The 115343-nt window shown below is 73.0% G+C and carries 82 protein-coding genes, 1 tRNA gene and 1 pseudogene (1 of these 84 running past the window's edge); 58 read left to right on the forward strand and 26 right to left on the reverse strand.

Features of this window, described 5'->3' with window-relative positions:
* Positions 1–217: 217 nt before the first annotated feature.
* Both CK485_RS03050 and CK485_RS03055 read left to right on the forward strand, forming a co-directional pair.
* Positions 218–1171 carry a DegT/DnrJ/EryC1/StrS family aminotransferase gene (locus tag CK485_RS03050; protein ID WP_109446645.1) on the forward strand — a complete coding sequence of 318 codons (954 nt, stop codon included), beginning with the start codon at positions 218–220 and terminating at the stop codon, positions 1169–1171.
* 118 nt (positions 1172–1289) lie between these two features.
* Positions 1290–1365 (forward strand) — tRNA-Thr (locus CK485_RS03055).
* Between the two features lie 94 nt (positions 1366–1459).
* Here CK485_RS03055 and CK485_RS03060 read toward each other — a convergent pair.
* Positions 1460–4075 carry a SpoIIE family protein phosphatase gene (locus CK485_RS03060; RefSeq protein ID WP_109447518.1) on the reverse strand — a complete coding sequence of 872 codons (2616 nt, stop codon included), beginning with the start codon at positions 4073–4075 and terminating at the stop codon, positions 1460–1462.
* 544 nt (positions 4076–4619) lie between these two features.
* On the opposite strand from CK485_RS03060, the gene CK485_RS03065 reads away from it, so the two are divergent.
* From CK485_RS03065 to CK485_RS03105, 9 genes are all read left to right on the forward strand, one after another.
* Entirely contained in the window at positions 4620–10058 is a 5439-nt protein-coding gene (locus CK485_RS03065) for a HAMP domain-containing protein (RefSeq protein ID WP_109446647.1), read from the forward strand.
* A 292-nt stretch (positions 10059–10350) separates the two neighbouring features.
* Positions 10351–11037, forward strand: coding sequence for a response regulator (locus tag CK485_RS03070; RefSeq protein ID WP_109446649.1), 687 nt, complete (start codon positions 10351–10353; stop codon positions 11035–11037).
* 258 nt (positions 11038–11295) lie between these two features.
* Positions 11296–14127, forward strand: coding sequence for a DNA translocase FtsK (locus tag CK485_RS03075; RefSeq protein ID WP_109446651.1), 2832 nt, complete (start codon positions 11296–11298; stop codon positions 14125–14127).
* Positions 14128–14468: 341 nt separating this feature from the next.
* Positions 14469–15302 carry a RodZ domain-containing protein gene (locus CK485_RS03080; RefSeq protein ID WP_109446653.1) on the forward strand — a complete coding sequence of 278 codons (834 nt, stop codon included), beginning with the start codon at positions 14469–14471 and terminating at the stop codon, positions 15300–15302.
* Between the two features lie 89 nt (positions 15303–15391).
* Positions 15392–16912, forward strand: a complete 1521-nt coding sequence (rimO, locus tag CK485_RS03085) for a 30S ribosomal protein S12 methylthiotransferase RimO (protein WP_109446655.1) — start codon at positions 15392–15394, stop codon at positions 16910–16912.
* On the forward strand, positions 16909–17613 hold the full coding sequence (gene pgsA / locus CK485_RS03090) for a CDP-diacylglycerol--glycerol-3-phosphate 3-phosphatidyltransferase (protein ID WP_109446657.1): 705 nt from the start codon (positions 16909–16911) through the stop codon (positions 17611–17613). The genes rimO and pgsA overlap by 4 nt, the downstream gene beginning before the upstream one ends.
* Positions 17614–17732: 119 nt before the next feature.
* Positions 17733–18290, forward strand: a complete 558-nt coding sequence (locus tag CK485_RS03095; RefSeq protein ID WP_109447520.1) for a CinA family protein — start codon at positions 17733–17735, stop codon at positions 18288–18290.
* Positions 18291–18399: 109 nt separating this feature from the next.
* Complete coding sequence (locus tag CK485_RS03100) at positions 18400–18768, forward strand: helix-turn-helix domain-containing protein (RefSeq protein WP_109446659.1); 369 nt, start codon at positions 18400–18402, stop codon at positions 18766–18768.
* A 254-nt stretch (positions 18769–19022) separates the two neighbouring features.
* On the forward strand, positions 19023–19499 hold the full coding sequence (locus tag CK485_RS03105; protein WP_109446661.1) for a DNA starvation/stationary phase protection protein: 477 nt from the start codon (positions 19023–19025) through the stop codon (positions 19497–19499).
* A 605-nt stretch (positions 19500–20104) separates the two neighbouring features.
* Here CK485_RS03105 and CK485_RS03110 read toward each other — a convergent pair.
* The 3 genes from CK485_RS03110 to CK485_RS03125 form a co-directional block, all read right to left on the reverse strand.
* Positions 20105–20908: a DNA-formamidopyrimidine glycosylase family protein gene (locus CK485_RS03110; RefSeq protein WP_109446663.1), complete on the reverse strand. Its 804-nt coding sequence runs from the start codon at positions 20906–20908 to the stop codon at positions 20105–20107.
* Between the two features lie 255 nt (positions 20909–21163).
* Positions 21164–25840 carry an ATP-dependent helicase gene (locus tag CK485_RS03115; RefSeq protein ID WP_241968102.1) on the reverse strand — a complete coding sequence of 1559 codons (4677 nt, stop codon included), beginning with the start codon at positions 25838–25840 and terminating at the stop codon, positions 21164–21166.
* A 1298-nt stretch (positions 25841–27138) separates the two neighbouring features.
* Positions 27139–28575 carry an alkyl sulfatase dimerization domain-containing protein gene (locus CK485_RS03125; protein ID WP_109446667.1) on the reverse strand — a complete coding sequence of 479 codons (1437 nt, stop codon included), beginning with the start codon at positions 28573–28575 and terminating at the stop codon, positions 27139–27141.
* 192 nt (positions 28576–28767) lie between these two features.
* Between CK485_RS03125 and CK485_RS03130 the strand changes: the two genes are divergently transcribed.
* The gene (locus CK485_RS03130; RefSeq protein WP_109446669.1) at positions 28768–30015 is read left to right on the forward strand and encodes a helix-turn-helix domain-containing protein; all 1248 of its coding nucleotides are present in this window, start codon (positions 28768–28770) and stop codon (positions 30013–30015) included.
* 99 nt (positions 30016–30114) lie between these two features.
* Here CK485_RS03130 and CK485_RS03135 read toward each other — a convergent pair whose 3' ends face one another.
* Entirely contained in the window at positions 30115–31065 is a 951-nt protein-coding gene (locus tag CK485_RS03135) for a hypothetical protein (RefSeq protein ID WP_109446671.1), read from the reverse strand.
* 324 nt (positions 31066–31389) lie between these two features.
* On the opposite strand from CK485_RS03135, the gene CK485_RS03140 reads away from it, so the two are divergent.
* Positions 31390–32217: a hypothetical protein gene (locus tag CK485_RS03140; protein ID WP_146214479.1), complete on the forward strand. Its 828-nt coding sequence runs from the start codon at positions 31390–31392 to the stop codon at positions 32215–32217.
* Between the two features lie 311 nt (positions 32218–32528).
* Here the strand turns inward: CK485_RS03140 and CK485_RS03145 are convergent, their stop codons facing one another.
* Complete coding sequence (locus tag CK485_RS03145) at positions 32529–32840, reverse strand: helix-turn-helix transcriptional regulator (protein WP_109446675.1); 312 nt, start codon at positions 32838–32840, stop codon at positions 32529–32531.
* A 297-nt stretch (positions 32841–33137) separates the two neighbouring features.
* On the opposite strand from CK485_RS03145, the gene CK485_RS03150 reads away from it, so the two are divergent.
* The 3 genes from CK485_RS03150 (at position 33138) to recX (ending at position 35564) form a co-directional block, all read left to right on the forward strand.
* Entirely contained in the window at positions 33138–33332 is a 195-nt protein-coding gene (locus CK485_RS03150) for a DUF3046 domain-containing protein (protein WP_109446677.1), read from the forward strand.
* A 543-nt stretch (positions 33333–33875) separates the two neighbouring features.
* Entirely contained in the window at positions 33876–34994 is a 1119-nt protein-coding gene (recA, locus tag CK485_RS03155; protein WP_109446679.1) for a recombinase RecA, read from the forward strand.
* A 3-nt stretch (positions 34995–34997) separates the two neighbouring features.
* The gene (gene recX, locus CK485_RS03160) at positions 34998–35564 is read left to right on the forward strand and encodes a recombination regulator RecX (protein ID WP_109446681.1); all 567 of its coding nucleotides are present in this window, start codon (positions 34998–35000) and stop codon (positions 35562–35564) included.
* 50 nt (positions 35565–35614) lie between these two features.
* Here recX and CK485_RS03165 read toward each other — a convergent pair whose 3' ends face one another.
* From CK485_RS03165 to CK485_RS03175, 3 genes are all read right to left on the reverse strand, one after another.
* A complete protein-coding gene (locus tag CK485_RS03165; RefSeq protein ID WP_241968103.1) occupies positions 35615–36043 on the reverse strand; it encodes a rhodanese-like domain-containing protein in 429 nt (142 codons plus the stop codon).
* Complete coding sequence (locus CK485_RS03170) at positions 36040–36564, reverse strand: cysteine dioxygenase (RefSeq protein WP_109446685.1); 525 nt, start codon at positions 36562–36564, stop codon at positions 36040–36042. The genes CK485_RS03165 and CK485_RS03170 overlap by 4 nt, the downstream gene beginning before the upstream one ends.
* 407 nt (positions 36565–36971) lie before the next feature.
* Positions 36972–38780 carry an FAD-dependent monooxygenase gene (locus CK485_RS03175; RefSeq protein WP_109446687.1) on the reverse strand — a complete coding sequence of 603 codons (1809 nt, stop codon included), beginning with the start codon at positions 38778–38780 and terminating at the stop codon, positions 36972–36974.
* A 655-nt stretch (positions 38781–39435) separates the two neighbouring features.
* On the opposite strand from CK485_RS03175, the gene CK485_RS03180 reads away from it, so the two are divergent.
* Both CK485_RS03180 and CK485_RS03185 read left to right on the forward strand, forming a co-directional pair.
* A complete protein-coding gene (locus tag CK485_RS03180; RefSeq protein WP_109446688.1) occupies positions 39436–40149 on the forward strand; it encodes a response regulator transcription factor in 714 nt (237 codons plus the stop codon).
* A gap of 15 nt (positions 40150–40164) precedes the next feature.
* The gene (locus tag CK485_RS03185; RefSeq protein ID WP_109446690.1) at positions 40165–41586 is read left to right on the forward strand and encodes a HAMP domain-containing sensor histidine kinase; all 1422 of its coding nucleotides are present in this window, start codon (positions 40165–40167) and stop codon (positions 41584–41586) included.
* A gap of 41 nt (positions 41587–41627) precedes the next feature.
* On the opposite strand, the gene CK485_RS03190 is transcribed toward CK485_RS03185, so the two are convergent.
* Positions 41628–42614 (reverse strand): TAXI family TRAP transporter solute-binding subunit, encoded by a 987-nt coding sequence (locus CK485_RS03190; protein WP_109446692.1) that lies wholly within the window; start codon positions 42612–42614, stop codon positions 41628–41630.
* Between the two features lie 68 nt (positions 42615–42682).
* On the opposite strand from CK485_RS03190, the gene miaB reads away from it, so the two are divergent.
* Positions 42683–44164, forward strand: coding sequence for a tRNA (N6-isopentenyl adenosine(37)-C2)-methylthiotransferase MiaB (gene miaB / locus CK485_RS03195; RefSeq protein WP_109446694.1), 1482 nt, complete (start codon positions 42683–42685; stop codon positions 44162–44164).
* A 48-nt stretch (positions 44165–44212) separates the two neighbouring features.
* Positions 44213–44929, forward strand: a complete 717-nt coding sequence (locus CK485_RS03200) for a class III extradiol dioxygenase subunit B-like domain-containing protein (protein WP_109446696.1) — start codon at positions 44213–44215, stop codon at positions 44927–44929.
* Between the two features lie 189 nt (positions 44930–45118).
* On the opposite strand, the gene CK485_RS28655 is transcribed toward CK485_RS03200, so the two are convergent.
* Complete coding sequence (locus CK485_RS28655; protein ID WP_109446698.1) at positions 45119–45397, reverse strand: gliding motility protein; 279 nt, start codon at positions 45395–45397, stop codon at positions 45119–45121.
* A 185-nt stretch (positions 45398–45582) separates the two neighbouring features.
* Here CK485_RS28655 and miaA point away from each other — a divergent pair, with 185 nt between their 5' ends.
* The 6 genes from miaA to hflX all read left to right on the forward strand — a co-directional run bounded on the left by miaA (position 45583) and on the right by hflX (position 53883).
* Positions 45583–46521: a tRNA (adenosine(37)-N6)-dimethylallyltransferase MiaA gene (miaA, locus tag CK485_RS03210; RefSeq protein ID WP_109446700.1), complete on the forward strand. Its 939-nt coding sequence runs from the start codon at positions 45583–45585 to the stop codon at positions 46519–46521.
* Between the two features lie 295 nt (positions 46522–46816).
* Positions 46817–47299 carry a hypothetical protein gene (locus CK485_RS03215; protein ID WP_109447522.1) on the forward strand — a complete coding sequence of 161 codons (483 nt, stop codon included), beginning with the start codon at positions 46817–46819 and terminating at the stop codon, positions 47297–47299.
* A gap of 68 nt (positions 47300–47367) precedes the next feature.
* Entirely contained in the window at positions 47368–48255 is an 888-nt protein-coding gene (gene dapF, locus CK485_RS03220; RefSeq protein WP_109446702.1) for a diaminopimelate epimerase, read from the forward strand.
* A 171-nt stretch (positions 48256–48426) separates the two neighbouring features.
* Positions 48427–50634 carry an HD domain-containing protein gene (locus CK485_RS03225; protein ID WP_199239217.1) on the forward strand — a complete coding sequence of 736 codons (2208 nt, stop codon included), beginning with the start codon at positions 48427–48429 and terminating at the stop codon, positions 50632–50634.
* A gap of 126 nt (positions 50635–50760) precedes the next feature.
* On the forward strand, positions 50761–52203 hold the full coding sequence (locus CK485_RS03230) for a M1 family metallopeptidase (RefSeq protein WP_109446704.1): 1443 nt from the start codon (positions 50761–50763) through the stop codon (positions 52201–52203).
* A gap of 171 nt (positions 52204–52374) precedes the next feature.
* Positions 52375–53883, forward strand: a complete 1509-nt coding sequence (gene hflX / locus CK485_RS03235) for a GTPase HflX (RefSeq protein WP_109446706.1) — start codon at positions 52375–52377, stop codon at positions 53881–53883.
* A 92-nt stretch (positions 53884–53975) separates the two neighbouring features.
* Here hflX and CK485_RS03240 read toward each other — a convergent pair whose 3' ends face one another.
* Positions 53976–55157: a hypothetical protein gene (locus CK485_RS03240; RefSeq protein ID WP_109446708.1), complete on the reverse strand. Its 1182-nt coding sequence runs from the start codon at positions 55155–55157 to the stop codon at positions 53976–53978.
* Between the two features lie 585 nt (positions 55158–55742).
* Here CK485_RS03240 and CK485_RS03245 point away from each other — a divergent pair.
* The 4 genes from CK485_RS03245 to CK485_RS03260 all read left to right on the forward strand — a co-directional run bounded on the left by CK485_RS03245 (position 55743) and on the right by CK485_RS03260 (position 62051).
* Positions 55743–57152, forward strand: coding sequence for a diaminobutyrate--2-oxoglutarate transaminase family protein (locus CK485_RS03245; RefSeq protein ID WP_109447526.1), 1410 nt, complete (start codon positions 55743–55745; stop codon positions 57150–57152).
* Positions 57149–59008 carry an IucA/IucC family protein gene (locus CK485_RS03250; RefSeq protein WP_109446710.1) on the forward strand — a complete coding sequence of 620 codons (1860 nt, stop codon included), beginning with the start codon at positions 57149–57151 and terminating at the stop codon, positions 59006–59008. Before CK485_RS03245 ends, CK485_RS03250 begins: the two co-directional genes overlap by 4 nt.
* A 21-nt stretch (positions 59009–59029) precedes the next feature.
* Positions 59030–59848 (forward strand): GNAT family N-acetyltransferase, encoded by an 819-nt coding sequence (locus tag CK485_RS03255; RefSeq protein ID WP_109446712.1) that lies wholly within the window; start codon positions 59030–59032, stop codon positions 59846–59848.
* A gap of 112 nt (positions 59849–59960) precedes the next feature.
* Positions 59961–62051, forward strand: coding sequence for an ATP-dependent DNA helicase (locus CK485_RS03260; protein ID WP_109446714.1), 2091 nt, complete (start codon positions 59961–59963; stop codon positions 62049–62051).
* A gap of 173 nt (positions 62052–62224) precedes the next feature.
* Here the strand turns inward: CK485_RS03260 and lexA are convergent, their stop codons facing one another.
* Positions 62225–63040: a transcriptional repressor LexA gene (gene lexA, locus CK485_RS03265; protein ID WP_109446716.1), complete on the reverse strand. Its 816-nt coding sequence runs from the start codon at positions 63038–63040 to the stop codon at positions 62225–62227.
* A 742-nt stretch (positions 63041–63782) separates the two neighbouring features.
* Here lexA and nrdR point away from each other — a divergent pair.
* From nrdR to CK485_RS03280, 3 genes and pseudogenes are all read left to right on the forward strand, one after another.
* Positions 63783–64217 (forward strand): annotated as a pseudogene (nrdR, locus tag CK485_RS03270) (transcriptional regulator NrdR); the annotation flags it as partial.
* Positions 64218–64681: 464 nt separating this feature from the next.
* Positions 64682–67576: a vitamin B12-dependent ribonucleotide reductase gene (locus tag CK485_RS03275; RefSeq protein WP_109446718.1), complete on the forward strand. Its 2895-nt coding sequence runs from the start codon at positions 64682–64684 to the stop codon at positions 67574–67576.
* A gap of 444 nt (positions 67577–68020) precedes the next feature.
* Entirely contained in the window at positions 68021–68488 is a 468-nt protein-coding gene (locus tag CK485_RS03280) for a calmodulin-binding protein (protein ID WP_109446720.1), read from the forward strand.
* 125 nt (positions 68489–68613) lie between these two features.
* On the opposite strand, the gene CK485_RS03285 is transcribed toward CK485_RS03280, so the two are convergent.
* Both CK485_RS03285 and CK485_RS03290 read right to left on the reverse strand, forming a co-directional pair.
* Positions 68614–70056 (reverse strand): MFS transporter, encoded by a 1443-nt coding sequence (locus tag CK485_RS03285; RefSeq protein ID WP_109446722.1) that lies wholly within the window; start codon positions 70054–70056, stop codon positions 68614–68616.
* Between the two features lie 131 nt (positions 70057–70187).
* Positions 70188–70592, reverse strand: a complete 405-nt coding sequence (locus CK485_RS03290; protein WP_109446724.1) for a VOC family protein — start codon at positions 70590–70592, stop codon at positions 70188–70190.
* Positions 70593–70732: 140 nt separating this feature from the next.
* Between CK485_RS03290 and CK485_RS03295 the strand changes: the two genes are divergently transcribed.
* The 5 genes from CK485_RS03295 to CK485_RS30130 all read left to right on the forward strand — a co-directional run bounded on the left by CK485_RS03295 (position 70733) and on the right by CK485_RS30130 (position 75118).
* A complete protein-coding gene (locus CK485_RS03295; RefSeq protein ID WP_109446726.1) occupies positions 70733–71338 on the forward strand; it encodes a YdbC family protein in 606 nt (201 codons plus the stop codon).
* Positions 71339–71617: 279 nt separating this feature from the next.
* Entirely contained in the window at positions 71618–72430 is an 813-nt protein-coding gene (locus tag CK485_RS03300) for an NAD(P)H-binding protein (RefSeq protein ID WP_109446727.1), read from the forward strand.
* A gap of 332 nt (positions 72431–72762) precedes the next feature.
* Positions 72763–73680 (forward strand): ADP-ribosylglycohydrolase family protein, encoded by a 918-nt coding sequence (locus CK485_RS03305; RefSeq protein ID WP_109446729.1) that lies wholly within the window; start codon positions 72763–72765, stop codon positions 73678–73680.
* 83 nt (positions 73681–73763) lie between these two features.
* Positions 73764–74465, forward strand: coding sequence for a ribonuclease HII (locus CK485_RS03310; protein WP_109446731.1), 702 nt, complete (start codon positions 73764–73766; stop codon positions 74463–74465).
* Between the two features lie 296 nt (positions 74466–74761).
* Positions 74762–75118 (forward strand): hypothetical protein, encoded by a 357-nt coding sequence (locus CK485_RS30130; RefSeq protein ID WP_342673450.1) that lies wholly within the window; start codon positions 74762–74764, stop codon positions 75116–75118.
* A gap of 73 nt (positions 75119–75191) precedes the next feature.
* Here CK485_RS30130 and CK485_RS03320 read toward each other — a convergent pair whose 3' ends face one another.
* From CK485_RS03320 to CK485_RS28660, 3 genes are all read right to left on the reverse strand, one after another.
* On the reverse strand, positions 75192–75785 hold the full coding sequence (locus CK485_RS03320) for a hypothetical protein (RefSeq protein WP_109446735.1): 594 nt from the start codon (positions 75783–75785) through the stop codon (positions 75192–75194).
* 521 nt (positions 75786–76306) lie between these two features.
* Positions 76307–78481 carry a DEAD/DEAH box helicase gene (locus tag CK485_RS03325; protein ID WP_109446737.1) on the reverse strand — a complete coding sequence of 725 codons (2175 nt, stop codon included), beginning with the start codon at positions 78479–78481 and terminating at the stop codon, positions 76307–76309.
* 202 nt (positions 78482–78683) lie between these two features.
* Entirely contained in the window at positions 78684–78842 is a 159-nt protein-coding gene (locus tag CK485_RS28660) for a hypothetical protein (RefSeq protein ID WP_158288150.1), read from the reverse strand.
* Positions 78843–79769: 927 nt separating this feature from the next.
* On the opposite strand from CK485_RS28660, the gene CK485_RS03330 reads away from it, so the two are divergent.
* Positions 79770–80972, forward strand: coding sequence for a DUF4192 domain-containing protein (locus CK485_RS03330; RefSeq protein ID WP_342673451.1), 1203 nt, complete (start codon positions 79770–79772; stop codon positions 80970–80972).
* Positions 80973–81073: 101 nt separating this feature from the next.
* Here CK485_RS03330 and CK485_RS03335 read toward each other — a convergent pair whose 3' ends face one another.
* Positions 81074–82384: an alpha/beta fold hydrolase gene (locus tag CK485_RS03335; protein WP_109446739.1), complete on the reverse strand. Its 1311-nt coding sequence runs from the start codon at positions 82382–82384 to the stop codon at positions 81074–81076.
* A gap of 496 nt (positions 82385–82880) precedes the next feature.
* On the opposite strand from CK485_RS03335, the gene CK485_RS03340 reads away from it, so the two are divergent.
* The 4 genes from CK485_RS03340 (at position 82881) to CK485_RS03355 (ending at position 88015) form a co-directional block, all read left to right on the forward strand.
* On the forward strand, positions 82881–83648 hold the full coding sequence (locus CK485_RS03340) for an NUDIX domain-containing protein (protein WP_109446741.1): 768 nt from the start codon (positions 82881–82883) through the stop codon (positions 83646–83648).
* Positions 83649–83900: 252 nt separating this feature from the next.
* Entirely contained in the window at positions 83901–84788 is an 888-nt protein-coding gene (locus tag CK485_RS03345) for an FCD domain-containing protein (protein WP_109446743.1), read from the forward strand.
* A 599-nt stretch (positions 84789–85387) separates the two neighbouring features.
* The gene (locus CK485_RS03350) at positions 85388–86959 is read left to right on the forward strand and encodes an RNA polymerase sigma factor (protein WP_109446745.1); all 1572 of its coding nucleotides are present in this window, start codon (positions 85388–85390) and stop codon (positions 86957–86959) included.
* 195 nt (positions 86960–87154) lie between these two features.
* The gene (locus tag CK485_RS03355) at positions 87155–88015 is read left to right on the forward strand and encodes a serine protease (RefSeq protein WP_109446747.1); all 861 of its coding nucleotides are present in this window, start codon (positions 87155–87157) and stop codon (positions 88013–88015) included.
* Between the two features lie 410 nt (positions 88016–88425).
* Here the strand turns inward: CK485_RS03355 and CK485_RS03360 are convergent, their stop codons facing one another.
* On the reverse strand, positions 88426–88650 hold the full coding sequence (locus tag CK485_RS03360) for a hypothetical protein (protein WP_109446749.1): 225 nt from the start codon (positions 88648–88650) through the stop codon (positions 88426–88428).
* A gap of 497 nt (positions 88651–89147) precedes the next feature.
* On the opposite strand from CK485_RS03360, the gene CK485_RS03365 reads away from it, so the two are divergent.
* The 6 genes from CK485_RS03365 to CK485_RS03390 all read left to right on the forward strand — a co-directional run bounded on the left by CK485_RS03365 (position 89148) and on the right by CK485_RS03390 (position 96766).
* Positions 89148–91271 carry a DNA topoisomerase IV subunit B gene (locus CK485_RS03365; protein WP_109446751.1) on the forward strand — a complete coding sequence of 708 codons (2124 nt, stop codon included), beginning with the start codon at positions 89148–89150 and terminating at the stop codon, positions 91269–91271.
* 703 nt (positions 91272–91974) lie between these two features.
* A complete protein-coding gene (locus CK485_RS03370; protein ID WP_109446753.1) occupies positions 91975–92463 on the forward strand; it encodes a CcdC protein domain-containing protein in 489 nt (162 codons plus the stop codon).
* A gap of 2 nt (positions 92464–92465) precedes the next feature.
* Entirely contained in the window at positions 92466–93650 is a 1185-nt protein-coding gene (locus tag CK485_RS03375; protein WP_109447537.1) for a histidine kinase, read from the forward strand.
* Positions 93650–94531 (forward strand): response regulator transcription factor, encoded by an 882-nt coding sequence (locus CK485_RS03380; RefSeq protein ID WP_109446755.1) that lies wholly within the window; start codon positions 93650–93652, stop codon positions 94529–94531. Before CK485_RS03375 ends, CK485_RS03380 begins: the two co-directional genes overlap by 1 nt.
* 163 nt (positions 94532–94694) lie before the next feature.
* Positions 94695–95117 (forward strand): DUF485 domain-containing protein, encoded by a 423-nt coding sequence (locus tag CK485_RS03385; protein ID WP_109446757.1) that lies wholly within the window; start codon positions 94695–94697, stop codon positions 95115–95117.
* An 11-nt stretch (positions 95118–95128) separates the two neighbouring features.
* Entirely contained in the window at positions 95129–96766 is a 1638-nt protein-coding gene (locus CK485_RS03390) for a cation acetate symporter (RefSeq protein WP_109447539.1), read from the forward strand.
* Positions 96767–96791: 25 nt separating this feature from the next.
* Here CK485_RS03390 and CK485_RS03395 read toward each other — a convergent pair whose 3' ends face one another.
* The gene (locus CK485_RS03395; protein WP_109446759.1) at positions 96792–97502 is read right to left on the reverse strand and encodes a response regulator; all 711 of its coding nucleotides are present in this window, start codon (positions 97500–97502) and stop codon (positions 96792–96794) included.
* Positions 97499–99259, reverse strand: a complete 1761-nt coding sequence (locus CK485_RS03400; RefSeq protein ID WP_109447541.1) for a sensor histidine kinase — start codon at positions 99257–99259, stop codon at positions 97499–97501. Before CK485_RS03400 ends, CK485_RS03395 begins: the two co-directional genes overlap by 4 nt.
* A 270-nt stretch (positions 99260–99529) precedes the next feature.
* On the opposite strand from CK485_RS03400, the gene CK485_RS03405 reads away from it, so the two are divergent.
* From CK485_RS03405 to CK485_RS03415, 3 genes are all read left to right on the forward strand, one after another.
* Positions 99530–100477, forward strand: a complete 948-nt coding sequence (locus CK485_RS03405) for an ABC transporter ATP-binding protein (RefSeq protein ID WP_109446761.1) — start codon at positions 99530–99532, stop codon at positions 100475–100477.
* Entirely contained in the window at positions 100477–101358 is an 882-nt protein-coding gene (locus CK485_RS03410) for an ABC transporter permease (protein ID WP_109446763.1), read from the forward strand. Before CK485_RS03405 ends, CK485_RS03410 begins: the two co-directional genes overlap by 1 nt.
* Positions 101359–101444: 86 nt before the next feature.
* Positions 101445–102608, forward strand: a complete 1164-nt coding sequence (locus tag CK485_RS03415) for an ABC transporter substrate-binding protein (protein WP_109446765.1) — start codon at positions 101445–101447, stop codon at positions 102606–102608.
* Here CK485_RS03415 and CK485_RS03420 read toward each other — a convergent pair.
* The gene (locus CK485_RS03420) at positions 102605–103525 is read right to left on the reverse strand and encodes a sucrase ferredoxin (RefSeq protein WP_109446766.1); all 921 of its coding nucleotides are present in this window, start codon (positions 103523–103525) and stop codon (positions 102605–102607) included. The two genes, CK485_RS03415 and CK485_RS03420, sit on opposite strands and share 4 nt — an antisense overlap.
* Positions 103526–103688: 163 nt before the next feature.
* Positions 103689–106142, reverse strand: a complete 2454-nt coding sequence (locus tag CK485_RS03425) for a DNA topoisomerase IV subunit A (protein WP_109446768.1) — start codon at positions 106140–106142, stop codon at positions 103689–103691.
* 279 nt (positions 106143–106421) lie between these two features.
* On the opposite strand from CK485_RS03425, the gene CK485_RS03430 reads away from it, so the two are divergent.
* Both CK485_RS03430 and CK485_RS03435 read left to right on the forward strand, forming a co-directional pair.
* Complete coding sequence (locus CK485_RS03430) at positions 106422–107789, forward strand: pitrilysin family protein (protein WP_109446770.1); 1368 nt, start codon at positions 106422–106424, stop codon at positions 107787–107789.
* Positions 107789–109177: a pitrilysin family protein gene (locus tag CK485_RS03435; protein ID WP_109446772.1), complete on the forward strand. Its 1389-nt coding sequence runs from the start codon at positions 107789–107791 to the stop codon at positions 109175–109177. The genes CK485_RS03430 and CK485_RS03435 overlap by 1 nt, the downstream gene beginning before the upstream one ends.
* A 138-nt stretch (positions 109178–109315) precedes the next feature.
* Here CK485_RS03435 and CK485_RS03440 read toward each other — a convergent pair whose 3' ends face one another.
* The gene (locus CK485_RS03440) at positions 109316–109603 is read right to left on the reverse strand and encodes an HPr family phosphocarrier protein (RefSeq protein WP_109446774.1); all 288 of its coding nucleotides are present in this window, start codon (positions 109601–109603) and stop codon (positions 109316–109318) included.
* Between the two features lie 167 nt (positions 109604–109770).
* Here CK485_RS03440 and CK485_RS03445 point away from each other — a divergent pair, with 167 nt between their 5' ends.
* From CK485_RS03445 to CK485_RS03460, 4 genes are all read left to right on the forward strand, one after another.
* Positions 109771–112539, forward strand: a complete 2769-nt coding sequence (locus tag CK485_RS03445) for a bifunctional GNAT family N-acetyltransferase/acetate--CoA ligase family protein (RefSeq protein ID WP_109446776.1) — start codon at positions 109771–109773, stop codon at positions 112537–112539.
* A 44-nt stretch (positions 112540–112583) separates the two neighbouring features.
* On the forward strand, positions 112584–113177 hold the full coding sequence (locus CK485_RS03450) for a DUF5998 family protein (RefSeq protein ID WP_109446778.1): 594 nt from the start codon (positions 112584–112586) through the stop codon (positions 113175–113177).
* Positions 113177–114379 (forward strand): nucleotide pyrophosphatase/phosphodiesterase family protein, encoded by a 1203-nt coding sequence (locus CK485_RS03455; protein WP_109446780.1) that lies wholly within the window; start codon positions 113177–113179, stop codon positions 114377–114379. The genes CK485_RS03450 and CK485_RS03455 overlap by 1 nt, the downstream gene beginning before the upstream one ends.
* Positions 114380–114447: 68 nt before the next feature.
* A complete protein-coding gene (locus CK485_RS03460) occupies positions 114448–115092 on the forward strand; it encodes a thymidine kinase (protein WP_109446782.1) in 645 nt (214 codons plus the stop codon).
* Positions 115093–115129: 37 nt separating this feature from the next.
* On the opposite strand, the gene CK485_RS03465 is transcribed toward CK485_RS03460, so the two are convergent.
* On the reverse strand, positions 115130–115343 hold the 3' portion of the coding sequence (locus tag CK485_RS03465; RefSeq protein ID WP_109446784.1) for a VOC family protein. Its footprint extends 563 nt past the window's final position; 214 of the gene's 777 nt are visible here — the last part of the coding sequence; its start codon lies off the right edge, out of view; the stop codon is at positions 115130–115132.

Below are 115343 nucleotides of genomic sequence, written 5' to 3' on the forward strand. Positions count from 1 at the left end.
GGAAGCTAAGCCTTTCAGCGCCGATGGTACTGCAGGGGGGACCCTGTGGGAGAGTAGGACGCCGCCGAACAATTCTTCAGCCGCTGGCCTGTGATGGTATTCCGTCACAGGCCAGCGGCTTTTTCGCGTTTTCATCATCCCTCGTTCATCCGCTGCTTCTCCCCAGATCGTCATGTGCCGCCAACCTGGCGGTCCCAACTCGACTGGAGGTGCGGGCGTGAAGCCGAGCGGCAGCGTGATCGAGGGATCGTTGGTGGCCGCGTTCGAGCGCGAGGTCGCGGAGCTGGTGGGAGGCAGGATCTGCGTGGCGGTGGACGAGGGGCGGTCCGCCCTGGCGCTCGCGCTCTCCGCTCTCGGCGTGGCCCGCGGTGACGAGGTGGTCGTCCCCTCCTACGCCCCCGTGGGCGCCGCGGACGCGATACGCCTGGTCGGCGCCGTCCCCGTCTTCGCGGACATCGACCCCGTGACGTACTGCCTGGACCCGGAAGCCGTGGCCGCCGTGCTGTCTCCGCGTACCGTCGCCGTAGTGGCGGCCCATCAGTTCGGGCATCCTGCCGCGATGCGGGAGCTGGGGGAGCTGGCCGAGCGGCACGGGGTGGCGCTGTTGGAGTACGCCTCCAGGGCCTACGGAGCCGCGCTGGACGGTCAACTCGTCGGCACCTTCGGCCTGATGGCGGTCTTCGGCTTCGGGGTCGCCACGCAGGACGCGGAATTGGCCCGCAGGCTGCGCGGCCTGCGCACCGGAGACGCGGTGCCGGCGGAGGAATCGGCGGCCGTGGCGCGCGGCGAGCTCGAACGCGTCGCCGGATTTACCGCCCGACGCCGGGCCAACGCCAGGGTCTTCGACTCCGCGCTGACCGGCGTCCTGCCCCCGCACGCCGCCGAGGGCACGCGGCACGTCTACCAGCGCTACGTGGTCCGGGTTCCGGGCAACGGCCGGCCCGACCGGGACGCGTTCGCCAAGGCGCTGGCCGCCCGCGGGGTGGACGCGGCGGTCCCGGTGACCACCCCTGTGCACCGGTTGCCCGCGTACCGCAGCGGCGCGCACCTGCCGCACACCGAGCGCGCCGCCGCCGAGACCCTCTCGCTGCCGGTGCACCCGATGCTGACCGAACGCGAGGTGGAGCGCGTCGTCCAGGCCTGCAACGCGCTCGGCGGACTGCTGGGGTGAGCTGGGCGGATGCGGTCCCGAAGCGCTCCCCGAGCGCTTCCAACGGGCTCGTACACCAGCCCGTTGGACGGATTTCCGACTTGGCCGGGGAATGGGCTACGATCCTCTTCGTCGGCGCGCCCCAATAGCTCAGTCGGCAGAGCGTCTCCATGGTAAGGAGAAGGTCTACGGTTCGATTCCGTATTGGGGCTCCAGCGAACGAAGGCCCTCACCGGTTCAACTGGTGGGGGCCTTCGGCATGTTCGGAAGTTTCAGAGAAGGGGGGAAGCTGAAGCCCTCCCCCCTTCGTCAGTCGGCCTTGTGGCCCGAGACGCGCAGCGTCAGGATGGCCATGTCGTCCGAGGGCGCGTCCGCCGCGAAGCGCTCGACGGCACGCTGCACGCGGGCCGCGACGGCGCCCGCCGTCAGGCCGGTGCACTGGGCCAGGACGTCCGCGAGACCGTCGTCGCCGAGCATGCGGGAACCCTCGCGGCGCTCGGTCACGCCGTCAGTGACGCACAGCAGCACGTCGCCGGTCTCCAGCCGTACCGTCTGCTCGTACAGCTCCAGGTCCTCCAGTACGCCCAGCAGCGGCTGCGGTTCCGCGGCCGGGTCCACCGTGCCGTCCTGGCGCAGGCGCAGCGGCAGCGGGTGGCCCGCGCAGACCACCTTGAGTTCAGCGCTGCCGTCCGGCTGCGGCCACAGCTCGCCGTAGAGCAGGGTCAGGAAGCGGCTGCGGGCGCCCTCGTCGAGGATGGCCGCGTTGAGCCGCTCCAGGACGGCGGGGCCGCTGAAGCCCTCGCGGGCGAGCAGGCGCAGCGCGTGGCGGGCGAGGCCGGTGACGGCGGCGGCCTCCGGGCCGGTGCCGCACACGTCGCCGATGGCGAAGCCCCAGCAGCCCTCGCGGATCGGGAAGAGGTCGTAGAAGTCGCCGCCGACCTCGTTGCCCTCGCCCTGCGCCTGGTAGATGACCTCGACCTCGACACCGGGGATCTGCGGCAACTCCGGGGGCAGCAGGCTGCGTTGGAGCGACTGGCTGATCGCGGTGCGCTCGGAGTACAGGCGCGCGTTGTCCAGGGCGAGCGCGGCGCGGCGGGAGAGGTCCTCGGCGAGTTCCAGGATCTCCTGGCGGAAGCGTTCGTCGGAGGGCTTGCCGAGGGTGAGCATGCCGATGACGCGGTTGCGGGCGACCAGCGGAAGGACGACCGTTTCTCCTCCGACGGCTGACGCCGTGGCGTGCGCGCCGGTGCCGGTGGCCGGGCGGCCCGCCTCGGCCAGGCCCAGGCTGCGCAGGGAGGCGCGCAGGGCCGTTGAGTTGGCGGCCCGGGAGGGCGCGGTCCAGGTGCGGGCGCCCGGGGTCGGGTCGGGGGAGGGCGGGTCGATGCGGGAGAGCAGGGCCTTGAGGCCGTCGATGCGGTCCTCGTCCTCGTGCAGGACGAAGGCGAGTTCGGGCTCCGACTGCTCGGCGATGGTGTAGACGGCGCACCAGCTGGCCAGCGTCGGCACCGTCATCTGGGCCATCAGCGCCAGCGTCTGGTCCCGCTCCAGCGTTCCGGCCAGCAGGTCGGAGGCCTCGACGAGGAACGACAGCGAGCCGCGCCGCAGCCGCTCCAGCTCGGTCAGCCGGGCGCTCTCGACGGCGAGCGCGATCCGGTCGGCGGCGAACTGCAGCCGCAGCGCCTCCTCGTTGCCGTAGCGTCCAGGTGTCTCGGCGGCCACGCCCAGGGAGCCGGTGAGGCGCCCCTCGACCTTCAGCGGAACGGTGACGACCGAGCGCATCCCGGTGCCGGCCAGCAGCGGCACGGCGCCGGGGGCGGCGCTGAGGTCCTCGTGGACGGCGGGCATCCGGGCGCTGCCGTACCGGCCGGTGCCGGCCTCGACGGGGACGCGCGCGAAGCGCTGCCGGGAGGAGGGCAGGCCGGTGGAGGCGCGGACCTCCAGTTCCGTCTCGTCGTCGGTGGCGAGCAGCAGGTAGGCGGAGTCGCCGTCGAGCATGTCGCGGGCCCGCTCGACGGTGCGCTGGAGCAGCCCGTCGAGGTCGTCGGGGGCGGGTGAGCCGATGAAGACCTCGAAGGGGTCGGCGGCCTTGCCGCGGTCGGTGGGCACCGAGTCCTGCGCGGGCACCCTTACCGGGCTGGCCAGCACCGCGCGCTCGTGGTCGCGCACCAGCAGGCAGACGGTGGACGGCTCGCCGTAGGTGTCGCGGACCCGCAGGTGGGAGCCGTAGACCGGCTGGACCTTGCCGTCGGCGTCGCGGACGCCGTACGAACCCTCCCAGCGCGACAGGCGCAGCGCCTCGGCGAGGCCGAAGCCGGTGCCGGGGGTCTGCGGCCAGGCGGTCAGGTCGCCGAACGGCTCGCCGACCACCGTGCCCGCGGTGTGCCCGAACAGCGCCGCGGCGTCGTCGTTCCAGCTGGTGACGGTGGCGTCGTGGGCGACCTGGACGACGGCGACGCGGACCTGGCTGTCGGCGAGCGGCAGGGCGGCGGCGGGCAGCGCCGGGCCCGCGGCGCGGGTGCCCGCCGGGCGCTGCGGCAGGTCGAGCTGGAACCACACCTGCTTGTGGGTGGCCGCGTACTCCACGCCCCAGCGGGCGGCGAGCGCCGAGCACAGGATCAGGCCGCGGCCGCCCTCGCGGTCGGGGGAGGCGGCGGCTTCGGGGGGCTCGTGCAGCGGCACCTCGCGCTCGGGGTAGCGGTCGGCGACCTCGATGCGCACGGCCGTCGGCAGGCGCAGGCACAGCACGTCGGCGGCGGTGCCGGCGTGCACGACGGCGTTGGTGACGAGTTCGCTGGTCAGGACGACCGCGTCGTCGACGATGTCGCCGAAGCCCCAGCCCTGGAGGGTGTCGCGGACGAAGGCGCGAGCGGCGGCGACCGAGCGTCCGATGGGCTCGAAGGTGGCGGCTGCCCGCGCGGTGATCACTTGGCTCCTCTTGTGTCGCTGGTCACTCGTCGGCCGGTTGCCCGCGGCTGCGTCCTCGGCGTCGTCGCTGTGCGCGGTCCCCTCGTCGCCGTGCGCGTCGCCGTCGCGCCGGGGCGACGGTGGGGGCGGGTCGGCCGCCGCGGGGGGCGCAGGGACGGTCGGCGCGCTCTCGCCGGGCGCCGGTGCGCGCGATGGGCGGACGTGCGCCCGCGACGCCTCGGGACCGCCGTCGGCGGTCCCGGCCGGTGCCGGGAGACGTTCCCGTCCGGCGCTCTGCTCGCGCATCTCGCGGCACCCCTCCGCTGCCCAGGTGTACGCCCGGCCGTCGGCGGGCAACCGGATGCCAGGTTACTTACCCACCCAGGCGCCGTGTGCGCCGGTTGCGGGTGTTTTCCGTCGGATCGTTGTGGTCGCTCGTACGCGATTCCGTGGCCGATGCGCTCGAACCGTTATGGCCGGACAGGTGCATGGTGAAACACTGGGAACGCCTTGGGCAGGGGCAAGAGCCAGGGCACGACGAGTACGACCCTCCGGGAGGGACACGGTGGAGTCTGGTGCATCGTCGCGCGGTACGGCCGCGCGTACGAAGGGCGCGCGGTCCCGTGCGAGCGGGACCGTGGAGGTCGACGCTGCCGCTCTGCACAGGATGCTGGGCGCGCTGGTCTCCATGCGGGACGGCAACTTCCGCAAGCGCCTGACCGTCTCCGGCGACGGGGTGATGGCGGAGATCGCCGCCGTCTTCAACGAGGTCGCCGACCGTAACCAGCACCTCACGGGTGAGCTGGCGCGGGTGCGCCGGGTGGTCGGCCGGGAGGGCAAGCTGACCGAGCGCCTGGAGGTCGGGCCGTGCGAGGGCTCGTGGGCGGCGGCCATCGACGCCTCCAACGCCCTCGTCGACGACCTGGTGCGCCCGGTCTCCGAGGTCGGCCGGGTCCTGTCCGCGGTCTCCGAGGGCGACCTGGAGCAGCGCATGGACCTGCGTTCGCAGGGGCCGGACGGCACGGCGCACCCGCTGCGCGGTGAGTTCCTGAAGGTCGGCCGCACCGTCAACGGGCTGGTCGACCAGTTGTCGGCGTTCACCGACGAGGTGAGCCGGGTCGCCGTCGAGGTCGGCACCGAGGGCAAGCTCGGCGGGGAAGCCCGGGTGCGCGGGATGTCCGGGTCGTGGAAGGAGCTGACGGAGTCCGTCAACATGATGGCCTCCCGGCTCACCGCGCAGGTGCGCGACATCGCGCTGGTGACCACGGCGGTCGCCAAGGGGGACCTGTCTCGGAAGGTCACCGTCCACGTGGACGGCGAGATGCTGGAGTTGAAGAACACCGTCAACACGATGGTCGACCAGCTGTCCTCGTTCGCCTCCGAGGTGACCCGGGTGGCCCGGGAGGTCGGTACCGAGGGCGAGCTGGGCGGCCAGGCGAAGGTGCCGGGTGTGGCCGGGGTGTGGAAGGACCTCACCGACTCGGTCAACCTGATGGCCGGGAACCTGACGGCGCAGGTGCGCGACATCGCGCAGGTGACGACGGCGGTGGCCAACGGCGACCTGTCGCAGAAGATCACGATCGCGGCGCGCGGCGAGGTGGCCCAGCTCGCCGAGACCATCAACGGGATGACGGAGACGCTGCGCACCTTCGCGGGCGAGGTGACCCGGGTCGCCGGGGAGGTCGGCGCCAAGGGCCAGCTGGGCGGTCAGGCGCAGGTGCCGGGCGCGGCGGGTACGTGGAAGGATCTGACGGACTCGGTCAACACCGCGTTCCGGAACCTGACCGGACAGGTGCGCGACATCGCGCAGGTGACGACGGCGGTGGCCAACGGCGACCTGTCGCAGAAGGTGACGGTCGAAGTCTCCGGCGAGATGCTGGAGTTGAAGAACACCGTCAACACGATGGTCGACCAGCTGTCCGCGTTCGGCTCCGAAGTCACCCGCGTGGCGCGGGAGATCGGCCTCGAAGGCGAACTCGGCGGTCAGGCGCAGGTGCCGGGCGCGGCGGGGACGTGGAAGGACCTGACGGACTCGGTCAACACCGCGTTCCGCAACCTGACCGCGCAGGTGCGCAACATCGCGCAGGTCACCACGGCCGTGGCCAACGGCGACCTGACGCAGAAGGTCACGGTGGACGTCTCCGGCGAGATGCTCCAGCTGAAGGAGACGGTCAACCGCATGGTCGACCAGCTCTCGTCGTTCGCCGCGCAGGTGACGCGGATGGCGCGGGACGTGGGCACCGAGGGCCGCCTCGGCGGTCAGGCCCGAGTCGAGGGCGTCTCCGGTACCTGGAAGGACCTCACGGACTCCGTCAACTTCATGGCGGGCAACCTCACTTCGCAGGTGCGGCAGATCGCGCAGGTGACCACGGCGGTGGCGCGCGGTGACCTGTCGCAGAAGATCGAGGTCGACGCGCGCGGCGAGATCCTGGAGCTGAAGAACACCATCAACACGATGGTCGACCAGCTGTCCGCCTTCGCCGACCAGGTCACCCGGGTCGCCCGCGACGTGGGCACCGAGGGCCGGCTCGGCGGTCAGGCGCAGGTGCCGGGCGTGGCGGGCGTGTGGCGCGACCTGACGGACTCCGTCAACGGCATGGCGGGGAACCTGACCGCGCAGGTGCGCAACATCGCGCAGGTCGCCACGGCGGTCGCGCGCGGCGACCTGTCGCAGAAGATCGACGTGGACGCCCGGGGCGAGATCCTGGAGCTGAAGAACACCCTGAACACGATGGTCGACCAGCTGTCCGCGTTCGCCGAGCAGGTGACCCGGGTGGCGCGCGAGGTCGGCACCGAGGGCATCCTCGGCGGCCAGGCGGACGTCAAGGGCGTCTCCGGCACGTGGAAGGACCTCACGCAGTCCGTCAACGGCATGGCGGCCAACCTCACCGGCCAGGTCCGCAACATCGCCGAGGTGACGACGGCGGTGGCCAACGGCGACCTGTCGAAGAAGATCACGGTGGACGCCAAGGGCGAGATCCTGGCCCTGGTGACGACGGTCAACACGATGGTCGACCAGCTGTCGGCCTTCGGTGACGAGGTGACGAGGGTCGCCCGTGAGGTGGGCACCGAGGGCCGGCTCGGCGGCCAGGCGAGGGTGCGCGACGTCTCCGGCATCTGGAAGGACCTCACCGACAACGTCAACATCATGGCCAACAACCTGACGTCCCAGGTGCGCGGCATCGCGGACGTCGCCACGGCGGTGGCCAACGGCGACCTGACCAAGAAGATCACCGTCGAGGCGCGCGGCGAGGTCGCGCAGCTCGCGGACACCATCAACACCATGGTCGACACGCTCTCCGCGTTCGGTGACGAGGTGACCCGGGTGGCCCGCGAGGTGGGCACCGAGGGCGAGCTGGGCGGCCAGGCGAGGGTGCCGGGCGTCTCCGGCACCTGGAAGGACCTCACCGAGTCGGTGAACTCGATGGCGTCCAACCTGACCAACCAGGTCCGCAGCATCGCCCAGGTGACGACGGCGGTGGCGCGCGGCGACATGTCGAAGAAGATCGACGTGGACGCGCGCGGCGAGATCCTGGAGCTGAAGACGACCATCAACACGATGGTCGGCCAGCTGTCCGCGTTCGGTGACGAGGTCACGCGGGTGGCGCGCGAGGTGGGCACCGAGGGCCGCCTCGGCGGTCAGGCCCGGGTGCCGGGGGTCTCCGGCATCTGGCGGGACCTGACGGACTCGGTGAACCTGATGGCCAACAACCTCACCAGTCAGGTGCGGCAGATCGCGCAGGTCGCCACCGCGGTGACCCGCGGCGACCTCAACCTGCGCATCGACGTGGACGCGGCCGGCGAGATCCTGGAACTCCAGGACCACATCAACACGATGATCGTCAAGTTGCGCGAGACCACCCTCGCCAACAAGGAGCAGGACTGGCTCAAGGGCAACCTGGCGCGCATCTCCGGCCTGATGCAGGGCCGCCGGGACCTGGTGGACGTCGCGGCGCTGATCATGAGCGAGCTGACCCCGGTGGTCTCCGCGCAGCACGGCGCGTTCTTCCTCGCCCAGGAGGTCGGCGAGGGCGGCGAGCGCGGGGAGATCGGCGGCGCGGACGGGGAGTCGTACGAGCTGCGGCTGATCGGCTCCTACGGCTACTCGCGGCGCACGATGCCGACCTCGTTCCTGCCCGGCGAGTCGCTGATCGGGCAGGCGGCGGTGGAGAAGCGCACGATCCTGGTGGAGAACGTGCCGCCCGGCTACCTGAAGATCGCCTCCGGGCTGGGCGAGGCGCCGCCCGCGCACGTGATCGTGCTGCCGGTGCTCTTCGAGGACCGCATCCTCGGCGTGATCGAGCTGGCCTCCTTCCAGCCGCTCACCCAGATCCAGAAGGACTTCCTCAGCCAGATCGCCGAGATGATCGCCACCAGCGTCAACACCATCTCGGTCAACACCAAGACCGAGGGGCTGCTCAAGCAGTCCCAGGAGCTGACCGCCCAACTGCGCGAGCGCAGCGCGGAGTTGGAGAACCGGCAGAAGGCGCTGCAGGCGTCCAACGCCGAACTGGAGGACAAGGCCGAGCTGCTGGCCCGGCAGAACCGCGACATCGAGGTGAAGAACACCGAGATCGAGGAGGCCCGGCAGGTCCTGGAGGAGCGCGCCGAGCAGCTCGCGGTCTCGATGCGCTACAAGTCGGAGTTCCTCGCCAACATGTCGCACGAGCTGCGCACGCCGCTCAACTCGCTGCTGATCCTGGCCAAGTTGCTCGCCGACAACGCCGACGGCAACCTCTCGCCGAAGCAGGTGGAGTTCGCCGAGACCATCCACGGCGCCGGTTCCGACCTGCTCCAGCTGATCAACGACATCCTGGACCTGTCGAAGGTCGAGGCGGGCAAGATGGACGTCAGCCCGACCCGGATCGCGCTGGTGCAGCTGGTCGACTACGTGGAGGCCACCTTCCGGCCGCTGACGGCGGAGAAGGGCCTGGACTTCTCGGTCCGCGTCTCCCCGGAGCTGCCGGTCACCCTGCACACCGACGAGCAGCGGCTGTTGCAGGTGCTGCGCAACCTGCTGTCGAACGCGGTGAAGTTCACCGACAGCGGCGCCGTCGAACTCGTCATCCGCCCGGCCGGCTCCGACATCCCGGTGGCGATCCGCGAACAGATGCTGGAGAGCGGCTCGTTGCGCGATCCCGACCAGGAGATGATCGCCTTCTCGGTCACCGACACCGGCATCGGGATCGCGGCGAGCAAGATGCGGGTGATCTTCGAGGCGTTCAAGCAGGCGGACGGCACCACGAGCCGCAAGTACGGCGGCACGGGCCTGGGCCTGTCCATCAGCCGGGAGATCGCCCGGCTGCTGGGCGGCGAGATCCACGCCGACAGCGAGCCGGGCCGCGGCTCCACCTTCACGCTCTACCTGCCGCTCAACACCGGCGGGTCGGCGCCCAAGGACCCGTACGCGGAGGGCACCGAAGGAGCCGAGGGCGAGGAACTCGCGGCCCGGGACGGCTCGTCGGGCGCGGGCCGTGCGCGCGGCAGCCTCTCGCGGCTGCGGCGGCGTGCGGCGCTGCCCCCGGCCGAACAGGTCGAGCGGCAGGCGGTGGAGGAGTCCTGGGTCGGCGCGGCGGCCGAGGAGGAGTCCGGCGGCCCGGCGGCGGCCGGCGGCGGCCAGGGCGGCTTCAACGGCGAGAAGGTGCTCATCGTCGACGACGACATCCGCAACGTCTTCGCGCTCACCAGCGTCCTGGAGCAGCACGGCCTGACCGTGCTGTACGCGGAGAACGGCCGCGAGGGCATCGAGGTGCTGGAGCAGCACGACGACGTGGCGGTCGTGCTGATGGACATCATGATGCCGGAGATGGACGGTTACGCGACCACCACCGCGATCCGCCGCATGCCGCAGTTCGCCGGGCTGCCGATCATCGCGCTCACCGCGAAGGCGATGAAGGGCGACCGCGAGAAGAGCATCGAGGCGGGCGCGTCCGACTACGTGACCAAGCCGGTCGACACCGACCACCTGCTGTCGGTGATGCGGCAGTGGATGGCGGCGCGGTGACGCGCCGGGCACGGACCGTGGAGCCTATGACGGTCCGGTGACGAGTGCATGAGAGCGCGGTGAGATTGCGCCGCCGCGTCACTCGGCGTGCCCGCGAGGGTGTGAGAGTGCGTGATGCGGGGAACCTTCTGGTCTCCCGCTACGTTTTTGCTACGTGCACAGTGACATGGCGGTGACAGGGTGTGGCGAACGACAGGGTGCGGCTACCATGACCGGCACAAGGACGGGCGGCGTTCAGGAGTCGTCCCTGGGGGCGGCGCCCGGCGTGATACCGGGTCGAGGAGGGCGGGCCATGGTGCAGAAGGCCAAGATCCTCCTGGTCGATGACCGGCCGGAGAATCTGCTGGCGTTGGAGGCCATCCTCTCCGCGCTCGATCAGACGCTGGTGCGGGCATCGTCCGGGGAGGAGGCGCTCAAGGCGCTGCTCACCGACGACTTCGCGGTGATCCTTCTGGACGTGCAGATGCCCGGCATGGACGGGTTCGAGACCGCCGCGCACATCAAGCGCCGCGAACGCACCCGCGACATCCCGATCATCTTCCTGACCGCCATCAACCACGGTCCCCACCACACCTTCCGCGGCTACGCGGCGGGCGCGGTGGACTACATCTCCAAGCCGTTCGACCCGTGGGTCCTGCGCGCGAAGGTCTCGGTCTTCGTCGAGCTGTACATGAAGAACTGCCAGCTGCGTGAGCAGGCTGCGCTGCTGCGGCTCCAGCTGGAGCAGGGCGGCCAGTCCGGCGCGGCGGGCGGCAAGGAACCGGCCGGGCTGATCGCCGAGCTGTCCGCGCGCCTGGCGGCGGTCGAGGAGCAGGCGGAGGCGCTCACCAAGCAGCTCGACGACTCCGCCGACGCGGCGGCGGTGGCGACCGCGGCGCACCTGGAGCGCAAGCTGACCGGGCTGCGGCGGGCGCTGGACGCGCTGGAGCCGGGCACGGACGGTGGCGGAAGCGGCCCGACGGTGCCGCCGCAGGGCTGAGGCCCCCGGCGGCTTCCCGTGCGCGGGCGGCTTCCCGTAGGAAGTCGGCTTGTCTCGCGCAGGCGTCGTGCGCTGACGAGGTGTCTTCGGGCGCGTCGGCGGGCGCCCGGTCGGCGGGCCCGTACTCCGTACGGGTGGGGTACTCGTTCCCCACACACGCTTGACGGCGTGTCATCTCGACACGCCTGTACGGCGACACGAACGGGCGAAGGGTGCGCCTCGTAGGCCTCCCCGGCAAGCGGCGGTAACCTCGGCACCATGGCTTCACGTACGTCCGGCAAGGGCTCAAGCAGCGCTGCGGCGCCAGCGAAGCGCGCCGGGCGCACCAGCGGCACCGCGAAGAAGGCATCCGCACGCCCGGCCAAGAAGGCGGCGCCCGCCGCGCGGAGGGCGCCCGCGAAGAAGGCGGCCCCCAAGGCGGCGCCCAGGCCCGCCCCGAGTCCGACCAACGGCGTCTACCGCCTGATCCGTGCCGTCTGGCTGGGCTTCGCGCACAGCGTCGGCGCGGTCTTCCGCGGCGTCGGGCGCGGTGCCCGCGGCCTGGACCCGGCGCACCGCAAGGACGGCCTCGCCCTGCTGCTGCTCGGCCTGGCACTGGTCACCGCCGCCGGCACGTGGTCCAACCTGAGCGGCCCGGTCGGCGACCTCGTCCAGATGATCGTGACCGGCGCCTTCGGCCGCCTCGACCTGCTGGTGCCGATACTGCTGGTCGTCGTGGCGATCCGGCTGATGCGGCACCCGGAGCAGCCGGAGGCCAACGGACGCGTCGTCATCGGCCTTTCCGCGCTGCTCGTCGGCGTCCTCGGGCTGGTCCACATCGGTTGCGGCGCGCCCGGCCGGGGCCAGGGCGAGGAGGCGATGCGCGCGGCGGGCGGGCTGATCGGCTGGGCCGCCTCCAAACCCCTGCTGTTCACCGTGGGTTCGGCGCTGGCGGTGCCGCTGCTGTTGCTGGTCGCCGTCTTCGGGCTGCTGGTGGTCACCGCCACGCCGGTCAACGCCATCCCGCGCAGGCTCCGCGAGGCCGGCACCCGCCTGGGGCTGTACGAGCCGCCGCTCGCCGAGGAGACCGCGGGCGCCGGGGGGCCGGTGCCGTACGGCGACGAGGGGGCCGAGGCGGAGCAGGACGCGGACGCGCCGGTGGCGCCCCGCGCCGCCTCCGCCCGCAGGGGCCGCCGCACCGCGCCCCCGTCCGACGACCCCGAGGCCATAGAGGTCGCCGAACTCGGCAAGCGCCGCAAGGGCCGCAAGGGGCAGGACCCCGACGCCGCGACCGGCGGGCCGGCCGTACCGGACTTCACCAAGCGTGACCCGGACGCGGTCGACGTGGCCGCGGCGGCGGCCGCAGCACTGGACGGCGCGGTGCTGCACGGCGTCCACCCCTCGCCGGTCGTGGCGGACCTCACCAGTCGCATCAGGACCAAGGAGGCCGCCTCCGCCGCCACCGGCGAGGCCGAGGGTGCCCTCGACGCCTCGGGTGCGGTGCCCGCGGCCCGCGACGAGCGCCCGGGCGCCACCGACGGGCGCCCCGGCACCGTGCCCGACCTGACCAAGCAGCCGTCGCCGCCCCCGGCCGACGCGCTGCCGCCGCGCGCCGAACAACTCCAGCTGTCCGGCGACATCACCTACGCGCTGCCCTCGCTCGACCTGCTGGAGCGCGGCGGCCCGGGACGTACCCGCAGCGCCGCCAACGACGCCGTGGTCGCGGCGCTCAGCAACGTCTTCACCGAGTTCAAGGTGGACGCCTCGGTCACCGGTTTCAGCCGGGGCCCGACCGTCACCCGCTACGAGGTGGAGCTGGGCCCCGCGGTCAAGGTCGAGCGGATCACCGCGCTGGCCAAGAACATCGCGTACTCCGTCGCCAGTCCGGACGTGCGGATCATAAGCCCGATCCCGGGCAAGTCGGCCGTGGGCATCGAGATCCCCAACTCCGACCGGGAGATGGTCAAGCTCGGAGACGTGCTGCGCTCGGCCGACGCGGCGGGCGAGGACCACCCGATGACGGTCGGCCTCGGCAAGGACGTCGAGGGCGGCTACGTGATGGCCAACCTCGCCAAGATGCCGCACGTGCTCGTCGCCGGCGCCACCGGCTCCGGCAAGTCGTCCTGCATCAACTGCCTGATCACCTCGATCATGGCGCGGGCCACGCCGGACGAGGTGCGCATGGTGCTGGTCGACCCCAAGCGCGTCGAACTGACCGCGTACGAGGGCATCCCGCACCTGATCACCCCGATCATCACCAACCCCAAGAAGGCCGCCGAGGCGCTGCAGTGGGTCGTGCGCGAGATGGACCTGCGCTACGACGACCTGGCCGCCTACGGCTACCGGCACATCGACGACTTCAACGCGGCGGTGCGCTCGGGCAAGGCCAAGCCGCCCGCGGGCAGCGAACGCGAACTGGCCCCGTACCCGTACCTGCTGGTGATCGTGGACGAGCTGGCCGACCTGATGATGGTCGCGCCGCGCGACGTCGAGGACGCGATCGTGCGCATCACACAGCTCGCGCGGGCGGCCGGCATCCACCTGGTGCTCGCCACCCAGCGGCCCAGCGTCGACGTGGTGACCGGCCTGATCAAGGCCAACGTCCCGTCCCGGCTGGCGTTCGCCACCTCCTCGCTCGCCGACAGCCGGGTCATCCTGGACCAGCCCGGCGCCGAGAAGCTCATCGGCAAGGGCGACGGGCTGTTCCTGCCGATGGGCGCGAACAAGCCGATCCGGCTCCAGGGCGCGTTCGTCACCGAGGACGAGGTCGCGGCCGTCGTCGACCACTGCAAGGCGCAGCTGACGCCCTCGTACCGGGACGACGTGACCGCGGGCGGCGGCCCCAAGAAGGAGATCGACGAGGAGATCGGCGACGACCTCGACCTGCTGTTGCAGGCGGCGGAGCTGGTGGTGTCCACGCAGTTCGGCTCGACCTCGATGCTCCAGCGGAAGCTGCGGGTGGGATTCGCCAAGGCGGGCAGGCTCATGGACCTGATGGAGTCACGCGACATCGTGGGACCGAGTGAGGGGTCCAAGGCCCGCGACGTCCTGGTCAAGCCCGACGAGCTGGACGGCGTGCTGGCGGTCATCCGGGGGGACGCCCAGGGCTAGCCAGGCGGCTCGCCGTAGCCCGTTCGTGTCCGGCCCGATGCTCATCCGTAGTACCGGGGTACGGAGAGCGGGGCAACCCTTCCCGGTGTCGGCGCGTCAAATGGAGGCAGGGAAACCGCATATGGATCCCCCACGGAGCCATAGACGCCGACGGGGCGGGGAAGGCCCATGGAGGACCGTCGTCCGGCGTGGCGCGCGGTCCGCGACGGACGGCCCCGACATCGCACCGAGGAGGCGGCCCCTGATGGCGGACAAACCCCCACTGCCCGCTTGCCCCGCTTTCGCCGACCGCCCCTAGACTGAATTTCCAGCAGGTGGCTACACGTTTGAAAGGCGTCCCCGTGTCCATCGGCAACTCACCGCCCGACGCATCTTCGACCCCCGACGCACCCCCTTCCGTACCCTCCGTGGGCCGTGCCCTGGCCCAGGGCAGGCTAGACGCCGGCCTGACCGTCGAGGCGATCAGCGCGGTCACCCGGGTGCGGGCACCCATCGTGCACGCGATCGAGGGCGACGACTTCTCACGCTGCGGCGGCGACGTCTACGCCCGCGGCCACATCCGCTCGCTGGCCAAGGCGGTCGGGCTCGACCCGGCGCCGCTGATCGAGCAGTACGACGCCGAGCACGGCGGACGCCCCGCGCCGACGCCGGTCGCCCCGGTCTACGACAAGCAGAAGATCAGCGCCGAGCCGCGCCGCCCGAACTGGACGGCGGCCATGATCGCGGCGATCGTCGTGGTGGTCGGCTTCGTCGGCTTCACGATGTTCGACGGCGCGCGCGGCGGAGGCGGCCAGACGGTCGGCGCCCAGGCCTCGCAGAGCACCGCCCCGACCCCGGTGGCCTCGCACCCCGCCAAGCCTCCCACCGCGCCCAGCGCCGCCCCCAGCAACAGCCCGATCGCGGCGGCGCCCGGCAACAAGGTCGTCGTCAAGCTCACCGCCGACAAGGGCAAGAGCTGGGTGGCCGCCACCAACGACGACGGCAAGTCGCTGTTCGAGGGCATGCTCGGCTCCGGCCAGTCCAAGACGTTCACCGACGACAAGCGGGTCTACCTGGTGATCGGCAACGCGGGCGCGGTCGACATGTTCGTCAACGGCAAGGACCTGGGGCCGGCCGGCTCGGACGGCCAGCTGGTGCGCACCGACTTCACGCCCGGCAACCCGCAGGCGGGCTGACGACCGGGGAGGCGGGCGGGGGCCGGGGGTGCGCGGTGCGACGGGCCCTGGCGGGAAACGCGCGGGCGCGGACAAAGTAGGCTGAGCCCATGCCCGAACCCCGTACCGTCGCTCTGGTCACACTCGGCTGCGCGCGCAATGAGGTGGACTCGGAGGAGCTTGCCGGTCGTCTGGCGGCGGACGGCTGGCAGCTCGTCGAGGACGCCGCGGACGCCGATGTCGCCGTCGTCAACACCTGCGGCTTCGTGGACGCCGCCAAGAAGGACTCCGTCGACGCCCTGCTGGAGGCGAACGACCTCAAGGGCCAGGCCCGCACCCAGGCGGTCGTCGCCGTCGGCTGCATGGCCGAGCGGTACGGCAAGGAACTGGCCCAGGAGCTGCCCGAGGCGGACGGCGTGCTGGGCTTCGACGACTACGCGGACATCTCCGACCGGCTGCGCACCATCCTGTCCGGCGGCATCCACGCCTCCCACACCCCGCGCGACCGCCGCAAGCTGCTGCCGATCAGCCCGGCGGAGCGGCAGGGCCGGGGTGGCGCGGTGGCGCTCCCGGGACACGCGCAGGACGGCGAGGCCGCCGCCGTGACCGGGGCCGAGGCCGCGGCGCCGGTGGAGGTGCCCGACCTGCCCGAGGGCGTCGCGCCCGCGTCGGGCCCGCGCGCCCCGCTGCGGCGCAGGCTCGGGGGCGGCCCGGTCGCCTCGGTGAAGCTCGCCTCCGGCTGCGACCGGCGGTGCGCCTTCTGCGCGATCCCGTCGTTCCGCGGCTCGTTCATCTCCCGGCGGCCGTCCGACGTGCTGGGCGAGACCCGCTGGCTGGCCGAGCAGGGCGTCACCGAGGTCATGCTCGTCAGCGAGAACAACACCTCGTACGGCAAGGACCTGGGCGACATCCGCCTGCTGGAGACGCTGCTGCCGGAGCTGGCCGCGGTCGACGGCATCGAGCGCATCCGGGTCAGCTACCTCCAGCCCGCCGAGATGCGCCCCGGGCTGATCGACGTGCTGACCTCGACGCCGAAGGTCGCCCCCTACTTCGACCTGTCCTTCCAGCACTCCGCGCCCGGGCTGCTGCGGGCGATGCGCCGCTTCGGCGACACCGAGCGCTTCCTGGAACTGCTGGAGACGATCCGCGGCAAGGCGCCGCAGGCGGGCGTGCGGTCCAACTTCATCGTCGGCTTCCCCGGCGAGACCGAGGACGACGTGGCCGAGCTGGAACGCTTCCTCGGCGCCGCCCGCCTCGACGCCATCGGCGTCTTCGGCTACTCCGACGAGGAGGGCACCGAGGCCGCCGGCTACGACGGCAAGCTGGACGAGGACGAGGTGGCCGCCCGGCTCGCGCGGGTCTCCCGGCTGGCCGAGGAGCTGACCGCGCAGCGCGCCGAGGAACGCCTCGGGGAGACCGTGGACGTCCTGGTCGAGACGGTCGGCGGGGAGGACGGCGAGACCGTGGGCCGGGCCGCCCACCAGGCCCCGGAGACCGACGGCCAGACCCTGCTGACCTCGGGCGAAGGGCTGCGACCCGGCATGGTGGTGGCCGCCAAGGTGGTGGACACCGACGGCGTCGACCTCGTCGCCGAACCGCTGGGCGGCTGTACGGAGGCGGTGCGCGGATGACCGGAGTCCCCGCCTCGGCGGCGGGTGGCCACCGGCCGTCCGCCTCCACCCCCGCGCCGGCCCCCGACCACCTGGGCGACCGGGTGCCCCGGCCGGTGCGGCTGTGGAACGTGGCGAACGTCCTGACCATGGTCCGGCTGCTGCTCGTTCCCGGCTTCGTGCTGCTGCTGGTCCACGACGACGGACGCGACCCGGCCTGGCGCTCCTTCGCCTGGGCGGCCTTCGCCGTCGCGATGATCACCGACCTGTTCGACGGCGAACTCGCCCGGCGCTACGACCTGGTCACCGACTTCGGCAAGATCGCCGACCCGATCGCCGACAAGGCCATCATGGGCGCCGCGCTCATCGGCCTGTCCGCGCTGGGCGACCTGCCCTGGGCGGTCACCGCGGTCATCCTCTTCCGCGAGGTCGGCATCACCCTGATGCGCTTCTGGGTGATCCGCCACGGAGTGATTCCGGCCAGCCGGGGCGGCAAGCTCAAGACCCTGACCCAGGGCGTCGCGGTGGGGATGTACGTCCTCGTGCTCACCGGACCGCTGGCCTCGCTGCGCGCCTGGCTGATGGCGGCCGCGGTGGCGCTCACCGTGCTGACCGGGCTTGACTACGTACGGCAGGCGATCGTCCTGCGCCGCGCGGGTCTGGCCCGTCGGGCGGCGAGCCGCGCGGCCGAGGAGGCGGAGGAAGAGGGCGACGGGTCGTGAACGAGGAACGCGGGGGTCGCGCGCAGCGGGACACGGCACCGGACGACGCGGACCCGGCCGGCGCGCGCGGCGCGGGCCCGACGGCCGCCGCGGCGGACGCCGTGGAGGGCGGCGCGGGCCTGGCCGCCGTCGCGCCGCCGTCCGTCGCGGCGGAGGCGCTCGCGCTGCTGGAGCGGCAGGGCGCGACCCTGGCCGTGGCCGAGTCGCTCACCGGTGGCCTGGTCGCCGCCGTGCTCACCTCGGTCCCCGGAGCGTCCCGCAGCTTCCTCGGCTCGGTGACGGCGTACGCGACCGACGTCAAGCGTGACGTGCTCGGTGTCGGCGGCGGACTGCTGGCGGCGCGCGGCGCGGTCGACCCGGTGGTGGCCCGCGAGATGGCGCAGGGCGTACGGGACCTGCTGGGCGCCCGCTGGGGCCTGGCCACGACGGGGGTCGCGGGACCCGATCCGCAGGACGGCAGGCCGGTCGGCACGGTCTACGTGGCCGTCGCCGGGCCGCACGGCGCGTCGGCCGCCGCGCTGAACCTGGAGGGCGACCGCGCCGCCATCCGCGCGGAGACCGTCTCGGCGGTGCTGGAGATGCTGGTCGTCGCGCTGACGGAGGCCGGGGAAGCACCGCCGGGCGACATCACGGCGAACGTCGCGGGGCAGGATACGGAACAGCACGGGCGGTTGTGATGTTTGCAGCCCTTAGTGAACACGTCATCGCTCCCCGCACGGCCGATGCCCGAGGCGGTACGGTGGGGCGAGAAGCTCTTGGTTCCGCGGTCCGAGGAGGGAGGCACCGATGATTCTGCTCCGTCGCCTGCTGGGTGACGTACTACGTCGGCAGCGCCAACGTCAGGGCCGCACTCTGCGCGAGGTCTCGGCATCCGCCCGGGTCTCGCTCGGCTACCTCTCAGAGGTGGAGCGCGGCCAGAAGGAAGCCTCCTCCGAACTGCTCTCCGCGATCTGCGACGCCCTGGACGTGCGGATGTCCGAGGTCATGCGCGAGGTCAGCGACGAACTGTCGCTCGCCGAGCTGGCGCAGTCGGCGGCCTCGGAGTCGGTTCCCGCGCCAGTGCGGCTGGAAACGATCACGCACGTGCCGGTGCCCGGCAAGCGTGTGACGATCAAGGCGCCACAGGCGAAGGCCGTGGACGTGGTCGCGGCCTGATCGCCGCCTCCGCCGTTCTCGGCGCGTACGCTCCAGCGACTCGAAACGCTTCGGAAGCCGGGGCGTGGCAGGACGAACCCGTCCTGCCACGCCCCGGCTTCCGTGTCTGCCGATCCGTCGTGTCCTGCCGCGTCCCCGGCATCCCTGTCTTGCGTCCGCACGCGTCACGAGGGGCCGCGGGTGATGTTTCAACGGCCGTGAGCGGGAAGACGTACCGTGGACAAATGGGGACTTGACGCTCAGGAGGTTGGGGTATGACTGTCGTGACGAGCACGCTCTCCGACGAGGCCCGGAAGATCACGGGGGACGCACTGCAGGGCGCGCTGGTCGATCTGGTGGACCTGTCCCTCATCGCCAAGCAGGTGCACTGGAACATCGTCGGTCCGCGCTTCCGCTCGGTGCACCTGCAGCTCGACGAGGTCGTCACCACGGCCAGGACCTACGCCGACACCGTGGCCGAGCGCGCTTCCGCGATCGGCGTCTCGCCTGACGGCCGGGCGGAGACGGTGGCGAAGTCCAGCGCACTGCAGACCGTGCGGGACGGCTGGATCAACGACAAGGACGTCGTCGACATCATGATCAAGGCCCTGTCGGCCGTGATCGCCAAGATGCGCGAGCGCATCCAGGCCACCGACGGCCCCGACCTGGTCTCCCAGGACATCCTCATCGGCCTCACCGCCGACCTGGAGAAGCACCACTGGATGTTCCAGGCGGAGAACACGACGGTCTGAGGCCTGTTCGAGAGCCGGAGCCCGGAGCCTGAGAGGTTCGAGGCGCGCGGTCCGAGGTCTGAGCGAGGCGGGTTCGGACCTCGGCCCGGCGTCTGAGCGACGCACGCCCGGGCCGGGGCTCGGGGCCGGGGCGGCCCGGCCGGGAGGCCTGACGGACGACATTCTGCGACCCACCGGCGCCACGTGCGCCGGTGGGTTGCTCCTATCGGGTGAAACCCTTGATGGGCGCGGGCCAAAGGGAGTGTCGATCACTCGTACGGGGAATCCATCCTCCTACGGAAGCCCTCCACGGGTTTCCACCACACCCTCGGGGATGTGGGAGGCGGTCATGAATGCCCGTCGTTCGATCCGTCTTACGTTCGCGGCTCTGCTGGGGCTGGCCTGGGTCTGCTCCGTGCTGAAGGTAGCCGCTCAGCCCTCGCACGCCGGCCCCGTCGAGCAGGGCCTCGCCGTCGGCGGCTGGACCCTCAGCGTCCTGCCGGTGCACGCGGCACCCCGCCCGCGCCGCTCCGCCGGCCCCCGCGCTCAAGCCGCCCGCGTACGGCGCCTGCCCACGCCGCGCGGCCCGCTGGCCCCGGTGGCACGGCCACGACCCCGTCCGGCCATCAACTGCCCGGCGGTGGCGGCCCGTTCTGGCAGGAGGGACACCAGTAGGTGACCCGCCGCTCGCCCACCGGCCCCTGCTGCGCGGTGCGCACCAGCGCACCACACCGCAGGCAGGGCCGGTGGGCGCGGTTGTAGACCCAGTGGGTGCGGCCGCGCCTGAGATCACCGGTGGTGATGTGGCCGTGCCGGGCCTTGTTGGCCTCCAGCAACTCCTGCGCCAGCACCACCATGCGGCCGGGGTCCCGCACCTCGCCCATCGGCGTCCATGGCGTCACGCCGCGCAGGAAGCACAGCTCCGACTTGTACACGTTGCCGATCCCGGCGAGGTTGCGCTGGTCGAGCAAGGCCTCGCCCACGGCCCGGTCCGGCTTCTCCAGCAGGCGGCGCACGGCTTCCGCCGGGTCCCAGTCCGGCCCGAGCAGGTCGGGTCCGAGGTGCCCGACCGCCGTGTCCTCCTGCGCGGTCTTCACCAGCTCCAGCACCGGCAACCGGTATCCCACCGCGACCGAGTCGGCGTTGGCCAGGATCGCCCGGATCTGGTGCTGGGGGCTGCCGTGCCAGCGCTCACCGGTCGGGTAGACCCGCCACTGGCCGTCCATGCGCAGGTGGGAGTGGAGCGACCAGCCGCCCTCGACCCGTATCAGCAGGTGCTTGCCGCGCGGCACGACGTCATCGACCCGGCGGCCGGTCAGATCGGTCGTGGCCAGCCGCGGCACCCGCAGGTCGGTTCGCGTCAGCTCCCGCCCGGCGAGCGCCTGCCGCAACCGGCGGGCGGTCAGCCATACGGTGTCGCCTTCGGGCATACCTCCATTCTCTCGCGGTGTTTGCGCTCTGCAAAAGGCGGGCGGGCGCCCCTGCGCCCCTGTGCGCCAAGCCGGCCGTGGCCGGCTGCTTGGTGCACAGGGCGGCGCGGGGGCGGCGCGGTGGTCGCGCGGGTCGGGTCCGCGGGCGGGGGCCGTCGCTTCGGGGGTCGTCGCCCGGCTCCGGGGGCACAGCGCGCCGGCTGCCGTAGCGGCGGGGGCGTTGTCAGGTGCGCGGCTGGCCCGTCGGTGCGTCGTTCACGCCCGCAGGCGCAGCCCCCTCGGGGTCGCGTGGAAGCCGGCCGCCTCCAGGGCGCGGCCCAGGGAGGACGACAGCGCGGGCTCGCCGTTGACGCGCTCGACCGTGAGCCTGCCCAGGGCGCCTTCGCGCACGGCCGCCGACAACGCCTCCACGGCGGTCACCAGCCGAGGTGAGTCCGGCTCGCCCCAGGCCAGCAAGGTCTTGCCGCCCCGCTCGACGTACAGCGTCAACTCCCCGTCCACCAGGACCACGACGGCCCCCGCCTTCCGGCCCGGCTTGTGTCCCGCGCCGGAGGGCGCCTCCGGCCAGGGCAGCGCCGAACCGTAGGCGTTCGCCGGATCGGCGGCGGCCAGCACCACCGCACGGGGCGCCGCGGGGTGCGCCTCGGCCCGCTCGCGCGCGGTGTTGACCGCCCGCAGCCGGTCCACCGCGCCCTCCATCGCGAACTGCGCCGCGCCCAACCCCTCGACCACGTAGCCACGGCGCGCCTGCCCGGTCTCCTCGAAGGCGGACAGCACCCGGTAGACGGCGGAGAAGCCGCCCGCGACGCCCTCGGCCGCCACCGCGCCCCGGGTCACGACCCCGTGCCGGTCCAGCAGCGTGTGGCCCAGGGCGTGCGCCCGCAAGGTCGCGTCCGGCTCCCGCCCGGGCACCAGCGACCAGCGCCCGGCCATGGTCGGTGGCCCGCTGCGGGAGGCGGTCGGCCGGGGTATGCGGGTGCCGTACCGGGCCCGGGGGACGGCTCTGGGCGCCCGGTGCGCGGTCGAGCCCGCCGTCCGGCCCGATCCCAGCAGCGCCCGCAGCGGCAGCAGGGTGTCGTTGGTCAGCCGCCCCGACCACGTCAAGTCCCATACGGTGTCGGCTAGTTCCGGATCGGTCGCATCAGGGAGGGAGGACCGGACAGCCTCCGCTATCTGCCGGAAGAGCAGCCCGTAGCCGCTCGCCAGCGCGTCGAGCACGGCCCGGTGCAGGGGCGACAGTTCCAGGGGCTGCGGCTCCGGCAGCAGCAGAGGCGCGGTGTCGGCCGGATAGAGCGCGATCCAGCCGTCCTTCCCGGGCAGCGCGCCCGCCCCGGCCCACACCAGCTCTCCGGAGGACGTCAACTCGTCGAGCAACGCGGGGCTGTAGTCGGCCAGGCGGGACGGCAGGACCAGCCGCTCCAGCGCGGAAGCCGGCACCGCGGCACCCTGCAACTGCTCGACGGCCCGCAGCAACCCGTCCACTCCGCGCAATGCCCGCGTGCCGACGTGCTGCCACTGGGGCAGGAAGGCGCCGAGCGCGGGCGGCGGCACGGGTTCCAGCTCGTGCCGCAGCGCGGCCAGCGAACGCCGCCGCAACCGCCGCAGCACGCCCGCGTCGCACCACTCGTGGCCAGCGCCCTCCGGCCTGAACTCGCCCTGCACCACCCGCCCGTCGGCCGCCAGCCGGTGCAGCGCGCCGTCCACCACCGCCGTACCCAAGCCGAACCGGGCGGCGGCGTCGGCCGCGGTGAACGGGCCGTGTGTGCGGGCGAACCGGGACAGCAGATCGCCCAGCGGATCCTTCACCGGCTCCGTGAAGGCCTCGGGCACGCCGACCGGCAGCGCGGTGCCCAGCGCGTCCCGCAACCGCCCGGCATCTTCGACGGCCGCCCAGTGCTCCGCCCCGGCGATCCGCACCCGGATCGCGCGCCGCGCCGTCTCCAGCTCCCGCACCCACCCGGACTGCGCGCCCCGGGCGGCCAGTTCTGCGTCGGTCAGCGGACCGAGCACCCGCAGCACGTCTGCGACGCCCTCCGCGTCCTTGACCCGGCGGTCCTCGGTGAGCCATTGCAGCTCCGACTCCAGCTCGGCCATCACGTCGGCGTCGAGCAGCTCGCGCAGCTCCGCCTGGCCGAGCAGTTCTGACAGCAGCCGGGAGTCCAGCGACAGCGCGGCGGCCCGCCGTTCGGCCAGCGGCGAGTCGCCCTCGTAGAGGAACTGCGCCACATAGCCGAACAGCAGTGAACGGGCGAACGGCGACGGCTCCGGCGTCGTCACCTCCACCAGTCGGACCGCTCGGCTGTCGATGTCGCCCATCAACTCGACCAGCCCCGGCACGTCGAACACGTCCTGGAGGCACTCGCGGACCGCTTCGAGCACGATGGGGAAGGACCCGAACTCCGAAGCCACCTGGAGGAGTTGGGCGGCGCGCTGCCGCTGCTGCCACAGCGGGGTGCGCTTGGCCGGATTGCGGCGCGGCAGCAGCAGCGCGCGGGCGGCGCACTCGCGGAACCGGGACGCGAACAGCGCGGAGCCGCCGACCTGGTCGGTAACCACCTGCTCGACCTCGCCGTGTTCGAAGACGACGTCCGCGGCGCCCACCGGGCTCTGCTGCGCGTCGTACTCCGTGCCCGCGCGGAACGGGTCGGCGTCCAGCAGGTCCAGGCCCAGCAGGTCGGCGTCGGGCAGGCGCAGCACGATCCCGTCGTCGGCGTGCATGACCTGGGCGTCGAAGCCGTACCGCTCGGACAACCGGGCGCCGAGCGCCAGCGCCCAGGGGGCGTGCACCTGCGCGCCGAAGGGGGAGTGGACCACGATCCGCCAGTCGCCCAGCTCGTCCCGGAAGCGCTCGACGACGATCGTGCGGTCGTCCGGCACGTGGCCGCAGGCGCGGCGCTGCTCGTCCAGGTAGGCCAGCACGTTGTCCGCGGCCCACTCGTCGAGCCCGGCCGCCGCCAGCCGCTCGCGGGCCGCCTCGGGTGACAGGCCGCCGATCTCCCGCAGGAACGCGCCCAGCGCGCGGCCGAGTTCGAGGGGGCGGCCCAGCTGGTCGCCCTTCCAGAACGGCAGCCTGCCCGGTACGCCGGGAGCGGGCGAGACCAGCACCCGGTCGCGAGTGATGTCCTCGATGCGCCAGGACGTGGTGCCCAGGGTGAACACGTCCCCCACCCTGGACTCGTACACCATCTCCTCGTCCAGCTCCCCGACCCGGCCGCCGCCCTTCTTCGGATCGGCACCCGCGAGGAAGACGCCGAACAGCCCGCGGTCCGGGATCGTCCCACCGGACGTCACCGCCAGCCGCTGCGCGCCCGGCCGCCCGCTGAGTGTGCCCGCCACGCGGTCCCACACCAGGCGCGGGCGCAACTCGGCGAAGGCGTCGGACGGGTAGCGGCCGGCCAGCATGTCGAGCACCGCCGTGTAGGCCGACTCCGGCAGCGCCGCGAACGGCGCGGCCCTGCGCACCAGTGCCAGCAGCTCGTCCACGTCCCAGGTGTCCACCGCCACCATGGCGACGATCTGCTGAGCCAGCACGTCCAGCGGGTTGGCCGGGACCCGCAGGGCCTCGATGGCACCCTGCCGCATGCGTTCGGTGACGACCGCCGACTGCACCAGGTCGCCGCGGTACTTCGGGAAGACCACACCGGTGGAGACGGCGCCCACCTGGTGGCCGGCGCGACCGACACGTTGCAGCCCGGAGGCTACCGACGGCGGCGACTCGACCTGCACCACCAGGTCCACCGCGCCCATGTCGATGCCGAGTTCGAGGCTGGAGGTGGCGACCACCGCGGGTAGCCGCCCGGCCTTGAGGTCCTCCTCGACCAGGGCCCGCTGCTCCTTGGAGACCGAGCCGTGGTGGGCCCGGGCCAGCAGCGCCGGGGCACCCCTGGCCGCGCCCGCCTCGCCCATCAGCTCGGCGGGGGAGTGGTGTTCCGGCATCGCCTCGCCGGTGGCCCGCTCGTAGGCGATCTCGTTGAGCCGGTTGCACAGCCGCTCCGCGAGGCGGCGGGAGTTGGCGAAGACGATGGTGGAGCGGTGTGCCTGCACCAGGTCGGCGATGCGCTCCTCCACATGGGGCCAGATGGAGGGGCGCTCCCCGGCGTCCGAGCCGGGTGTACCGCTGTCGGAGACCGGAGAGCCGCCCAGCTCGGCCAGGTCCTCCACCGGCACGACGACCGACAGGTCGAAGTCCTTCTGCGACGGCGGCTGCACCACGGTGACCTTGCGCCCCGGCGACAGGAAGCGGGCGACCTCGTCCACGGGGCGCACGGTGGCCGACAGGCCGATGCGGCGGGCCGGGCGGTCCAGCAACTCGTCCAGCCGCTCCAGGGAGAGCGCCAGGTGGGCGCCGCGCTTGGTGCCCGCCACCGCGTGCACCTCGTCCAGGATGACCGTCTCGACCCCGCGCAGCGCCTCCCGCGTGGAGGAGGTGAGCATCAGGAACAGCGATTCGGGGGTGGTGATCAGGATGTCCGGGGGCTTGGTGGCGATCGCGCGGCGCTCCGCCGCCGGGGTGTCGCCGGACCGGATCGCGACCTTGACCTCGGGCTCCGGCAGCCCCAGCCGCACCGCCTCGTGCCGCAGCCCGGTCAGCGGACTGCGCAGGTTGCGCTCCACGTCGACGGCCAGGGCCTTGAGGGGGGAGACGTACAGCACCCGGCAGCGGCGCCTGGCCTCGGCCGGGGGCGGGGTGTGGGCGAGCCGGTCGAGGGCGGCGAGGAAGGCGGCCAGCGTCTTGCCCGAGCCGGTGGGCGCGACGACCAGCACGTCGGACTCCTCGGCGATGGCCCGCCAGGCTCCGGCCTGGGCGGCGGTGGGCGCGTCGAAGGCACCGTTGAACCACGCGCGGGTGGCGGGAGAGAAGGAGTCCAGGGCCGACACCGGAGCCTGCTCCCGCCCCGGACCCGGTGCCTTCGGCCGCTTCCCGTTCGACATGCCACCCATCGTGCCTCGGACCACTGACATCGGCCCGCGCCGCCGCCCGGCCTGTGGACAACCCGCGCGGAAATGATCATGTGACTAGCCGTGGGTTTGCCTTTGGCGTGGGGAGGCGATCGCGGACGTGGCCTGCTCGGTCGCGCAGGTCGGGTGGTGGGCGGTCGGGTAGTCGCGGCTCGGGCGGTCATGCAATGGGTTCATGGGATCAGCGGAGTGAACGCGGCGCCGGCACCCCTCCGAACTGCCCGGGTCGATCTGCTCCGGGCCGGCTGCACAGGGCGAGCGCATGCGTAGGGAAGCGGGACCGCGGCGGGGCAAGCCAGGCGTGGGATCGGCTGCGGCGGGCGGGCGGACAGGGGTGGGGACCGCCCGGCGGGCCTGGTCGTGGAGGCGAGCCGTCCGGCCGCAAGAACGTACAAGACCAGGTGGCCGCCCCGCGCCCAGCGTCGGCCCGGGTGAACGCGCTGCTCTGCCCCTCGATGATCCATCGGCGGCCACCGAGGCCGCCGAGCCCCGCTCCGCCGACGTCCGTGACGCTCTCGGTGCTGGATGGCCGTCGGCCTGCCCGGCTTCGCCCTCGGCGCCACGGTCGCAGGGGGGCGGGATCAGCGTGCCGCAGGACTGTGTGCCCCCGGCTGCCGGTCTTCATCGGCGGGCCGTAGTTCGCGCTGGTCGGTGCGCTCGGCGTGGGCGGTGCGCCGCTCGCCGTAGCCGGGGCGTTCACCCGTCCGCTTGGAGGTTGGGGACGTGGCGGGTCCGGCGGTCTTCCTCGCCCGGCTCGCGCCCATGGTCCGCGTGGGCGGGCCGGGAGCGCGCCACGGCCGCCACGGTCGCCGTGGCGGCGTTGGCGTGCGTGCTGCGGCTGCCCGCTGCGCCGGCCGCGCCCGCCGTGCTGCTCGTACGTCGTGACCGACGCGAGCGGGAGTGCACCCGGTGACCACCTGGATCGCGCTCGGGCTCACGGCTGGATCGCGCTCAGGTTCACGGCGCTCGGTGCGTACGCCGTCAGACTGCTCGCCCCTACCCGTGCCCACCGGCTGCTGGAGCGACCACTGGTGCGAGGACTGGCCGCACCGGTGCCGGTCGCCCTGCTCGCCGCGATGACCGCGGCGCAGACCTGCACCACCGGCCGCCGCCTGGTGGTCGACGCGCGGGGCGCCGGGCTCGTCGCTTGCTGCTGCGCACGCATTCCTGGTGACCGTGGGGGTCGCCCTAGTGGTGACGGTGCGCGTGTGGCAGGTAGCGGGCTGACTCACGGCCCGCCGCGCGACGACGCCCGAGGTCTGCGTCACGCGCTACGGTGCGTCCGCGCCGGCATGGTCGTCGTCGAACGCGCCTACGCTGATGGCGCCCGCGGCGCGCCTGCGGCCGTCCTCGGTGCGGGTGAGCTCGGTGGTCACGTCGGTGCCCTCGGCAACCGCGGCCGACTCGGCCGCCGCCCACGAGAAGACGCCGCGCGCCATGGTGGACGACTCCGCCGCCGCCCGCTTCGCGTACACCGTGGCCCGCACCCTCGCGATGTCCCGGTCCTCGGGCGCGGCCAGGGCGGCGGCCTCCGCCAGGTGGCAGGCCAGCCGCAGCTTCCCCGCCGCCAGCAACGCGGTGGCCCGCCGCGCCAGTAGCGCGGCGCCGCCCGCCGCGTCGGCCAGCTCGGCGGCCAACTCGGCCTCGGGAGCGGGCTTGAGGTGCGCGGGATTCTGGTCGTACCAGCCGCCCCACAACCGCCACAGATTGCGCACCACGAACTCCGGCTCGTCGTAAGCGGGACGCAGGTAGGGCCTGTCCAGCAGCCCTTCCGGCACGCGTACCGTGTGCAGCACCTCGTCCAGGCGGCGGCCCTCGTTCATCAGGTCGCGCGTCTGGCGGCACAGCGACTCCAGGAGCTCGGCGGTGTCCCCGAGCGCCTGCCGTACGCGGTCGGCGCCGAGGATCGGCACGCCGTGCCCGGGCAGCAGGACCTCGGCGTCCAGCTCCCGCATCGTGCGCAACGCCCGCGCCCATTCCACCGGATAGCGCTGCACCTTCTGCGGGTTGCCGGCGTTCGGCGAGTTCCAGATGAACAGATCGCCCGTGCACAGGGTGCGCAGCTCGGGAATCCACACGTAGGTGTGATCGTCGGTCTCGCCGCGTGCGTGCGTCAGCTCGAACGTCAAGTCGCCTTGACGCAACGTGAAGCGGTCGCGGTACGAGGTGTCCGGATAGCGGTAGGTGGTCGGCCACTCCAGGGCCGGGACGCCGAACTGGCGCCGGTTGACCCAGGCGTTGTACCCGGCGGTCTCCGCGTAGCGGTCGAACCGCGCGGCGACCGCTTCGTGCGCGACCACCTCCGGTGCGGCGGCTCCCCGCTCCTTGGCGGCCGCGTCGAGGGCGAACACTCCGAAGGTGTGATCCACGTGCCCGTGCGTGTACACCACGGAACGCACGTCATGAGACGAGAACGCCCTCACCGCCGCAACGAGTTGGGCTCCGGTACGGAAGTCACCGGAGTCGACGAGCACGAGCCCGTCGCCGGTGTCGAAGACGCACACGTTCGCGAAGGCGGGAAAGAAGCCGGTCCGCTCACCCGTCCTGACCAGTTCGCAACCGGTGAAGGCGCCCGACATCTGCGTCGCAAGGGTCTCCTCGCCCTGCCACACGCGCTCGGCGTACGCGAGGTAGGCGCCGGTCAGGTCGTCCGCCGGCCCACCCGCGACAGGGGCGCCGTCGGGGCGGCTTTCGTTGTGCCGCGTCATAAGTCCTCCTCCTGGACGCCGCCGGCCATGGCCCTGGGCGGGCGGTCGGGACGCGTTCCGCCGTAGATCCTCCGCGCGTCGACCGGGCGCCGACAGAAGATCTCGTCACACCTCGCGCGGCGGACTACTGTGACGGCTCACAACCACCGGAGCGAGGCTCCCGTCGCGAACCCGCTCCGTCGAGGAGGCGCGATGACGACGGTCCCCCCGCAGGACGGCGTGGCGTTCACCTACGAGTTGTCCGCCGCCGCCCGCGCCCTAGCGGCCCGCTGCGAACCACGCGTCAACGAGATCGCCCGTCGCATGTCCCGCGTCTCGTTCGAAGCGATACCCGGCTATCCCGAACTGCCCGCAGACATCAAGGACATCGAGGTCGCCGCCACCGCGCGGCACGGTCTGCGCCTTTTCCTGCGCCGGGTGCACGACCAGCACGGCCGCTTCGGCGACTACGGACTGTTCCGCGAACGTGCCGCGCAGCGCGCCGAGGAGGGCGTGCCGCTGCATTTGCTGCTGCGTGCCCACGCACTCGGTGCCTACATGCTGTGGCGGACGCTGCGCGAGGCCGCGCGGCCGGGCGAGGAGACGGCCCTCGTCGAGCTGTCCGGCTTCCTGCTCAGAGCCCAGGAAGGCATCGCGAGCGCGGTCGCCGAGACGTACCTCGACGAACAGGCCGCCCTGCTGGCCGAACGACGGGAGCACCGCCGCCTGCTGGTGCGCGGTCTGCTCGACGGCTCGCCGCTGCCCGACGCCGCGACGCAGCGCGCCCTCGGCCTGGACCGCGGGGCCCTCGTGCTCTGCCTGCGCACTCCGCGCGCCGCGCCCGCCCCCGGTTCCGCCAGTCCCGCTCCGGTGGCCGTACGGCGGCGTGGACGGCGCGTACAGACCGCGCTGGACCGGGCGTTCCGGACGGACGTGCTCGCGCTGCTCGACGATGAGGGCGGATACGCCGTCGTTCCTGCCCCTCCGGGCGCCGACGCTCCGCCAGAAGCGCCCGACGGTCTCGCCGAATCACTGGGTAAGGCATGCGGCGGCGAGGTGCGGATCGCGGCCGTCACGGCGGGCTGCGGCGCGGAGGTGGCGAAGGCCGCCAGGACCGCCGCTGAGGTCATACGGGTGGCGCGCGCGGGCGGCAGGCCCCCGGGGCTGCACCGACTGGACGACGTACTGCTGGAGTTCCACCTCTCACGGCGTGACGAGAGCAGCGGCCTGATCGCGGCGCTGCTCGACCCGATCGCCGACCGCCCCGAACTGACCGAGACGCTCCGCACCTACCTGGAACACCAGCAGGACCGCCGTGCCACTGCCCGGCGGCTCGGCCTCCACCCCAACACGGTCGACAACCGGCTCGCCCGTGTCACCGCTCTCACCTCGCTCGACCTCGCCTCACCACGCGGCACGGCGCTGGCACTCGCCGCGCTGCTGCTGAGGGGGGAGGCCTGAGGGCCAGGCCCCTGTCCCGCTCCGGTCGTCCGAGCCGAATACGCCACCCACGTGCTGAAAACGCCCGTATACGTACTGGAAACGGAACGTCCGCACGCGTCATGCGATGGGACGGCCGTAAGCGCGCAGGGTCAACAAGGCCTCGATCGTGAGGACGGGGCGCCACTCCATCCGTGGGGCGGCGGCCCACGGGCGCCGCCGCAACGGCCAGCCGCCGTCCGGCTGTTGGGAGCCGGTCAGGAAGTCGAGCGACCGATCGATCTCCGCGTCGGAGAACCACCGACGCCCCAGTGACTCCGGCGAACGGGCGAAGTCGTAGGCGAAAAATCCCTCCTCCGTGTCCTCCCGGGGAGTGCCCACGCCCGTGGCGCGGTCGCGACCCGGGTCGAGTACGGCGAGGCCTTGGTCGCGCACCAGCCGCCCCAGCCTGGCCGCCGCGGCCTCGGCACGCGCACGGTCCGGCACCGAGTCGAGGAAGGCGAGCGCCGCCAGCGCCTCGCCCGGGTGCGGCTTCTCCAGCGCGTCGACCGCCGCCCAGCAGCAGTCCGTCGCCCTGAAGAGCCACGCGTGCCACACACCGTTGCCGTGCAGCGCGCCCACGACCGGGCCGGTGGCGAGCAGACCTCCGGACGACCGGTCCGTCGCGGGGAACCACGGCGCGCGCGGGTGACCGGGTGGCGTCGGGCTCACCACCGGCAACGCACCGTCCGGGGTCGATACCGCCGTCAGATAGCGGCACAGGCGTTCCACGCGCTGCCCGCCGCACCGCCCGGCCTCGTCCAGGAGCCGCAACGCGTGGACGGCGTGCAGGGGTTGACTCGACGGGCCGCGCAGGTCGGGGTCCAGAGCGTGCCCGTAACCGTCGTCCTCGTTGCGGTACGCGAGCAGTGCGGTCTCCAACGCGTCGGCGTCGCCGTCCAGGAAGTGCAGCGCGAAGCGCCGCTGTTCGAGCACGCGCGCGGTCAGCCACACGAAGTGCCCGGCGCGCTCGAGCGCGGACCCCACGGGCCGTTCCGCCGTCTCGTTACGTCCTGCCACGTGTCCTGCCATGCGCGCACAGTAGGGCGCGCGCGTCGCGCTGCCTACGGCTGCGACAAGGGTGCACCCGTACGGAGACGGCGCGGCGCGCGACGGTGGACGCGTGTCCGAAGCGCGATGCGCCGATGGCCGGGAGTCGCTGAAACCGATGCTGACGCTTACTGGTGAATGAGAGGATCAGACCGTGCCATGGTGCGGCCCGCACGCGAGAAGTCGTCAGGGCGGGTGACACGCCGTGGCGCTGGCCGGGCGTACGCCGCCGAACGCGAGCGGGGGGCCGCCTCGTCGGTGAACGACGGTCCTGTCGTTGTCCGCGCGGCTAGTGGGACGGTCACCTTGCGTTGGTATCAGGAGCCTTGGATCGCGCAGTTCGCGTTACCCGCCGCCTCCTGCGCGGTCGTCACCTGGATCAGCCTGGTGCGACGGTTCACCGGCAAGGGCCGTCTGCTCGGCAGCCGCCAGTCGGTCGGCCTCGCGCTGTCGGTGACCGCGATGACCTGCGTGATCGCGCTGGGGACGGGCCTGCTGCTGCCACACGTGGCGCGGCTCCCTCCGGTCGCGGTCGGCCTGGTCGCGGGGGCGGGCGTGGCACCGAGGGGCCGCCGGGACGGCGACGTCGCCCAGCCGGTTGTGAAGGTCCTCACCCTCGGCGTCGCCTCGCTGCTCGAACGGCTCGAATACCGGCTGATCACCGACTACATGACGTGGGCCGACTCGTTCATGAGCGGCTTCAAGGAGCCACGGCAGCTGCGGATCTTCGCCCACGGCCTCAAACTGCACCTGCTCTCCCGCCACGAGGGCAACAAGGCGCTGGCCAAGGCCGTCAACGAGCGTCACGCGGAGGCGGACGGCGCGATCGGCGCGGTCTTCGCCCTGCTCGACGCCCGGGCGAGGCGCGCCGGCAGCGGGATGCTGACCGCGCTCGACGGGCCTCAGGAGTGGCCGGGCGGCCAGCACGAGGAGGTCGAATACCTGCGAGCGTTCGGAACCGCGCTCGAACGGTGCAAGCAACTGCTGGCCCTGGCCCATGTGCACGGTCGACGTTCCGATACGGCCGCGCTGGAGGCGCTGCGCGACAACGTGGTCCCGCCGGACGGCTTCGGCTCGTCGTCCGTTCCCGCGCAGGGAGGGCTGTTCGGGCTGGTCAGGCAGGAGCGGGGGTAGGTGCCGCGCCGGCCGCCCGGTGCGGGTGCCCGGCGGCGGACCAGGTTCGGGGGGCGCGTGTGGTGCGGGGTGCGAAGTGTGCGTGCGTCCAGGCGTTGGTTTTCGGCCATCGGCTCACGCGGGTCACCGGCGGCCGCGTGCGCCACGAAGCGGTCGGCAGGTGGAGCGCCCGGTCAAAGGGGCCGGGACCGGGACCGGAACCGTCGGGGGCGGTCGCTCCAGGAGCACATCCCCAGGCGCCGACTCCTGAGGGAACGGGGCCCACAGGAGTCGGCGCCGTCAGAGAACTGTCGACCTGAATGTCGAAGTGGTCAGGAACCCGTCATGGCGTCGGCCATGGCGTCCGGCATGGAGCGGTCGGCGGCTCGCGGCGGGTCGAAGAACTTGATCTCCACCCGCGCGCCGAGCGCTTCCGCCACGGAGGCCAGGGTGCGCACGGTGAGGTTCGCGTCACCGGACAGGATCTGACTGACACGTCCGGGGCTGACCCCCATGGCCTTGGCGAGGTCCGCCCTTGTCATCCCGCGCGCCGTGAGGAGCCCAGCGAGTTCCGCCGTGGCCTGCCGCGCCAGGCCGCCGCCCGGCGACTCGGTGCAGCCTTCGTCCTTCGTGAACCAGTTCATGCCCGACCCCCCAACCTCTTCCAACTCGCCGTTCCACGGCCCAGGTTGCCTTGATGACAGCATGCCACCTTTAGCTCTGACTAAAGGCCCGGTGGACGGAAAATCTCCCGGCGGAACGGCGACGAGGAGGGCGGGAACGTCGCTGACCTGGGCTGACGTGCCGGGCTGGGGTGGTGCGTCTCACAGAGTTCATCCCAATGGGCGGACTGTGCGAGTGGGCTGCGGGCGGGGGCGCGGACGTTGTCCTGCGGCCTCGGGTCCGGCATGGGCCCTGCTCGGAGGCGCGATACTGGGGGCATGAAGTTGACGGTCTTCTGGCAGCGGATGCACGCGCACTTCGGCGAGGCGTACGCGGAGTCCTTCGCCCGAGATCACGTGATGTCCGAATTGGGTGGCCGGACCGTGATGCAGGCGTTCGAGGCGGGCTGGGAGGCGAAGGACGTCTGGCGGGCGGTCTGCGCGGCGGTCGACATCCCGGCCGACCGCCGCTGAGCCCTGCGGGGCGTTACGGGGTCTTGAGGGGGTTTGGCAGGCGCTGCTGACGGAGGCCAGGCTCGGGGGCCAGGTCGGGCCGAGGGTGATTCCTTTGGTTCGGCGGCGGTTGTCCCGGACGTCCGACTCGCTGCTCCGGTGCTTGTGCTCGCCCGACCGGCCAACCGCCCGACCGCCCGACCGCCCGACCCACGCACCCGGCCTCGCGACCGCCCGACCCACGTCCCTGCGAGCGCCCAAGCTTATGGCGATGACCCGTCTCGCGGGCGGGGGCTCGGGGCCCCCCTCCGCCCGCGCGTTCTCGGGCCTTGAGCCTTGGGCCCAGCCGAACAATCGACCCCTCTCATGACCGCTCTGACCTGCAGTTACTGAGTTATCCACAGGACTCGGCGGGTCGCTTGACACGGAATTCGAACATCCATTCTTATGGTCTGTGCCAGGCCGGTCGTGCCGGTCGGGACCTCCGTCGGGGCGCATTGTCAGTGGCAGGCGCTAGCGTCGGTGGACGTGAAGCGATCGACTCAAGCAAACCGGGTGGAAGCCATGGCAGGGACCGACCGCGAGAAGGCGCTCGACGCCGCGCTCGCGCAGATTGAACGACAATTCGGCAAGGGTGCCGTCATGCGCCTCGGCGAGCGGCCCAACGAACCCATCGAGGTCATCCCGACCGGGTCGACCAGTCTCGACGTGGCTCTGGGCGTGGGCGGTCTGCCGCGCGGCCGCGTGGTGGAGGTCTACGGGCCGGAGTCCTCCGGCAAAACCACCCTCACGCTGCACGCCGTGGCCAACGCCCAGCGGGCCGGCGGAGCGGTCGCCTTCGTGGACGCCGAGCACGCGCTCGACCCCGAGTACGCCAAGAAGCTCGGCGTCGACATCGACTCCCTGATCCTGTCCCAGCCGGACAACGGCGAACAGGCGCTGGAGATCGTGGACATGCTGGTCCGCTCGGGCGCGCTCGACCTCATCGTCATCGACTCCGTCGCCGCCCTCGTGCCCAAGGCCGAGATCGAGGGTGAGATGGGCGACTCGCACGTGGGTCTTCAGGCCCGCCTGATGAGCCAGGCGCTGCGCAAGATCACCAGCGCCCTCAACCAGTCGAAGACCACCGCGATCTTCATCAACCAGCTCCGCGAGAAGATCGGCGTGATGTTCGGGTCGCCGGAGACCACGACCGGTGGTCGCGCGCTGAAGTTCTACGCGTCGGTGCGCCTCGACATCCGCCGTATCGAGACCCTCAAGGACGGCACCGAGGCGGTCGGCAACCGTACGCGCGTCAAGGTGGTCAAGAACAAGGTCGCCCCGCCCTTCAAGCAGGCCGAGTTCGACATCCTCTACGGCCAGGGCATCAGCCGTGAGGGAGGCCTGATCGACATGGGTGTCGAGCACGGCTTCGTCCGCAAGTCCGGTGCCTGGTACACCTACGAGGGCGACCAGCTCGGCCAGGGCAAAGAGAACGCCCGCAACTTCCTCAAGGACAACCCCGACCTCGCCGACGAGATCGAGAAGAAGATCAAGGAGAAGCTGGGCATCGGCGCCAGGACCGACGCCCCGGGCACGGAGCCCGGCGCGGACACTGCCACGGCTCCGGCAGCGGCAGCGGCGGCCGTCCCGGCTCCCGCGAAGGCGACCAAGGCGACCAAGGCCGCCGCGGCCAAGGCGTGAGCCATGACCCGGCGGGCTGAGAACGGCGGCGGGCCCTCCTCCTCGGGGGCGGAGCAGGGACCGCCACGCGATCCCGAGGAGCGGGCACGGGCGGTGTGCCTCCGCCTGCTCACCGGGACGCCCCGGACCCGCAAGCAACTCGCCGACGCCCTGCGCCGCCGGGAGATCCCCGAAGAGGTGGCGGAACACGTGCTGTCCCGCTTCGAGGATGTCGGACTGATCGACGACACGGCCTTCGCGGACGCGTGGGTGGAGTCCCGCCATCACAGCCGGGGTCTCGCCCGGCGCGCGCTCGCCCGGGAACTGCGCACCCGGGGGGTCGAGTCCGGCGTGATCGAGCGCGCGGTGGAGCAGCTCGACGCGGACCAGGAGGAGGCGACGGCCCGCGCCCTGGTCGACCGCAAGCTGCGCGCCACCCGAGGCCTCGACCGCGACCGGCGCATACGTCGCCTCGCGGGCATGCTCGCCCGCAAGGGATACGGGGAGGGGCTGGCCCTGAGGGTGGTCCGCCGGGCGCTGGAGGAGGAAGGCGAGGACGCGGAGTTCCTCAAGGGGTACCTGCCGGAGTAGGCGCGCACCGGCCCTCGTCGATCGCTGAGGGACGGGAGGCGACAGTGACGTCAGTGGCCTTCGTGAGTGCCGTCCCGGAACGTGCTCGGCGGGGTGACGGGGAGACCCGCCGCGCGCCAGGACTGGAAGCCGCCTTCGAGGTCGGTGGCCCGGTGCAGGCCGAGCGCCTGGAGGGAGACCGCCGCGAGGCTGGAGGCGTAGCCCTCGTTGCAGATCACGACAGGCGTGATGTCGTGGTCCACCGCTTCCGGGAGGCGGTACGGGCATCGCGGGTCGAGGCGCCATTCCAGCTCGTTGCGTTCGACGACCAGGGCGCCGGGGATCGTGCCGTCGCGGTCCCGCAGAGCCGCGTAGCGGATGTCGACCAGCAAGGCGCCCTCCGCGGCGGCGGCCTGCGCCTGGTGGGCCGTCAGGCGGTCCAGGCCCTCGCGGGCCCGGGCCAGCAGTTCGTCGATGCCCAGGGGGCGAGGGAGGGTCACCACTCCTCCGGGCGTTCGACGAGTTCGAGGCGCAGGACCTGACCACGCCTGCTGTAACGGCGCATCAGGGGGAGCGGCGGATAGTAGGCGTGGACCGAGATCGCGTGGTGGTTGTCGGAGGCGTTGACGACCTGGTGGACGTGGTGCGGGCCGAAGGCGCGGCCCTGGCCGGGCGAAAGGCTGCGGACGCGGTCGACGTCGGTGGCGAGTTCGAGGGAGAGCCAGCCCGCGCCGGGCAGCGGTACGGAGACGGACTGCTCGGCGAGTTCGCCCGTTGCGGTGACGAACGCGCCACGGGAGCCGCCGTGGTCGTGCCAGCCCGTCTCGGCTCCCGGAGGCCAGCCGATGAGCCAGGCCTCGCTGCCGCCGGGACCCTGCAACCGCAGCCAGGTGCGGCCCTCAGGATCGAGCGGCAGGCGGCCGACGACGTCGGGGTCGGCGGCGGTACGGCGGGCGAAGTCAAGGAGTTCGTCGACGGTCGGCGCGGACGACGGCGCGGACGCGGAAAGGGTGTGCGGCAAAGGGGACCGTCCCGGTGATCGCGAAAGTGCGCGGAGAACTCCGCGCGAGAAGGGTTCAGGAGAACTGGCGCGTCAACAGGACGGGCGACACACGCAGCCCGCGTAGCGGACGAGGTCCAGATGGACCCTCCGCACGAGGCGCAGTTGGGTGTCGGTCACGTTTCGGAGTGAACCACGGGCTTCGCCGCAGGGTCAACCAGGGGCGGTATCGGGCGAATCCTTGTCGCAGACACGCATTCCGGCGCAGCACCTCCCCCCAGCCCCTGAGCCCCTAGCCACCGGTCCCCCCGAAGCCGCCCACGGAAGCCTCCCCCCGAAGCCGCCCCAGTCCCGAAGCCCGCCCGCACGAGCCTCGCACCTGCCCCGCCCAGGTCCCCGCACCGCAAGCCCCGCGCGGAGCCCCCGCCTCACCCGCCCCCACGTCGCTCCCCGCCGCTGCCGCTCGCGCCGGCCATGCCCGCGTCGGCGGACGTCGCGCCGTCCCGCGCGCCCCCGCTCGCCTCCCGGTCGCCCTGCGATGCCCGGTGGGGTGGAGGGCCGCCGCGGGCCAGGTCGGCGTAGGCGTACAGCTCCGCCGGCCGGCAGCCGGTCATCGCGCCGACGAGGTGGCCGTCGGGCCGCACCAGCAGCACGGTGTGCGCGGTGGCGCCCGGGTAGGACTCGGTGACCAGCAGTTCGGTGCGGGTCGGCAGGGCGGAGACGGCGGCCGACAGCTGCGGCATCAGCCCGGCGGTGAGCCAGTGGCGGCTCTCCCAGACCCCGGTGCCGGGAGCGACCAGGACGGCCAGCAGGTCGCGCCCGAGCCGGTCGCGAAGGCGCCCGCGCACGCCGTCCAGATCGATGACCGGCACGTCGTCCACCATCTCCCCGGGCACCCCGGCGCCCGGCGCGACCAGCGGCGAAGGCGCCGTCTTGCCGCCGCGCGGCGCGGGCAGGACCAGCGGGGAGCGGTCGTAGGCCGGGGGAGCGCCGAGCAGTCCGCGGCCGAAGGGGGCGTCGGTGAGGAGTTCGGCGTGGCGGTTCATCGGACCGGACAGCAGCGAGTGGCGCAGGGTGTGCCAGGCGCCGTTGGCCCGCAGCGGGGGCAGGGCCTGGTCGGCGGCGCGCAGCCGGGTGCCGACCGCGCCGCGGCGTTCCGCCTGGTAGCTGTCGAGCAGGACGTCGGAGGCGCCGTGGTGCCAGGCGAGGGCGAGCTTCCAGGCGAGGTTGTCGGCGTCGCGCAGTCCCTCCTCCAGCCCCTGGGTGCCCAGCGCGCCCAGCAGGTGCGCGGCGTCACCGGCCAGGAACGCCCGGCCGGTGCGCCACCGCCGGGCCAGCCGCTGGTGGACCGGATACTCGGACCAGCCCAGCAGTTCGTACGCCGGGATCGTGCCCTCGCACCAGGCGGACAGCGTGGCGCGGATGCGGGCCACCAGGCCGTCCGGGGTCAGCGGCGCCATGCCGGTCGGCAGGGACCAGTCGAGCCGCCAGACGCCGCCGGGCAGCGGCCGGGCGGTGGCCTCGGTGCCGCGTGCGCCGGGAGGATCGCGGTGCAGCAGCGCGGTGCCGGGTTCGGGCAGGGCGACGCGCAGGGCGGCGACGGCGTAGCGGTCGACGGCGGTGCGGCCGGGGAAGCGGACGTCGAGCAGTTTGCGCACGGTGGAGCGCGGGCCGTCGCAGCCGACCAGGTACGAGCCGCGCCACCAGGTCTCAGGACCGCCCCCGGTGCCCCGGGTGTGGACGCTGACGCCGTGGTCGTCCTGTTCGACGGCGGTCAGGCGGCAGCCGTGCGCCACCGTGATCAGCTCCTGGCCGGCGAGTGCCTCGTGCAGTCCGTGGCGCAGTCGGTCCTGCGCCAGGTGCAGCGGAGAGGGCCCGGCGTCGACGGTCTCGGCCTCCTCGCCGGAGTCGTCCGCCACGCCCACCGCGCCCGCCGCCCCGCCCGCCACCAGGCCCGCGGTGTCCGGACCTGACGAGAAGACCGCCGTGCCGATCACCTGGCGCCGGCGCAGCGTCCGCCACGCCGTCCAGCGCGCGGCGTCGGTGTGCACGGCGGTGTAGCCGAGGCGGGCGAGCAGGTCGGCGGTGCGCGGGCGCAGGACGGCGGTGCGTTCCGCGCGCGGTTCGGCGCCCGGGCCCTCCTCGTCGAGCAGGACGACGGGAACGTTGTGCCGGGCGAGGCAGAGCGCGAGGGACAGGCCGGTCGGCCCCGCCCCCGCGACGATCACCGGGTCCATGCCGCGCCTTCGGTTCGGCTCTGCGGACGCGTGCGGGCACGCGAGGATGCGGTGGCGGAGGCTGCCCGGCATTCGGTCACATAGCGTATGCAACCCACTGCCGGTGCGCGCGTCAAGCGACGCAGGGCCGTTCACCGTCACGTGCCGCCGTCACCTGACGTAGGAGAGTCGCCCGGGCGAGTCGCCGCCGCACGGCGGCCAGTTCGCCCCGCACGCATCTTTGGTGACACTGCGTCACATGCACGACGATGTCCGGAGCCGGCCTGCGGTGCGGCCCGATGACCCGCCGAAAGCCCTGGCCATGGCTTGAACGCGCCGCTCCGCATCCCGGCGACTCTGCGCTACGCTGCGCGCACCTGGCGTGCCCGCTCCGGGGACCCTCTTGACGCAGCGCCTCGGAATCGGGGTGTATTCGTTGCCGCGGACACGTCGCGCGGACGGCGCGGTGACCGTACCGTACCCGGGTCCGCCCATTGCCGGAGCGCCGGACCGCCGGAGCACCGGAACCGTCGGCGCCCCGGAAGCGTCGCAAGCGCCGGGACCGCCCACGCCAGGCCCGGCCGTGCGACGCGGGCCGGACGACTGGTCGGACGATGACGTGGACCGCGGGACGAGACGTGACCGCAAGACGAACGCCCTCACGGGAGGAGAGCCCATGCGGCTGTTGCTGGTCGAGGACGACGACAGGGTCGCCGCGGCGCTGTCGGCCGTACTCGCCAAGCACGGCATCGACGTCGCCCACGCGCGGGGCGGCGAGGAGGCGCTGCGGGCCCTGCTGCCGGACGACGGGCCGCCCTTCGACGTGGTCCTGCTCGACCTCGGACTGCCGGACCAGGACGGCTTCGAGGTGTGCAGCCGCATCCGGCGCGGCAGCCGGACCCCGGTGATCATGGTGACCGCGCGGGCCGACGTGCGTTCCCGCATCCACGGGCTCAACCTCGGCGCGGACGACTACGTGGTCAAGCCGTACGACACCGGTGAGCTGCTGGCCCGTATCCACGCCGTCAGCCGCCGCAGGGCCGCCGAGGACCGCGACCCGGCGAGGAGCACCGGCGGGACCGGGGCCGCGCGGCGCACCGTGCGCTTCGGCCCGGTCGCCATCGAGACCTCGACGCGCCAGGTCGTGGTGGACGGCACGCAGGTCGCGCTGACCCGCAAGGAGTTCGACCTGCTGGCGCTGCTCGCCCAGCGCCCGGGCGTGGTCTTCCGGCGCGAGCAGATCATCAGCGAGGTGTGGCGCACCAACTGGGAGGGCACCGGCCGCACCCTGGAGGTGCACGTCGCGTCGCTGCGCGCCAAGCTCGGACTGCCCGCGCTGATAGAGACGGTGCGAGGGGTCGGCTACCGGCTCGTCGTGCCCACCGACTGACCGGCCCGCCCCGCCGTGCGCTCGCGTCTGCTGCCGCTGCTGCTGGTCCTGATGGCCGCCGTGCTGCTCGCCCTCGGACTGCCGCTCGCCGCGAGCCTGGCCGCCGCACAGCAGCAGGACCTGATCATCGACCGGATCGACGACACCGCCCGGTTCGGCGCGATCGCGCAGTACGTGACCACGCGCGGCGACGAGGCGGACGGGACGGTCATCACCGACGAGGGCGAGCGCCTCGACACCCTGCGCTCGGAACTCGCCCGCTACGAGGACCTGTACGGCATCAGGGTCGGCGTCTTCTACCGTGACGGCACCGCGATGGCCGCCGCTCCCCGTGGCTGGCGCTCCCCGCGCCAGGTCGTCGCCGAGGAGCAGTTCCAGGAGGCGCTGGCCGGGCGCCGCAGCCACAACCCCCCGCAGGTGTGGCCCTGGCAGGACAGCCGGATCACCGTAGCCTCCCCGATCGTGCAGGACGGCGACGTGGTCGCGGTCGTCCTCACCGACTCGCCGACCGGCGCGATGCGCTCGCGGATCCTGCACGGCTGGCTGCTGATCGCGGGAGGTGAGCTGGCCGCGACCGCCGTCGCCGTGCTGGCCGCGATCCGGCTGACCGCCTGGGTGCTGCGACCGGTGCGGGTGCTGGACCGGGCCACCCACGACATCGCCACCGGCCGCATGGCCTCCCGGGTCGCGGTGGCCGGCGGCCCGCCGGAACTGCGGCGGCTGGCGCGTTCGTTCAACGAGATGGCCGACAACGTCGAGGACGTCCTCGAACAGCAGCGGGCCTTCGTGGCCGACGCCTCCCACCAGCTGCGCAACCCGCTGTCGGCGCTGCTGCTGCGCATCGAGCTGCTGGGGCTCGAACTGCCGCCGGACAACGCCGAGATGGCCTCCGTACGCGAGGAGGGCAAGCGGCTCGCCACCGTGCTGGACGACCTGCTGGGCCTGGCGCTGGCCGAGCACACCGCCGCGGAGCCCGAGGCGACGGACGTCGGCGCGCTGGTCGCGGAACGCGTGACCGCCTGGCGTCCGGCCGCGGAACACGCCGGCGTCCGCCTCGTCCAGGAGGGCGAGCCGGCGGCGACCGCGTGGGCCGACCCGGTCGCGCTGTCCAGCGCCCTGGACGCGGTCGTCGACAACGCGGTGAAGTTCACGCCCTCCGGCGGCGGCGTGCGGGTGACGGTGGCCGTGGACGGCGACACGCTCGCCGTCACCGTCGCCGACGAGGGACCGGGACTCACCGACGACGAACTCTGCCGTATCGGCGACCGCTTCTGGCGCAGCACCCGCCACCAGAACGTCGACGGCTCGGGGCTGGGTCTGTCCATCGCCCGGGTGCTGCTGGCTCAGGGCGGTGGCTCGATCGCGTACGCGCCCAACGTGCCGCACGGGCTGCGGGTGACGGTGAGCCTGCCGCGTACGGCACCTGGCGAGGGGTGAGGCGGCCGGCGTCCGTCACGGCTTCGCGGGCCCCGGTGCCGTCAGGGCTTCACCGACAGGTAGTAGCGCCTGGCGCCCTCGTGCAGCGGCAGCGGGTCGGTGAAGATCGCGGTGCGCAGGTCGACCTGCTGGGCGGAGTGCACGACCGCGCCGATGCGGTCGCGGCTGTCGATGACCGCCTCGGTGACCCGTTCCACCAGCGCGGCGTCGAGGCGGTCCGTGGTGATGAGTAAATTCGCCACCGCGATGGTCGGCACCGCCTCGGTGTTGTGCAGGTGGGCGTAGGCGTCGACGGGCATCACGGCGGCCCGGTAGTAGTCGGCAGCGGCGCCCAGTTTGTGCAGCGACTGCACCAGGTCGCCGAGCTGCACGAGTTTGACCGGGTAGCGCGAGGCCAGTTCCTGGACGGCGCCGGTGGGGATGCCGCCCGACCAGAAGAACGCGTCCAGCTTCCCCTGCTCCAGCAGCCCGGGCGCCGTGTCGATGCCGGCCGGGACCGCGGTGAAGTCCTTGCCCGGCGCCAGCCCGGCGGCCCGCACCAGACGCTCGGCGATCAGGTTCACCCCGGAACCGGCCTGTCCCATGCCGACCCGCAGCCCGCGCAGGTCGCGCGCCGAGGTCACCTTCGAGCCGGCCGGCACGATCAGCTGCATGTAGTCGTCGTACAGCCGCGCCACCGCGCGCAGCCGGGATCGCTGCGGCCCGTGGTAGTCGGCGACCGCGTCGGCCTGCGCGAACGTGAAGTCGGCGCGGCCCGAGGCCACGTAGTCGACGTTCTGCACCGACCCCTGCGAGGGCAGCAGGTGCACCGAGACCCCCGGCAGGTACTTCGCCAGCACCGGGCCGAGCAGTTGCCCGTACTTGTCGTACACGCCGCTTCTGACGCCCGTGGCCACCGTGACCGAGGACTGGTGGAAGGCGGGACGGCCGGTCGGCAGCAGCCACCACAGCAGCAGGCCGACCGCCACCGCGCCGGCGAGCCCGGCCCGCACCGCGCGCCGCCTGGTGAACCTCCCGGAGAACCTCATGGGCCGCGATCCTGCCAGCCGTCACCTGGACGGGGGAAGGCCGACAGCACGTACCCTGGTGCATTGAGATGAGCGCGAAGACATATGAGGTGCGCACCTACGGGTGCCAGATGAACGTCCACGACTCCGAGCGGCTGTCGGGCCTGCTGGAGGACGCCGGGTACGTGCGGGCACCCAAGGACGCGGACGGCGCCGACGTCGTCGTGTTCAACACCTGCGCGGTGCGGGAGAACGCCGACAACCGGCTCTACGGCAACCTCGGGCAGCTCGCGCCGAAGAAGGCCGCCCGGCCCGGGATGCAGATCGCGGTCGGCGGCTGCCTGGCGCAGAAGGACCGCGACACCATCGTCAAGAAGGCGCCCTGGGTGGACGTCGTCTTCGGCACGCACAACATCGGGCAGCTGCCCGTGCTGCTGGAGCGCGCCAGGATCGCCGAGGAGGCGCAGGTCGAGATCGCCGAGTCGCTGGAGGCGTTCCCCTCCACGCTGCCGACCCGGCGCGAGTCCGCCTACGCCGCCTGGGTCGCCATCTCGGTGGGATGCAACAACACCTGCACGTTCTGCATCGTCCCGGCGCTGCGCGGCAAGGAGAAGGACCGCCGCCCCGGCGACATCCTCGCCGAGGTCGAGGCGCTGGTCGCCGACGGCGTCGTGGAGATCACCCTGCTCGGCCAGAACGTCAACGCCTACGGCTCCGACATCGGCGACCGCGAGGCGTTCGGCAAGCTGCTGCGCGCCTGCGGCAACGTGGCGGGGCTGGAGCGCGTGCGGTTCACCTCGCCGCACCCGCGCGACTTCACCGACGACGTGATCGCGGCGATGGCCGAGACGCCCAACGTGATGCACCAGCTCCACATGCCGCTCCAGTCCGGCTCCGACACCGTGCTGAAGGCGATGCGGCGCTCGTACCGGCAGGAGCGCTTCCTCGGCATCATCGAGAAGGTGCGCGCCGCCATGCCGGACGCCGCCATCTCCACCGACATCATCGTGGGCTTCCCCGGCGAGACCGAGGAGGACTTCGAGCAGACGCTGCACGTGGTGCGCGAGGCGCGGTTCGCGCAGGCGTTCACCTTCCAGTACTCCAAGCGGCCCGGCACCCCGGCGGCCACCATGGGCGGCCAGATCCCCAAGGATGTCGTCCAGGAGCGGTACGAGCGGCTGGTCGCCCTCCAGGAGGAGATCTCCTGGGCGGAGAACAAGAAGCAGGTCGGACGCACCCGCGAAGTCCTGGTCGCCGAGGGCGAGGGCCGCAAGGACGACGCGACCCGGCGGCTGTCCGGCCGCGCCCCCGACAACCGCCTGGTCCACTTCGCGCCCCCAAAGCAGCCGGTGCGCCCCGGCGACATGGTGCTGGCCGACATCACCTACGCCGCCCCGCACCACCTGCTGGCCGAGCGGCCCGCGTACGGCGTCCGCCGCACCCCGGCGGGCGACGCGTGGGAGCGCCGCACGGCCGCCCAGGCCGCGCCGCAGGGCGTGATGCTCGGGCTGCCCACGATCGGCGCGCCGCGGCAGGCTCCGGCCCCGGCGGGCGGCTGCGGCTGCGACTAGCGGCCGCGGGCGGCGGCCACGGCCGGGAGCCCCGATAGGCTGGCCCGCATGCTCGTCGCCGCCGCCGTAGTGCCGTGTCCGCCCCTGCTGGTGCCCGAGGTCGCGGCGGGCGCCGCACACGAGCTGGACGGCCTGCGTGCCGCCTGCGGGGACGCCGTGGGCGTGCTGGCCTCCGCCGCGCCCGACCGCCTGGTCGTGCTGGGCCCGGCCGAGCGCTGCGGGCGCGGTCCGCATCCGCAGGGCGCCACCGGGTCGTTCCGCGCCTTCGGGGTCCACCTGGACGTGACGCTCGGCGAGCAGCGTGGCTCCGCCGTGCCCGGCCGCTCCCTGCCGCCCTCGCTGGCGGTCGCCGCCTGGCTGCTCGCGCGGCACCGCTGGCAGGCCGCGCCCGTCGAAGGGCTGGGCGTCGGCGAACCACTGGCCCAGGAACAGTGCGCGCAGGTCGGCCGCGAGCTGGCGGCGTCAGCTGAACGCGTCGCGCTGCTGGTCGCGGGGGACGGCAGCGCCCGGCGCGGCCTGAAGGCCCCCGGCTACTACGACGAACGGGCCGGTGCCTTCGACGCCCGTGCGGCCAAGGCGCTGGGCGAGGCCGACACCGCCGCCCTCGCCGCCCTGGAGGCCGATCTGGCCGGTGAGCTGCTCGCGTCGGGCCGCGCGCCCTGGCAGGTGCTGGCGGGCGCCGCCGAGGGCGCGGCGCTCAGCGGGCGGCTGCTGTACGACGACGCGCCCTACGGGGTGGGGTACTTCGTGGCCGCCTGGTCCTGAGCGGCCGCGGCGCGCGATCCCGGCCGTGCGAGCCGGGCAGCGCGAGGGCGACGATCCGGGCAGCGCGAGGGCGATCGGCGGTAGCGCGCCGGAAGGGTGATCCCGGCAGCGTCGTCGCCGTGGTGCCGGCCGGGCGGGACGGAACCCGTGGCGGGGCGGCACGCCGCCGCCAGGGTGTCCGCCCGGGGACTACTGGCGGGCGCTCTCGCCCGTCTCGCTGTCCGCGGCCTCCCGCGCGGACGGCTGCTTGGGAATCCCGGCCGCCTCGCCGCCCGCCTCCGCCGGCTCCTCCTGCTCCGCCACCGCTTCCCGCTCCGCCCCCGCTTCCTCCGGCTCCGCCGCGGCCTCCGCCGTGCGCGGGGCCGTCGCCTCCTCGGCGCCGTCGTCGGCGGCGGCGCCGGCGACCTCTGCCGGGGCCTCCTCGTCGGCGGCGACGGCCGCCGCGGACTCCTGCGGCTGAGCGGTCACGGCCCGCTCCTCAGCGGCCTGCTGCCGCGCTCCACGACGGAACCATCCGAAAACACCCATGTACCTACTCCAGACCGTGCTCGTGCGGGGGAGAAATCCGTATCTCCTCCCGAGGCAACGACCGAACGTGTGCCCCGTAACGCCGCTCGATCGGAGTGCGACCCGATATTTGGGAGACTGGGCAGGTGAACAAGGTCGTCCCTCCCCCCAGCGCTCCCCGCGTCATCGCCGTCGTGGGCCCGACCGCGGCCGGCAAGTCCGATCTGGGCACCGCGATCGCCCGCGCCCTCGGCGGCGAGGTGATCAACGCGGACTCCATGCAGCTGTACCGCGGCATGGACATCGGCACCGCGAAGCTCACCGTCGAGGAGCGCGCCGGGGTACCGCACCACCTGCTGGACATCTGGGACGTCACCGAGGCCGCCAGCGTCGCCGAGTACCAGCGGCTCGCCCGTGCCCACATCGACCGCCTGCTGGCCGAGGGCCGCACCCCGGTGCTGGTCGGCGGCTCCGGGCTCTACGTGCGCGCCGCGATCGACGTCCTGGAGTTCCCCGGCACCGACCCCGAGGTGCGCGCGCGGCTGGAGGCCGAGCTGGCCGAGCACGGCAGCGGAGCGCTGCACGCCCGGCTCGCCGCCGTCGACCCGCGGGCCGCCGAGACGATCCTGCCCGGCAACGGCCGCCGCATCGTGCGCGCCCTGGAGGTCGTCGAGATCACCGGGCGCCCGTTCACCGCCAACCTCCCCGGTCACGAGTCGGTCTACGACACCGTGCAGATCGGCGTCGACGTGCCGCGCCCGCGGCTCGACGAACGGATCGCGCTGCGGGTGGACCGGATGTGGGAGGCCGGACTCGTGGAGGAGGTCCGCACGCTGGAGAAGGCCGGACTGCGCGAGGGCAGGACCGCCTCGCGGGCGCTGGGCTACCAGCAGGTGCTGTCCGCGTTCGCCGGGGAGCGCACGCTGGACGAGGCGCGGGTCGAGACCGTACGCGCCACCAAGCGCTTCGCGCGGCGGCAGGATTCGTGGTTCCGCCGCGACCCCCGCGTTCACTGGCTGACAGCCGGCGGAGCGGAACTCGCAGAGCAGGCACTGACGTTGCTCGAACGAGCGGTCACAGCCTGATCACGTGATGGCCACGGGACGCCTCGCCAGGGCTTGACGGCCCCGGCGCCGTGCCATCATCGAGCAGCGAGTCACCGTGTCGGACGAGGTGGGAGGGCGTGTGGCGATGGAGGCCGGCCCTCGCAACCGACCGCATCAGGACCAGCGCGACCGCCTCGACGGCGCGCGGCCCGGCCTGTCCCCCTACCCGGAACGCCACGCCGAAGCGGAAGGCGCCCACGGGGCCGGGGAACACGACGACCTGGACGGCCCGGGCGAGCCGGACGACGTACGCGACGCCCTCGACGGCGGTGACCTGGACGCCGAAGCACTCGCCCAGGACCCGCTCGGCGACGGTCCCCTGGCCGAGGACCCCCTCGACGACGGAGCCCTTCACGCCGACCCGCTCGGCGACGGCGGTCTGTCGGACGACGCGCCCGGCGAGGACGGTCCGCCCGCCACGCAGTCCTTCCTCGAACTGCGGCCCCCGCGACGGCTGCGCATCTGGCAGCTCATCCCCATCGTGGCGCTCGGCGCGATCGGCTCGCTGATGTTCGCCTTCCCGCTCGCCTTCGAGTTCGGTGACGGCGGACCGGTCGTCGCCATGCTCGGTCTGCTGCTGAGCTGCTGCTCCGCGGGCTGGGCGATCATGGCCGCCCGGCGCGTCGGCTACACCTGGCCAGGGTTGCCCGCGCGCGGCTCGGGTCAGCGGCCCGACTGGCGCTTCGTCGCCGGGTACACCGCGCTGGTGGCGCTCGTCGCGCTGCTCGCCGTGTGGCGCGTCGCCCGGCTGCGGTAGCCCCGCCACCGGCGTCCTCCGTACCCGCGGTACGACGTCCGCGCGCCCGGGACCGTACGATCGGACGCGTGAACGACGCAGCGCAGGGCTTCGCCTTCCTCAAGGGACACGGCACCGAGAACGACTTCGTGATCGTCCCCGACCCGTACGGACGCATCGAGCTGACAGCGTCCGACGTCGCCCGGCTCTGCGATCGCCGGGCCGGGCTGGGCGCCGACGGGGTGCTGCGCGTGGTGCGCTCCGCCGCGCACCCGGAGGCCGCCCGGTGCGCGGACGAGGCCGAGTGGTTCATGGACTACCGCAACAGCGACGGCAGCGTCGCCGAGATGTGCGGCAACGGGGTGCGGGTCTTCGCCCGCCATCTGGAACGCGCCGGCCTGGTCGAGGCCGGTGACCTGGCGATCGCCACCCGGGCCGGGGTGCGCCGCGCCCACATCGCCAAGCCCACCGCGGACGGCGCGCCCGGCGACATCACCGTCGAGATGGGCACCGCCGCGCTCCCCGGCGGCGAGGTCACCGTTAGCGTCGGCGAGCGTTCCTGGCCCGCGCGCAACGTCAACATGGGCAACCCGCACGCCGTGACCTTCGTCGCCTCCCTGGACGAGGCGGGACACCTGCTGGAGGCGCCCGGCGTGGCCCCGGTGACCGCCTACCCGGAAGGCGTCAACGTGGAGTTCGTGGTCGACCGCGGCCCGCGCCACGTCGCCCTGCGGGTGCACGAGCGCGGGTCGGGCGAGACGCGTTCCTGCGGCACCGGCGCCTGCGCCGTGATGGTCGCCGCCGCCCGGCGCGACGGCCTGGACCCGGCGGTCACCGGCGAGCCCGTCACCTACGTCGTGGACGTGCCCGGCGGCCGCCTGGTGATCACCGAACGGCCGGACGGCCGGGTGGAGATGACCGGCCCCGCGGTGATCGTGGCCGAGGGCACCGTCGACATGGCGTGGCTGCGCGGATGACGTTGGAGCGGACGCGGCGGGTGTTCGGGTCCTGCGTGGACAGGTTCCCTCCAACGGGTGATCCATCTCACGCTGGGCGAGAGGCCGACAGCGGCGCGTGGTGGGCTCGATAGCATCAAGCACCGGCGCGGCATCCAGCCCGCCGCCGGTGAACGCTGCCGGAGGTGCCCGATGAGCGCAGACAACGCGACCGACGCCGTGTCCGCCGCCGCCGTCACCCGGGGGAACGAGCGCAGGCGAGGGCTGTCCCGCATGGACCTGCGCAGGCTCGGCCGGGCCGCCCTGCTCGGGGCGACCGGCACCCGGGACCGCCTGCCCGACGCCATCGAGCACGTCGCCAAGGTGCACCGCGCCCACCACCCGCGCGCCGACCTCGACATCCTGCGCCGCGCCTACGTGCTCGCCGAGTCCTCGCACCGCGGCCAGATGCGCAAGAGCGGCGAGCCGTACATCACCCACCCGCTCGCCGTCACCCTGATCCTGGCCGAACTCGGAGCCGAGACAACGACGTTGACGGCATCTCTGCTGCACGACACGGTCGAGGACACCGAGGTGACGCTCGATCAGGTGGGAGCGGAGTTCGGTGCCGAGGTGCGCTATCTCGTCGACGGCGTCACGAAGTTGGAGAAGGTCGACTACGGCGCGGCGGCCGAGCCGGAGACCTTCCGCAAGATGCTGGTGGCCACCGGCAACGACGTACGCGTGATGTCGATCAAACTCGCCGACCGGCTGCACAACATGCGCACCCTCGGCGTCATGCGCCCGGAGAAACAGGCGCGCATCGCCAAGGTCACCCGCGACGTGCTGATCCCGCTCGCCGAACGCCTGGGCGTGCAGGCCCTCAAGACCGAGCTGGAGGACCTGGTCTTCGCCATCCTCCACCCCGAGGAGTACGCCCGCGCCAAGGAGTTGACGGCCGCCCACGCCGCGCTCCCCGATCCGCTGGAGCGGGTCGCCGACCAGGTGCGCGGCGTGCTGCGGGAAGCGGGCATCGCGGCCGAGGTGCTCATCCGCTCCCGGCATCTGCTGTCGGTGCACCGGGTACGGATCAAGCGCGGGGGCGAGTTGGGCGGCAGCGACTTCGGGCGGCTGCTGGTGCTGGTCGGTGAGGACGCCGACTGCTACGCGGTGCTGGGCGAGTTGCACACCTGCTTCACACCGGTGATCTCGGAATTCAAGGACTTCATCGCCGCGCCGAAGTTCAACCTCTACCAGTCGCTGCACACCGCGGTCGCCGACCGCGACGGCGCGATCACCGAGGTCCTGGTCCGCACCCGGCAGATGCACCGGGTCGCCGAGGCCGGCGTCATCGCGCTGGGCAACCCCTACGCGCAGCAGCCCGCGCAGGGCGGGTCCGACGAGTCCGCGGCCTGCCAACTGTCCGGTGACCGCGTCGCGCCCGAGGGCGAGCGCGACGACCCCACCCGGCCCGGATGGCTCTCAAGGCTGCTGGAGTGGCAGCGCGACGCCTCCGACCCGGACACCTTCTGGACCGCGCTGCGCGACGAACTCGCCCAGGACCGCGAGATCACCGTCTTCTCCGCCGACGGCGGCACCATCGGCCTGCCCGCCGCAGCGACCTGCGTGGACGCCGCCTACGCGCTGCACGGCGAGGCCGCCCACTCCTGCGTCGGCGCCCGCGTCAACGGCCGCCTGGTCTCGCTCGCCACCGCGCTGCGCGACGGCGACACCCTCCACCTGCTGATGGCGGCGGGCTCCACGCCGTCCGCCGACTGGCTCGACCACGTGCGCACCCCCGCCGCCCGCATCGCCATCACCCGCTGGCTTACCGCCCATCCACCGCAGGGGGCGGCAGGGGCGGAGGCGCAGGACGCGGAGGCCGCCGACGCCGAGTGCGCCCAGATCGTGCCCGCGCACGCCGCCGCGGTACGCCCCGGGAACGCCGACGGGGCCGTCGAGCCGGTCGCGGTGACCGACGTACCCGGCGCGGCCGTACGCCTCGCCCGCTGTTGCACGCCGGTGCCGCCCGACGCGGTCACCGGCTTCGTCATTCGCGGCGGGGCGGTGGCGGTGCACCGCGACGAGTGCCCGGCCGTGGCCCGCATGCGCTCGGCGGGGCGCGTGCCGCAGGCGGTCAGCTGGCGCGGGGGAGCACCCGCCGCCGGGTACCGGGTCACGCTGCGTGCCGAGGCGCTGGGCCGCCCGCGGCTGCTCGCCGACCTGACCGAGGCCATCTCCGGCGAGGGCGTGGGCATCGTCTCCGCCGCCGTCGAGCCGCCGCAGGAACAGCGGGTCCGGCACACGTACACCATCGAACTTCCCGAGCCCGCGGCCCTCCCCGACCTGATGCGCGCGATGCGCCGGGTGCCCGGGGTCTACGACGTCTACCGCACCCAGCGCCAGGCCGCGACGGCCTGAGCCCCCGCGATCCCGCGCGGCTCACCGCCACTCGCCGGATCCCGCCTGACCCGATCGGATGCGGGCGGCCGTGCCCCAGGCGCGTCACGCCCCCGCGCCGCGCGCCCCGCTGATAGCCGTGGACGCATGACCGGATCCGCCGCACGCCGGGCCGCCGCCACCGCCGCCGCGCTCCTCGCCGCCGCCGTCCTGACCGCCGCCCAGCTGCCGCAGCCCCCGCAGCCCGGGATCGGCGACCGGCTCTACCCGCGGGTCGGCGACCCCCGCTACGACGTCACCGCCTACGACCTGGCCTTCGACTACCGCGGCGCCGGCCGGCCGCTGGACGCGGTGACCCGGATCCACGCCCGCGCCAGGACCGCGCTCACCGGCTTCCACCTGGACTTCACCCACGGCGCCGTGCGCTCGGTCGCCGTCGACGGCGCCCCCGCCCGCTTCCGGCTGTCCGGCGGGCGGCTGCTGGTCACGCCCGCGCACCGGATCCCGCGCGGCGGCCTGCTGGACGTCACCGTCCGGCACACCAGCGACCCGAGCGGGCCCGCCGACGACGGCGGCTGGGTGCGCACGCCGGACGGGCTGGCCCTGGCCGACCAGGCGGAGGCCGCCCGCCGGGTCTTCCCCTGCGACGACCACCCCTCCGACAAGGCCCGCTTCACCTTCCACGTCACCGCGCCGCGCGGCTACACGGTGGTGGCGAACGGACTGCCCGTCGGACGGCCGCACGCCACCGCGGGCGGCGTCACCTGGACGTACCGCACGCAGCACCCGATGGCCACGGAACTGGCCCAGATCTCCATCGGCCGCTCCGCCGTCCTGCGCGCGAGAGGCCCCGAGGGGCTGCCGGTGCGTGACGTGGTCGGCGCGGCCGACCGCACCCGGCTGGCCGCCCGCGCCGCGCTGGTACCCGGCCAGATCGCCTGGATGGAGCGGCAGGTCGGCCGCTACCCGTTCGAGACGTACGGGATCCTCAGCGTCGACACCCCCACCGGTTTCGAGCTGGAGACCCAGACCCTCTCGCTCTTCGAACGCCGCGTCCTGCTCGCCCCGGCGTCCTACGCGGCCCCGCTGATGGTGCACGAGTTGTCGCACCAGTGGTTCGGCGACAGCGTCACCCCCGCCGACTGGTCCGACCTGTGGCTCAACGAGGGACACGCCACCTGGTACGAGTGGCGCTACCGGGCCGAGGTCGAACACGGCCCCTCCCTGGAGCAGCAGGCCCGTACCGCCTACCGCCGCGACGCCGCCAACCGCGCCGACGACGGGCCGCCCGCCAGGCCCAAGCTCCCCGGCCCCGGCCAGCTGGGCATCTTCCGCGACAACGTCTACGACGGCGGCGGCCTGGCGCTGTACGCGCTGCACCAGGAGATCGGCGACCGCGCGTTCCGCGCCATGGAGCGCGCCTGGGTCGCCCGCTACCGCGACGCCAACGCCACCACGGCCGACCTCATCGCGCTCGCCTCCCGGGTCAGCGGCCGTGACCTGCGCGGATTCCTCACCGCGTGGCTCTACGGCGACCGCACCCCGCCGATGCCCGGGCATCCGGACTGGCGCACCGACCCCGCCCGGTAGCAAACCCGGGTGACGGGCAAGCCGCGCCGTGCGACCATCGTGCGGGCGACGACGCGGGGCGGGCGCGGGAATCCACCGGGCCCGCCGTACGTTGTTTCCCTCGACGGGGCTTGCCGGCACACGCCGCCCGGTCCCGTCCCGTTCCGCAGTTCCCGCTGACCGAAGGATCCAATGACCCACTCCACCCCCTCCTCCTCCTCCTCCGCATCCGCCGAGCGCCGGCGTCTTCAGGCGAACGCCCGGGCGAACGCCCTCATGGAGGAGGACGTCGCGTGGAGCCTTGACATCGACGGCGAACGCGACGGCGACCAGTTCGACCGCTCCGAGCGCGCCTCGCTGCGCCGGGTCGCCGGGCTCTCCACCGAGCTGGAAGACGTCACCGAGGTCGAGTACCGGCAGCTGCGCCTGGAGCGCGTCGTGCTGGTCGGCGTCTGGACGGACGGCACCGTGGAGGACGCCGAGAACTCCCTCGCGGAGCTGGCCGCGCTCGCCGAGACCGCCGGCGCCCTCGTCCTCGACGGCGTCGTCCAGCGCCGCGACAAGCCCGACCCGGCCACCTACATCGGCTCCGGCAAGGCCAACGAGCTGCGCGACATCGTCGTGGAGACCGGCGCCGACACCGTGGTCTGCGACGGTGAGCTGAGTCCCGGCCAGCTGATCCACCTGGAGGACGTCGTCAAGGTCAAGGTGGTCGACCGCACCGCCCTGATCCTCGACATCTTCGCCCAGCACGCCAAGTCCCGGGAGGGCAAGGCGCAGGTCTCGCTGGCCCAGATGCAGTACATGCTGCCCAGGCTGCGCGGCTGGGGCCAGTCGCTGTCCCGGCAGATGGGTGGCGGTGGCTCCGGTTCGTCCGGTGGCGGCATGGCCACCCGTGGTCCCGGTGAGACCAAGATCGAGACCGACCGGCGCCGCATCCGCGAGAAGATGGCGAAGATGCGCCGGGAGATCGCGGAGATGAAGACCAGCCGCGACCTGAAGCGCAAGGAACGCAAGCGCCACCAGGTCCCGTCGGTCGCCATCGCCGGATACACCAACGCGGGCAAGTCCTCCCTGCTCAACCGGCTCACCGGCGCGGGCGTGCTGGTGGAGAACGCGCTGTTCGCCACCCTGGACCCGACCGTGCGCCGGGCGGAGACCCCCAGCGGCCGCCTCTACACCCTGGCCGACACCGTGGGCTTCGTCCGCCACCTGCCGCACCACCTCGTCGAGGCGTTCCGCTCCACGATGGAGGAGGTCGCCGACGCCGACCTGATCCTGCACGTGGTCGACGGCTCGCACCCGGCGCCGGAGGAGCAACTGGCCGCCGTCCGCGAGGTGTTCCGCGACGTGGGCGCGCTGGACGTGCCGGAGATCGTGGTGGTCAACAAGGCCGACGCGGCCGACCCGCTGGTCCTGCAACGGCTGCTGCGCCACGAGAAGCACGCGATCGCGGTCTCCGCGCGCACCGGCGAGGGCGTCGCCGACCTGCTCACCCTCATCGACGACGAACTGCCGCGCCCGGCGGTCGAGATCGAGGCGCTCGTGCCGTACACGCAGGGGGCGCTGGTCTCCCGGGTGCACGCGGCGGGCGAGGTGCTGCGCGAGGAGCACACCGCCGAGGGCACCCTGCTGACCGCGCGGGTCCACGACGACCTGGCGGCCGAGCTGGAGCCGTACGGGCTCGCCGCCCGGCGCTGACCGCCCGGAGGCGACAGACGCCTTGAACGACGACGGGCCCGCACCCTCTCGGGGTGCGGGCCCGTCGCGTCGGTCCAACGGCGGCCGTACGCCTACCGGCCGGCGAACTTCTCGCTGATCGCGTCGAAGACGCCCTGCGCGACCGAGCCGAGGCGCGGGCCCGCCAGCCAGGAGTTGTCCGCCGGGCCGATCGAGGTGTTCGACACCAGCGCCAGTTGCCCGTCGGGCTCCTTGGCGAACCAGCCGCCGCCCGACGAACCCCCGGTCATCGAGCAGCCGATGCGGTACTCGGTGGGCGCCGCCGGATCGAGCGACAGCCGCCCCGGCTTGTCGACGCAGTCGAACATCCGCTGCCCGTCGTAGGGCGGCGCGGCCGGGTAGCCCCAGGCACCGAGTGAGGACATGGCCGTCGCCGAGGGCGCGTCGAACCACACCGGGAGCGCCGCTCCGACCGTCTCCTGGAGCGACTTGCCGCCGCCGTTCTCCGGCTTCACGTGCAGGATCGCGAAGTCGTAAGGGGAGCCGCTGCCGCCGGTCTCCGCGCCGGTGGAGATCCACTGGCTGGAGGTCTGCGCCCAGTCCGCCCACCACACGCCGTACGGGGCCACCTCGGACTCCGGCGCGTTCTGCGTCTGGACGGCGGACAGACCGTCGTCGTTGTAGGACGGCACGAAGGCGATGTTGCGGTACCAGCCGCCCTTCGCGCCGGAGTGCACGCAATGGCCCGCCGTCCACACCAGGTCGGACTTGCCGGGGTGTGCCGGGTCCTCGACGACCGTGCCGGAGCAGACCATCGGGCCGCTGGGACTGTCGAAGAACACCTTGCCGACCGGCGCCGCGTTGGCGTGGTACGGCGTCGGCACCGCCTGCGCCTGCTTCCTGGCCGGGGCCGGGTCCGTGACGCCCTGGTCCTGGCCGACACCGGTGGGTACCTGGTCGGGGCTGTCCTTGGCCTCACTCATGCGCGACGGCTTCCACAGGTCCTTGATGACCGGGTTGGCGAAGTCGGCCGCCTGGCGCGCCCAGTGGTCCCACTTCTTCCAGTCGCCCTGCTTCCACTTGCGCAACTCCTGCAAGCTGGTGGGCAGATCGCTCGGCAGGTGCGGGCCGGTGGTGGCGGACGTGGTGGAAGAGGGGGCCGTCGCGGCCGGACTCGGCTTGGCGTCGGCGCTGCTGCCGTCGGGCCCGCAGGCGGTGGCCGACGCGGCGACGAGCGCCGTGACGGCCACCGCCGCGAGGGCCGACCGGCGAATTCGCGCCCGGATGCGTGGCATTGGGTCTGTCCCCCTGTGTGCGGCGCCGCACGCTGTGAGGAGGCCGCCGCTCGCTACTCGTTTGTCATGGCCCCGGCTGGGGCGCTCCCATGATGCCGGTGCGGTTGAGGACGGAGCGCGGCGGGGCTGTGGTTCCCGTGTGAGGGATCACCGGGAGGCGGACGGGCGCGTGCGGGGGCGCACACCTCGTCGGGCGCACGCGTCGCGCGCGCCGCGCACTCGCGTTCGCGCCCTGAACGAATCGGAATCCCGCCCGTTGCCGATCAATCGCCGTCGCGTTGATACCGAGGGGGAGTCCCGGTCGGCGCAGGCCCGGTCCGCGGGCCCTCCGTCGTCACAGTCGTCAGCGTCGTCGAAGTCGTCAGCGTCGTCAGGGTCGCCGAGTACGCCGACCCACCCGGGAGGTAACGCCTCGTGGCCGGACCGCCGTCCATCGCCCCGTCACCGCCGCACGGCGGACCGTCCGCTCACGGGGACGACACCGGCGGCGCCCCGCCCACGCGTCCGGGCGGGACCGGCGAAGCTCCGTCCGCCTCGTCCGCGTCCTCCGGCCCGGGTGCCGCGTCCGCCCCGGACGTCGAGGCCATGGGCGACGCGCGGGGCCCCGGGGACGAGGCGGCGGGCGAGGGCATCCTGCGCAGGCAGGCGGCCCGCGAGTCCGCCGCCCGCACCTACGCGCGCTCGCTGCCCATCGTCCCGGTCCGCGCCCGGGGGATGACCGTCGAGGGCGCCGACGGCCGCCGCTACCTCGACTGCCTGTCCGGCGCCGGATCGCTGGCCCTCGGCCACAACCACCCGGTCGCGCTGGAGGCGATCCGGTCGGTCCTCGACTCCGGCGCCCCGCTGCACGCGCTCGACCTCGCTACCCCGGTCAAGGACGCCTTCACCACCGCCCTGTTCGAGACCCTGCCGCCCGCGCTGGCCGATCGCGCGAAGGTGCAGTTCTGCGGCCCGGCCGGCACCGACGCGGTCGAGGCCGCGCTGACGCTGACCCGCACCGCGACCGGCCGGCACGGCCTGCTCGCCTTCTGCGGCGCGTACCACGGCATGACCGGCGGCGCGCATGCCGCGAGCGGCGGCACCGCGGCCCGCCCGCCCGCCGCCGCGACCGGCGTGACGCGGCTGCCGTATCCGTACGACTACCGCTGCCCGTTCGGCGTCGGGGGGCGGCAGGCCGCCGAGTTGTCCGCCCGGCTCACCGCCAACCTGCTGGACGACCCCGCCGGCGGCGTCGAACCCCCAGCCGCGATGCTGGTCGAACCGGTGCAGGGGGAGGGCGGGGTGGTGCCCGCGCCGGACGAGTGGCTGCGCCGGATGCGGGAGATCACCGCCGCGCGCGGCATCCCGCTCGTCGCCGACGAGGTGCAGACCGGCGTCGGTCGCACCGGCGCCTTCTGGGGCACCGACCACAGCGGCGTCGTGCCCGACGTGATGGTGATGTCCAAGGCGATCGGCGGTAGCCTGCCGCTCGCCGTCATCGTCTACCGCGACGACCTCGACGTCTGGGAGCCGGGCGCCCACGCGGGCACCTTCCGCGGCAACCAGCTGGCGATGGCGGCGGGCACGGCCACGCTGCGGTTCGTCACCGCCAACCGGCTCGCCGAGCGCGCCGGTTCGGTCGGTGCCCTCATGCTCACCCGGCTGCGCTCGCTCGCCGCACACCACCCCTGCGTCGGCGACGTCCGCGGTCGCGGTCTGATGATCGGCGTGGAACTCGTCGACGCCGAGGCGGAACGCGACGAGTACGGCGCGCTGCCGGCGGACCCGCGACTCGCCGCCACGGTGCGGGCCGAGGCGCTGCGCCGCGGCCTGATCGTCGAACTCGGCGGCAGACACGGTGCGGTCGTACGGCTGCTGCCCCCGCTCACCATCACCGACGAACAGGCCGAAGCGGTCCTGGACCGGCTGGCCGACGCCATCGACGCGGCCGAACGGGCCGTCCGGCGCGAGCGCCGCGCGGCGGACCCCACCCCCTGCGACGGAGCCCAGCGATGACCGCCCACCCCTCGACGCCGTCGCCGAACGGCGCCACCCGCACCCAGCCCACCCCCTCGGTGCCCGCGCCCCGGGCCGCCGGGGACGACCCGCTGGAGCAGCCCGGCGCCCACGCGGCGGCCGACGCGGCCACCACCGAGAACCTGCTGCGCTGCTGGGTGCGCGAGACCGGCCTGCGCCCCGAGGACGGCGACGGCACGGCCACGTCCGCCACCGGCCTCGTCCTGCGCGTCCCGCTGGCGGCGACCGGCATCGTGCTGCGGGTGCCGGTGCGCCACTGGTCGCTCGCCGGCACCCACCGCTTCGGCCCGCCCACCGTCGAGGGCGTCGCCTCCGAGGCCTGCCTGGACGCGGTCACCCTCGGCGCGCTGCTCGCCCGGGAGTCCGGTGCCGCACCGGCCGACGGTGCCGATCTGGCCGCCCGGATCGCCGACTCCGTGCGCCGCACCGCGCTGTTCCTGGAGGAGCGCAGGGCCCGGCCCGCGCCACCGGCGGGCACCACCGCGTTCCTCGACGGCGAACAGGCGCTGCTGCTCGGCCACCCGCTGCACCCGACGCCCAAGAGCCGCGAGGGATTCACCGACGCCGAGGCCCGCGCCTGGTCACCGGAGACGCGCGGGTCGTTCGCGCTGCACTGGATGGCCGTCGACCGCTCCGTGCTGGCCACCGACTCCGCGTGGACGCAGCGTGGCAGGCCGGTGCCCGCCGCCCGGATCACCGCCCAACTCGCGGGCCGCGGGCCCCGGTTGCCGGAGGGAACGGTGGCGTTGCCGGTGCACCCCTGGCAGGCCCGCGAACTGCGCCACCGGCCCCAGGTGCGGGCTCTGGTGGAAGCCGGGCTCCTGCACGACCTCGGGCCGCACGGCGACCCGTGGTTCCCCACCTCTTCGCTGCGCACCGTGCACCGGCCCGGCGCCCCCGCGATGCTCAAGCTGTCGCTCGCCGTACGGGTCACCAACTCCCGCCGGGAGAACCTCCGCAAGGAACTCGTGCGCGGCGTCGAGGTGCACCGGCTGCTGCGCGGCGGCCTCGCCGCCCAGTGGCACGCCGTCCACCCGCGTTTCGACATCGTGCGCGACCCCGCCTGGCTCGCCGTCGACACCCCGGACGGCGAACCGGTGCCGGGCCTGGACGTGGTGCTGCGCCACGCGCCGTTCGGCGACGGGGACGACGTGTACTGCCTGGCCGGGCTCACCGCGCCCCGGCCCCGTCCCGACCGCCCCGCGACCGAACTGCGTTCCCGACTGGCCGAGTTGACCGCCCGGCTCACCGCGCGCACCGGCCGTCCCGGCGCGGCGGTGGCCACCGAGTGGTTCCTGCGCTATCTGGACGCCGTGATCCGGCCGGTGCTGTGGCTGGACGGCGAGGCAGGCGTGGCGCTGGAGGCCCACCAGCAGAACACCCTGGTCGTGCTGGACGGCGAGGGCTGGCCGGTGGGCGGCCGCTACCGCGACAACCAGGGCTACTACTTCCGCGAGTCGCACCGCGCGGCGCTGGCCGCCCGGCTGCCCGGCATCGGCGAGGTCAGCGACACCTTCGTGCCCGACGCCGTCGCGGACGAGCGCTTCGCGTACTACCTGGGCGTCAACAACGTGCTCGGCCTGATCGGTGCCTTCGGCGCGCAGGGACTGGCGGACGAACGCGTGCTGCTGGCCGCGTTCCGCCGCTTCCTGGCCGAACGCGCCCGCTCCGGGGCCTCGTCACTTCCCGAACTCCTGCTGCACAGCCCGGTGCTGGGCTGCAAGGCCAACCTCCTGACGAGGGTCCGCGGTCTCGACGAACTCGTGGGCCCGGTGGCCACCCAGTCCGTCTACGTCACCATTCCCAACCCACTGGCCGCCACCGCGGCGGCGTGAACCACGAGGAGGGCGCCGACGATGCCGCCCACTGACGCAAGGACCGGCGAGGCAAGGGCCGGCGACGTCGCAAGGACCGACGGACGGGGCGCGGAAGGGCGGGGGGCCGACGGGGAAGGGGACGCGGGCGGGACGGGTTCCGGCACGTCCGCGGTGGCAGGCGGGTGCGAGGACACGCTCGACCTCGACCTGCACGCTCCCGTCCCGCTCCCCTCCGTCCCCGTGCCCTCCGCCGCCGCTCCGGCGGAGCCTCCTGATCCCGGCGGCGACGACCCGCTGGACGGCGTCGCCGGCTGGGGGCCGGCGACCACGCCGCTCGGCGCCTTCCACCTCGTCCCCGTCGAGGTGGAACGGGACCTCGCGCTGCTGACCGGCTGGATGAATGATCCGGCCGTCGCGGAGTACTGGCACCTCGCGGGCCCGCCCGGCACGACCGAGGCCCACCTGCGCGCCCAGCTCGACGGCGATGGCCGCAGCGTCCCGTGCCTGGGCGTGCTCGACGGGACGCCGATGAGCTACTGGGAGGTCTACCGCGCCGACCTCGACCCGCTCGCCCGCTACTACCCGGCCCGCCCCCACGACACCGGCCTGCACCTGCTGATCGGCCGCATCGCCGACCGCGGCCGGGGCACCGGCGCGGTGCTGCTGCGGGCGGTCGCCGACCACGTGCTGGACCGCCGCCCGTCCTGCGCCCGCGTGGTCGCCGAGCCCGACCTGCGCAACACCGCGTCGGTGGCCGCGTTCCTCGCCGGCGGCTTCCGCTTCGCCCTGGAGACCGAACTGCCGGACAAGCGCGCGGCTCTCATGATCCGCGAGCGGGCGCTGCGCGAGCTGCTCTGACGGACCCGGTCGTCGGCGTGCGAGGGCGCGGGGGCCGGTCACCGGCGTGCGTGACCGTCATCGTTCGAACGCGGCGACCGCTGTCAGTGGGTCCGCGTAGGGTGGGACACCTATGACCAAGCCCGCCCTCACCGAACTCCTCCACGCCGCCGTGACAGCGGTCGGCGGCGTGGAACGCCCCGGCCAGGTCACGATGGCCGAGGCCGTCGAGACCGCCGTGAACGACGGTTCCCACCTGCTGGTCCAGGCCGGCACCGGCACCGGCAAGTCGCTCGGCTACCTCGTGCCGGCGCTGGCGCACGGCGAACGCGTCGTCGTCGCCACCGCGACCCTCGCCCTCCAGCGCCAGCTCGTGGAGCGCGACCTGCCGCGCACCGTCGAGGCGCTCAGGCCGCTGCTGCGCCGAGAGCCGCAGTACGCGATGCTCAAGGGCCGCTCCAACTACCTCTGCCTGCACCGCCTCCACGAAGGGGTGCCCAGCGACGAGGACGACGGGCTGTTCGACCCGGTGGAGCAGATGGGCGGACCGACCAGCAAACTCGGCAAGGACCTGGTGCGGCTGCGGGACTGGGCCGACGAGACCGAGACCGGCGACCGCGACGCGCTCACCCCTGGTGTCTCCGACCGCGCCTGGGCGCAGGTGTCGGTGACCTCGCGCGAGTGCCTGGGCGCGAGCAAGTGCGCCTACGGGGCCGAGTGCTTCGCCGAGGCCGCCCGCGAGCGGGCCAAGCTCGCGGACGTCGTCGTCACCAACCACGCGCTCCTCGCGATCGACGCCATCGAGGGCGCTCCCGTCCTGCCGCCGCACGAGGTGCTGATCGTCGACGAGGCCCACGAACTGGTCTCCCGGGTGACCGGCGTGGCCACCGGCGAGCTGACCCCCGGCGGTGTCAACCGCGCGGTCAAGCGCTCGGCCCGGCTGGTCAACGAGAAGGCCGCCGACGCGCTCCAGACCGCGTCCGAGGGCTTCGAGCGCCTGATGGAGCTGGCGCTACCCGGCCGCCTGGAGGAGATCCCGGAGGACCTCGCCTACGTACTGGCCTCGCTGCGCGACGCCTGCCGCCTGGTGATCACCGCGCTCGGCGACGTACGGGACAAGTCCGTCCAGGACGAGGACGCGGTGTACAAGCAGGCCCTGGCCGCCATCGAGAACGTGCACGGCGTCGCCGAACGGCTGCTCGCGGGCTCGGAGTACGACGTGGTGTGGTGCGAGCGGCACGACCGCTTCGGCGCCTCGCTGCGGGTCGCGCCGCTCACCGTGGCCGGGCTGCTGCGCGAGAAGCTGTTCACCGAGCGGTCGGTCGTGCTGACCTCGGCCACCCTCAAGCTCGGCGGTGACTTCAACGGGGTCGCGGCCTCGCTGGGGCTGGCGCCGGAGGGGACCGAGGGGGAGGACCTGCCGGTCTGGCGCGGCACGGACGTCGGTTCGCCGTTCGACTATCGCAAGCAGGGCATCCTCTACGTCGCCCGCCATCTGTCGCAGCCCGGACGCGAGGGCGGACGGACCGACATGCTGGACGAGCTGGCCGAGCTGATCCAGGCGGCCGGGGGCCGCACCCTCGGGCTGTTCTCCTCGATGCGGGCCGCGCAGGCGGCGGCCGAGGCGCTGCGCGGGCGGCTGGACTTCCCGATCCTGCTCCAGGGCGAGGAGACGCTCGGCGAGCTGATCAAGACGTTCGCCGGCGACGCGGCCACCTGTCTGTTCGGCACGCTGTCGCTGTGGCAGGGCGTCGATGTGCCGGGCCCCAACTGCCAGTTGGTGGTGATGGACCGCATTCCGTTCCCCCGGCCGGACGACCCGCTGATGAGCGCGCGGCAGAAGGCGGTGGAGGAGAAGGGCGGCAACGGCTTCATGTCGGTCGCGGCCACCCATGCCGCGCTGCTGATGGCGCAGGGCGCCGGGCGGCTGGTGCGGGCGAGCGGCGACCGGGGGGTGGTCGCCGTCCTCGACCCCCGGCTGGCCAACGCGCGGTACGGCGGATTCCTGCGCTCGTCGATGCCGGAGTTCTGGTACACCACGGACCGCGCCCAGGTCCGCCGCTCCCTGGCGGCCATCGCGGCGGCGGCGGACGCGGCGGAGAGGCCGGAGGCGACGATCTCGGCCGTCACGTCCGGCGTCACGGCGGAGGCGGCCGAGACCGCGGGGGCGGCCGAGACCGCGGAGGCGGCCGAGACCGCGGGGGCGGCGGCGGACGCGTCGTAGAGCGCGCGGGAGGCCGCTGGGCACCGAGGGCGCGGGACGCCTCGTAGGGCACCGAGGACCCGCGCACACGACAGGCGCGCAGGACCTGCGCACACGACAGCCCCGCAGGGTCTGCGCGCACACGACAGGACCCCGGAACCGGCGCGAGGTTCCGGGGTCCCGTGCGAGGCCGGTCAGACCCGCCGCAGCACCGCCACGACCTTGCCCAGGATGGTGGCGTCGTCGCCGGGGATGGGCTGGTACGCGGAGTTGTGCGGAAGCAGCCACACATGGCCGTTCTCCCGCTTGAAGCGCTTGACGGTGGCCTCGCCCTCGATCATCGCGGCCACGATGTCGCCGTTCTCCGCGACCGGCTGGCGGCGGACCGTCACCCAGTCGCCGTCGCAGATCGCGGCCTCGATCATCGAGTCGCCGACCACCTTGAGCACGAACAGCTCGCCGTCGCCCACCAGTTGACGCGGCAGCGGGAAGACGTCCTCCACGGACTCCTCGGCCAGGATCGGCCCGCCCGCCGCGATTCGCCCGACCAGCGGGACGTAGGACGCGGACGGCTTGCCCGTGGTGTCCGTGGGCTGGGTGTGCGTGGTGTCCGAGCCGCGGACCTCGTAGGCGCGCGGCCGGTGCGGGTCGCGCCGCAGGAAGCCCTTGCGCTCCAGCGCCATCAGTTGGTGCGCCACCGACGAGGTGCTGGACAGGCCCACCGCCTGGCCGATCTCCCGCATGGAGGGGGGGTAGCCGCGGCGCTGGACGGAATCCCGGATGACCTCGATGACCCTGCGCTGGCGGTCGGTGAGCCCGGAACTGTCGGCACGGATCCCGGGTGGACGACCGGGCAACGCGCGTGCCGGCTTGGAGGTTTCGTCATTCACCGGGCTCATCGGATTCACTGGGCTCACTGAGGTAACGGAAGTCATCTGTGTCATGGCGTCGAGCCGGTCCTGGGAGCGGTCCTGGGCGGTGATGGTGGCACTGTCTGCGGTGGTGGTCACGGCGGCCCCTCTCTGGTGTTCTCCCTAGTGAGACAACGGTAGTTGGTTTCGAAAGGTTGCGCCAAACACACGTTCGAGTGAAAATTCACGAATCCGCTGACACGATCAAGCTACTGGGTGTAGCTCGCCGAATTGCCCTTTGGGGAATTCCGTGATTGCACCGAGATTCGCCGTTGACGCTCCTGTTGTCGTCCCCGGCGCGTCTCCCGCGCCCGTACCGGGTCCATCATCCCCGCCCGCGCGGCGCACGAGTGCGGCACCCCCACCGCCACCGCGCGTGGCGAACGCGCCGAGTGACGAAGTCCGGGATGCGCGAGGCCGCGTCGGGAGGGCCGGGGCCGCCGCCGCACTCGTCGTCCGCGCAGCCGCTTCGCGTCCGTCATACGGCCGAGTCGCCGTCGCGCCGGAGCGTGGACCGCCGGGCTTCCGGGCCCCGACGCGTTCCGCTCCCGCCGCCGCGGGCCCGTCGCCCCCTGCCCGCCCGCACACCGTACGCCCGCCTCGCGTAGGCTCGCAGGCGCCGCGCCGTGGCGACACGCGCAGGTGCTCCTCGCTCGCACATCCCACATCTAGTGGTTTGATGTCCGGCGTCGGCCTACAGGTTGTGGTCCCGGGGGCGTCATCGCCCAGCGGATCGCCTATGCTTGGGGCTGTGTTCGCAGGGGCCCCTGAGGTCTCTGTGACGCTTGGGTCATACCGTGCGGCGGTGACGCGTGCGGCCGGAGGGTGAGGAGGGAATCAGATGCACTGCCCCTTCTGCAGGCACCCCGACAGCCGTGTGGTCGACAGCCGCACCACGGACGACGGCACGTCGATCCGGCGTCGTCGCCAGTGCCCCGACTGCGGCCGGCGCTTCACGACCGTCGAGACGGCGTCACTCATGGTGATCAAGCGCAGCGGGGTCACCGAACCCTTCAGCCGCGACAAGGTCATCGCCGGTGTCCGCAAGGCCTGCCAGGGCCGCCCGGTCACCGAGGACGCGCTCGCCCAGCTCGGCCAGCGCGTCGAGGAGGCCGTACGGGCGACCGGCAGCGCGGAGCTGTCCACGCACGACGTCGGCCTCGCCATACTCGGCCCGCTCCAGGACCTCGATCTCGTCGCCTACCTGCGGTTCGCGTCCGTCTACCGGGCCTTCGACACCCTCGACGACTTCGAGGCGGCCATCGGCGAGCTGCGCGCGCGGAACGCGGTGGACGCCGGACCCGCCGGTGACGCGGGCACCCCGGAAGCGGCGGGCGGCGAGGATCCGGCGGGCGCCGGGGAGCAGCCGAACGGCGCGGGCGCCCGGTGCGACGCGAGCCGCGGCGGGATCGCCGTGAAGGACACGGGCGCGGCCGATCCGGCCCGCACCCCCATGGGCACCCGCGTCGAGGACGGCCGGTGTCCGGAGCAGGCCCGGGAGCGGCCACCCACCGGCAGGCGCGGCGGCGACGGGGGTGCGGCGGTCCCCGCCCCCGGCGGCCCGGCCACCGGCTGACGACCACGCGGCCCGGAGCGCCCCCGCGGCGCCCGCCCCGCGTCAGACAGCAGGACACCGACACAGACGTGCCGAGGCGCCGGGCGTGCCGAGGCTGCAGACAACATCGTGACGCGGGAAGAACCGCGGCACTTCTGGGCGTTTTGCCCGTATAGGGAGGCGGCATGACAGAGACGGCGAGCGGTTCGGCACGCTCTCGCGCCAAGGGCGGCAAGGCGGCGGCCGACAAGGCGGCGAAGGGACTGCGTGTCGAACGCATCCACACCACGCCCGGCACCCACCCGTACGACGAGGTGGTCTGGGAGCGGCGCGACGTCGTCATGACGAACTGGCGCGACGGCTCGGTGAACTTCGAGCAGCGTGGCGTGGAGTTCCCCGACTTCTGGTCGGTGAACGCGGTCAACATCGTCACCAGCAAGTACTTCCGCGGCGCGGTCGGCACCCCGCAGCGCGAGAGCAGCCTGCGGCAGCTGATCGACCGCGTGGTGAAGACCTACCGCGAGGCGGGCGAGAAGTACGGCTACTTCGCCTCCCCGGCCGACGCCGAGATCTTCGAGCACGAGCTGGCGTACGCCCTGCTGCACCAGGTCTTCAGCTTCAACTCGCCGGTCTGGTTCAACGTCGGCACCAAGCAGCCGCAGCAGGTCAGCGCCTGCTTCATCCTGTCCGTCGAGGACTCCATGGAGTCGATCCTCGACTGGTACAAGGAAGAGGGCATGATCTTCAAGGGCGGCTCCGGCGCCGGCCTGAACCTCTCGCGCATCCGTTCCTCCAAGGAACTGCTCTCCTCCGGCGGCAACGCCTCGGGCCCGGTGTCCTTCATGCGCGGCGCGGACGCGTCCGCGGGAACGATCAAGTCGGGCGGCGCCACCCGCCGCGCGGCCAAGATGGTCGTGCTCGACGTGGACCACCCGGACGTCGAGGCGTTCATCGAGACCAAGGTGAAGGAGGAGGAGAAGATCCGCGCGCTGCGTGACGCGGGCTTCGACATGGACCTGGGCGGCGACGACATCACGTCCGTCCAGTACCAGAACGCCAACAACTCCGTGCGCGTCAACGACGCGTTCATGAAGGCGTACGAGAACGGCGAGAAGTTCGGCCTGCGCGGCCGTCTGACCAACGAGGTCATCGAGGAGGTGGACGCCCGCGCGCTGTTCCGCAAGCTGGCCGAGGCCGCCTGGGCGTGCGCCGACCCGGGCATCCAGTACGACGACACGATCAACCACTGGCACACCTCGCCGGAGTCGGGCCGCATCACCGCCTCCAACCCGTGCAGCGAGTACATGCACCTGGACAACTCCTCGTGCAACCTCGCCTCGCTCAACCTGATGAAGTTCCTGCGCGACGACGACCAGGGCAACCAGACCTTCGAGGCCGAGCGCTTCGCCAAGGTCGTGGAGCTGGTCATCACCGCCATGGACATCTCCATCTGCTTCGCGGACTTCCCGACCCAGAAGATCGGCGAGACCACCCGCGCCTTCCGCCAGCTGGGCATCGGCTACGCCAACCTCGGCGCGCTGCTGATGGCCACCGGGCACGCCTACGACTCCGACGGCGGCCGCGCGCTCGCCGGTGCCATCACCTCCCTGATGACCGGTACGTCGTACAAGCGCTCCGCCGAACTGGCCGCCGTGGTCGGCGAGTACGACGGTTACGCCCGCAACGCGGACGCCCACCAGCGCGTCATGAAGCAGCACTCGGACGCCAACGCGGTCGCCCGCCGGATGGACGACCTGGACACCCCGGTCTGGGCGGCGGCCACCGAGGCGTGGCAGGACGTGCTGCGGCTCGGCGAGAAGAACGGTTTCCGCAACGCGCAGGCGAGCGTGCTGGCCCCGACCGGCACCATCGGCCTGATGATGGACTGCGACACCACCGGCGTCGAACCGGACCTGGCCCTGGTCAAGTTCAAGAAGCTGGTCGGCGGCGGCTCGATGCAGATCGTCAACAACACGGTGCCCAAGGCGCTCAAGCGGCTCGGCTACCAGCCCGAGCAGGTCGAGGCGATCGTCGCCCACATCGCCGACCACGGCAACGTGGTGGACGCCCCCGGCCTCAAGCCCGAGCACTACGAGGTCTTCGACTGCGCCATGGGCGACCGGGCGATCTCGCCGATGGGCCACGTGCGCATGATGGCGGCCGCCCAGCCGTTCCTGTCCGGCGCGATCAGCAAGACCGTCAACATGCCGGAGTCGGCCACCGTCGAGGAGATCGAGGAGATCTACTACGAGGGCTGGAAGCTCGGCCTGAAGGCGCTGGCCATCTACCGCGACAACTGCAAGGTCGGCCAGCCGCTGTCGGCGAAGAAGAAGGACGGCGCGGCGGCGACCGCGCCGGCCGCGACCGAGGCACCGGCCGCCGCGGTCGAGAAGGTCGTCGAGTACCGCCCGGTCCGCAAGCGGCTGCCCAAGGGCCGCCCCGGCATCACCACGTCCTTCACGGTCGGCGGTGCCGAGGGCTACATGACCGCCAACTCCTACCCGGACGACGGCCTCGGCGAGGTCTTCCTGAAGATGTCCAAGCAGGGCTCGACCCTCGCGGGCATGATGGACGCCTTCTCCATCGCCGTCTCCGTGGGCCTGCAGTACGGCGTGCCGCTGGAGACCTACGTCTCGAAGTTCACCAACATGCGCTTCGAGCCGGCCGGTCTGACCGACGACCCGGACGTGCGGATGGCGCAGTCGATCGTCGACTACATCTTCCGCCGCCTGGCGCTGGACTTCCTGCCCTTCGAGACCCGCTCGGCGCTCGGCATCCACTCCGCCGAGGAGCGCCAGCGGCACCTGGACACCGGGTCCTACGAGCCGGAGGGCGAGGACGTCGACGTGGAGGGCCTGGCCCAGTCGGCACCGCGGCAGACCAGCGCCCCGCAGGCCGCGACCACCACGCCGGACCCCGCGCCCGCCCCCAAGCAGGCGCACAACTCCACGGAGCTGCTGGAGATCCAGCAGGGCCTGAACGCGGACGCCCCGCTGTGCTTCTCCTGCGGCACGAAGATGCGCCGCGCCGGCAGCTGCTACGTCTGCGAGGGCTGCGGCTCGACCAGCGGTTGCAGCTGACCGTGTGCCCCTCGCGGGGGTGAACGCGGGGGTGAACCAGCTCTGACGGGGTGCCGGCGCTCGTGCGGGCACCCCGTAGGGCTTCCTGGGCGCGCTTTCCGGTGGCCGCCTCGGGCGTTTCGGCGGTGGGCCGTCGGGCGTTCGGGCAGTCCCCGTCGGGCATGCGGACAGCCCTTGCCGGGTTCGGCGACGGCTGCCGGGTGGTCGTCGGTTCGCGGCGCGCCGGCAGGGCCTCTGTCCGAAGGCAGGCCTTGCGCCTCGTGCGCCGGTGGTGCGCGACTCCCGAGCTTCCGGTTCCCCGGGGGCGAGGGTTTGCCGACGTCGCTTCGCTCGGCGGGGTGGTATGCCGCCGGTAGCTCTGGACGCATGGTGTGACCGCTCGATTACTCTCAGTCGCGTGGGGTGCGGTCGTGTGGTCGGCCGCCCAGGCACCGGAGGTGTTCCATGCGACGCTTCACCACCAGGATCGGCGTCCTCGCGGCGGCGGTCATGCTGGCCTGCACGGTCGGCGGCACCGCGCGGAGCAGTGCTGTCCCGAGCGCGGCCCCCCGAGCGGCGGCCGCCGAGGAACCCACGTACTTCGAGATGACGGACATCACCGGCCAGCCGTTCGTCATCAAGCTGACCGACAGCGCGAGGATCGAGGAGGCCCGCAGGATCCTGCGGGGCGAGGAGCCGGACCGCCTTCACGTGCTCGGGCGCATCATCAAGAGGAGGGAGTCCTACAACCGGCGCTGGAGCTTCGTCCTGGACCCGGACACCGTCTCGTTCTTCGAGGTGGCGATCGAAGTCTGCGACGCCACCACCCCGTACGTCGAGGATCACCTGGACGAGGCGGGCGGGCCCTTCCTGCCCGGCCTGTACTGGTGCCCCTGGACGTCGCGCCTGGTGCGGGAACTGCCCTCGCCCTGAGGCGCCCACCGACCGCGGGTCGTGGATCGGAGCCGTACGACGTTCGTCGCGTCACGTGCTCCGGCCCCCGCCGAGCGGCCCGCGGCGCGTTCGGCACCGTGGGCGCCTTACAGGGTGTGGCAGCCTCACGGTGTCGCTCGCGTCTCCCGGATCACGGTCGCGGCTGCGGTCGCCGTCAGCACCAACAGGCAGGCGGCGGTGACCAGGAACCATCGCATCCCCGGCACGAACCCTGGGCCCGCGCGCAGTGCGTGCGCTCCGGTGCACGCGCCGGACAGGGCGACGCCGACCGCTCCGCCCAACTGCCGCGCGGAGTTGACGATCCCGGAAGCCAGTCCGGCCCGGTCGGGCGCAATGGCCTCCAGGACCGCGCCGGTGAGCGCGGGCGCACAGAACGCGGCGCCCACGCCCAGCGGCAGGAGCGCGGCCAGGACCCAGGCCGTCGCGGTGCCCGGTCCGACTGCGGTCACCGCCAACAGCCCTGCCACCAGCAGCAGTTGGCCACCGACGAGCGGCCACCGCGGGCCGTGCCGGGCGGTCAGCCGTCCCGCCAGGAGGTTGACCAGGGCGATCAGACCGGTCATCGGCAGGAACATCAACCCGCTGACCATCGGCGAGTCGCCCCGCTGAGTCTGAAAGAACAGGCCCAGCACGAAGACCGAGCCGTAGAACGCCAGGTTGAGCGCGAAACCGGTCACCGTGCAGACCGCGACCGCGGATGTCCGGAAGAGACCGAGCGGCACCACGGCATGCCGCCCCCGCGCCTCGACGGCCACGAACACCCCACCCGCCACGGCGAACACCCCGAGGCCCACGACGACCTCGGGAACGCCGAACCCGTGCGCCCCGCCCTCGATCATCGCGAAGACCAGCGCGGCCGAAGCCACCACGGCCGCGGCCTGCCCGGCGGGGTCCAGCGGGACGGCGCGTGGAGCCGACCGGGGCACGGCCCGCAGCCCGGCGAGCCCCGCCACCCCCAGGGGCACGTTGAGGAAGAAGACCCAGCGCCACCCCGGTCCCTGGGTCAGCAGTCCTCCGGCCACCGGACCCGCGGCGACTCCGACGCCGCTGGCCGCGACCCACCACGCCACACCCCGGGCCCGCGCGGCGGGGTCCGCGTACGTGCGGCGGATGAGGGCCAGCGACGCGGGCAGCATCAGCGCCGCCCCGCAGCCTTGCGCGGCACGTGCCGCGATCAGCGTCCCAGGCCCGGGCGCGCACCCGCAGACGGCTGACAGCACGGTGAACGCCGCGAGCCCGACGGCGAAGGCACGGCTCGCCCCGACACGGTCGGCGACGGCCCCTGCGGACAGCAGCAGCGCGGCGAACGGCAGCGTGTAACCGTCCACCACCCACTGCGCCCCGGCGACACCGCCGCCGAGATCGTGGGCGATGCGCGGCAGCGCGACGTTGACCACGTTGACGTCGAGCGTCGCCACGAAGAACCCGAGACAGGCGACGAGGAGCGGGACCGCGCCGGGCGGCGGCGTCCCTTCGGGAGGCTGCCCGGCACGGGTCGGGCCGGGGCGGGACGGGCCGAGTCGCAGGAGGCGGCGGTCGGAGGACATGGGTCTCCCGGGTCGAAGTCCGTGTCCTGCGCGCCGCCGTCAGCCTACGTGCCCCGCGTCGCACGACGGGCAGCCCGGACCACGCCACCGCGCCCGCCGGCCAGCCGCCCGCCGGCCGGCCCCTGCCGCGATCAGTAGGACTGCAACTCGATCAGGTTGCCGTCCGGGTCGCGCAGGTGCGCCGTGCGCAGTCCGGGTCCCCAATCCGGGCGATCCTGCGGCTCGGCCACGACGGTCGCGCCATGGGCGACGAGCGTGGCCGCCGCCTCGTCGGTGTCCGCGACGCGCATCACGAGCATCCCCCGGTCCTGCGACGCGGGCGCCTCGGGCAACGCGTCGGTCCCGACGGCCCTGGCGATCGCCGCACGCGAGTAGAGGACGAGGACCGCTTCGCCGCCGAGGTCCCAGTTGGCGTAACCCGCCTCGGGCAGGCACTTCACCGGTTCCACACCGAGCAGGTCCCGCAGCGCGCCGGTCCAGAAACGGGAAGCGGTCTCGAAGTCGCCTACCAGGAGGCGGGGGTAGAGGGCGTCCATGCGGTGATCGTACGACCGTCCGTGAGGTGATCATTCGTACGGCGGCGCCGTCCGCACGGGGTGATCCGGCGTGCGCGCGGGCCAGTTGCGCGGCTTTCACGGCGGGGATCGGGTCGTGCGGGCGGACTTAGGATGGCGCGGTGCTGGTGAAGTGGATTCGCTGCCGTGTCGTGGACCGGGTGGGGTTCGACCGGGGGCAGCGTCAGTGGGCGGGGTTGCGCGGCGAACCGGGGTTCCGGGGCCAGGGCGGCGGATGGGCGCGCGGACAGCGTGAGGAGGCCCATGTCTTCTGCTTCTGGGAGAGCCGCGAGTACTACGACAGGTTCATGGCCGGTCCGCACGACGGGTTCGCACGCGAGCAGGCCGAGTCGTACGACCGCATCGACGTGCGGCTCTTCGAACAGCGGCAGGAGGTGAAGGTCGGCTTCCGCGCCGACTTCGCGGACGCCGACGTGCTGCGGGCCGCGCACTGCCGGGTGCGTCCATCACAGGTCGAGCACTTCATGCTCATGCAGGAGAAGGTGTGGAACCCGGCGATGGCCGGGTCGCCCGGCATGCTGCGGGGGATCTTCGCGGAGGGCGCGGGCAGCGAGTTCCTGGTGCTGTCGATGTGGGACTCGGCGACCGAGCGCGGCAAGTACCGCGACGCGGCGGTCGGCCGTCTGGAGGAACGCGCCGGGCTGGACGAGGACGTGCTGTCGGTGGCGGGTGAGATCGTGGACGTGGTGCGGGACTGGACGGTCTGAGTCCTCCTCAGCTCCCTGAGCCCCCGTCTCCCGGCGGATTCCAGGGGCCTGGGACTTTCCGGCCCGACCCTTCCTGTCGAGCGCACGCGCGGCGACCGCGACCGCTGTCACACTTCGCCGGGCTGTGCCGTCCTCCTTCCGTGCCCCGCGAGAGGCGGGGGCTTTCGGCGGGATTCCGCGGGGTTCGGCGGCCCGGGGTATCCGGGGTGATCCGGTCCGGCGGATCCGGTGGCCGGCGGGTCCGGTAACCGGCGGGATCCGGTGAGAGGAGCGGAGACGGTGGCCGACACGATTCTGGTGACCGGCGGTACGGGTGTCCTGGGAGGGGCGGTGACCCGGCGGCTGCTCGACGACGGAGCACGGGTGCGGGTGCTGAGCCGCAGGACCCGGCGTCCCGAGACGGTGCCCGATCGGGTGGAGTGGGTGGTCGGCGACCTGGCTACGGGGGCGGGGCTTCCCGAGGCACTCGACGGCGTGACGGCGGTGGTGCACTGCGCGAGCGACTCGCGGCACTGGAAGTCCGACATCGCCGCCGCTCGCCGGCTGTTCGACGTGGCACGGACAACCGGCTCGCCGCACCTGGTCTACGTGTCGATCGCGGGCGTCGACCGCGTCCCGTACGGCTACTACCGCGCCAAGCTGGAGGTCGAACGCCTGCTGGAGGCGTCGGGCCTGCCCTGGACCGTGCTGCGGGCGACGCAGTTCCACGACTTGGTGCTCACGGTCGCCCAGTGGCTGGCGCGACTGCCCGTCGTCCTGGTCCCGGCAGGCGTACGGACCCAGCCGGTGGACGTCGCCGAGGTCGCGAACCGCCTGGCCGACCTGGCGCGGAACGCGCCCGCCGGCCGCGTTCCCGACCTCGGCGGCCCCGAGGCGCTGACCGCGGCCGACGCGGTGCGAGCGCTGCTGCGGGCGACTGGCCGCCGCCGCACGGTCGTCTCCGTGCCCCTACCGGGCAAGACGATGCGCGCGGTGCGGCGGGGCGGGCTGCTGGCCCCGGGGCAGCCGGTCGGCGGCAGCTTCGCGGACTTCCTGCGGCACGCTCCGCTGGGCGACCGACGGTACGGGGCGGCGCAGCGGTCAGTCAGGTGATTTCTGCGGCGGGCGGGGCGGGAGGGGCGGGAGGTGCGGCCTCGGCCGGAAGCCGGGTCCCGGGGTCGGGGGTCGGGGGTCGGAGGGCGTCGTCGGCGGCCTCGCCGGCGTACGTGGTCATGTCGGCACGTCGTTATGTCGTCACCGGGCGCGGGGCACGCTTAGGGGCCGGAGGGGGCGCGGGCTCGCGCGGGCGCTGGCTCCCGGGTGCTGGTGCGGGTGCGGGTGCGGGTGCGGGTGCGTCGCGCTCGTGCGTCTTCGCACGTCACACGGTGAGTTTGCGCACAGAACGATTGACCAGGATGGGGCGTGATGTCAGAGTTTCCGTCGCCATGACCGTTGACCCCCTTCTTTCTCTCCGTTTCGAGCGAGCCCTCGCCAGCCTGCGCAGCCTGTCCGTGGGCGACGCGTTGGGTTCGCAGTTCTTCGTGCCGTCCAACTACCGCAGGCTGCAGAAGGGCGAACTGCCGCCCGGCCCCTGGCAGTGGACCGACGACACGGAGATGACCTGCTCGGTCGTGGCGGTACTGGCGGAGCACGGCCGGATCGACCAGGACGCCCTGGCGCGTTCCTTCGCCGAGCACCACGACTTCGACCGCGGTTACGGCCCGGCCGTGAACCGCATGCTGCGCCAGATCCGCCAGGAAGGCGCCGACTGGCGCGAGCTGGCCGCCGCCCTCTTCAACGGTCAGGGCTCCTGGGGCAACGGCGCAGCCATGCGCATCGCCCCGGTCGGCGCCTGGTACGCGGACGACCCCGAGCAGGCCACCCATCAGGCCGAGATCTCCGCGTACACCACGCACCAGCACCGTGAGGCGGTCGTCGGCACGATGGCGGTCGCGGCCGCCGCCGCGCTGGTCGCCTCCCCGAACGGTCCGGAGACCCCCGCCGACCTGCTCGGCGCCGTGCTCGACCTCGTGCCGCGCAGCGCCGTGCACGCGGGACTGCGGCGGGCCCGCGACATGCTCGACTACGCGGACGTGGCCACCGTCGCGGCGGTGCTGGGCTGCGGCCGTCGCACCAGCGCCCACGACACCGTGCCGTTCGCTCTGTGGGCCGCCGCCCGCCACCTCGACGACTTCGAGACCGCGCTGTGGACGACCGCGCGAGCCGGCGGCGACGTCGACACCACCTGCGCCATCGTCGGCGGCGTCCTGGGCTCCCGGCCGGGCGGCGCTGCCCCGGAGGCCTGGCAGCGCCTCACCGAGCCCCTTCCCGACTGGCTCCCCGCTTCCCCTCTCACCGACTGACGACCCGTCAACCACGTTCCGGACCGCCGGAGCGCCATCCCCCTGCCGCCGCCCCGACCGCCGGGCGTAGGCTGAGCACTGTCATGGCCTACGAACCACCCACCCATACCGTCGAACGCTCGATGCGCGCCACCCTCGGCGTCAAGGTCGTCGCCGGCGTCGACGAGGTCGGCCGCGGCGCATGGGCGGGACCGGTCACCGTGTGCGCAGCCGTCACTGGACTGCGCCGGGCGCCCGAGGGCCTCACCGACTCCAAGCTCCTCACGGTCAAGCGCCGCACCGCGCTCGCCCGCCTGCTGGCCGACTGGGTCACCGATCACGCCCTCGGCCACGCCACCTCCGAGGAGATCGACGAACTCGGCATGACCGCGGCCCTGCGACTGGCCGCCACCCGCGCGCTGGACGGCTTGGCCGTCCGGCCCGACGCGGTCATCCTCGACGGCAAGCACAACTACCTGGGCGATGCCTGGCAGGTCCGCACCGTGATCAAGGGCGACCAGTCCTGCGTTCCGGTGGCCGCCGCGTCGGTCATCGCCAAGGTCTTCCGCGACGCGCGGATGGCCGAACTGGGCACGGACCATATTCCGTTCGGTTTCGCCGACAACGCGGGGTACCCTTCGCCGGTGCATCGCGCGGCCCTCGAGGAGTGGGGGCCCACCCGGCACCACCGCGTCTCCTGGGCCTTCATGGACGGGCTGCCCCGCTGGCGGCACCTGAAGAAGATCCGCGTCCTGGACGAACTGGACGAGGCGGACGGGGTCGAGCAGTTGGACCTCGGTTTCTGACCCACCCGCCGCTGTGCGATCGCAGTGCGTTTGATAAACAACTCACCATGCCTCTCTTCCCTGAGGAGCCACAGATTCACGAGAGTGTTCCGGGCCCCCGCGCCGTAGCGGGAGGTACTCGTACTCCGCAGGCCTCCCGGCCCGTTCCGGTCCCCGGCCCCCGCCCCGCACCGCGTCCGGCACCTCCGCGCGCCGCCCGCACCCACCCCGCTCCCGGCCACCCGGGCATCGCCCGGCCCGCGTCGCCCGCCGCCGCCCCGGTCCGTCAGGGCTCCACCCCGGCGCAGGTCCAGCTGGTGCCGGCCACCGACGCCACCGCGGTGTCGGCCGCCGACGACGCGGTCGACGTACTGCTGGACGCCGGACGTTCCCCGGCCGACATCCTCGTGCTGACCTCGGGCGATCCGCACCCCTGGGCGCAGCACGAGCTGTCCTTCGGCGAGGAGACCTACTGGCGTCAGCAGGACGAGGGCGACGACGTCTTCTACGCCCAGGCCACCGCCGAACGCGTCCGCAAGCGGCTCGCCGTGGTGCTCGCCGTCAACGGAGGCACCGACGAGCAGTCCGCCGCCGCGCTTCCGGCCGCCATGGCCCACGCCACCGAACTCCTGGTGGTCTGCGGCGACCCGGAGCGCCTTCGCACCCTGCTCTGACCGCGGATCCTCGCTGCCCGGCGGCCACCGCCGCGGCATGCGACCGGTCCGCGGCCGGGGCGGGCTTCCCGCGTCAGCGGGCCACCTGCCGTCGCACTCCCTCCGGCGCCCCCACCGGGGAGCGCAGCGTTCCGTTGCCCGAGGCCCGCTCGGCCCAGGACCCTGAGTGCGGGGTACGGCCACCGCGGCCGTCGCCCAGCACCTGCCAACCGCTCCGGGTCAACGAGACGTAGGCGCCGCACCGCAGTCCGTGCAACGTGCACGCGTCACGCAGTCCCCACATCCAGGCGCCGTCCGCCTCCGTCCAGCCCGGCGTGCCGTCCCGGCACACCAGCAGCACGGCGGTGCGCACCGGGGTTCGCAGCCGCAGGTCGTGCGGGATGACCCGGCGCAGGTTCGCCAGGATCGCGTTGCGGTGCTCCCAGCCGTCCGTGCGAGTGGCGCGCTGGGTGAACGACGCGCTGGCGCACGCGCGGCCGTCCGGGTCGAAGACCGCCACGACGGCTGAACCCGGCGACGGGAGATGCCGGTTGCACAGCTCCTTGACGACTTCGCGGGGGTTGCCCAGCAGGGGGACCGCGGACTCCTGCCACTCGTCGAGATCGAGCGTCCGGGTCAGGGAGGGAACGGTGTCGAGACGTGTCTTTGGAGCGAAACCGAAAGCCACGGTCCTCCCTTCGTCCGCGTACGCGCGCCCTGCGGCCGGGCCTGGGCGCACGCCGCTGCTGAGGCTCGGTGAGCCACCTGGGGGTCCCGTCCAATTCTTCCTTCCGTACGGACGTGCGGCAATGAGCAATTACCGCCTGACAACGCGCTCGTGGACTTCCGCCGGACGGCACACCGCTTCCGGCGGCCGGGCGCCGGGCCGCACCCCGCATCACTACGGACAACCGGTGCGCCGCGTGAATGCCCTGGTAGCAGAGGTAGTTGAGAGCAGGCGCGCCTTGTGTGGCGCGGTTGTGCGATGCGATGCCGCGCGGGCGGCGCGGATCGGACCGGGCCCAAGCCTCGTTCCGCATGGCTCAATCACCTCCTGTTCGTAACACCGAGTTCACAGCGTTGTTCGCTGCGAACGGCGAGTGGTCGTACCTTTGGCAGCGGCACGGCCGGATGCCGGGGCCTCTTACGCCGACCGCGCGGCTCGGCCCAGCTCCTACGCGCCTGCGCTCCGCCCGCTGACTGCGTCTGTCAGCCCTGGCCGGCCAGGACCAGCGGCAGCACCGCGCTCGCACCGGACCGCAGCAACAGGCGGGCGGCGACGGCGAGGGTCCAGCCGGTTGCCGTCATGTCGTCGACCAGCAGGACAGGCCCGCCCAACTGGCGCAGGCAGTCGGCGAGTTCGGCCGAGACGGTGAAGGCGCCGTGCAGAGCCCGCAGCCGCTGAGCGCTGTTGCTGCGCGATATGCGTTCCGGAACGGCGCCGTCGGCGTACTCGACCCGGCCGAGCAGCGGCATCCGGCCCACCTCCGCGATTCTGCCGCCCAGTGACTCGATCAGCCGTGGCCGGGTGTGTGAATCCACGGTCACGACGCCGACCGGGCGCGGTACGGCGTCGGGCTCGCCACTCGCCCATCCGCCGGGCCCCTTGGCCCAGTCCGCCAGGACCCGCACCACCGCGTCCACCACGTCCTCCCGCACCGGCTCGTCGGCAGCGCCCTCAGCGAACAGCGGGCGCAGCCGGTTGCCCCACCCGATGTCCGACAGCCTGCCGAGCGCCCGGCCGCTCGACGCCTGCTCACCGGCCGGGATGCGGCCTTTCAACTCGACACCGACCGCGGGCATGCCGGTCGGCCACATGCGCCGTGGCTCGATCTCCACTCCCGGTCGGCCGAGCGCCGCCCGGGCGGCGTCCAGGGAGTCCGCCGAGACCTCCGGGGAGAAGCGGGCTCCCGCGCAGTTGTCACAACGACCGCACGGCGCGGCCTCCTCGTCGTCCAACTGCCTTCTCAGGTACTCCATCCGGCACTCGGTCGTCGTGGTGTAGTCCCGCATCGCCTGCTGCTCGGCCGCTCGCTGCCGCGCCACCCAGGCGTACCGCTCGGCGTCGTACGTCCACTCCTGCCCGGTGGCCGTCCACCCACCGCGCACCCGGCGCACCGCGCCGTCGACGTCCAGCACCTTGAGCATGATCTCCAGACGGGAGCGGCGCAGGTCCACCCGCGCCTCGAGGGCCGGCAACGACAGCGGCCGGTCGGCGGCGGCCAGCACCTCCAGCGTCCGGCGCACCTGTTCTTCCCCTGGGAAGGCAAGCGAGGCGAAGTACCGCCAGATCGCCTCGTCCTCAGGCCCCGGCAGCAGCAGCACGTCCGCGTGCTCCACGCCGCGGCCCGCGCGGCCCACCTGCTGGTAGTAGGCGATAGGGGACGAAGGAGAGCCGAGGTGCACGACGAACCCGAGGTCCGGTTTGTCGAACCCCATGCCCAGCGCCGACGTCGCGACCAGCGCCTTGACCCGGTTCGCCTGCAGATCGGCCTCGGCGGCCCGCCGCTCGGCGTCCTCCGTCCGTCCCGAATAGGAGGCGACGGAGTAGCCGCGCTGCCGCAGGAACGCGGTGACCTCCTCCGCCGCGGCCACCGTCAGGGTGTAGACGATGCCGGATCCCGGCAGCTCGTCGAGGTGGTCGGCGAGCCAGGCCAGCCGCCGCGCCGTGTCGGGGAGCCGCAGCACACCCAGTGCCAGGCTCTCGCGCTCCAGCGGCCCACGCAGCACCAACGCCTCTTCGTCCGAGCCGCCGGACGGCCCACCTGTGCCGAGTTGCTCGGCCACGTCGGCGGTGACCCGGGCGTTCGCAGTGGCGGTGGTCGCCAACACGGGTGTGCCGGGCGGAAGTTCTGCGAGCATCGTGCGCAACCGGCGGTAGTCGGGGCGGAAGTCGTGTCCCCAGTCCGAGATGCAGTGGGCTTCATCGACCACCAACAGACCTGTGGTCGCAGCGAGTTTAGGCAGGATCTCGTCGCGGAAGTCCGGGTTGTTCAGACGTTCCGGACTCACCAGCAGCACGTCCACATCACCGGCCGCGACCTGCGCCTGGACGTCGTCCCACTCCTCGACGTTGGCCGAGTTGATCGTGTGCGCGCGAATCCCGGCGCGGGTCGCCGCTTCGATCTGGTTGCGCATCAGGGCGAGCAGGGGAGAGACGATCACCGTGGGCCCGCTGCCGCGCTCACGGAGCAACGCGGTCGCGACGAAGTAGACCGCCGACTTGCCCCAGCCGGTCCGCTGGACGACCAGGGCTCTGCGGCGCTCGGCCACGAGTGCCTCGATAGCCCGCCACTGGTCTTCGCGCAGCCGCGCGGTGCCGGTCGAGTCGCCGACGAGACGGCGCAGGACGGCATCGGCGGCGGTCCGCAGTGATTCGCTCATGGCTCCATGCAACCCGATGCCACTGACATCGGCGAGCCCCGGGTCCAGGCCTGTGGATAACCCGTCCCTCGAACCAGTGACAGGCTTTTGACCAGCTCATCCTATGAAAATGCCTGAGTTATCCACAGGGCTGGCGCGGCGCTGCCGGACGCGAGATCTTCGCCCCATGACACAGCACATCGAACCCTCGGTCCCCAGTCCCCTACACCGGTCCCGCCTCTCCGGAAGTCCGGTCGAGGCCGCGCACCCCGCCCAGGCAGTGCACCCTGCCGTGCACCTGCCCCAGGCCGCGCATCCCGCCCAGGATGTGCACCCCGCCGCGCACCCGGCCGAGGCCGCGCACCCGGCCGAGGCCGCGCACCCCGCCCAGGCCGGGCCTTGCGCAGGCGATAGCCCTGGAACCCGGTCCGGTCCTCCTGGGCGCGCGGCCACGCGGGCGGTCGACCGGAGGGTGGCGAAGCCCTTCCCCACCTCTGATTCCCCCAGGGCCGCCGATTCCCCCGGGCGCGCGACGGCGGAGGCTCCGCCCGGCACGGGTGCGCCCGCCTGCGCGACCCCGACCACCGAACGAGCCCAGGCGGCGGCATCCAGGCCAGGAGGGGCCGGGAGCGGACAGGGCCGAGCGGACGCACACGTGGTGGAACGGGGCGTGCTCGCGGCGGGAGAGGATGCGCGAGCGGAGAGGCCGGAAGGGCATGCGGTCGACGCGGGCCTGTCCACGGACTCGGGCAGGCGCTACGCGGTTGACCCGGGTACGAATGCGGACCCGGTCAGGCGCCAACCGGTCAACTCGGGTACGCACGCGGACCCGGTCAGGCGCCAAGCGGTCAACTCGGGTACGCACGCGGACCCGGGCAGGCAGCATGCGGTCGACTCGGGCCTGTCCACGGACTCGGGCAGGCGCCACGCTGTCGACTCGGATGTGCCCGAGGGCTCGGGCAGGCATCACCCGGACGACTCGGGTGCGAACGTGGCGGCCTCGGGCGCGAACGCTGGAGAACCGGGCGAGCGCGCAGCGCAAGAGGTCGCGGACGAGTCCGCCGCCCGTGTCCATGCCGAATCCCACGACTCGCCGCCGTCCGTGTCCGACGCCTCGCCGTCATCCGTGCTTGCCAACTCACCGCATTCCGCGGATTCACCACCCATCACCAGGTCCCAAGGCTCCGAGCATTCCCCGGACTCGGCCGGCTCTCCCGGCAAGGCTGCACAGCGCCTTCGGGAAGCGACCCACGTCCCTGGCGGGGAGCCACGCGTCACCCTCCGCGGCCCAGCGGATCTAGCAGAGGCGTTGCCCTTCCTGCTGGGATTCCACCCGGATGACAGCATCGTGCTGGTCGCCCTGCACGGCGCACAGGGACGATTCGGAGATCGGCTCAGGGTGGGCATCCCGGCACGGGAGGGGGAGTGGCCGCATCTGGCGGCCCAACTCGCCGACAGCGCCGTTCACAGTGGTGCGCGGCGGGGCCGCCCCGAAGGCATGGCCGTCTTCCTCTGCCAGGACCCCAAGAACGGTGAGACCCCGAACGCCACCATGGAGCGGCTGCGCCCCCTGGCCCAGCACTTGCGGGTGGCGTGCGGCGCCCTCGACGTGCCGGTGCTCGAGGCATTGTGTGTCTCGGCGGGCCGCTGGTGGTCCTACTGCTGCCCGGACGAGACGTGCTGTCCGCCGGAGGGCACAGCGATCAGTCGTGGCGGCACCTCGGTCCTGGCCGCAGCCGCCGCGTACGCGGGCATCACGGTGCGTGGCTCGCTCCGGGAGATGACCGCCCGGTTCGCGCCGCTCGACGGCGCGAGGGCCGTCGCGCAGGTGCGCGCGTTCGACGACGCGTACTCCCATCTGGTGCCCAGGATGCTGCGGGACGGCGACTGCGAAACGGTGCGGGAGGAGACGCTCGCTCTGGCCGGCGCCGCGCTGGAGCGCTTCCGCGCGGCGCCGGCCCGGGGAGACGACGTGACCACTGACGCCGAGGACGACGCACTGCTCGGCGACGACGAGGCCGCGACGATCGTCGTCGGTTTGCAGGACCGCGACACGCGTGACCGGGCGGCGGAATGGATGGAGGGCACAGAAGCGGCTCCCGCGCTGCGACTCTGGCGGGCCCTCGCGCGCCGTTGCGTCGCTCCTTACGACGGGCACGCCGCCGCGCCGCTGACGCTGGCCGGTTGGGTCTCGTGGGCGACCGGAGACCAACCGTCCGCGCGCGTCGCGTTCGGGCGGGCGCTCGACGCCGATCCGGACTACACCTTCGCCCGGCTCCTCCACCAGGCATGCAATCGAGGCCTCGATCCTGAGCCGTTGCGCCGTTGCCTGCGTGAGGAACGCGGCAAGCGTCTTGAACGCATCGTCGTTCAGCGTCGCGGCGGCGGTGCGGGGACAGCTCCGAAGGGCAGGCCGGACAGCGCGACGCGGCCTGCGACGACGGCACGCTCGCGCAGCCGGATCCGCACCCGCCGTTCCCCGGTGCCGCCCGCAGGAGGCGATCCCGAATGACACCGAGTCGACCCGTCCGTACGGCATCCGGAAGCCGTGGACGCCGTACGGACGGGGGACATCGACTGCGCCGGCTCCTCGGACGTCTGGGGCGATCGTTCCTACGCCTCCCCGTGCGCCAGAGCGATCAGCCGGTCCAGGACGCGGCCGTCGCTGACGTGCAGCCCGTCGTGCTCGAACTCGTCGGTCACCCACGTTCGCAGGCCCCGCACCGAGGCCGCGGTCTCCAGCGAATGCGCGGTGTCGACGTACATGTCGTCGTGATAGACGGCGGCGGCCACCGGGATCTCGTTGCGCCCCAGCTGGCCGGCGTCGTACAGATCGGGCCACCCCTCCCGCTCGGCAAGAGCGTGTGCCACCTCCCGCAGAGGCGCGAGCGCCGGATCGGCGGTGAACATCCAGGGGTAGATCATCTCCCCGGTGAAGAGCACCGGTTCGCCGCCGGACAACGCCTCGTCCACGTCGAAGCAAGGGAATTCGGAGCGAACGGCGTCGGCGGCCCACCCCGTGGCACCGGGGGAGACCGAGCGCTGCCCGTAGATCGACTCGTGCAGTACCGCGTAGAGGGGATTGCGGGCGAACGACAGATGGTTGTGGACGTCGGCCAGGAAGGTGTCGGAGAGCGCAGGGCCGGCCGGCCCACGGAGGAAGGCATCCTCCAGCAGGTAGTGCAAGGTGTGCGAACCGCTGCCGCGTCCCAGCATCATGCCCAGCGACTGGAAGGAGGCCGGGGTGAGCAAACCGCCGTCAGGCAGGCGCACTTCGCGTTCTCGCAGGTGCTCGGCGACCTCCCGCACTGCCGCGACGTCCTGGGGGTAGCGCTCGTAATGGCGGCGGTTCTTGCGTTCCACACGCGGGTAGGCAGCCCGGTACACCTGCTCCGCGTCGCGGGCCAGTCCGGCGAGGCCGCCGGTGATGAACACCTCGCGCAGTCCCTGCGAGGCGAACGACAGATAGGTCAGGGAGCAGAAGCCGCCGAAGCTCTGGCCGAGCAGCGACCAGCGGCCTTCCTCACCGAGGAGTTGCCGCCTGATCAGTTCGCAGTCGGCGACGATGGAGTCGGCTCTGAAGTGTGCGAGGTACTCGGCCTGCTCCGCGGCGTCCCCTCGCCCTGGCAGCGTCTGCCGGTTCGCCGGTGTGGAGCGCCCGGTGCCGCGCTGGTCGAGGAGGAGCACGCGGTAGTCGTCCAACGCTCGGCGCAACCAGGACTCACGTGCGGCCGGCCGGGGAGAACGCCCGCCCGGGCCGCCTTGCAGGTACAAGAGCCAAGGCAGCTCCTCGCGTTCGCGTCCGGCGGCGACCACCTCGCGGGCGTAGACCTCGATGCGCTCACCGGCGGGATCGCGGTGATCGAGCGGGACCCGGAAGGTGTGGTCGGTCAGGACGGTTCCCGGCTGGCGGTGGACGGCCATCGATCTCCTTCTGGGACTGGTGCCGAACGGTCGGGTCGGGCGTGGGTCGGCGGTGGCACGCGCTCTGGCACCGTAATCGCCCTTGCCGCGAGCGTACGACTCCGCCCGCCTCCGGAGGTCTGGCTCGCCTCCCCGCCTCCTGCGGGCCACTTGCCCCCCGCGGCCTCCGCCTTCTCGCCAGCAGCGGCCTTCCGCGCGACGGCCTCTCCACCGCGCGGGCCCCAGCCTCCCTCCCGCCCGTCCACGGCTCGCGCCGTTCCGCGGCCGATCGCCCTCAGCAGTCCTCAGTCGTCCTCGGTCTTCTCAGCCGCCGTCAGCCCTCGTCGCCCTCTCGCTCGCCCGCCCCGGCCCGTCGCGCCCCGTCCGTCCGGCGGCGCGGCCAGCTCCGCCGTCACCTCTGGTCCACCCCCGTCCGGACCGGTGATGCGAGCATCGCCACGCGGCACGTGCTGGGGAACACGCTGTTTATCGTCAGGCAGACGACTATGATCACGCCATGTCGCCCTACGACCCGTCGGCCCATCCCCCCTTCGCTGTCACCGTCGACCTGGTCGTGCTCACCGTGCGCAGGCACGCGCTGTGCGCGCTCGCCGTGCGCCGGGGGGAGCCGCCGTACCAGGGGCAGTGGGCGCTGCCGGGCGGCTTCGTCAGGAGCGACGAGAACCTCGCGGAGGCGGCCGCACGGGAGTTGGCGGAGGAGACCGGGCTGCGCGCGCAGCAGTCCGCCGGCACGTCCCCCGCCGGGGCGCCGGGCCCGTACGGAGGCAGCAACGGCGCGCACCTGGAACAGCTCGCTACTTACGGCGACCCGGACCGCGATCCGCGGATGAGGGTGGTCAGCGTCGCACACCTGGTTCTGGCGCCCGATCTGCCCGCGCCGCGGGCCGGGGGAGACGCGAGCGGTGCGCGATGGGCGCCCATCGAGGACCTGTTGCAGCCCGAGCAGCCCGCGCCGCTCGCCTTCGACCACGCGCGCATCCTTGCCGACGGTGTGGAGCGCGCCCGGTCCAAGATCGAGTACTCGTCGTTGGCAACGGCTTTCTGCCCGGCGGAGTTCACCGTGGGGGAGCTGCGCAGGGTGTACGAGGCGGTGTGGGGGGTCGCCCTCGACCCGCGCAACTTCCACCGGAAGGTCACCGGGACCCCTGGTTTCCTGGTGCCGACAGGGGGCACGACGACCCGGCAGGGCGGCCGTCCCGCGCAGTTGTTCCGGGCGGGCGGGGCGACGTTGCTCAACCCGCCGATGCTGCGCCCCGAGGTGTGAGCGATGGGCCTCTTCGTCAACAGCGGTCGTATTCAAGGGCGTTGGGGCGTCGAGCCGCCGGTTCGGCCTTGAGCTGCGCGGACGTTGAGTACCGCATGGGCGTGAAGTCGCGCTGCGGATGTCCGTAACTCCCCGTAGTTCGCACGATTCCTTACGATAAAGCGTCAATTGTGCAGGAAGGGGCGATCACCCTTTCGTGTGCTTTTCAGCAAAGCCCTCAAGGCTGCCGGACGGATCGCCGACAAATGATGCGTGAGTACCCTTGCGCACACCATGATGACCGCGGCCCGCTCCGCCGACACCGGCGTCGCCGGGCCCGGCGACCTCGACCGCTACCCGTACGCGGACGCGCCTGGCAGCGAACGCGTCGGAACCCCCAACTGGGACGGAGTGGACACGGAGATGGGCCGGGTCGGCCGCCGCGCGAGCGGCAGCCGGGGCCGAGGCCTGCACGGTCAACTCGTCCAGCAGCTCGGCCAGATGATCGTCTCCGGTGACCTCGGGGCCGACCGCCCGCTCGTTCCCGAGGAGATCGGCCAGCGCTTCGAGGTCTCCCGTACCGTCGTGCGGGAGTCGCTGCGGGTGCTGGAGGCCAAAGGCCTGGTCAGTGCCCGGCCCAACGTCGGCACCAGGGTCCGGCCGGTGAGCGACTGGAACCTGCTCGACCCCGACATCATCGAGTGGCGGGCGTTCGGGCCGCAGCGCGACGACCAGCGCCGCGAACTGTGCGAACTGCGCTGGACGATCGAACCGCTGGCCGCCCGGCTCGCGGCCGGACACGGGCGCGAGGACGTGCAGCAGCGTCTCGCCGACATGGCAGAGATCATGGCGCACGCCGTCGCTCAGGGGGACTCCCTGACGTTCTCGCGGGCGGACGCCGAGTTCCACGCGCTCGTCCTCCAGGTCACGGGCAACCGCATGCTGGAGCACCTGTCGGGCATCGTCTCCTCCGCCCTCCAGGTCTCCGGCGGGCCGGTCACCGGCTGCGACCGGCCGACCGAGGCGGCGGTCGGCCTGCACGCGTCCATCGTCGAGGCGCTCGCCACGGGGGACGCGGCGGCGGCGGAGGCCGCGATGCGGCAGCTGCTCACGGTGCACCCCGAGGTGGACCACGTGGTCCCCGCTCCCCGCGAGCACTGACTGCCGACTCGGCGCGCCCCCGTTCGTTCCCTGGCCGGCCGTTCGCCGACCGACCTCGCTCGAAGTACGGGACGCGTTCGGTCCGCCCGACCGTCCCTGGCTGTCGTGCCGGTCCCGTTCGATCCGTTCAACCTGTTCCGTCTGTTCGACCCGCTCGACTCCGTTCGGATCGGTTCGGCGTCGTCTCCCCCTCCTCCTTCTGGTCGGAGCCCTCGTGGATCCGGCCCCGACGTACCGCGCCGCCGCCGGGCCCATGTCGCAGGGGCCCGGCGGCGCTCGCGTTCGGGGGTCGGCCCGGGCCGGCGGTGGTGGGAAAGGCGTCGCCGCTCGGCGCCGGTTGGGGGCTTGCGACCCGGCGCGGCCAGGGGCCTGGTTTACGCTGGACTGCGGTGTGACGCGGGCCACGTAAGACCCGCGTAACGCCGACAGGGGGAGCGCGATGACCTAAGCGGTGGTACCGCCGAAGGAATACGGACGACATCCCCGTCGCTGTGTTGCCAGGCGGTTCCGCTCCTTACCGCCGGTCCATCCCCGCCGGCGGCCGGCGGCCCTTGCCGAGTGCAGGCGCGGTCGGAAGTCGTTCCCATCGTTCCGAGAGGTTGTTCGTGTCGGCCAGCACATCCCGTACGCTCCCGCCGGAGATCACCGAATCCGAGTCTCTGATGGCGCTCATTGAGCGGGGTAAGGCACAGGGCCAGATCGCAGGCGACGACGTACGTCGGGCCTTCGAGGCGGACCAGATTCCGGCAACCCAGTGGAAGAACGTCCTGCGCAGCCTCAACCAGGTCCTCGACGAGGAGGGTGTGACGCTGATGGTCAGTGCCGCTGAGGCGCCGAAGCGCACCCGTAAGAGCGTCGCAGCCAAGAGTCCGGCGAAGCGGACTGCCGCCAAGACCGTGGCCACCTCGACGACCGCGATCAAGAAGACCGCCACCGTCAAGACCGCGGCCGCCCCGGCCCCCGCGGAGGTCGCCATCGAAGCCGACGACAGCGCCGACGAGGCCGTCACCAAGGCGGCCGTGAAGAAGGCTCCCGCCAAGAAGGCCGCGGCCAAGAAGACCGCCGCCAAGAAGACGGCGGCGAAGAAGACCACGGCCAAGAAGTCCGACGACGAGATCGTCGAGGGCGAGGAACTGGTCGACGAGGCAGCGGTTCCCGGCAAGCCCGGCGAGGCCGGCCCCGACCAGCCCGAGTCCGAGGGCTTCGTGCTCTCCGACGACGACGAGGACGACGCCCCCGCGCAGCAGGTCGCTGCGGCCGGCGCCACCGCCGACCCGGTCAAGGACTACCTCAAGCAGATCGGCAAGGTCCCCCTGCTCAACGCCGAGCAGGAAGTGGAGCTGGCCAAGCGCATCGAGGCCGGTCTGTTCGCCGAGGACAAGCTCTCCGCCGCCGAGAAGCTCGCCCCCAAACTCCAGCGCGAGCTGGAGATCATCGCCGAGGACGGTCGCCGCGCCAAGAACCACCTGCTGGAGGCCAACCTCCGTCTCGTGGTCTCGCTGGCCAAGCGCTACACCGGCCGCGGCATGCTCTTCCTGGACCTGATCCAGGAGGGCAACCTCGGTCTGATCCGGGCGGTCGAGAAGTTCGACTACACCAAGGGCTACAAGTTCTCCACGTACGCCACCTGGTGGATCCGGCAGGCGATCACCCGCGCCATGGCCGACCAGGCCCGCACCATCCGCATCCCGGTGCACATGGTCGAGGTCATCAACAAGCTGGCCCGCGTCCAGCGCCAGATGCTCCAGGACCTGGGCCGCGAGCCCACCCCGGAGGAGCTGGCCAAGGAACTCGACATGACCCCCGAGAAGGTCATCGAGGTCCAGAAGTACGGCCGCGAGCCGATCTCGCTGCACACCCCGCTCGGCGAGGACGGCGACAGCGAGTTCGGTGACCTGATCGAGGACTCCGAGGCGGTCGTCCCGGCCGACGCGGTCAGCTTCACCCTGTTGCAGGAGCAGCTGCACTCCGTCCTCGACACGCTCTCCGAGCGCGAGGCGGGCGTGGTCTCCATGCGCTTCGGCCTCACTGACGGCCAGCCCAAGACGCTGGACGAGATCGGCAAGGTCTACGGGGTCACCCGTGAGCGCATCCGGCAGATCGAGTCCAAGACGATGTCGAAGCTGCGTCACCCGTCCCGCTCCCAGGTGCTGCGCGACTACCTGGACTGACCGGCGCCTTTCCCGGTCCGGCGTGAGCCGGCCGGGCGCCGGACGGCACGGTGTCCTTCGGGCCCGGAACCTCCTTCGCGGGGTTCCGGGCCCGTCGTGCGTGCTGCTGCCGTACGGAACGGACTTCCGGATGCGCGTACGCCCGGGGTGGACCACGCTGAGTGTTCCAGCCGCTCCGGAAGGTCAGGAGACCGTATGCGCATCAGGCCCCGACTTCGGGCGACCGCCGTACTGCTGGGCGGGCTGGCACTGCTGACGGCGACCGCGCCGCTCACCCTGCCCGCAGCTCCCGCCGTCGCCAAGCAGTCCGGCGGCGCACACGCAGGCATCATCGGCGGCGGTCCCACCGGTACCGCGGAACACCCCTACGTGGTGGCCCTGGCCAGTCAGGAACGCTTCGGTTCGGACCGCTCGGGCCAGTTCTGCGGCGGCGCCGTGGTCGCCCCGGACGTCGTGCTCACCGCGGCGCACTGCTTCGGCCGTGACGTGCTGGGCACGGACTGGCGGGACGTGAAGGACCTGCGTGTGCTGTTCGGGCGGACCGATCTGAGCACCCGCGAAGGCCGCGAGGTCTCGATCAAGGATGTGTGGATCAACCCGTCGTACGACCCGGAGACCAACGCCGGGGACATCGCCGTGATTCAGCTGGCCCGGCCCCTGCCCGGCCACCCCGTGATCCCGCTCGCGACCGCCGACGACACGGCCGACTACCGCGAGGGGCAGGCCGCACGGGTCTACGGCTGGGGCGACACGACCGGCAACGGCGCGTACGCGAACACGCTGCGGGAGGCCGACGTCACGCTGCTGCCCGACAGCCGTTGTCGTCAGGCGTACCCGGGCAGCGCGGCGGGCACCTACGTTCCCGCCTCCATGGTGTGCGCGGGCGCCGACCAGGGCGGACGGGACGCCTGCCAGGGGGACAGCGGCGGGCCGCTCGTGGCCGACGGCCGGCTCATCGGCCTGGTGTCCTGGGGTACCGGATGCGGGGAGGCCCGGCATCCGGGCGTCTACACCAGGGTCTCGGCGATGGCACGCGCGGTTGCGCGGTTCCTGTAGACGAGACGCGCGTGACGAGCCGGCGGGATGCGTCGCGGGTCGCGGGAATGGCCCCGTGGGCGGAGTGGTCGTCCGCCGGGATCGGCAGGCGCGGCCCGGTGGGGCGCGCCGCGGATGCGCCCCGGGCGGTCGCCGGCCGGAAGCCGCGGGCGGGTCGGACGGTCGCGGGTCAGTGGGCACGGCGAGGTCGGGGAACCGCGGGTCGGTGGGCGTGGGGCAACCGAATGCCCGATGGCCCCAGCCGTCACCTCGCTCCCGTTCGCCCCACGCGTCTCACGAACCCTGTGTGCTCGGAGCCGCACTCCGGGTGATTGCGGCGAACGCGAAACGGCCACCCCTCGGCGGGGTGGCCGCTCCGTTTCCGGCCTGGTGCCGGTCCGAGCTCGTCGTCGTTCGCGATGTGTCGGGGATCAGTCCTCGACCACTGCCGCAGGGGCGGCGGTGAGTCGTCCGGTCTCGTCCTGTATTTCCGCGGCGATCTTCTTCAGTTCAGGCTCGAACTTGCGCCCGTGGTGGGCACAGAAGAGAAGCTCGCCACCGCTGATGAGAACGACGCGCAGGTAGGCCTGGGCGCCGCAGCGGTCGCAGCGGTCTGCCGCGGTCAGCGGGCTTGCGGGGGTCAGAACAGTAGTCACGTCGCCTCTTCTCTAGCTCGACGAGCTGTCGTACCAGGGTCAACATCCAACCAGGCCGAAAACGTTCCCGCTCGTGGCTTTTCCTCGAAGAATCTGCCCGAGGAGGCCGGATGCTACCGGTTGGCGGCGAATAGGTCTCGATGTGGCTTTCAGGGGTCTATGTGGGACTTCGTCCGGTTTTCGCCTCCCGGCTGGCTGCCGGTTGTTGGTGAGGACGTGCCCGGAGCCTAAATGGTTCATGCCTCTTTGGGAACGTGATGTGGCTATCACTCGGACGAGGGATCGAACACCTGTCCGACCGGGGCTAGCATGAGAGATGGAAACCGGGTCGTGGCGAAGCCGCCACCGCACGCATCGGTACCCTCTCCTCGGCGAACTTCGGCACGCACGACCCGGACCCGCCAGCCGCCGACCCCCGGCCGACCCAGGCCGGACCCAGGACTGCCGCGATGCACGAGACGCACCGCGCCGCACGAGATGTACGAGGAGCCGCCCGCGTGACCGCCGACACTTCAGCGCCGTCCACCGCCCTGCTGAGTGGCGCGGACCGCGACGGCTCCAACTACACCGCGCGGCACCTGCTCGTCCTGGAAGGCCTGGAGGCGGTCCGCAAGCGCCCCGGCATGTACATCGGCTCGACCGACAGTCGCGGCCTGATGCACTGCGTGTGGGAGATCATCGACAACGCGGTCGACGAGGCCCTCGGCGGCTACTGCGACCGCATCGAGGTGCTGCTGCACGACGACGGCTCGGTCGAGGTCCGCGACAACGGCCGCGGCATCCCGGTCGACGTGGAGCCCAAGACCGGGCTGTCCGGCGTCGAGGTCGTGATGACCAAGCTGCACGCGGGCGGGAAGTTCGGCGGCGGCTCCTACGCGGCCTCCGGCGGTCTGCACGGTGTGGGCGCCTCCGTGGTCAACGCGCTCTCCGCCCGCCTGGACGTCGAGGTCGACCGCGGCGGCCACACCCACGCGATCAGCTTCCGGCGAGGAGTGCCCGGGATCTTCACCGAGCAGGGGCCGGACGCGCCGTTCGATCCGGCGAGCGGGCTGCGCAAGGCCAAGAAGGTACCGAAGACGCGCAGCGGCACCCGGGTGCGTTTCTGGGCCGACCGGCAGATCTTCCTCAAGGACGCCAGGCTCTCCCTGGAGAACCTCCACCAGCGAGCCCGCCAGACCGCCTTCCTGGTGCCGGGGCTGACCATCCTCGTACGCGACGAGCGGGCGGCAGCGGGCGAGGAGGGCCCCGTCGAGGAGGTCTTCCACTACGACGGCGGCATCGGCGAGTTCTGCGAGTACCTCGCGCCGGACAAGCCGCTGAGCGACGTGGTGCGACTGCAGGGCGAGGGGACGTTCAAGGAGACCGTGCCAGTACTGGACGAGCGCGGGCACATGACGCCGACCGAGGTCACCCGTGACCTCGGTGTCGACATCGCGCTGCGCTGGGGCGCGGGCTACGACACCACCCTGCGCTCCTTCGTGAACATCATCGCCACGCCCAAGGGCGGCACCCACGTGGCCGGGTTCGAGCGCTCTCTCACCCGCACCCTCAACGAGGTGCTGCGCTCCACCAAGCTGCTGCGCGTCGCCGAGGACGACATCGCCAAGGACGACGCGACCGAGGGACTGACGGCGGTCGTCACCGTACGGCTGGCGGAGCCGCAGTTCGAGGGCCAGACCAAGGAGGTCCTCGGGACCTCGGCCGCCTCCCGGATCGTGGCGAACGTGGTGGCCAAGGAACTGAAGGCGTTCCTGACCTCGTCCAAGCGCGACCAGAAGCAGCAGGCCCGCGCGGTCCTGGAGAAGGTGGTCGCCGCCGCGCGCACCCGCATCGCCGCCCGACAGCACAAGGAGGCTCAGCGCCGCAAGACGGCCCTGGAGTCGTCGTCGCTGCCGGCGAAGCTCGCCGACTGCCGCAGCGACGACGTGGACCGCACGGAGTTGTTCATCGTGGAGGGCGACTCGGCGCTGGGCACCGCGAAGGTGGCCCGCAACTCCGAGTTCCAGGCGCTGCTGCCGATCCGCGGCAAGATCCTCAACGTGCAGAAGTCGTCCATCTCGGACATGCTCAAGAACGCCGAGTGCGGCGCGATCATCCAGGTCATAGGAGCCGGGTCCGGCCGGACCTTCGACATCGACGCGGCGCGCTACGGCAAGGTCATCTTCCTCGCCGACGCGGATGTGGACGGCGCCCACATCCGCACCCTGCTGCTCACGCTCTTCCAGCGATACATGCGGCCGATGGTCGAGGAGGGGCGGGTCTTCTCCGCGGTGCCGCCGCTGCACCGCATCGAGCTGACCAACCCCAAGAAGGGGCAGGACAAGTACATCTACACGTATTCCGACAACGAGCTGCGCCAGACGCTCCTGGACCTCCAGCGTCGCAACGTCCGCTACAAGGACAGCATCCAGCGCTACAAGGGTCTCGGCGAGATGGACGCCGACCAGCTCGCGGAGACCACGATGGACCCCAGGCACCGCACCCTGCGCCGGATCAACATCAGCGACCTGGAGGCGGCGGAGCGCGTCTTCGACCTGCTGATGGGCAACGAGGTCGCCCCACGCAAGGAGTTCATCACCAACGCGGCGGCCACGCTGGACAGGTCCCGCATCGACGCGTGAGATCCGGGGGCCGGCGGAAGCCGGACCCCGGAGCGGGTGGCCGGGGGTGGGGCGCCGGCTGCGCGGTGAGGCGCTGCGAGGCAAGGGGGCGCACGGGCCTGCCTGTGGACGTGGGCGTGGGCATGCCCGTGGACGTGTTCAGGGACGTAGGCGGCGCGAGCCGGTGCACGCTGAAGATCTCGCGCCTGCTCTGGCCTGGGCTGTTGCCGTCGGCGGAGTGAGCGGGTTCCGGCCCGCCCTCGCACCCCTACAGCCACAGTGACCGCCGCCCGCGCCGGCCCTCCCGCCCGGCGCTGAACGACCACGCGACGGGAACGCCCCCGCGATCCGACGGCCGCCGCCCCTCCGCCATCGACCACCCGCGCCTCCGGCCGTCGATGAGCCGCACCGCCCGTCGCCGAACACCGCCCCGTTGCCCGTCGCCGAACACCGCCCCGTCGCCGGTCGCCGAACACCGACCACCGGCCGCCCCCGCGCCTAACCGCGCCACCTCGCGCCTTACTCAGGAGGCTTCTCCACCCCAGGGTGGAGAAGCATCTCCACCCGAAGCTCCACCCTGGCGCCGATCCGGACGGGGGCTGGCCCTCGTAGCTTCGATTTCAGCAGCACGGCACGGCCCCTGTTCCAAGCGCCCCCGATTCAGCGGGCCTTGATCAGCGGGCCGTGATCCAGCGGTCTTCTTCGCAGCTCGGAGGCACTCCTCATGTCCGGTCTGGCCAACATCGTCGTGATCGTGGCGGTCGTCGCCCTGGTGATCGTGCGCCAGAGCCGGCCCCGCCGCGTCAAGGACGGCCGAAGCTGGTGGATCCTCCCGGCCGTGCTGCTCTATCTGGCACTGCGGGAGCACGGGATCGTCGACGCCCACCACCAGGCGGTCTCGGTGGGGCTGCTCGCCGGAGAGCTGCTGATAGGCGCGGGCATGGGTGTCGTCTGGGCGTTCACCAGCCGCATATGGCGTGACCAGGACGGCGTGGTGTGGACGAAGGGCACCAAGGCCACGGCCGCCGCCTGGGTCGGGGGCATCGCGTTGCGCATCGGTCTCGCGGCCGTCGGCGCGATGATGGGGGTGCACCAGGGCGAGGGAGCGACCATGCTCGCTCTGGCGGGGACGTTGCTGATACGCACCGGGCTGGTCGTCTGGCGGGCGCGTGAGCTGGAGCCGGTCGGGTTCGGTGCGACGGCCGCACCGTGACGATGGTCGGAGCGAAGGGTGCCTACGTGGGGCTGACCTTCTGGACGCAGTGGCCTTCGCGAGAGGCGCTGGCGAAGCAGGGCCGCACCGCGACGCAGCGCGGCCTGGCCTGGCTGATGCGGCTGGCGGTGCTGGCGGCGCTCGTGTGGGACGCCGTCGCCAACCGTCAGACGGCGGGTACGCGGTCGATGCTGACGCTGGTCGTCGCCGTGCTCCTCACCGGAGTCATCGTCTACGGGTTGATCCACTACACGCTGGGCCATCGACTCTGGCAGTCGGTCGCCATGATGGCGCTGCTCATCGGCGCCGCCTATATGGCGTGGTCGGCCCAGGCGGAGGTCGTGGCGACGGTGCTGTGGTGCGGTTGCGCGGTGATGGCGATCGAGCGGTTGCCCCTGGCCGCGGCCGCGCTGGTCGCGACGGGCGCCCTCGGCTCCTACGTGACCGTCGGCAGCACGGACAGCGGGCTCAACAAGGCGCTGTCCGTCGTGGGGATCTGCCTGGTCGGATACGTGATGAGGCTGGACGCGGAGGCGCGGGGCAACACCCAGCGGATGCTGGCGCAGGAGCGGGCGGCGCGGGCCGCTGAGGCGGAATCGGCGGCGCTGCGCGAACGTGGACGGATCGCGCGGGAGATCCACGACGTGCTGGCGCACAGCCTGTCCGCGCAGATGGTGCACCTGGAGGCCGCCCGGCTGCTGATCGAGCGGGGCGGGGAGCGTGAGGAGGTACTCGACCGGGTGGTCGCGGCCCGCCGGATGGCACGGCAGGGGCTGGCCGAGACGCGGCAGGCGCTGTCCGCCCTGCGAGGGGAGATGACGCCGGCGGAGGAGTTCCTGCGCGAGTTGGTGGAGTCCGAGGGGGCGCGGCTGCGTATCGACGGAGAGCGCAGGGAGCTGCCCGCCGAGGCCGGGCTCGCGGTGCGGCGGGTGGCGCAGGAGGCGATGACCAACGCGCGCAAGCACGCCCCGGGGGCGATGGTGGCGGTGCGTCTCGACTATCAGCCGGGGGAGGTGGAACTGGAGGTGAGGGACTTCGGCGGTCAGCCTGTGGATAACGGACTGAGTGCCTCTGGAGCGGGTTACGGTCTGCTCGGGATGCGTGAACGCGCCGAGTTGCTCGGCGGGACGCTGGAGGCGGGACCGGCCGAGGAGGGGTTCGTGGTGCGTCTGCGGGTGCCGGCGTAATGACCGGACGTGTCGTACGGGTGGTGGTGGCGGACGACCAGACGGTGGTCCGCGAGGGGATCGTGACGCTGCTGGGGCTGCTGCCCGGGCTGGACGTGGTCGGCGCGGCGGGTGACGGGGAGGAGGCGGTGCGGCTGGTGGCGGAGACGTCGCCGGACGTGGTGTTGATGGACCTGCGGATGCCCAGGTGCGACGGGGCGGAGGCGACCCGGCGGATTCGCAGGGACCACCCAGGGACGCAGGTGGTGGTGCTGACGACGTTCGGCGACGACGACTCGCTCTTCCCGGCGTTGCAGGCGGGGGCGCGCGGCTATCTGACGAAGGACGCAGGCAGCGAGGAGATCCTGCGGGCGATCGAAGACGTGGTGGCCGGGCAGGCGGGGTTGTCGCCGCAGGTGCAGCGGCGGTTGCTGGAGCGGTTGTCGCAGCAGGGGGCGTCTTTCGGCACCGCGGCGTCCGTTGACCCGGGAGGTGGCGGCCGGGCCGGGGCCTCGATCCGTTCCGGGGATGAGGGCGAGCCCGCGGCGCTTCGGCGCGATGGCCTCGGCGCCGCGAGTGAAGCCGACCGCGCCGAGAGCGCTGATCGCGTCGGTGTGGATCGCCACGGCGCCGATGCCGAGCCAGGGGCCGAGCAGCAGCCGCAGGCCGGTACAACGGACTTGCCGGACGGGCTGACCGCGCGGGAGGCCGAGGTGCTGGGACTGGTGGCGGACGGGCTGTCCAACGCGGAGATCGCGACGCGGCTCTTCGTCAGCCACGCCACGGTCAAGACGCACATCAACAACCTGTTCGCGAAGACCGGGGTGCGGGACCGGGCACAGGCCGTGCGGTACGCGTACCTGCACGGGATCAACCCGGCGCGCGGCAGGGGCGGGGAGTGACCCTGGGGAGGCGGCGGCCGGTTTCGGGGGGGTGTCACCTGATGGAGTGAACGTTTCGGCAACCGCGTGAGACGTCAGTTCCGTTCTGTCCATTCTTGGGCCCACATGGCCTGGCCGGCCCAAGGCCACCGGCCGATCGGCGTGCGGCTCAAGGAGATTCACCGTGGACGTTCACGACGGCGCGCAGGGGACCCGGCTCGGGGTGGAGGACCCCTGGGCGGCGGCTCTCGACGCCGGTCCGTGGCAGGAGCCGCCACGTCCGGAGCCGCCGGAGCGTACCGGGGTCTACCAGGAGGTGCAGGCGGGGGAGGAGTTCCGGGAGGTGCGCAGGCGGTACCGGCGGTTCGCGTTCCCGGCGTCGGCGGCGTTCTTCGTCTGGTACCTGGCGTACCTGCTGACGGCCACCATGGCGCCGGGGCTGATGGCCCGGCGGGTGGACGGCGCGGTCAACGTGGCGATGGTGGCGGGGCTGGCGCAGTTCGGCACGACGTTCCTGCTGACGTGGGCGTACGCGCGGCACGCCCGGTTGCGGCGGGACCGGGCGGCGTTGGAGCTGCGGTGGGACACCCAGGAGCGGGTCCGGTGAGCGGGGTGCCGATGAGGGTGCGAGAGGCGGTCCCGGCACACCCGTTGGCCGCGTCGGCGACGGAGCATCAGGGGCTGGCGATGACGCTGTTCACGGTGTTCGTCGCCGTGACGCTGGCGATCACCGTGTGGGTGGGGCGGCGCCGGAGCGACTCGGAGGAGTTCTTCTCGGGGGGCCGGATGTTCTCGCCCATGGAGAACGGTTTCGCCATCTCCGGGGACTACCTCTCCGCAGGATCGTTCCTGGGCGTCTCCGGGCTCATCGCGCTCTACGGGTACGACGGCATCCTCTACCTCATCGGCTTCCTGGTCGCCTGGCTCGGAGTGCTGATGCTGGTGGCCGAACTCGTGCGCAACTGCGGGCGGTTCACGCTGGCCGACGTGCTGTCGGCGCGGATGCGCGAGCGGCCGGTGCGGGTCGCGGCGGGGACCTCGTCGATCACGGTGTCGGTGCTCTACCTGGTGGCGCAGATGGTCGGCGCGGGCAGTCTGGTCTCGTTGCTCCTCGGCGACCAGGGCGGTTACGCGCGGGCGTGGAGCGTCGTCGGTGTCGGCACGCTGATGGTGGTGTACGTGGCGTTCGGCGGCATGCGGGCCACGACCTGGATCCAGATCGTGAAGGCGGTGCTGCTGCTCGGCGGGACGGTGGCGCTGACCGTGCTGGTGCTGCTCCGTTTCCACGGCGACGTCAACGGCCTGCTGCGCGCGGCTGCCGACGGCAGCGGCCACGGATCGGCTTATCTGCGGCCGGGGTTGAAGTACGGCGGGTCGTGGACCAACCGGCTGGACTTCTTCAGCCTCGGCCTCGCGCTGGTGCTCGGCACCGCGGGGCTGCCGCACATCCTCGCGCGGTTCTACACGGTGCCGACCGCGCGGGCGGCACGCCGGTCGGCGGTGTGGGCGGTCGGGCTGATCGGGGTGTTCTACCTGATGACGATGGTGCTGGGGCTGGGCGCTTCGGCCGTCGTGGGCTCGGACGCGGTGCGCGAGTCGGACCCGGCGGGCAACACCGCGGTCCCGCTGCTCGCCCTCGACCTGGGCGGCGGTTCCGGATCGACCGGTGGCACCGTGCTGTTCGCCGTGGTCGGGGCGATCGCCTTCGCCACGATCCTCGCCGTCGTCGCCGGGCTGACGCTGACCTCCTCCGCCTCCGTGGCGCACGACCTGTACGCGGGGCTGCGGCGCCGCGCGGCGGAGCCCGGCGGGCGCGAGGAGGTCAGGGTGGCGCGGTTCGCGGCCGTGGGAATCGGGGCGGTCGCGATCGTGCTGACGCTGTTCGCCCGAGGGCTGAACACCGCGGTCGTGGTCGGCGTGGCCTTCGCGGTGGCCGCCTCGGCGAACGTGCCCGCCCTGCTGTTCACGCTGTTCTGGCGCAGGTTCACCACCCGGGGAACGGTCTGGGCGATCTACGGGGGACTGGTGCCCGCGGTCGTGCTGGTGCTCTTCTCACCGGTCGTGTCGGGTGCGCCGGGAGCGATCTTCCCGGGCGCGGACTTCCACTGGTTCCCGTTGCAGAACCCGGGCATCGTCTCCATCCCGCTGGGCTTCCTCGCGGGCTGGCTGGGCACCGTGCTGCCCGGCGAGCGGGCGGACGCCGGGCGGCACGCGGAGTTGGAGGTGCGGTCGCTGACCGGCGCGGGCGCGGTGTGAACGCGCCACCGCGCGCCGACGAGGGTCACGCCCTCGCGCGGTACCGGTGTTCGGGGCGGCCGGTCGTGCCGTAGCGCAGTTCCAGGCGGGCCAGGCCCTCGCGCACCAGGTACGACAGATAGCGCTGCGCGGTCGCACGGGAGACGCCGGTCGCCTCGGCCACCTCCGCCGCCGACAGGTCGCGTCGCGCCGCCCGCACCGCGTCCCGCACCAGCGCCAGGGTCGGCGCGGAATGCCCCTTGGCCGGGACCGGGGGCAGCGCGGCCGGTCGCGCCGCGCTGAACAGCGCGTCCACGTCCGCCTGGTCGGCCTGCGCCCCCGGTTCCAACGCGTCCATCCGGTGGCGCAGATCACGGTAGGCGCCCAGCCGTTCGGCGAGCGCGGCCGCGCCGAACGGCTTGACCAGGTAGCCGACCGCGCCCAGCCGCATCGCCGAGCGGACCGAGGCCACGTCCCGGGCGGCCGTGGTCACGACGGCGTCCGGACGCGCCCCGCCGGCCTCGTCGGTCAGCCGGCGCAGTACGTCGAGGCCGGAGCCGTCCGGCAGGTAGACATCGAGCAGCAGCAGGTCCGGGCTCAGTTCGCGGACCGCGGCGAGCGCGGCGGCCACCGACGCGGCCTGCCCGGCGACCTCGAAACCGGCGACCCGGGTGACGTACGCGGCGTGGATGCCGCTGACCCGGAAGTCGTCCTCGACGACCAGCGTCCTGATCGGCGTCGCGTCGACGATCGTCATCCGTCTGCTCCTCTCTCCGCCGCGCCCCAGACCGCGCGTGCGGGCACTCCTGCCGGCCTCGGCCCCGCCCCGGCCACCGGCAACCTCACCGTGAACACCGCTCCCGCTCCCTCGCTCACCGTGATCGTGCCGCCGTGCCGCCGGACCAGCCGGTGCACCAAAGCCAGCCCGAGGCCGCGCCGGACGGTCCCGCGATCCGGGCTCGTCGACCAGCCGTCCTCGAAGATCCGTTCCCGTGCCCCTTCGGGGACGCCGGGGCCGCTGTCGGCGACCGTCAGCGTCACGTCCGCGTCCGACTCCACCAGCGACAGCCGCACCTCGCCCGTACCGCAAAGGCCCGCCGAGGCACCCGCGCCGCCGCCCCCCGATACGCCCAAAGAACCGGCTGCCGGGCCGGATCCCGCCGACGCGACCGCCTCCACCGCGTTGTCCAGCAGGTTGCCGACGATGGTCAACAGCCGGTTCAGGTGCGGGGGTTCCTCGCTCAGGCGGGAGTCCTCGGTCAGCTCCAGGCGCACGCCGCGTTCCGCGGCCACCGTGGTCTTGGCCATCACCAGGCCGACCATGAGCGGGTTGCCGATGCGTTCGCGCACCGACTCCGCCAGTGAGGGTTCGGCGCCCGCCGACTCCACCGCGAACTCCAGGGCCGACGCGTACTCGCCCAGTTCCAGCAGTCCGGCCAGGGTGTGCATGCGGTTGGAGAACTCGTGCTGCTGCGAGCGCAGCGCGTCGGTCAGGCCGCGCACCGAGTCCAGTTCCCGCAGCAGGCCGACGAGTTCGGTGCGGTCGCGTACGGTGACCACCGCGCCCAGCTCCTGGCCGCCCAGGGTCACCGGGCGGCGGTTGACGGCCAGGCAGTGGCGGTCGGTCAGCACGGTCAGGTCGGCACCGGTCAGGCCGCCGTCGGCCAGCTCGCCGCTCAGCGCCCTCCGCAACCGCCCGTCCGGCAGCGCCTCCTCCAGCCGGGTGCCCAGCGCGGTGCCCAGGCCCAGCAGCCGCCGCGCCTCGTCGTTGACGACGGTGATCCGCTCCTGCCGGTCGAAGCCGATCACGCCTTCCCGGATGCCGTGCAGCATGGCCTCGCGGTCCTGGAGCAGCCCGGTGATCTCCTCCAGTTCCAGGCCGAACGTCGAGCGCTTCAGCCGGCGCGCCAGCAGGGAGGAGGCGGCCACGCCGACCGCCAGGGAAATGCCGACGTACAGCGCGAAGACCGGGAGTTCGCCGCGCAGTCGACCGAAGACCCGGCTCTCCTCGATGCCCACGGACACCTCGCCGACCAGGGTGTTCGTCGGGCCGTACAGCGGGACCTTGCCGTTGGCGGCATGCCCCAGGGTGCCGTGGTCGATGCCGACGTGCGGCCTGCCGTCCAGGATGGCCAGCGGCGTTCCGACCGATTTGCCCAGCAGCTGGGGATTGGGGTGCGAGTAGCGGATGCCGTCGAGGTCGGTGACCACCACGTAGGACGCGCCGGAGGTCCTGCGGATGCGCTCCGCCACGCTCTGCACCACGTCGCCCCCGCCGCCGTACTCCATCGCGTCGCGGATCTGCGGCTCGGCGGCCGTGGTCCACGCGATGGCCAGCGCCTCGTTCTCGTACTGACGGTCGAGCTGGGCGCGTTGGGCGAGCGCGAGCAGGACGAAGCCGACCGCGCCCGTCAGACCGAGGATGGCCAGTTGGGCCGCGAGGATGCGGGCGGACAGCTTGCGGTTGCGGCCGCGTGACCAGGGCATCGCACGGCCCGGGGTGCGCAGGGGCATTGGCAGATTGTGCACGGCCGCGCCCGCCGTGCCCACCCCCGCGACCGCGAGCAGAACGAGCAGAACCCGCGAGAACGCGGTGAACCCGCGCAACGCGCGCAAGCCTCGTCGGCCCCCGTCCGCGCCGCCTACGGTCGCTCGCCACGACCACCGGACACCCGGCGACGCCGGACACGCCGGACCACCACGACCACCCGGACACCACACCACCGGGACGCCACGACCACCGGGGCGTCGGCGGCACAGGAGCGACGTGAGGCGGCTACTCAAGTGAACGCGACAACGACCGACGCGGTTCCCGCGATCGAACTGCGAGGGGTGACCCAGAGGTTCCGCACGCCGTCCGGCGGCGTCTACACCGCCCTGCGCGACCTGGACATGACGGTCGCCCCGGGGGAGTTCTGCGCGGTCGTCGGGCCGACCGGCTGCGGCAAGTCCACCACCCTCTCGCTCATCTCCGGCCTCAAGGCGGCCTCCGCGGGACGGACGCTGCTGCACGGCGAGCCGGTGACGTCGCTGGACCGGCGGGTCGGCTTCATGTTCCAGACCGACGCGGCCTTCCCGTGGCGGACGGTGCTCGACAACGTCGCCGCCGGACCGCGCTTCCGGGGCGTGCCCCGGCGCGACGCGGTGGCGGCGGCCCGCGACTGGCTGCGGCGCGTCGGGCTGTCCGGCTTCGAGGACCGGCTGCCGCACCAGCTCTCCGGCGGCATGCGCAAACGCGTCGCGCTCGCCCAGACGCTGATCAACGAGCCGGAGATCCTGCTCATGGACGAGCCGTTCTCCGCGCTGGACGTGCAGACCCGGCAGATCGTCCAGGACGAACTGCTCGGCCTGTGGGAACTCACCCGCCCCGCGGTCGTCTTCGTCACCCACGACCTGGAGGAGGCGATCGCGCTCGCCGACAAGGTCGTCGTGCTCACGGTCGGTCCCGGCACCGTCAAGGACACCTTCGCCATCGACCTGCCCCGGCCGCGCCGGGTCCAGGAGATCCGCTTCGACGCGCGCTTCGTCGCGTTGTACGAGCGGATCTGGACGAGCCTGCGCGACGAGGTGCGGCTCGCCTACGCGCGGACCGCGGGCGTGGACAAGGGGGCGGGTGCGATGGACGCGGCTGCCACCCCCGCCGACGCGGCTGCCACCCCCGCCGACGCGCCCGCCCCTGCCACTTCCCTTCCCCAGGCCCCCACCCCTTCCGACGACGCCGAGGTGCACTGATGCCCGAACTCGCCACCGCGCCCGCCGAACTCCCCGCCGACGAGCCCTCCGAGGCGGAACTGCTGCGGGCCGCCAGGACCCGGCGCCGCCTGCGCGGGCTGCTCGTGCTGTGCGCCCAGCTCGCCCTGGTCGCCCTCGTCCTAGGTGGCTGGCAACTGGGCGCCTCACACGGGGCGTTGGACAGCTTCACCTACGGATCGCCGTCCGGGGTCGTCGCCCAGCTGAGGACCTGGTTCGAGCACGGCACGGCATCCGGTTCCATCTGGCACAACATCGCCGTGACCATGCAGGAGACGGTGCTCGGCTTCGTGATCGGCGTGGTCGCGGGAGTCGTGCTCGGCGTGGCGCTCGGGCGGGTGCGGGTGCTGGCCGAGGTGATGGCTCCGTTCATCAAGGCGGGCAACGCCGTACCGAGGGTCGTGCTCGGCTCGATGTTCATCATCTGGTTCGGCCTCGGACCCTCCGGCAAGGTCGCGCTCGCCGTCGTCCTGGTCTTTTTCTCGGTCTTCTTCAACGCCTTCCAGGGCACCCGCGAGGTCGACGGCAACCTCATCGACAACGCCCGCGTGCTGGGCGCCTCCGAGTGGCAGGTGACCTGCCGGGTCGTGCTGCCGTCCGCGATGACCTGGATCGTCGCCTCGCTCCACGCGGCGTTCGGGTTCGCCCTGATCGGCGCGATCGTCGGCGAGGTGCTGGGCGCGCAGGCCGGACTCGGACAGCTCATCCAGCAGGCGCAGGGCCAGTTCAACGCCGACGGGGTCTACGCGGGCATCCTCGTCATCGCCGTCCTCGCGCTGGTCGCCGAGTTCCTCATCACCCGCTTCGAACGGCGCGTCCTGCGCTGGCGCCCCACCGCGCTGTCCGGCTCGGCCGGGCTGTGACGGCCCGCCGCGCGCCCAAGCGTGTACGGCGCACGCGCCCCCATCGCACCCCCCTTGTCCCCGCGCACCCTCCGAGGAGGCCCACCATGGCCCGTACGTCCCGTCTCGCCGCCGCCTGTTGTACGGCTCTCGCGCTCTGCCTGTCCGGCTGTGCCGGGGGCGGCGCGCGCACCGCGCCCAAGAACGCCTCGGGCGAGTCGACCGTGCGCATCATGGTCGGCGGCATCGACAAGCAGATCTACCTGCCGCTGATGCTGGCCCAGAAGCTGGGCTACTTCAAGGCGCAGGGCATCGACGCGGTGCTGTCCGACGAGCCGGCCGGCGTGGACGCCGAGACCGACATGCTCGCCGGGCAGCAGGACGCGGTGGTCGGCTTCTACGACCACACCATCGACCTGCTGTCCAAGGGCAAGTCCATCGAGTCCGTGGTGCAACTGCTCCAGGCGCCCGGCGAGGTGGAGATGGTGCGCTCCGACGAGGCGTCCACCGTCAGGTCGCCCGCGGACTTCAAGGGCAGGAAGCTCGGGGTCACCGGGCTGGGCTCGTCCACCAACTTCCTCACCGAGTACCTGGCCGCCAAGGACGGGGTGAAGCCGTCCGACACCACCTCGGTCGCCGTCGGCGCGGGCTCCACCTTCGTCGCCGCCATGCGCAACAAGCAGATCGACGCGGGCATGACGACGGAGCCGACCATCTCGGTGCTGGAGAGCAAGGGCCTGGCGAAGCCGCTGGTGGACCTGCGCACCGCACAGGGCACCAGGGCCGCGCTCGGCGGCACCTATCCGGCCTCCTGCCTGTACCTGACGACGGCGTACGTGGAAAGGAACCCGCAGGTCGTCCAGAAGCTCGTCAACGCCCTGGTGGAGACGTTGCACTGGATCCAGTCGCACAGCGCGGCGCAGATCACCGACAAGATGCCCGCCGCCTACTACGCGGGCGTCGGCAAGGCCGTCTACACCGCCGCGCTCGCCAAGGAGAAGGGCATGTACTCGCCGACCGGCCTGATGCCCGCCGACGGGCCGAGGACCGTGCTGGGCGTGCTGTCCGCCTGGGACCCCACGGTCAAGGGGCACAGCGTCGACCTGTCGAAGACCTACACCGACGCGTTCGTGAGGAAGGCCGCGACGACGGCGAAGGCCGCGACGACGGCGAAGGCCGCGACGACGGCGAAGGCCGCGACAACGGCGAAGGCCGCGAGCCCCGCGCAGGCCGGCACGCGCACGACGGCCGCCGCGACGCCGACGCGTTAACGCGGGGGAACCGGCGTGCCGCAGGCCCGCAGCGAACGCACCGCCATCAGCGCCGGGTTGCCGGGCGCCGCGCCGCAGCTCTCCGGCCGCGCGGGCCCGGCGGCCCGGCGCTCCACCTCCGCTGTCCACGTCCGCCCGTCGACGTGGGCCACCGACGCGCTCCACCCGTACGCCGTCTCCTCGCACCGCCGCACGTCCAGCGCCTCGGCGCGGTCCTCGCCGGTCAGTTCGCGCACCGCCAACTCGGCGGCCTGGCCGGGCCGTTCCCACGTGGAGCGGCCCCGGCAGCGGTCGATCACCATCCGGCCGTCGCGGACCGTCTCCAGCACGCTCTTCGCGGACGCCGCGTCCTGCCGCGCCCAGGCGTACCCGTACGGCAGCACCAGCATCGTCGGCGAGAAGCGGTGGCCGCCGAGGTGGGTGACCTCCCAGATCTCGCCGAGCCCGGCGGCGGCCAGTTCGGCGGCGAGCGGGCGGCCGAGCAGCGCACAGCAGCGGTCGCGCTTGCCGTTGGTGCAGACCGCGGCCAGCGGCTCCCCGTCGTACGGCGCCCCGAAGCCGTCGTGCGCCCCGGCGCCGAACCGTGCCAGGTCCAGGTCCAGGAGCTCACCGGGGTCGGCCAGGTCCGCGGTACGCAGCCAGCCCGCGCCGGGCGCGGTGTGGCAGGCGTAGACCCGGCGGCGCGGGCGGTGGCGGTCGGCGTGCGGGCCGGGGCGCCGGATCAGCGCGACGCGCACCCCGGTGCCGGACGCGGCGTCCTCCAGGGTGTGGCCGAGCCGTCGGCCCAGGTGGCCGGCGGTGAGCGCCTTGGCGCCCCACGGCCCCGGCTGCTCGACCAGCAGCCAGGTGCGGGCCGGGGACGCGGTCGCGGCAGGCGGCTCCGCCAGTTCGCGGGAGAATGCTGCGCACGTGCTCACGCAGGTGAGCCTAATCTCACCTGCGTCGCACCCGCCGCTCGCGTCACCCGTCCGGCGGTCGCGACCGCCTCACGCCCCGCCCGGCCACACGCCCCGGCGCCCCGTCCGTCCAGACGCCCCCGCGCCCCGGCCACCCTCCGTTCCCCACCGCCGACTCGCCGCCCTACGCGGGTCCCGCCACCGCCGCGACCGGCTTCGGCAGCGGCAGGCCCGAGCCGTCGCGGCGCGGGTCGGCGTCCGGCAACTCGACCGGCGAGCCGCCCGCGTCGCACGCCCGCGCCGGAGCCGCGCCCGCCCAGGCCAGCGCCAGCCCCTGCTCCCCGCGCAGGAACCGCTGGCAGCGCACGCCACCGGTGGCGCGGCCCTTGCGCGGGTACTGGTCGAACGGGGTCAGCTTCGCCCCGGCCTGCGCCGCGCCGTCCAGCGTTCCCTCCGAGCGGGCCACCGTGAAGACCACCGCGTCGGCCGCCGGGTCGACCGCGGTGAACGAGATCACCTTGGCGCCCTCGGCCAGTTTGATGCCCGCCATGCCGCCCGCCGGACGGCCCTGCGGCCGTACCTGACCCGCCGGGTAGCGCAGCAGTTGGGCGTCGTCGGTGATGAAGACCAGATCCTCCTCGCCGGTGCGCAGTTCGACCGCGCCGGCCACCTGGTCGCCCTCGCGCAGCGAGATGACCTCGAACTCGTCCTTGTTGGCGGGGAAGTCCGGCACCACGCGCTTGACCACGCCCTGCTCGGTGCCGAGCGCCAGGCCGGGCGAGGACTCGTCGAGCGTCGAAAGGCACAGCACGCGTTCGTCGTCGGCGAGCGAGACGAACTCGGTGACGGCCGCGCCGCCCGCGAGGTTCGGTGCCGCCACGGTGTCCGGCAGCGCGGGCAGGTCGACCACCGTCACCCGCAGCAGCCGTCCCGCCGACGTGACCACGCCCACGTCGCCCCGGGTGGTCGCGGGCACCGCCGAGACCACCACGTCGTGCTTCCTGCGCTTGCCGTCCGCGTCCGGGTCCGGCAGCTCCGCCGTCACGGTGCGCGCCAGCAGGCCGGTCGCCGACAGCAGCACCCGGCACGGGTCGTCGGAGACCTCCAGCGGCACGGCGGCGACCGGCGTGCCCGCGGACTCCAGCAGGACGGTGCGCCGCGGCGTCGCGTACTTCTTGGCCACGTCGGCCAGTTCGCCGGAGACCAGCTTGCGCAGCTCGGAGTCCGACTCCAGGATGCGCGTCAACTCGGCGATCTCCGCGTTCAGCCGGTCGCGCTCCGACTCCAGCTCCAGCCGGTCGAACCTGGTCAGCCGGCGCAGCGGGGTGTCGAGGATGTACTGCGTCTGCACTTCAGACAGCGAGAAGTGCTCCATCAGGCGCTCCTTGGCCTGCGCGGAGTTCTCGCTGGAGCGGATCAGGCGGATGACCTCGTCGATGTCGACCAGCGCCACGAGCAGGCCCTCGACCAGGTGGAGCCGGTCGCTGCGCTTGGTGCGCCGGAACTCGCTGCGCCGCCGCACCACCTCGAAGCGGTGGTCGACGTAGACCTCCAGCAGCTCCTTCAGCCCCAGCGTGAGCGGCTGGCCGTCCACCAGCGCCACGTTGTTGATGCCGAAGGACTCCTCCATCGGCGTCAGCTTGTACAGCTGCTCCAGGACCGCTTCCGGGTTGAAGCCGTTCTTGACCTCGATGACCAGGCGCAGGCCGTGCTGGCGGTCGGTGAGGTCCTTGACGTCGGCGATGCCCTGGAGCTTCTTGGCGCCGACCAGGTCCTTGATCTTCGAGATGACCTTCTCCGGGCCGACCGTGAAGGGCAGTTCGGTGACCACGATGCCCTTGCGGCGGGCGGTCACGTTCTCGATCACGGCCGTGGAGCGGATCTTGAACGAGCCGCGTCCGGTCTCGTAGGCGTCCCGGATGCCGGACAGGCCGACGATCCGGCCGCCGGTGGGCAGGTCGGGGCCGGGGATGTGCCGCATCAGCGCGTCGAGGTCCGCGTTGGGGTGGCGGATCAGGTGGCGGGCGGCGGCGATCACCTCGCCGAGGTTGTGCGGCGCCATGTTGGTCGCCATGCCGACCGCGATCCCGGAGGCGCCGTTGACCAGCAGGTTGGGGAACGCGGCGGGCAGCGTGATCGGCTCGCGCTCCTGGCCGTCGTAGTTCGGCGCGAAGTCGACGGTGTCCTCGTCGATGGAGTCGGTCATCAGTATGGCGGCGGGCGCCATCCGCGACTCGGTGTACCGCATCGCCGCCGGCGGGTCGTCGTTGCCGAGCGAGCCGAAGTTGCCGTGGCCGTCGACCATCGGGATGCGCATGGAGAAGCCCTGCGCCATGCGCACCAGCGCGTCGTAGATCGAGGCGTCGCCGTGCGGGTGCAGCTTGCCCATCACCTCGCCGACGACCCGGGCGCACTTGACGTAGCCGCGATCGGGGCGCAGGCCCATCTCGTTCATCTGGTAGATGATCCGGCGCTGCACCGGCTTGAGGCCGTCACGGGCGTCGGGCAGGGCGCGCGAGTAGATGACCGAGTAGGCGTACTCCAGGTAGGAGCGCTGCATCTCGTCGACGACGTCGATGTCGAGGATGCGCTCCTCGAAGTCGTCGGGAGGCGGGGTCTTCGTGCTGCGGCGGGGCATCGCGCGGCTGCTCCTTGGACGAACGGTACGGACAGTGTGAACGGTGCGGTCTGTGTGAACGGTACGAACGGTATGAACGGTGCGGGCGGTGCGGGCGGTCCCGGGCGGGACGCGGATCGGGCGTCGGGATCCGACCGGCTCCATTGTGGACCGCCGCACCGACAGTGCCGACCTCGACCCGTCGTACCCGTTCGCCGGGGGAGGAACTTCGCAAGGTGCCCCTCCGCTTGCCTAGAGTGGGCCTTCTACCGACTTCGCGACCGGAAGGACAGCTTGCCCATGGGTCACACGGCCACGCCGGAGGCACGATCCGGCGGCCTGACAGCGACAGAGCACCGTCTCGCCAACGGGCTGCGGGTGGTGCTCTCCGAGGATCACCTGACCCCGGTCGCCGCGGTATGCCTCTGGTACGACGTCGGCTCGCGCCACGAGGTGGCGGGCCGCACCGGACTCGCCCACCTCTTCGAGCACTTGATGTTCCAGGGTTCCGCCCAGGTGTCCGGCAACGGCCACTTCGAGCTGGTGCAGGGCGCGGGCGGCTCGCTCAACGGCACCACGAGCTTCGAGCGCACCAACTACTTCGAGACCATGCCCGCCCACCAGCTGGAGCTGGCGCTGTGGCTGGAGGCCGACCGGATGGGCAGCCTGCTCACCGCGCTCGACCTGGAGAGCCTGGACAACCAGCGCGACGTGGTCAAGAACGAGCGCCGCCAGCGCTACGACAACGTTCCCTACGGCACCGCGTTCGAGCGGCTGACCGCCATGGCCTACCCCGAGGGCCACCCGTACCACCACACCCCGATCGGCTCGATGGCCGACCTGGACGCGGCCTCCCTGGAGGACGCGCGGGCGTTCTTCCGCACCTACTACGCGCCCAACAACGCGGTGCTGTCGGTCGTCGGCGACATCGACCCGCAGCGGACGCTGGAGTGGGTGGAGAAGTACTTCGGCTCGATTCCCGCGCACGACGGCAAGCCCGCGCCGCGCGACGGCTCGCTGCCCGAGGTGATCGGCGGCGAGGTGCGCCAGGTGGTCGAGGAGGACGTGCCCTCGCGCGCGCTGATGGCCGCCTACCGGCTGCCGCAGGACGGCACCCGTGAGGCCGACGCCGCCGACCTGGCGCTGACCGTGCTGGGCGGCGGTGAGTCGTCCCGGCTGCACAACCGCCTGGTCCGGCGCGACCGCTCGGCCGTCGGCGCGGGCTTCGGGATGCTGCGGCTGGCGGGGGCGCCGTCGATGGGCTGGCTGGACGTCAAGGCGTCCTCCGGCGCCGAGGTGACGGCCATCGAGGCCGCGGTCGACGAGGAGCTCGCCCGGTTCGCCGAACAGGGGCCGACCCCCGCCGAAATGGAGCGCGCGCAGGCGCAGTTGGAACGCGAGTGGCTCGACCGGCTGGCCACCGTCGGCGGCCGGGCCGACGAACTGTGCCGGTTCGCCGTGCTGTTCGGCGACCCGCAGCTGGCGCTCACCGCCGTCCAGCGGGTCCTTCAGGTCACGCCCGAGGAGGTCAGGCAGGTGGCCGCCGCGCGGCTGCGCCCGGACAACCGCGCCGTTCTGGTCTACGAGCCGACCGGCGGCGAGGCCGCGGGCGAGGAGCCGGACGCGCCGGTCGTGGACCCCATCGAGGAAGAGGGCGAGGACGCCTGATGACCGACACCGCCACCGAGATGACGCTGCACCCGCGTCCGCAGGCCGGGCAGCCCAAGCCCTGGGCCTTCCCCGCCCCCGAGCGCACCACCCTGGCCAACGGCCTGACCGTGCTGCACTGCCACCGGCCCGGCCAGCAGGTCGTCGCCGTCGAGGTGCTGCTGGACGCGCCGCTGGACGCCGAACCCGAGGGACTGGACGGCGTCGCCACCATCATGGCCCGGGCGTTCTCCGAGGGCACCGACACGCTGACCGCGGAGGAGTTCGCCGCCGAGCTGGAGCGCTGCGGCGCCACGCTGGACGCGCACGCCGACCACCCGGGCGTCGAGGTGTCGCTGGAGGTGCCCGCCTCGCGGCTGGCCAAGGCGCTCGGGCTGCTTGCCGACGCGCTGCGCGCCCCCGCGTTCCCCGCCGGCGAGGTCGAGCGGCTGGTCAACAACCGGCTGGACGAGATCCCGCACGAGATGGCCAATCCCGCCCGCCGGGCCGCCGTCACGCTGTCGAAGGAACTGTTCCCCGCCACCTCGCGCATGTCGCGTCCCCGGCAGGGCACCGAGGAGACCGTCGCCCGCATCGACGCCGCCGCCGTCCGCGCCTTCTACGACGCCCACGTGCGGCCCTCCACCGGCACCGTCGTCGTGGTCGGCGACCTGACCGGGCTCGACCTGGAGGAGGTGCTGGGCGACACGCTCGGCGCCTGGACCGCCGAGGCGGGCGCGGCCCGCCCGGTGCCGCCGATCGTGGCCGACGACACCGCGCGCGTGGTGATCGTGGACCGCCCGGGCGCGGTGCAGACCCAGCTGCTGATCGGCCGCACCGGGCCCGACCGGCACGACGCGGCCTGGCCCGCGCAGGTGCTCGGCACGTACTGCCTGGGCGGCACGCTCACCTCGCGGCTCGACCGGGTGCTGCGGGAGGAGAAGGGCTACACCTACGGCGTGCGGGCCTTCGCCCAGGTGCTGCGGTCGGCGCCGGACGGGACCGGGGCGTCGCTGCTGGCGATCAGCGGGTCCGTGGCCACCGAGGTCACCGGCCCCGCGCTTCAGGACGCCTGGAAGGTGCTGCGCACCCTGGCCGAGGGCGGGCTCACCGACGAGGAGCGCGACGTCGCGGTGCAGAACCTCGTCGGCGTCGCGCCGCTGAAGTACGAGACGGCCGCCGCGGTCGCGGCGACCTTCGCCGAGCAGGTCGAGCAGCACCTGCCGGACGACTTCCAGGCCCGGCTGTACGAGCGGCTGGCGGCGACCGGGACCGTCGAGGCGACGGCCGCGGTGGTCAACGCCTTCGCGCCGGAGCGGCTGGTGGTCGTGCTGGTCGGCGACGCGTCGGCGATCCGTGAGCCGGTCGAGGCGCTGGGCATCGGCCCGGTGAGCGTCGTCAAGGGCTGACGCCCGGCGGGAGACGGACGAAGGCGGCGCCCCCACGTCCAGGGGGCGCCGCCTTCGCGTTCCTCGGGGGCCAACGGCCACGCGGCCGGTCACCAGGCCCGGGCCGGACGGCCGCCGGGTAGGTCCGCGATCGGCCGGTCAGACCGTCTCGGGCAGCTCTTCCAGGCCCTCGGCCACCAGCTTCGCCAGCCGGTCCAGCGCCACCTCGGCCTCGGGGGCGCCGCTGTCCGTGGCGAGCACGATCTCCTCACCGCCGGTCGCGCCCAGGCTGAGCACGGCCAGCATCGAGGCCGCGTTGACCGGACTGCCGTCGGCCTTCGCGATCGTCACCGGCACACCGGCGGCGGTCGCGGCGCGGACGAAGATCGACGCGGGGCGGGCGTGCAGGCCCTCGGCCCAGCCGACGTTGACGCGGCGCTCAGCCATGGTGGTGACCCTTCTGGAAGTTCTGCTGCCTTACGTTGTCTAGACCAGTCATATCACGGGTGCGGAAGCGGCCCGTCCACCCAGCGTAGGCCGGGCCGCGCGGCACGGGCCGCGCCCCGCGCGGCCGGTGGGCGCGAGCGCCCAGAGCGCGGCCTACCCTTGCGCTCATGGAGACTGCCGCGAGCTACCCGGTCCACTGGGAAGCCGACGTGGTGCTGCGCGACGGCGGGATCGCGCACATCCGTCCCATCACCCCCGACGACGCCGGGCGCCTGGTCAGCTTCTACGAACAGGTCTCCGACGAGTCGAAGTACTACCGCTTCTTCGCGCCCTACCCGCGGCTGTCCGACCGCGACGTGCGCCGCTTCACGCACCACGACTACGTCGACCGGGTCGGGCTCGCGGCCACCGTGGGCGGGGAGTTCATCGCCACCGTCCGCTACGACCGCGTCGACGAGCGCGGTGCGCCGGCCACCGAGGAGGGCGGCCGGGCCGAGGTCGCGTTCCTGGTCCAGGACGCCCACCAGGGCCGGGGGGTCGCCTCCACCCTGCTGGAGCACATCGCGGCCGTCGCCCGCGAGCGCGGCATCCGGCACTTCGACGCCGAGGTGCTGCCCGCCAACCGCAAGATGATCAAGGTCTTCACCGACGCCGGGTACACCGCGCACCGCAGTTTCACCGACGGCGTCGTGCGGCTCGAACTCGACCTGGAGCCCACCGAGGCGTCCGTCGCCGTGATGCGCGCCCGCGAACAGCGCGCCGAGGCCCGGTCCGTGCAGCGGCTGCTCGCCCCGCGCTCGGTCGCCGTCATCGGCACCGGCCGCGCCGAGGGCGGCGTCGGCCGGATCGTGCTGCGCAACCTGCTGGGCGCCGGCTTCACCGGCACCGTGCACGCCGTCAACCCGCACTTCGGCCCGCCGCCCGCCCGCCTGGAGCCCGAAGGGGTGCCCGCCTGCCGCTCGGTCGGCGAGATCGGCGAACCGGTCGACCTCGCCGTGCTGTGCGTCCCCGCCGACCGGGTGCCGGACGCGGTCGCGGACTGCGGCGCGCACGGCGTCCAGGGCCTGCTGGTGATCGCCAGCGGCTACGCGGAGTCGGGGCCCGAGGGCCGCGACCGGCAGCGTGCCCTGGTCCGCCAGGCCAGGTCGTACGGGATGCGGGTCTTCGGCCCGAACGCGTTCGGCGTCCTCAACACCGCCGCCGACGTGCGGCTGAACGCCACGCTGTCACCGGAGACACCGGCGCCGGGACGGCTCGGGCTGTTCACCCAGTCCGGCGCGATCGGCATCGCCCTGCTGTCCGGCCTGCACCGCAGGGGCGCGGGCATGGCCGGGGTCTCCACCTTCGTCTCCGCGGGCAACCGCGCCGACGTCTCCGGCAACGACCTCCTGCAGTACTGGCACGACGACCCGCACACCGACGTCGTGCTGATGTACCTCGAATCGATCGGCAACCCACGCAAGTTCACCCGGCTCGCCCGCCGTACCGCCGCGGCCAAGCCGGTCGTCGTGGTCAAGGGCGCCCGCCACTCCGGCAGCCTGCCGCCCGGCCACACCGTCCCGATCAGCCGCATCCCGGACGCCACCGTCTCCGCGCTGTTCCGGCAGGCGGGCGTCATCCGGGTCGCCGCGGTGACCGAACTGCTGGACGTCGGGCTGCTGCTGGCCCACCAGCCGCTGCCCGCGGGCGGGCGCCTCGCCATCCTCGGCAACTCCGAGTCGCTCGGCCTGATCGCCTACGACATCGCCCTGACCGCGGGCCTGCGCCCCGTGCCGCCGCGCGACCTGACCACCGCCGCGTCCCCGGCCGACTTCCACGCCGCCCTCACCGAGGCGCTGGCCGACGACGCGGTCGACGCCGTCCTGGTCACCGCCATCCCCCGGGTCGGCACGCAGGTCACCCGCGACGCGGCCGCCGACCCGGACGCCGCCGACGACCCGCAGCTCGCGCGGGCGCTGCTGACCGCCGCCGAGGGCGCCGCCAAACCGGTCGTCGTCGTCCACCTCACCCTCGACGGCCTCGCCCACCGGCTGGCGGGCGACGCGGACGCCGACGCCTCCGTGCGGCTGCCCGCCTACCCGGCCGCCGAGCGCGCGGTGCAGGCGCTGGCGGAGGCGGTCCGGTACGCGGCCTGGCGCGAGGCGGCACGGGAGCCGGGGCTGCTGCCGGAGTTCGAGGGCATCGACGAGGAAGGGGCCCGCCAGGACGTGGAACGGCTGCTGGACGCCGGCCACGACGGGGTCGGGCAGGGCGTCACCCTCGACGACGAGGCGGCCCGCGCGCTGCTCGGGCGGTACGGCGTCGAGGTGCTGACCGCGCTGCCCGCCTCCGACGCCGACGCCGCGGTCGACGCCGCCGGACGGCTGGGCTACCCGGTCGCGCTCAAGGCGACCGCCCCGCACCTGCGGCACCGCGCCGACCTCGGCGGCGTCCGCCTCGACCTGGCCTCCGAGGGCGAACTGCGGCGCGCGTACGAGGAGTTGACCTCGCGGCTGGGGCCGGCGCGGGAGGTGCTGCCGGTGGTGCAGGCGATGGCACCGCGCGGGGTGGACACCGTGGTGCGCGCCGCGGTCGACCCGGGCGCGGGCGCCGTGCTCTCCTTCGGCCTGGCCGGCGCCGCCTCCGAACTGCTGGGCGACGTGGCGCACCGGCTGGTGCCCGCGACCGACAAGGACGCCGCCGAGCTGATCCGTTCGATCAAGGCGGCGCCGCTGCTGTTCGGCTGGCGCGGTTCGGAGCCCACCGACACCGAGGCCCTGGCGGACCTGCTGCTGCGGGTCTCCCGGCTGGTGGACGACCTGCCCGAGGTCGTCTCGCTCTCCCTGGAGCCGGTGGTGGTGGCCCGCGAGGGGGTCACCGTGCTCGGCGCCACGGTCCGGCTGGCGCACCCTCCGGCCCGCAGCGACCTCGGCCCCCGCGCGCTGTCGTCGCTGTGACGCGCCGGACCGGTACCGGGCGGTCCGACACTAAGATGGTGCGTATGGCGAAGACCGGTACGACGACCCAGGGGCTGCGCGCGGCCATCGAGCGCAGCGGCTACTACCCGGCCCTCGTGGCGGAGGCCGTGGAGGCCTCGGTCGGCGGGGAAGCGGTGGTGGCGTACCTGGTCAACCAGGAGACCACCTTCGACGCCAACGAGGTCCGGCGGCACGTGACCGTGCTGGTCCTCACCCCGACCCGCTTCCTCGTCAGCCACACCGACGAGCAGGGCGCCGACGACACCTCGCCCACCCCGTACGCCACCACCTCGACCGAGTCGGTGAAGATCGGCCGGATCTCGTCGGTCGTCGTCAGCCGGGTGGTCGCCAACCCCGAGGCGTACACCCCCGGCACGCTGCCCCGCGAGGTCGTGCTGACCATCGGCTGGGGCGCCGTCAGCCGCCTGGACCTGGAGCCCGCCGCCTGCGGCGACCCCAACTGCGAGGCGGACCACGGCTACACCGGCTCCTCCACCGCCGACGACCTGTCGCTGCGGGTCAGCGAGGCGGGCGACGGCCAGGAGGCGGTCCGCCAGACGCTCGCGTTCGCCCAGGCGCTCTCCGAGGCGACCACCAGCGCCCCGGCGCAGCGCTGATGACCCGTCCGTCCGCCCCGGCCGGGCACGGGTACGGCCAGGACCCCGAACCGCTGGAGATCCGCACCGCGCCCGCCCCGCGCTACGGCGCCGCCGCCCTCGCCGACCTGCTGCCCTCGGTGGCCGCCGGTCTCGGCGTGCCGGGGGTCCCGGACACCGGGCTCGTCCTGGAACCGGCCGACCGGGTCTGCGTCTTCCTGGTGGACGGCATGGGCTGGGAGCTGCTGCGCGCCCACCCCGACGAGGCGCCGTTCCTCACCTCGCTGCTGGCCGGATCGCTCGGCGGCACCGGACAACCGCTCACCGCGGGCTTCCCGTCCACCACCGCCACCTCGCTGGCCTCGGTCGGCACCGGCCTGCCGCCCGGTGCGCACGGGCTCGCCGGGTACACGGTCGCGGTGCCGGGGGAGGGGCGGCTGATGAACCAGCTGCGCTGGCAGCCGTACACCGACCCCTACGCCTGGCAGCCGTACCCCACCGTCTTCCAGCTCGCCGACGCGGCGGGCGTGGCCACCTGCCAGGTCTCCGCCCCCGCCTTCGAGCACACCCCGCTCACCAAGATCGCACTGTCCGGCGGCACGTTCTTCGGCAGGCTCTCGGGCGAGGAGCGGATGGACCTGGCCGCCGAGCGCCTCGGCGCGGGCGACCGCGCGCTGGTCTACACGTACTACAGCGAACTCGACGGCATGGGACACCGCTACGGCGTGGACTCCGACGCCTGGCGCGGGCAGCTCATGCGGGTGGACCGGTTCGCCGAACGGCTGGCCGAGCAACTGCCGCCGCGCTCCGCCCTGTACGTCACCGCCGACCACGGCATGATCGACGTCGCGCCCGAGGACCGGATCGACTTCGACGACGACTGGGAGCTGGGCGCGGGCGTCGCGCTGCTCGGTGGCGAGGCGCGAGCCCGGCACGTCTACGCGGTGCCCGGCGCGGCGGCGGACGTGCACGCGGTGTGGAGCGAGGTGCTGGGCGACCGGATGTGGGTCGCCACCCGTCAACAGGCCGTGGACGCGGGCTGGTTCGGGCCGCGGGTGGACGAGCGCGTGCTCGGCCGGATCGGCGACGTGGTCGCGGTCGCCCACGACGACGTCGCGGTGATCGCCTCCCGTAGCGAGCCGGGGGAGTCCGCGATGGTCGGCCTGCACGGCTCGCTCGCCCCGGTCGAGCAACTGGTCCCGCTGCTGGAAGTCCGCACCTGACCCGACGGCGCCGCCCGGTCCGGCACCCGAGTTCGACCCCCCTGTCCAGAAAGGCCCGTGGCTGCCCCGTGTCCGAGTTGGTGTACTTCTGCGGAACCATGGACTGCGGCAAGAGCACTCTCGCGCTCCAGATCGAGCACAACCGCTCGGCGCGCGACCTGCGCGGGATGATCTACACCCGTGACGACCGGGCGGGCGCGGGCGTGCTGTCCTCCCGCCTCGGCCTGTTCACCAAGGCCGTCGAGGCGGCCGACGGCTTCGACTTCTACGCCCACCTGGTGGGCCACCTGTCCGGCGGCGGCCGGGCCGACTACGTCATCGCCGACGAGGCGCAGTTCTTCACCCCCGAGCAGGTCGACCAACTGGCCCGGGTGGTGGACGACCTGGAGATCGACGTCTTCGCGTTCGGCATCACCACCGACTTCCGCACCCGGCTCTTCCCCGGCTCGCAGCGCCTGGTCGAACTCGCCGACCGCATCGAGGTGCTCCAGGTCGAGGCGTTGTGCTGGTGCGGCGCCCGCGCCACGCACAACGCCCGCACGGTCGGCGGACGCATGGTCGTCGAGGGCGCCCAGGTGGTCGTCGGAGACGTCAACCAGGCCGAGCACGAGGTGGGTTACGAGGTGCTGTGCCGACGTCACCACATCCGCCGGATGACCGCCGCCGCGGCGCGCGCCGCCGCGCTCTCCCCGGACGTCCTGCCGGTGGAGTGAGCCCGACGGCGGATCGCCCGCCCGAGGGCCGCGCGGGTCAGCGCCTCGTTCTCAGCAGCGCGAAGACCGCGCCCTCCGGGTCGCGCACGACGGCCGTGCGGCCGCGCACCGACTCCTCGGGCCCGCTCAGCACCCGCCCGCCCAGCCGGGCCGCCCGGCGCGCCGCCGCGTCGGTGTCGTCCACCTCGAAGTAGGTCATCCAGTGCGCCCCCAGATCGCGCGGCAGCGCCCGCCCGAGTCCCCGCATCCCG

Origin of the sequence: Streptomyces sp. ICBB 8177, assembly GCF_003144095.1 — a bacterium.
Lineage (GTDB): Bacteria > Actinomycetota > Actinomycetes > Streptomycetales > Streptomycetaceae > Streptantibioticus_D.

What these genes read in the sequence shown, in the direction of transcription:
- CK485_RS03070 (WP_109446649.1), top strand. Translation starts at nt 10,351, where the DNA reads ATGGTGCAGAAGGCCAAGATCCTCCTGGTCGATGACCGGCCGGAGAAT.
- CK485_RS03075 (WP_109446651.1), top strand. Translation starts at nt 11,296, where the DNA reads ATGGCTTCACGTACGTCCGGCAAGGGCTCAAGCAGCGCTGCGGCGCCA.
- rimO (WP_109446655.1), top strand. Translation starts at nt 15,392, where the DNA reads ATGCCCGAACCCCGTACCGTCGCTCTGGTCACACTCGGCTGCGCGCGC.
- pgsA (WP_109446657.1), top strand. Translation starts at nt 16,909, where the DNA reads ATGACCGGAGTCCCCGCCTCGGCGGCGGGTGGCCACCGGCCGTCCGCC.
- CK485_RS03100 (WP_109446659.1), top strand. Translation starts at nt 18,400, where the DNA reads ATGATTCTGCTCCGTCGCCTGCTGGGTGACGTACTACGTCGGCAGCGC.
- CK485_RS03105 (WP_109446661.1), top strand. Translation starts at nt 19,023, where the DNA reads ATGACTGTCGTGACGAGCACGCTCTCCGACGAGGCCCGGAAGATCACG.
- CK485_RS03110 (WP_109446663.1), bottom strand. Translation starts at nt 20,908, where the DNA reads ATGCCCGAAGGCGACACCGTATGGCTGACCGCCCGCCGGTTGCGGCAG.
- CK485_RS03115 (WP_241968102.1), bottom strand. Translation starts at nt 25,840, where the DNA reads ATGTCGAACGGGAAGCGGCCGAAGGCACCGGGTCCGGGGCGGGAGCAG.
- CK485_RS03125 (WP_109446667.1), bottom strand. Translation starts at nt 28,575, where the DNA reads ATGACGCGGCACAACGAAAGCCGCCCCGACGGCGCCCCTGTCGCGGGT.
- CK485_RS03130 (WP_109446669.1), top strand. Translation starts at nt 28,768, where the DNA reads ATGACGACGGTCCCCCCGCAGGACGGCGTGGCGTTCACCTACGAGTTG.
- CK485_RS03135 (WP_109446671.1), bottom strand. Translation starts at nt 31,065, where the DNA reads ATGGCAGGACACGTGGCAGGACGTAACGAGACGGCGGAACGGCCCGTG.
- CK485_RS03145 (WP_109446675.1), bottom strand. Translation starts at nt 32,840, where the DNA reads ATGAACTGGTTCACGAAGGACGAAGGCTGCACCGAGTCGCCGGGCGGC.
- CK485_RS03150 (WP_109446677.1), top strand. Translation starts at nt 33,138, where the DNA reads ATGAAGTTGACGGTCTTCTGGCAGCGGATGCACGCGCACTTCGGCGAG.
- recA (WP_109446679.1), top strand. Translation starts at nt 33,876, where the DNA reads ATGGCAGGGACCGACCGCGAGAAGGCGCTCGACGCCGCGCTCGCGCAG.
- recX (WP_109446681.1), top strand. Translation starts at nt 34,998, where the DNA reads ATGACCCGGCGGGCTGAGAACGGCGGCGGGCCCTCCTCCTCGGGGGCG.
- CK485_RS03175 (WP_109446687.1), bottom strand. Translation starts at nt 38,780, where the DNA reads ATGGACCCGGTGATCGTCGCGGGGGCGGGGCCGACCGGCCTGTCCCTC.
- CK485_RS03180 (WP_109446688.1), top strand. Translation starts at nt 39,436, where the DNA reads ATGCGGCTGTTGCTGGTCGAGGACGACGACAGGGTCGCCGCGGCGCTG.
- CK485_RS03190 (WP_109446692.1), bottom strand. Translation starts at nt 42,614, where the DNA reads ATGAGGTTCTCCGGGAGGTTCACCAGGCGGCGCGCGGTGCGGGCCGGG.
- miaB (WP_109446694.1), top strand. Translation starts at nt 42,683, where the DNA reads ATGAGCGCGAAGACATATGAGGTGCGCACCTACGGGTGCCAGATGAAC.
- CK485_RS03200 (WP_109446696.1), top strand. Translation starts at nt 44,213, where the DNA reads ATGCTCGTCGCCGCCGCCGTAGTGCCGTGTCCGCCCCTGCTGGTGCCC.
- CK485_RS03225 (WP_199239217.1), top strand. Translation starts at nt 48,427, where the DNA reads ATGAGCGCAGACAACGCGACCGACGCCGTGTCCGCCGCCGCCGTCACC.
- CK485_RS03230 (WP_109446704.1), top strand. Translation starts at nt 50,761, where the DNA reads ATGACCGGATCCGCCGCACGCCGGGCCGCCGCCACCGCCGCCGCGCTC.
- hflX (WP_109446706.1), top strand. Translation starts at nt 52,375, where the DNA reads ATGACCCACTCCACCCCCTCCTCCTCCTCCTCCGCATCCGCCGAGCGC.
- CK485_RS03240 (WP_109446708.1), bottom strand. Translation starts at nt 55,157, where the DNA reads ATGCCACGCATCCGGGCGCGAATTCGCCGGTCGGCCCTCGCGGCGGTG.
- CK485_RS03245 (WP_109447526.1), top strand. Translation starts at nt 55,743, where the DNA reads ATGGGCGACGCGCGGGGCCCCGGGGACGAGGCGGCGGGCGAGGGCATC.
- CK485_RS03250 (WP_109446710.1), top strand. Translation starts at nt 57,149, where the DNA reads ATGACCGCCCACCCCTCGACGCCGTCGCCGAACGGCGCCACCCGCACC.
- CK485_RS03255 (WP_109446712.1), top strand. Translation starts at nt 59,030, where the DNA reads ATGCCGCCCACTGACGCAAGGACCGGCGAGGCAAGGGCCGGCGACGTC.
- CK485_RS03260 (WP_109446714.1), top strand. Translation starts at nt 59,961, where the DNA reads ATGACCAAGCCCGCCCTCACCGAACTCCTCCACGCCGCCGTGACAGCG.
- CK485_RS03275 (WP_109446718.1), top strand. Translation starts at nt 64,682, where the DNA reads ATGACAGAGACGGCGAGCGGTTCGGCACGCTCTCGCGCCAAGGGCGGC.
- CK485_RS03280 (WP_109446720.1), top strand. Translation starts at nt 68,021, where the DNA reads ATGCGACGCTTCACCACCAGGATCGGCGTCCTCGCGGCGGCGGTCATG.
- CK485_RS03285 (WP_109446722.1), bottom strand. Translation starts at nt 70,056, where the DNA reads ATGTCCTCCGACCGCCGCCTCCTGCGACTCGGCCCGTCCCGCCCCGGC.
- CK485_RS03290 (WP_109446724.1), bottom strand. Translation starts at nt 70,592, where the DNA reads ATGGACGCCCTCTACCCCCGCCTCCTGGTAGGCGACTTCGAGACCGCT.
- CK485_RS03305 (WP_109446729.1), top strand. Translation starts at nt 72,763, where the DNA reads ATGACCGTTGACCCCCTTCTTTCTCTCCGTTTCGAGCGAGCCCTCGCC.
- CK485_RS03310 (WP_109446731.1), top strand. Translation starts at nt 73,764, where the DNA reads ATGGCCTACGAACCACCCACCCATACCGTCGAACGCTCGATGCGCGCC.
- CK485_RS03325 (WP_109446737.1), bottom strand. Translation starts at nt 78,481, where the DNA reads ATGAGCGAATCACTGCGGACCGCCGCCGATGCCGTCCTGCGCCGTCTC.
- CK485_RS03335 (WP_109446739.1), bottom strand. Translation starts at nt 82,384, where the DNA reads ATGGCCGTCCACCGCCAGCCGGGAACCGTCCTGACCGACCACACCTTC.
- CK485_RS03340 (WP_109446741.1), top strand. Translation starts at nt 82,881, where the DNA reads ATGTCGCCCTACGACCCGTCGGCCCATCCCCCCTTCGCTGTCACCGTC.
- CK485_RS03355 (WP_109446747.1), top strand. Translation starts at nt 87,155, where the DNA reads ATGCGCATCAGGCCCCGACTTCGGGCGACCGCCGTACTGCTGGGCGGG.
- CK485_RS03370 (WP_109446753.1), top strand. Translation starts at nt 91,975, where the DNA reads ATGTCCGGTCTGGCCAACATCGTCGTGATCGTGGCGGTCGTCGCCCTG.
- CK485_RS03375 (WP_109447537.1), top strand. Translation starts at nt 92,466, where the DNA reads ATGGTCGGAGCGAAGGGTGCCTACGTGGGGCTGACCTTCTGGACGCAG.
- CK485_RS03380 (WP_109446755.1), top strand. Translation starts at nt 93,650, where the DNA reads ATGACCGGACGTGTCGTACGGGTGGTGGTGGCGGACGACCAGACGGTG.
- CK485_RS03390 (WP_109447539.1), top strand. Translation starts at nt 95,129, where the DNA reads ATGAGGGTGCGAGAGGCGGTCCCGGCACACCCGTTGGCCGCGTCGGCG.
- CK485_RS03395 (WP_109446759.1), bottom strand. Translation starts at nt 97,502, where the DNA reads ATGACGATCGTCGACGCGACGCCGATCAGGACGCTGGTCGTCGAGGAC.
- CK485_RS03400 (WP_109447541.1), bottom strand. Translation starts at nt 99,259, where the DNA reads ATGCCCCTGCGCACCCCGGGCCGTGCGATGCCCTGGTCACGCGGCCGC.
- CK485_RS03410 (WP_109446763.1), top strand. Translation starts at nt 100,477, where the DNA reads ATGCCCGAACTCGCCACCGCGCCCGCCGAACTCCCCGCCGACGAGCCC.
- CK485_RS03415 (WP_109446765.1), top strand. Translation starts at nt 101,445, where the DNA reads ATGGCCCGTACGTCCCGTCTCGCCGCCGCCTGTTGTACGGCTCTCGCG.
- CK485_RS03425 (WP_109446768.1), bottom strand. Translation starts at nt 106,142, where the DNA reads ATGCCCCGCCGCAGCACGAAGACCCCGCCTCCCGACGACTTCGAGGAG.
- CK485_RS03430 (WP_109446770.1), top strand. Translation starts at nt 106,422, where the DNA reads ATGGGTCACACGGCCACGCCGGAGGCACGATCCGGCGGCCTGACAGCG.
- CK485_RS03435 (WP_109446772.1), top strand. Translation starts at nt 107,789, where the DNA reads ATGACCGACACCGCCACCGAGATGACGCTGCACCCGCGTCCGCAGGCC.
- CK485_RS03440 (WP_109446774.1), bottom strand. Translation starts at nt 109,603, where the DNA reads ATGGCTGAGCGCCGCGTCAACGTCGGCTGGGCCGAGGGCCTGCACGCC.
- CK485_RS03445 (WP_109446776.1), top strand. Translation starts at nt 109,771, where the DNA reads ATGGAGACTGCCGCGAGCTACCCGGTCCACTGGGAAGCCGACGTGGTG.
- CK485_RS03450 (WP_109446778.1), top strand. Translation starts at nt 112,584, where the DNA reads ATGGCGAAGACCGGTACGACGACCCAGGGGCTGCGCGCGGCCATCGAG.
- CK485_RS03455 (WP_109446780.1), top strand. Translation starts at nt 113,177, where the DNA reads ATGACCCGTCCGTCCGCCCCGGCCGGGCACGGGTACGGCCAGGACCCC.